This window comes from Xanthomonas sp. SI, from assembly GCF_014236855.1.
Taxonomy (GTDB): domain Bacteria; phylum Pseudomonadota; class Gammaproteobacteria; order Xanthomonadales; family Xanthomonadaceae; genus Xanthomonas_A.
Genome location: NZ_CP051261.1, coordinates 4,115,902 through 4,231,244, shown reverse-complemented (window position 1 = coordinate 4,231,244; position 115,343 = coordinate 4,115,902). Strand labels below are relative to the sequence as shown.

Annotated in this window: 92 protein-coding genes, 1 other RNA gene, 2 pseudogenes and 1 riboswitch (2 of these 96 only partly in view); of the genes and pseudogenes, 74 read left to right on the top strand and 21 right to left on the bottom strand. The window is 69.5% G+C overall.

The features are described 5' to 3' along the window. The 3 genes in view from HEP75_RS17920 to HEP75_RS17910 are tightly spaced (at most 2 nt apart) and all read left to right on the top strand, a layout consistent with a single transcriptional unit that may run on beyond the window. Positions 1 to 1,200, top strand: the 3' portion of a protein-coding gene (locus HEP75_RS17920) for an AMP-binding protein (protein ID WP_185824411.1). It extends 276 nt beyond the left edge of the window; only the last 1,200 of its 1,476 coding nucleotides appear in the window; its start codon lies off the left edge, out of view; its stop codon occupies positions 1,198 to 1,200. After that, positions 1,197 to 1,877, top strand: a complete 681-nt coding sequence (locus tag HEP75_RS17915) for an alginate O-acetyltransferase AlgF (RefSeq protein ID WP_185824410.1) — start codon at positions 1,197 to 1,199, stop codon at positions 1,875 to 1,877. The genes HEP75_RS17920 and HEP75_RS17915 overlap by 4 nt, the downstream gene beginning before the upstream one ends. A 2-nt stretch (positions 1,878 to 1,879) precedes the next feature. After that, positions 1,880 to 3,013 carry an acyl-CoA dehydrogenase family protein gene (locus HEP75_RS17910; RefSeq protein ID WP_185824409.1) on the top strand — a complete coding sequence of 378 codons (1,134 nt, stop codon included), beginning with the start codon at positions 1,880 to 1,882 and terminating at the stop codon, positions 3,011 to 3,013. An 18-nt stretch (positions 3,014 to 3,031) separates the two neighbouring features. On the opposite strand, the gene HEP75_RS17905 is transcribed toward HEP75_RS17910, so the two are convergent. After that, complete coding sequence (locus HEP75_RS17905; RefSeq protein ID WP_185824408.1) at positions 3,032 to 4,048, bottom strand: DUF4434 domain-containing protein; 1,017 nt, start codon at positions 4,046 to 4,048, stop codon at positions 3,032 to 3,034. A gap of 386 nt (positions 4,049 to 4,434) precedes the next feature. Here HEP75_RS17905 and def point away from each other — a divergent pair, with 386 nt between their 5' ends. Beyond that, a complete protein-coding gene (def, locus tag HEP75_RS17900) occupies positions 4,435 to 4,950 on the top strand; it encodes a peptide deformylase (RefSeq protein ID WP_185824407.1) in 516 nt (171 codons plus the stop codon). A gap of 186 nt (positions 4,951 to 5,136) precedes the next feature. Here the strand turns inward: def and ettA are convergent, their stop codons facing one another. Next, the gene (gene ettA, locus HEP75_RS17895; protein ID WP_185813935.1) at positions 5,137 to 6,798 is read right to left on the bottom strand and encodes an energy-dependent translational throttle protein EttA; all 1,662 of its coding nucleotides are present in this window, start codon (positions 6,796 to 6,798) and stop codon (positions 5,137 to 5,139) included. Positions 6,799 to 6,944: 146 nt separating this feature from the next. Next, complete coding sequence (locus HEP75_RS17890; RefSeq protein WP_185824406.1) at positions 6,945 to 8,474, bottom strand: MFS transporter; 1,530 nt, start codon at positions 8,472 to 8,474, stop codon at positions 6,945 to 6,947. A gap of 133 nt (positions 8,475 to 8,607) precedes the next feature. On the opposite strand from HEP75_RS17890, the gene HEP75_RS17885 reads away from it, so the two are divergent. Both HEP75_RS17885 and HEP75_RS17880 read left to right on the top strand, forming a co-directional pair. Next, positions 8,608 to 9,522, top strand: coding sequence for a helix-turn-helix transcriptional regulator (locus tag HEP75_RS17885; RefSeq protein ID WP_221899276.1), 915 nt, complete (start codon positions 8,608 to 8,610; stop codon positions 9,520 to 9,522). 255 nt (positions 9,523 to 9,777) lie between these two features. Beyond that, entirely contained in the window at positions 9,778 to 10,233 is a 456-nt protein-coding gene (locus tag HEP75_RS17880) for an RcnB family protein (RefSeq protein ID WP_185824405.1), read from the top strand. A gap of 180 nt (positions 10,234 to 10,413) precedes the next feature. Here the strand turns inward: HEP75_RS17880 and HEP75_RS17875 are convergent, their stop codons facing one another. Next, the gene (locus HEP75_RS17875; protein ID WP_185824404.1) at positions 10,414 to 11,838 is read right to left on the bottom strand and encodes a hypothetical protein; all 1,425 of its coding nucleotides are present in this window, start codon (positions 11,836 to 11,838) and stop codon (positions 10,414 to 10,416) included. A gap of 149 nt (positions 11,839 to 11,987) precedes the next feature. Between HEP75_RS17875 and glyA the strand changes: the two genes are divergently transcribed. The 17 genes from glyA to HEP75_RS17790 all read left to right on the top strand — a co-directional run bounded on the left by glyA (position 11,988) and on the right by HEP75_RS17790 (position 30,934). Then, positions 11,988 to 13,241 (top strand): serine hydroxymethyltransferase, encoded by a 1,254-nt coding sequence (glyA, locus tag HEP75_RS17870; protein WP_185824403.1) that lies wholly within the window; start codon positions 11,988 to 11,990, stop codon positions 13,239 to 13,241. Between the two features lie 103 nt (positions 13,242 to 13,344). Beyond that, complete coding sequence (nrdR, locus tag HEP75_RS17865) at positions 13,345 to 13,875, top strand: transcriptional regulator NrdR (protein ID WP_009576486.1); 531 nt, start codon at positions 13,345 to 13,347, stop codon at positions 13,873 to 13,875. Positions 13,876 to 13,886: 11 nt separating this feature from the next. Continuing rightward, positions 13,887 to 14,378 (top strand): GNAT family N-acetyltransferase, encoded by a 492-nt coding sequence (locus HEP75_RS17860; RefSeq protein ID WP_185824402.1) that lies wholly within the window; start codon positions 13,887 to 13,889, stop codon positions 14,376 to 14,378. Between the two features lie 11 nt (positions 14,379 to 14,389). Continuing rightward, positions 14,390 to 15,508 carry a bifunctional diaminohydroxyphosphoribosylaminopyrimidine deaminase/5-amino-6-(5-phosphoribosylamino)uracil reductase RibD gene (gene ribD / locus HEP75_RS17855; RefSeq protein WP_185826643.1) on the top strand — a complete coding sequence of 373 codons (1,119 nt, stop codon included), beginning with the start codon at positions 14,390 to 14,392 and terminating at the stop codon, positions 15,506 to 15,508. A 153-nt stretch (positions 15,509 to 15,661) separates the two neighbouring features. Then, a riboswitch (FMN riboswitch) is annotated at positions 15,662 to 15,835 on the top strand. A gap of 78 nt (positions 15,836 to 15,913) precedes the next feature. Then, a complete protein-coding gene (locus HEP75_RS17850) occupies positions 15,914 to 16,513 on the top strand; it encodes a riboflavin synthase (protein ID WP_185824401.1) in 600 nt (199 codons plus the stop codon). A gap of 106 nt (positions 16,514 to 16,619) precedes the next feature. Next, positions 16,620 to 17,756, top strand: coding sequence for a 3,4-dihydroxy-2-butanone-4-phosphate synthase (gene ribB / locus HEP75_RS17845; protein WP_185826642.1), 1,137 nt, complete (start codon positions 16,620 to 16,622; stop codon positions 17,754 to 17,756). A gap of 102 nt (positions 17,757 to 17,858) precedes the next feature. Continuing rightward, positions 17,859 to 18,326: a 6,7-dimethyl-8-ribityllumazine synthase gene (gene ribH, locus HEP75_RS17840; RefSeq protein WP_058362180.1), complete on the top strand. Its 468-nt coding sequence runs from the start codon at positions 17,859 to 17,861 to the stop codon at positions 18,324 to 18,326. Then, entirely contained in the window at positions 18,323 to 18,802 is a 480-nt protein-coding gene (gene nusB, locus HEP75_RS17835; protein ID WP_185824400.1) for a transcription antitermination factor NusB, read from the top strand. Before ribH ends, nusB begins: the two co-directional genes overlap by 4 nt. Positions 18,803 to 18,923: 121 nt before the next feature. Beyond that, positions 18,924 to 19,901: a thiamine-phosphate kinase gene (gene thiL, locus HEP75_RS17830; RefSeq protein ID WP_185824399.1), complete on the top strand. Its 978-nt coding sequence runs from the start codon at positions 18,924 to 18,926 to the stop codon at positions 19,899 to 19,901. A 475-nt stretch (positions 19,902 to 20,376) separates the two neighbouring features. After that, the gene (locus HEP75_RS17825) at positions 20,377 to 21,954 is read left to right on the top strand and encodes a CocE/NonD family hydrolase (RefSeq protein WP_185824398.1); all 1,578 of its coding nucleotides are present in this window, start codon (positions 20,377 to 20,379) and stop codon (positions 21,952 to 21,954) included. A 179-nt stretch (positions 21,955 to 22,133) separates the two neighbouring features. After that, positions 22,134 to 22,862, top strand: a complete 729-nt coding sequence (locus HEP75_RS17820; protein ID WP_185824397.1) for a TorF family putative porin — start codon at positions 22,134 to 22,136, stop codon at positions 22,860 to 22,862. Between the two features lie 18 nt (positions 22,863 to 22,880). Continuing rightward, positions 22,881 to 22,973, top strand: coding sequence for a potassium-transporting ATPase subunit F (locus HEP75_RS17815; protein ID WP_185824396.1), 93 nt, complete (start codon positions 22,881 to 22,883; stop codon positions 22,971 to 22,973). Positions 22,974 to 22,989: 16 nt separating this feature from the next. Further along, entirely contained in the window at positions 22,990 to 24,711 is a 1,722-nt protein-coding gene (gene kdpA / locus HEP75_RS17810) for a potassium-transporting ATPase subunit KdpA (protein ID WP_185824395.1), read from the top strand. A gap of 10 nt (positions 24,712 to 24,721) precedes the next feature. Continuing rightward, on the top strand, positions 24,722 to 26,782 hold the full coding sequence (kdpB, locus tag HEP75_RS17805; RefSeq protein ID WP_185824394.1) for a potassium-transporting ATPase subunit KdpB: 2,061 nt from the start codon (positions 24,722 to 24,724) through the stop codon (positions 26,780 to 26,782). Positions 26,783 to 26,822: 40 nt separating this feature from the next. Then, positions 26,823 to 27,458 carry a potassium-transporting ATPase subunit KdpC gene (kdpC, locus tag HEP75_RS17800; protein WP_185824393.1) on the top strand — a complete coding sequence of 212 codons (636 nt, stop codon included), beginning with the start codon at positions 26,823 to 26,825 and terminating at the stop codon, positions 27,456 to 27,458. 67 nt (positions 27,459 to 27,525) lie between these two features. After that, positions 27,526 to 30,216 carry a sensor histidine kinase KdpD gene (locus tag HEP75_RS17795; RefSeq protein WP_185824392.1) on the top strand — a complete coding sequence of 897 codons (2,691 nt, stop codon included), beginning with the start codon at positions 27,526 to 27,528 and terminating at the stop codon, positions 30,214 to 30,216. Continuing rightward, positions 30,206 to 30,934, top strand: a complete 729-nt coding sequence (locus HEP75_RS17790; protein ID WP_185813921.1) for a response regulator — start codon at positions 30,206 to 30,208, stop codon at positions 30,932 to 30,934. Before HEP75_RS17795 ends, HEP75_RS17790 begins: the two co-directional genes overlap by 11 nt. 231 nt (positions 30,935 to 31,165) lie before the next feature. Here the strand turns inward: HEP75_RS17790 and HEP75_RS17785 are convergent, their stop codons facing one another. Genes HEP75_RS17785 through HEP75_RS17770 form a run of 4 tightly spaced genes read right to left on the bottom strand, consistent with a single transcriptional unit; the run spans position 31,166 to position 35,150 of the window. Beyond that, on the bottom strand, positions 31,166 to 32,551 hold the full coding sequence (locus HEP75_RS17785) for an FAD-linked oxidase C-terminal domain-containing protein (RefSeq protein WP_185824391.1): 1,386 nt from the start codon (positions 32,549 to 32,551) through the stop codon (positions 31,166 to 31,168). After that, complete coding sequence (locus HEP75_RS17780; RefSeq protein ID WP_185824390.1) at positions 32,548 to 33,063, bottom strand: metal-dependent hydrolase; 516 nt, start codon at positions 33,061 to 33,063, stop codon at positions 32,548 to 32,550. The genes HEP75_RS17785 and HEP75_RS17780 overlap by 4 nt, the downstream gene beginning before the upstream one ends. A gap of 1 nt (position 33,064) precedes the next feature. Beyond that, positions 33,065 to 33,433 (bottom strand): YraN family protein, encoded by a 369-nt coding sequence (locus HEP75_RS17775; RefSeq protein ID WP_185824389.1) that lies wholly within the window; start codon positions 33,431 to 33,433, stop codon positions 33,065 to 33,067. After that, entirely contained in the window at positions 33,423 to 35,150 is a 1,728-nt protein-coding gene (locus HEP75_RS17770) for a penicillin-binding protein activator (protein ID WP_185820983.1), read from the bottom strand. The genes HEP75_RS17775 and HEP75_RS17770 overlap by 11 nt, the downstream gene beginning before the upstream one ends. Positions 35,151 to 35,231: 81 nt before the next feature. On the opposite strand from HEP75_RS17770, the gene rsmI reads away from it, so the two are divergent. Continuing rightward, positions 35,232 to 36,056, top strand: a complete 825-nt coding sequence (gene rsmI / locus HEP75_RS17765; RefSeq protein ID WP_185820982.1) for a 16S rRNA (cytidine(1402)-2'-O)-methyltransferase — start codon at positions 35,232 to 35,234, stop codon at positions 36,054 to 36,056. 193 nt (positions 36,057 to 36,249) lie between these two features. On the opposite strand, the gene rnpB is transcribed toward rsmI, so the two are convergent. Together rnpB and HEP75_RS17755 are read right to left on the bottom strand one after the other, a co-directional pair. Beyond that, positions 36,250 to 36,616: RNase P RNA component class A (rnpB, locus tag HEP75_RS17760), an RNA gene on the bottom strand. Positions 36,617 to 36,673: 57 nt separating this feature from the next. Continuing rightward, entirely contained in the window at positions 36,674 to 37,462 is a 789-nt protein-coding gene (locus tag HEP75_RS17755; protein WP_185824388.1) for an NRDE family protein, read from the bottom strand. A 373-nt stretch (positions 37,463 to 37,835) separates the two neighbouring features. Between HEP75_RS17755 and HEP75_RS17750 the strand changes: the two genes are divergently transcribed. From HEP75_RS17750 to lpxC, 15 genes and pseudogenes are all read left to right on the top strand, one after another. Then, the gene (locus tag HEP75_RS17750; protein WP_255424114.1) at positions 37,836 to 38,237 is read left to right on the top strand and encodes a division/cell wall cluster transcriptional repressor MraZ; all 402 of its coding nucleotides are present in this window, start codon (positions 37,836 to 37,838) and stop codon (positions 38,235 to 38,237) included. Positions 38,238 to 38,251: 14 nt separating this feature from the next. Next, positions 38,252 to 39,301 (top strand): 16S rRNA (cytosine(1402)-N(4))-methyltransferase RsmH, encoded by a 1,050-nt coding sequence (gene rsmH, locus HEP75_RS17745; protein WP_185826641.1) that lies wholly within the window; start codon positions 38,252 to 38,254, stop codon positions 39,299 to 39,301. Beyond that, the gene (ftsL, locus tag HEP75_RS17740) at positions 39,298 to 39,561 is read left to right on the top strand and encodes a cell division protein FtsL (RefSeq protein ID WP_185813911.1); all 264 of its coding nucleotides are present in this window, start codon (positions 39,298 to 39,300) and stop codon (positions 39,559 to 39,561) included. Before rsmH ends, ftsL begins: the two co-directional genes overlap by 4 nt. Then, a complete protein-coding gene (locus tag HEP75_RS17735; RefSeq protein WP_185824387.1) occupies positions 39,558 to 41,423 on the top strand; it encodes a penicillin-binding transpeptidase domain-containing protein in 1,866 nt (621 codons plus the stop codon). The genes ftsL and HEP75_RS17735 overlap by 4 nt, the downstream gene beginning before the upstream one ends. Next, entirely contained in the window at positions 41,420 to 42,913 is a 1,494-nt protein-coding gene (locus HEP75_RS17730; protein ID WP_185824386.1) for a UDP-N-acetylmuramoyl-L-alanyl-D-glutamate--2,6-diaminopimelate ligase, read from the top strand. The genes HEP75_RS17735 and HEP75_RS17730 overlap by 4 nt, the downstream gene beginning before the upstream one ends. Then, positions 42,910 to 44,442, top strand: coding sequence for a UDP-N-acetylmuramoyl-tripeptide--D-alanyl-D-alanine ligase (gene murF, locus HEP75_RS17725; protein ID WP_185824385.1), 1,533 nt, complete (start codon positions 42,910 to 42,912; stop codon positions 44,440 to 44,442). The genes HEP75_RS17730 and murF overlap by 4 nt, the downstream gene beginning before the upstream one ends. Then, on the top strand, positions 44,432 to 45,517 hold the full coding sequence (gene mraY, locus HEP75_RS17720) for a phospho-N-acetylmuramoyl-pentapeptide-transferase (protein WP_185813907.1): 1,086 nt from the start codon (positions 44,432 to 44,434) through the stop codon (positions 45,515 to 45,517). Before murF ends, mraY begins: the two co-directional genes overlap by 11 nt. After that, on the top strand, positions 45,517 to 46,836 hold the full coding sequence (gene ftsW / locus HEP75_RS17715; protein ID WP_185824384.1) for a putative lipid II flippase FtsW: 1,320 nt from the start codon (positions 45,517 to 45,519) through the stop codon (positions 46,834 to 46,836). Before mraY ends, ftsW begins: the two co-directional genes overlap by 1 nt. Continuing rightward, positions 46,833 to 47,960, top strand: a pseudogene (murG, locus tag HEP75_RS17710) (undecaprenyldiphospho-muramoylpentapeptide beta-N-acetylglucosaminyltransferase); the annotation flags it as partial. The gene ftsW and the pseudogene murG, both read left to right, overlap by 4 nt. 140 nt (positions 47,961 to 48,100) lie before the next feature. Next, the gene (gene murC, locus HEP75_RS17705; RefSeq protein WP_185824382.1) at positions 48,101 to 49,537 is read left to right on the top strand and encodes a UDP-N-acetylmuramate--L-alanine ligase; all 1,437 of its coding nucleotides are present in this window, start codon (positions 48,101 to 48,103) and stop codon (positions 49,535 to 49,537) included. Beyond that, complete coding sequence (locus tag HEP75_RS17700; protein WP_185824381.1) at positions 49,534 to 50,493, top strand: D-alanine--D-alanine ligase; 960 nt, start codon at positions 49,534 to 49,536, stop codon at positions 50,491 to 50,493. The genes murC and HEP75_RS17700 overlap by 4 nt, the downstream gene beginning before the upstream one ends. 127 nt (positions 50,494 to 50,620) lie before the next feature. Then, complete coding sequence (locus tag HEP75_RS17695; protein WP_185824380.1) at positions 50,621 to 51,463, top strand: cell division protein FtsQ/DivIB; 843 nt, start codon at positions 50,621 to 50,623, stop codon at positions 51,461 to 51,463. Beyond that, positions 51,460 to 52,695, top strand: a complete 1,236-nt coding sequence (gene ftsA / locus HEP75_RS17690; protein ID WP_003465508.1) for a cell division protein FtsA — start codon at positions 51,460 to 51,462, stop codon at positions 52,693 to 52,695. Before HEP75_RS17695 ends, ftsA begins: the two co-directional genes overlap by 4 nt. A gap of 290 nt (positions 52,696 to 52,985) precedes the next feature. Further along, on the top strand, positions 52,986 to 54,206 hold the full coding sequence (ftsZ, locus tag HEP75_RS17685) for a cell division protein FtsZ (RefSeq protein WP_046979230.1): 1,221 nt from the start codon (positions 52,986 to 52,988) through the stop codon (positions 54,204 to 54,206). 246 nt (positions 54,207 to 54,452) lie between these two features. Further along, complete coding sequence (gene lpxC, locus HEP75_RS17680; RefSeq protein WP_185824379.1) at positions 54,453 to 55,364, top strand: UDP-3-O-acyl-N-acetylglucosamine deacetylase; 912 nt, start codon at positions 54,453 to 54,455, stop codon at positions 55,362 to 55,364. A 148-nt stretch (positions 55,365 to 55,512) separates the two neighbouring features. Here lpxC and HEP75_RS17675 read toward each other — a convergent pair whose 3' ends face one another. Next, positions 55,513 to 55,989 carry a DUF721 domain-containing protein gene (locus HEP75_RS17675; protein ID WP_185813901.1) on the bottom strand — a complete coding sequence of 159 codons (477 nt, stop codon included), beginning with the start codon at positions 55,987 to 55,989 and terminating at the stop codon, positions 55,513 to 55,515. Positions 55,990 to 55,999: 10 nt separating this feature from the next. Between HEP75_RS17675 and HEP75_RS17670 the strand changes: the two genes are divergently transcribed. The 4 genes from HEP75_RS17670 to HEP75_RS17655 all read left to right on the top strand — a co-directional run bounded on the left by HEP75_RS17670 (position 56,000) and on the right by HEP75_RS17655 (position 62,048). Next, positions 56,000 to 56,947, top strand: a complete 948-nt coding sequence (locus HEP75_RS17670; RefSeq protein WP_185824378.1) for a M23 family metallopeptidase — start codon at positions 56,000 to 56,002, stop codon at positions 56,945 to 56,947. Between the two features lie 163 nt (positions 56,948 to 57,110). Next, positions 57,111 to 59,849, top strand: coding sequence for a preprotein translocase subunit SecA (secA, locus tag HEP75_RS17665; RefSeq protein WP_185820972.1), 2,739 nt, complete (start codon positions 57,111 to 57,113; stop codon positions 59,847 to 59,849). Between the two features lie 637 nt (positions 59,850 to 60,486). Then, positions 60,487 to 60,861, top strand: a complete 375-nt coding sequence (locus HEP75_RS17660) for a VOC family protein (RefSeq protein WP_185813898.1) — start codon at positions 60,487 to 60,489, stop codon at positions 60,859 to 60,861. A 224-nt stretch (positions 60,862 to 61,085) separates the two neighbouring features. Then, positions 61,086 to 62,048, top strand: a complete 963-nt coding sequence (locus HEP75_RS17655) for a Nudix family hydrolase (RefSeq protein ID WP_185813897.1) — start codon at positions 61,086 to 61,088, stop codon at positions 62,046 to 62,048. 186 nt (positions 62,049 to 62,234) lie between these two features. Here the strand turns inward: HEP75_RS17655 and HEP75_RS17650 are convergent, their stop codons facing one another. From HEP75_RS17650 to HEP75_RS17640, 3 genes are all read right to left on the bottom strand, one after another. Then, complete coding sequence (locus HEP75_RS17650) at positions 62,235 to 62,885, bottom strand: DUF4124 domain-containing protein (RefSeq protein ID WP_185813896.1); 651 nt, start codon at positions 62,883 to 62,885, stop codon at positions 62,235 to 62,237. A 204-nt stretch (positions 62,886 to 63,089) separates the two neighbouring features. Next, positions 63,090 to 64,463 carry a DUF2252 family protein gene (locus HEP75_RS17645; protein ID WP_185824377.1) on the bottom strand — a complete coding sequence of 458 codons (1,374 nt, stop codon included), beginning with the start codon at positions 64,461 to 64,463 and terminating at the stop codon, positions 63,090 to 63,092. A 94-nt stretch (positions 64,464 to 64,557) separates the two neighbouring features. Next, positions 64,558 to 65,724 carry a heparan-alpha-glucosaminide N-acetyltransferase domain-containing protein gene (locus HEP75_RS17640; RefSeq protein ID WP_185824376.1) on the bottom strand — a complete coding sequence of 389 codons (1,167 nt, stop codon included), beginning with the start codon at positions 65,722 to 65,724 and terminating at the stop codon, positions 64,558 to 64,560. A gap of 61 nt (positions 65,725 to 65,785) precedes the next feature. Here HEP75_RS17640 and HEP75_RS17635 point away from each other — a divergent pair, with 61 nt between their 5' ends. Then, positions 65,786 to 67,954 (top strand): TonB-dependent siderophore receptor, encoded by a 2,169-nt coding sequence (locus HEP75_RS17635; RefSeq protein WP_185824375.1) that lies wholly within the window; start codon positions 65,786 to 65,788, stop codon positions 67,952 to 67,954. An 11-nt stretch (positions 67,955 to 67,965) separates the two neighbouring features. Here HEP75_RS17635 and HEP75_RS17630 read toward each other — a convergent pair whose 3' ends face one another. Further along, positions 67,966 to 68,421, bottom strand: a complete 456-nt coding sequence (locus tag HEP75_RS17630; protein ID WP_185824374.1) for a nucleoside deaminase — start codon at positions 68,419 to 68,421, stop codon at positions 67,966 to 67,968. A 263-nt stretch (positions 68,422 to 68,684) separates the two neighbouring features. On the opposite strand from HEP75_RS17630, the gene HEP75_RS17625 reads away from it, so the two are divergent. The 12 genes and pseudogenes from HEP75_RS17625 to HEP75_RS17570 all read left to right on the top strand — a co-directional run bounded on the left by HEP75_RS17625 (position 68,685) and on the right by HEP75_RS17570 (position 85,450). Next, positions 68,685 to 69,824, top strand: a complete 1,140-nt coding sequence (locus tag HEP75_RS17625) for a porin (RefSeq protein WP_185824373.1) — start codon at positions 68,685 to 68,687, stop codon at positions 69,822 to 69,824. An 88-nt stretch (positions 69,825 to 69,912) separates the two neighbouring features. Next, positions 69,913 to 70,674, top strand: a complete 762-nt coding sequence (gene ubiE / locus HEP75_RS17620; RefSeq protein ID WP_185824372.1) for a bifunctional demethylmenaquinone methyltransferase/2-methoxy-6-polyprenyl-1,4-benzoquinol methylase UbiE — start codon at positions 69,913 to 69,915, stop codon at positions 70,672 to 70,674. A 135-nt stretch (positions 70,675 to 70,809) separates the two neighbouring features. Continuing rightward, on the top strand, positions 70,810 to 72,747 hold the full coding sequence (locus HEP75_RS17615; RefSeq protein ID WP_185824371.1) for a M1 family metallopeptidase: 1,938 nt from the start codon (positions 70,810 to 70,812) through the stop codon (positions 72,745 to 72,747). A 206-nt stretch (positions 72,748 to 72,953) separates the two neighbouring features. Next, positions 72,954 to 73,943 carry an alpha/beta hydrolase gene (locus HEP75_RS17610; RefSeq protein WP_185824370.1) on the top strand — a complete coding sequence of 330 codons (990 nt, stop codon included), beginning with the start codon at positions 72,954 to 72,956 and terminating at the stop codon, positions 73,941 to 73,943. Continuing rightward, entirely contained in the window at positions 73,940 to 74,659 is a 720-nt protein-coding gene (locus HEP75_RS17605) for a hypothetical protein (protein ID WP_185824369.1), read from the top strand. Before HEP75_RS17610 ends, HEP75_RS17605 begins: the two co-directional genes overlap by 4 nt. Continuing rightward, complete coding sequence (locus HEP75_RS17600) at positions 74,650 to 75,276, top strand: HAD family hydrolase (protein WP_185824368.1); 627 nt, start codon at positions 74,650 to 74,652, stop codon at positions 75,274 to 75,276. Before HEP75_RS17605 ends, HEP75_RS17600 begins: the two co-directional genes overlap by 10 nt. Positions 75,277 to 76,452: 1,176 nt before the next feature. Continuing rightward, entirely contained in the window at positions 76,453 to 78,459 is a 2,007-nt protein-coding gene (locus HEP75_RS17595) for a methanol/ethanol family PQQ-dependent dehydrogenase (RefSeq protein ID WP_185822177.1), read from the top strand. An 83-nt stretch (positions 78,460 to 78,542) separates the two neighbouring features. Then, positions 78,543 to 80,216: pseudogene (locus HEP75_RS17590) on the top strand (quinoprotein dehydrogenase-associated putative ABC transporter substrate-binding protein); the annotation flags it as partial. 77 nt (positions 80,217 to 80,293) lie between these two features. Continuing rightward, a complete protein-coding gene (locus tag HEP75_RS17585) occupies positions 80,294 to 80,854 on the top strand; it encodes a c-type cytochrome (RefSeq protein ID WP_185824366.1) in 561 nt (186 codons plus the stop codon). After that, complete coding sequence (locus tag HEP75_RS17580; protein ID WP_185824365.1) at positions 80,851 to 81,882, top strand: beta-propeller fold lactonase family protein; 1,032 nt, start codon at positions 80,851 to 80,853, stop codon at positions 81,880 to 81,882. The genes HEP75_RS17585 and HEP75_RS17580 overlap by 4 nt, the downstream gene beginning before the upstream one ends. 46 nt (positions 81,883 to 81,928) lie before the next feature. Next, positions 81,929 to 83,038: an S-(hydroxymethyl)glutathione dehydrogenase/class III alcohol dehydrogenase gene (locus HEP75_RS17575; protein WP_185824364.1), complete on the top strand. Its 1,110-nt coding sequence runs from the start codon at positions 81,929 to 81,931 to the stop codon at positions 83,036 to 83,038. Positions 83,039 to 83,119: 81 nt separating this feature from the next. Continuing rightward, positions 83,120 to 85,450 carry a TonB-dependent receptor gene (locus HEP75_RS17570; RefSeq protein ID WP_255424112.1) on the top strand — a complete coding sequence of 777 codons (2,331 nt, stop codon included), beginning with the start codon at positions 83,120 to 83,122 and terminating at the stop codon, positions 85,448 to 85,450. A gap of 706 nt (positions 85,451 to 86,156) precedes the next feature. Here HEP75_RS17570 and HEP75_RS17565 read toward each other — a convergent pair. Further along, positions 86,157 to 88,142: a sigma-54-dependent Fis family transcriptional regulator gene (locus HEP75_RS17565; protein ID WP_185813879.1), complete on the bottom strand. Its 1,986-nt coding sequence runs from the start codon at positions 88,140 to 88,142 to the stop codon at positions 86,157 to 86,159. A 257-nt stretch (positions 88,143 to 88,399) separates the two neighbouring features. Beyond that, entirely contained in the window at positions 88,400 to 89,332 is a 933-nt protein-coding gene (locus HEP75_RS17560; RefSeq protein WP_003465839.1) for a carbohydrate kinase family protein, read from the bottom strand. Between the two features lie 261 nt (positions 89,333 to 89,593). Here HEP75_RS17560 and HEP75_RS17555 point away from each other — a divergent pair, with 261 nt between their 5' ends. From HEP75_RS17555 to HEP75_RS17515, 10 genes are all read left to right on the top strand, one after another. Next, positions 89,594 to 90,640, top strand: coding sequence for a rod shape-determining protein (locus tag HEP75_RS17555; RefSeq protein ID WP_003465837.1), 1,047 nt, complete (start codon positions 89,594 to 89,596; stop codon positions 90,638 to 90,640). A gap of 174 nt (positions 90,641 to 90,814) precedes the next feature. Further along, on the top strand, positions 90,815 to 91,948 hold the full coding sequence (mreC, locus tag HEP75_RS17550; protein ID WP_185824362.1) for a rod shape-determining protein MreC: 1,134 nt from the start codon (positions 90,815 to 90,817) through the stop codon (positions 91,946 to 91,948). Beyond that, positions 91,945 to 92,433, top strand: coding sequence for a rod shape-determining protein MreD (gene mreD, locus HEP75_RS17545; RefSeq protein WP_185824361.1), 489 nt, complete (start codon positions 91,945 to 91,947; stop codon positions 92,431 to 92,433). The genes mreC and mreD overlap by 4 nt, the downstream gene beginning before the upstream one ends. A 7-nt stretch (positions 92,434 to 92,440) precedes the next feature. Continuing rightward, positions 92,441 to 94,495, top strand: a complete 2,055-nt coding sequence (gene mrdA, locus HEP75_RS17540) for a penicillin-binding protein 2 (protein WP_185826640.1) — start codon at positions 92,441 to 92,443, stop codon at positions 94,493 to 94,495. After that, positions 94,492 to 95,610, top strand: a complete 1,119-nt coding sequence (gene rodA, locus HEP75_RS17535; RefSeq protein ID WP_185824360.1) for a rod shape-determining protein RodA — start codon at positions 94,492 to 94,494, stop codon at positions 95,608 to 95,610. Before mrdA ends, rodA begins: the two co-directional genes overlap by 4 nt. 336 nt (positions 95,611 to 95,946) lie before the next feature. Beyond that, positions 95,947 to 97,281, top strand: coding sequence for a virulence factor family protein (locus tag HEP75_RS17530; protein ID WP_185824359.1), 1,335 nt, complete (start codon positions 95,947 to 95,949; stop codon positions 97,279 to 97,281). Between the two features lie 22 nt (positions 97,282 to 97,303). Then, positions 97,304 to 97,432 (top strand): hypothetical protein, encoded by a 129-nt coding sequence (locus HEP75_RS22320; protein ID WP_255423894.1) that lies wholly within the window; start codon positions 97,304 to 97,306, stop codon positions 97,430 to 97,432. Between the two features lie 223 nt (positions 97,433 to 97,655). Then, the gene (gene mltB / locus HEP75_RS17525) at positions 97,656 to 98,792 is read left to right on the top strand and encodes a lytic murein transglycosylase B (protein ID WP_185824358.1); all 1,137 of its coding nucleotides are present in this window, start codon (positions 97,656 to 97,658) and stop codon (positions 98,790 to 98,792) included. Then, entirely contained in the window at positions 98,789 to 100,240 is a 1,452-nt protein-coding gene (locus HEP75_RS17520; RefSeq protein WP_185824357.1) for a septal ring lytic transglycosylase RlpA family protein, read from the top strand. The genes mltB and HEP75_RS17520 overlap by 4 nt, the downstream gene beginning before the upstream one ends. Positions 100,241 to 100,433: 193 nt before the next feature. Then, the gene (locus tag HEP75_RS17515) at positions 100,434 to 101,645 is read left to right on the top strand and encodes a D-alanyl-D-alanine carboxypeptidase family protein (protein ID WP_185813868.1); all 1,212 of its coding nucleotides are present in this window, start codon (positions 100,434 to 100,436) and stop codon (positions 101,643 to 101,645) included. A 112-nt stretch (positions 101,646 to 101,757) separates the two neighbouring features. On the opposite strand, the gene HEP75_RS17510 is transcribed toward HEP75_RS17515, so the two are convergent. Further along, positions 101,758 to 102,819: a lipid A deacylase LpxR family protein gene (locus HEP75_RS17510; RefSeq protein WP_185824356.1), complete on the bottom strand. Its 1,062-nt coding sequence runs from the start codon at positions 102,817 to 102,819 to the stop codon at positions 101,758 to 101,760. 281 nt (positions 102,820 to 103,100) lie between these two features. On the opposite strand from HEP75_RS17510, the gene HEP75_RS17505 reads away from it, so the two are divergent. The 4 genes from HEP75_RS17505 (at position 103,101) to HEP75_RS17490 (ending at position 107,536) form a co-directional block, all read left to right on the top strand. Then, positions 103,101 to 103,379, top strand: a complete 279-nt coding sequence (locus HEP75_RS17505) for a DUF493 family protein (protein WP_009606261.1) — start codon at positions 103,101 to 103,103, stop codon at positions 103,377 to 103,379. Positions 103,380 to 103,477: 98 nt separating this feature from the next. Then, entirely contained in the window at positions 103,478 to 104,080 is a 603-nt protein-coding gene (gene lipB / locus HEP75_RS17500; protein WP_255424111.1) for a lipoyl(octanoyl) transferase LipB, read from the top strand. Between the two features lie 22 nt (positions 104,081 to 104,102). Then, entirely contained in the window at positions 104,103 to 105,119 is a 1,017-nt protein-coding gene (gene lipA, locus HEP75_RS17495) for a lipoyl synthase (RefSeq protein WP_185824355.1), read from the top strand. A 239-nt stretch (positions 105,120 to 105,358) separates the two neighbouring features. Then, entirely contained in the window at positions 105,359 to 107,536 is a 2,178-nt protein-coding gene (locus HEP75_RS17490; RefSeq protein ID WP_185822191.1) for a carboxy terminal-processing peptidase, read from the top strand. Positions 107,537 to 107,832: 296 nt separating this feature from the next. Here the strand turns inward: HEP75_RS17490 and HEP75_RS17485 are convergent, their stop codons facing one another. Further along, complete coding sequence (locus HEP75_RS17485) at positions 107,833 to 108,576, bottom strand: sulfite exporter TauE/SafE family protein (RefSeq protein WP_185824354.1); 744 nt, start codon at positions 108,574 to 108,576, stop codon at positions 107,833 to 107,835. Positions 108,577 to 108,661: 85 nt separating this feature from the next. On the opposite strand from HEP75_RS17485, the gene HEP75_RS17480 reads away from it, so the two are divergent. After that, entirely contained in the window at positions 108,662 to 109,570 is a 909-nt protein-coding gene (locus HEP75_RS17480) for a LysR substrate-binding domain-containing protein (protein ID WP_185824353.1), read from the top strand. A gap of 24 nt (positions 109,571 to 109,594) precedes the next feature. Here HEP75_RS17480 and HEP75_RS17475 read toward each other — a convergent pair whose 3' ends face one another. Together HEP75_RS17475 and HEP75_RS17470 are read right to left on the bottom strand one after the other, a co-directional pair. Then, positions 109,595 to 110,473 (bottom strand): endonuclease/exonuclease/phosphatase family protein, encoded by an 879-nt coding sequence (locus tag HEP75_RS17475; protein WP_185824352.1) that lies wholly within the window; start codon positions 110,471 to 110,473, stop codon positions 109,595 to 109,597. 164 nt (positions 110,474 to 110,637) lie between these two features. Then, positions 110,638 to 111,636 carry a glycosyl hydrolase 53 family protein gene (locus tag HEP75_RS17470; RefSeq protein WP_185824351.1) on the bottom strand — a complete coding sequence of 333 codons (999 nt, stop codon included), beginning with the start codon at positions 111,634 to 111,636 and terminating at the stop codon, positions 110,638 to 110,640. A 223-nt stretch (positions 111,637 to 111,859) separates the two neighbouring features. Between HEP75_RS17470 and HEP75_RS17465 the strand changes: the two genes are divergently transcribed. The 3 genes from HEP75_RS17465 to HEP75_RS17455 form a co-directional block, all read left to right on the top strand. Beyond that, the gene (locus HEP75_RS17465; RefSeq protein ID WP_185822196.1) at positions 111,860 to 112,915 is read left to right on the top strand and encodes a bifunctional nicotinamide-nucleotide adenylyltransferase/Nudix hydroxylase; all 1,056 of its coding nucleotides are present in this window, start codon (positions 111,860 to 111,862) and stop codon (positions 112,913 to 112,915) included. A gap of 63 nt (positions 112,916 to 112,978) precedes the next feature. After that, positions 112,979 to 114,403: a nicotinate phosphoribosyltransferase gene (locus HEP75_RS17460; RefSeq protein ID WP_185824350.1), complete on the top strand. Its 1,425-nt coding sequence runs from the start codon at positions 112,979 to 112,981 to the stop codon at positions 114,401 to 114,403. Between the two features lie 8 nt (positions 114,404 to 114,411). Beyond that, a protein-coding gene (locus HEP75_RS17455) for a hypothetical protein (protein ID WP_185824349.1) crosses the window boundary here: on the top strand, positions 114,412 to 115,343 show its 5' portion. Its footprint extends 175 nt past the window's final position; the window shows 932 of its 1,107 coding nt (coding positions 1-932); it begins with the start codon at positions 114,412 to 114,414; its stop codon lies beyond the right edge, outside the window.

Genomic DNA, 115,343 nt, shown 5'->3' with positions numbered 1-115,343 from the left:
CAGCGCATCGTCGCGCTGGTGCATGCCGCCGCGGTCTACGACGCCGCCACCGATGCGTTCGGCCCCGGTGCCGACGATGCGCGCGCGCTGGCGGTGCCGGACCTGGCCTACATCATGTTCACCTCCGGCAGCACCGGCGATCCCAAGGGCGTGCAGATCGGCCGCGACAGCGTGGCCCTGTTCGCCGGCTGGATCCGCGACTGCCTGGCGCTGGGGCCGGCGCCGGCGTTCCTCAACCAGATGCTGTTCAACTTCGATTTCTCGCTGTTCGACCTGTGCGGCGCGCTCGGCCTGGGCGGGTGCTGCGTGCTGTGCCCGCGCGAGGTGATCGCCGACAGCGAACGTTTCGTCGATCGCCTGCGCCAGTCCGAGGTGGCGGTGTGGGCGTCCACGCCGTCGTTCGTGCGCCAGCAACTGCTCAACCCGCGCTTCGCTGCCGAACACCTGCCCGCGTTGCGGGTGTTCGTGTTCGGCGCCGAGTCGCTGACCCCGCGCGTGGCCGAAGAGCTGTGGGCGCGCTTCCCGCAGGCGCGCATCGTCAACTCCTACGGCCCGACCGAAGCGACCTGTTCCACCACCTGGGTGGAGATCGATGCCGCACTGCGCGCGGCCGCGCCCAACCCGTTCCCGATCGGCGTGGCCAAGCCCTATGCCGAGGTGTTCCTCGACACCGGCGAGATCTGCATGGCCGGCGACCACGTGATGCGCGGCTATCTGGACCGTCCCGACCTCGACCAGGGCGTGCTGTTCGACCACAACGGCAAACGCGCCTACCGCAGCGGCGATCTGGGCGATGTCGATGCGCAGGGCCGGCTGTACTTCCGCGGACGCAGGGACGACCAGATCAAGCTCAACGGCTACCGCATCGAACTGGCAGAAGTGGATGCGGCGCTGTCGACCCTGGACGGTGTGGTCGCCGGTGCCGCGGTGGTGCTGCGCCGGCCCGATGGCAGCCTGGTGCGGATGATCGGCTTCGTCGAACTGACCGCAGCGGGCGCAGGTGCGGTACAGCCGCTGCCGGACGCGCTGCAGGACTGGAAGCAGCAGCTCGGCCGCCGCGTGCCGGCCTACATGATTCCCTCCGAACTGATCGCCGTGGACGCGTTGCCGACCGGCAACAGCGACAAGGTCGATCGCAAACAACTGGAGCAGCGTTATGCCATGGCGCGCACGCTCCGCAGCCAGGAAACGCCACGATGAAATGGATGCTCGCATTGCTCGCCGCCACCGCGCTCGCGCCACTGGCCGCCAACGCCCAACAGGGCGCCGCGGAAGGCCGCCTCGCGCAGCTGTACGCCGCGCGCCCGCCGGCCGGCTCCGCGTTCGTGCGCGTGCTCAACCCGGGCAATGCCGCGCTCGAGGTCGGCATCGGCAACGGCGCCGCACAGCGCATCGGCCCGGCCACCCGCGCCACTCGCTACGCCATCGTCGAAGGCGGCAAGCCGTTCGCGCTGCGCGTGGCCGGCAAGACCCGCGAGCAGGCGCAGGTCGCCGCCGGCAGTTTCACCACACTGGTGCTGGACCCGGCTACGCCGTCGCGGCCGCTGGCGGTGCTGGCCGATGGCGGCGGCAGCAGCGATGCGCTCAAGGCCGAGATCCGCTTCTACAACCTGGCCAGCGGCTGCGGCCAGGCGCGGCTGGCGATCGCCGACAACGGCGCGGTGGTGTTCCCGGCCGTCGCCGCGGGCGCCAGCGGCGCGCGTGCGATCAACCCGGTCAAGGCGCGCCTGGTGGCCGCGTGCGGCAGCAAGGACAGCGCGCCGCTGGCGCTGCCGTCGCTGCAGCCCGGCGACCACTACAGCCTGTTCCTGAGCGGCAGCGCCAGTGCGCCGGTGCTGCAGGGCCAGCTCAGCGGCACCGATCCGGTCGGCCGCTAGCCATGCGCGAACGCCCCGTGTTCCGCGAAGACCACACGCTGTTCCGCGCCCAGGTGCGGCGTTTCATCGACAGCCAGATCGCCCCGCACTACGCGCAGTGGGAGCGCGACGGCATCACCCCGCGCGCGCTGTGGCGTGCGGCCGGCGCGGCCGGCCTGCTCAACTGCCAACTGCCCGAGCCCTACGGCCTGGGCGGCGATGCCGGGCATGCGGCCTGCGTGATCGAGGAACTGGCGCGGGCCAATTTCCTCGGCATCGGCTTCTCGATCCATTCGGACATGGTCGCGCCGTACTTGATGCAGTACGGCAGCGACGCGGTGCGCGACGCATGGTTGCCGAAGATGGCGCGCGGCGAGGCGATCGGCGCGATCGCGATGACCGAACCCGGCGCCGGCAGCGACCTGAAAGCGATCCGCACCCGCGCCGTGCGCCAGGGCGAGCACTACCTGCTCAACGGCCAGAAGACCTGGATCACCAACGGCAGCAACGCCGACGTGGCGGTGGTGGTGGCGACCGTGGCGCCGGAACTGGGCGCGCGCGGCTTGAGCCTGTTCTGCGTCGAGACCGCGCTGCCCGGCGTCACCCGCGGCGTGCCGATGGCCAAGATCGGCCAGCACGCGCAGGACACCAGCGAGCTGTTCTTCCAGGACGTGGCGGTGCCGGTCTCGCACCTGCTCGGCGAGGAACAGCGCGGCTTCGAATACCTCGGCGAACAACTGGCCGCCGAACGCCTGGCGATCGCGCTGCGCGCCGCGGCCTCGGCCGAAGGCATGCTCGAAGAAACCCTGGCCTACGTGCGCCAGCGCAAGGCCTTCGGCCGCCACCTGATCGACCACCAGAACACCCGCTTCGTGCTCGCCGACGCGGCATCGCGGCTGGCGATGCTGCGCAGTTTCCTCGACCAGTGCCTGGACGCACACATGCAGGGCCGGCTGCAGGCGACCACCGCGGCGATGGCCAAGCTCAACGCCACCGAGATCCAGGGCCAGGTGCTGGACGCGCTGCTGCAGCTGCACGGCGGCTATGGCTACAGCAGCGAGTACGGCATCGGCCGCGCCTGGGCCGACGCACGCGCGCTGCGCATCTTCGGCGGCACCAGCGAGATCCTGCGCGACATCATCGGCCGCGCCCTGTAGCAGGCGCGCGCCGGGCGGCTATTGGCGCCCGGCGCGCCACTGCCTGCGCAGCGCCTGCGCGCGCGGCGAGTCCTGCGACAACCAAGGATCCAGCGCGAACGCGAAGATGCCGGCGGCGCCGCTGCGCTGCGCCCACGCCAGCTGCTTCTGGATGCGTGCGGCATCGGCGGTCTGCGCCTGGAAGTGGCTGCCGTCGGCGGCCGAGCTGGGCAATTCCTCGAACAGCTCGACCACCACGTCGAACGCGACCTGGCGCGCGCGCAGCGCCGCCAGCAGCGGATTCACTCCGTCCAGGTTGTCCAGCCCGGCGACGCCGACGCCGTCCTGCACCATCGGCCGCAGCGGCACCTGGTCGAGGATGCGGTTCCACAGTTGCGGCAGCGAACCGCTGGTCTGCAGCCGGCTGAAATACGTGGAGATCGCAGTGACCTTTTCGGTGCCGGCGCTGGCCGCAGCGCACAGCGCGGCCAGCCAACTGCACAGCCGCTGCTGCCGCGCGTCCTGCGCCCAGTGGAACTGCTCCAGTTCGTAGGGCAGGTACCAGCCGTCGAAGTTGGCCTGCCTGCTCCACGGCGCGGACTGCAGATAGGCGCGTGCGTTGTCCAGGGTCAGTGCCAGGAATGCATCCAGCGTGGCCAGGTCCGGCGCCTGCAGTGCCTTCCACCAACCGCTGTGATACGGCAGGCCGACCCGCACCTGCAGGCCAGCGGCGGCGGCGGTGGAGAAGATCAGCTGCAGCGTGCTGTCCGGCAGGGCCCAGTCCGCATCGCCGCCGCCGCCGTACAGCCCGGCCCACTGCACCACGATCTGTCGGCAGCCCAGGCGCTGGGCGAGCGCCATGTGCTGTTGCCAGTCCTGTGCACCCAACTGCAGGTGGCTGCGCCACGGCTGGATGAAGCTGCCGTCGAACCGCGGCGGCGTCGCACAGCCCGGCAACATGCCCACTGCGCACGCAGCGGGAACCAGCACGGCCAGACGCAGCAGGTCGCGCCGGCTGGGCGAGAAGGAAGCGGATCCAGGGCGATCGTTGTGCATTGCTTGCGCGCGGCGGAGTCCAGGTCGTTGTTCTACAGCATCGCCACGAAAGAGCGCGTCGCATCGTCTGCGTGATGCCGCGTGTCTGACGCCGCAAAAACGCCGCTGCAGATGGATTTTTGCAGCGGCGCGCGGCGCCGGCCTGAGTCCGGCTCGATGAGGCGGCAGGCACGCCGGCCAGGAAAGGCCGCCAGATGACGGCCGACACCACCGGCAGCCGCCGCTGCAAAGCACTTGCGAATGGCCGGCCGGGTGCATTGCAGGAGGGGCTTCAGCCCCGACCGCATCCGCCGCCGGGACTACCCTCGGTAACGCTGACGCGACCAGCTGCAAGCGCGCGCCAGTCGGCGGATAATCGGCGAGGCACTCGGGCACAGGAGCAGGGCATGATCCGCGACATCATCCGCATGGGCGACCAGCGCCTGCTGCGCATCGCGCAGCCGGTCGACAATTTCGGCAGCGCGGAGCTGCGCGCGTTGGTGGCCGACATGTTCGAGACCATGGACGCCGCGCGCGGCGTCGGCCTGGCCGCGCCGCAGATCGCGGTGGACCTGCAGCTGATGGTGTTCGGCTTCGACAGCAATGCGCGCTATCCCGATGCGCCGGCGGTGCCGCGCACCGCGCTGGCCAACGTGCAGATCGAGCCGCTGTCCGACGAACTGGAAGACGGCTGGGAAGGCTGCCTGTCCATTCCCGGGCTGCGCGCGGTGATCCCGCGCTACCGCCATATCCGCTACCGCGGCCTGGACCCGGACGGCAACGCAGTGGTGTGCGAGGCCGAAGGCTTCCATGCGCGGGTGGTGCAGCACGAGCACGACCACCTGATCGGCCGGCTGTACCCGTCGCGGATCCGCGACTTCGGCAAGTTCGGCTTCGAGGACGTGCTGTCCTACGAGCTGTAGGGCTTTGGTCGGCGCTTCGCCCCTGTAGGAGCGGCTTCAGCCGCGACATGTCCTTGCCGAAGGTGCCTGTCGCGGCTGAAGCCGCTCCTGCAGGTCAAGGCAGCCTAGAGAACACGAGCGCCGAAATGCACACGGCCCGCTGTCAGGCGGGCCGTGGCAAGGTGCATCTGCGCGTTCCGCGCCCGCTTACTTCAGCGCCTTGAAACGCAGCCGCTTCGGACCGGCGTCGTCGCCCATGCGCCGCCGCTTGTCGATCTCGTACTCGCGGTAGTTGCCCTGGAAGAACTCCACGTGCGAGTTGCCTTCGAACGCCAGGATATGGGTCGCGATGCGATCCAGGAACCAGCGGTCATGCGAAATCACGAAGGTGTTGCCGGGGAACTCCAGCAGCGCATCTTCCAGTGCGCGCAGCGTCTCGATGTCCAGATCGTTGGACGGTTCGTCGAGCAGCAGCACGTTGCCGCCCTGCAACAGGGTCTTGGCCATGTGCAGACGGCCGCGTTCGCCGCCGGACAGGCTGCCGACCAGCTTCTGCTGGTCCTGGCCCTTGAAGTTGAAGCGGCCCAGGTAGGCGCGCGACTGGATCTCCACGCCGTTGATGTTGAGGATGTCCAGGCCGCCGGATACTTCCTGGAACACGTTGTGGTTGCCTTCCAGCTTGTCGCGGCTCTGGTCCACGTAGGCCAGCTTCACCGTCGGCCCGAGCACCATCTCGCCCGAGTCCGGTTTTTCCATGCCGATGATCATCTTGAACAGCGTCGACTTGCCGGCGCCGTTGGGGCCGATGATGCCGACGATGGCGCCGGACGGCACCAGGAAGCTGAGGTCGTCGATCAGCAGACGGTCGCCGAACTTCTTGGTGACGTGCTTGAACTCGAGCACCGCGTTGCCCAGGCGCTCGCCCGGCGGAATGAAGATCTCGTTGGTCTCGTTGCGGCGCTGGTAATCGACCGACTGCAGTTCTTCCAGCCGTGCCAGACGCGCCTTGCCCTTGGTGCGGCCGCCCTTGGCGTTCTGCCGCGACCACTCCAGTTCCTTCTGGATCGCTTTCTGCCGCGACTTCTCCTGATTGTCTTCCTGCTTCAGGCGCTCTTCCTTCTGCATCAGCCAGTCGGTGTAGTTGCCCTTCCACGGAATGCCGCGGCCGCGGTCCAGTTCCAGGATCCATTCGGCGGCGTTGTCGAGGAAGTAGCGATCGTGGGTCACCGCCACCACGGTGCCGGTGTAGCGCGCCAGGAACTGCTCCAGCCATTCCACCGACTCGGCGTCCAGGTGGTTGGTCGGTTCGTCGAGCAGCAGCATGTCCGGCTTCTGCAGCAGCAGCCGGCACAGCGCCACGCGGCGCTTCTCGCCGCCCGACAGCGGGCCGATCACTGCGTCCCACGGCGGCAGGCGCAGCGCGTCGGCGGCGATCTCCAGTTGCTGCTCGACCATGTGCGCATCGCCGGCGGCGAGGATCGCCTCCAGCCGCTGCTGCTCGGCGGCGAGCTTGTCGAAGTCGGCGCCTTCCTCGGCATAGGCCTCGTAGATCTTGTCCAGCGCGGCCTGCGCCTGCAGCACTTCGCCGACGCCTTCCTCGACCGCTTCGCGCACGGTCTTGGCCGGGTCCAGCTCCGGCTCCTGCGCCAGGTAGCCGACCTTGATGCCCGGCTGCGGGCGTGCTTCGCCGCTGAAGTCGGTGTCCACGCCGGCCATGATCTTCAGCACGGTGGACTTGCCGGCGCCGTTGAGGCCGAGCAGGCCGATCTTGGCGCCCGGGAAGAACGACAGCGAGATGTCCTTGATGATCTGGCGCTTCGGCGGCACCGTCTTGCTGACGCCGTTCATGGTGTAGATGTATTGCGACATGGGGTCTCCGGAAGGCGCAGGACGCCCGCCGGCCGGGGCCGGAAGGCGCGAAATGGATGCCCGCGATTATAGCGGCACCGGCGTAGGCACGTCGGCTGCCGGCTTGCCTGCGCCGCCTACCGACGCGGTGCCGGGAGCGGCTGGGTTCAGGTCGCCGCGGCGCGTACCAGGCGGCGCTGGCGCTGCCGGTAGACCAGCGTGCACGCCACCAGCAGCAGCATCGCCAGCCACTCGCTGACCAATGCCGCCTGCATCGCCGCCAGGCTGCCGCCGCCGCGCGCATGCGCATAGACCGCGCCCAGCGCCGCCGGGCCCAGGCCCATCGCCGCCTGCAGCACGGTGGAAAGCATGGCGCTGCCCGCACCCGCATGCTCGGTCGGCACCTGCGACAGGCCGATACGGTAGAAGCAGGCCACGATCCACGCCTGTCCGGCACCGATCAGCGCCGTCGCCGGCGCCAGCGCCAGCCAGCCCGGATGCGGCCACACCGCGTGCAAGGTCCACGCCAGCGCGAGCAGGCCCAGCATCTGCACCGTGCAGCCCAGCAACAGCGTCGGCAGCAGCCCGAACCGGGCCACCCCGCGCGCGCTGAGCAGCGCCGAACAGAAATACGCCGCGCCGAGCACGATGAAGGCATTGCCCGACTGCAGTGGCGACAGCCCGGCGCCCGACTGCAGGGTCAGCGCCAGCACGAACATGAAGCCGCTCCAGCAGGCGAAGAACAGCGCGCCCAGCAGCAACGCGAAGCGCACGCTGGGCAGGCGCAGCAGCGCCGGCGGCAGCAGCGGCACGCGGCCGCGGCGCTCCTGCCAGGCTTCGGTGCGGGCCAGCGCCGCCAGCAAGGGCACGGTGGCGGCCAGCACCGCCAGGCACGGCGCCGACCAATGCAGCGTGGGGCCGAGCGCCAGCGGCAGCAGCAGGCAGGCCAGGAACAGCCCCAGCAACCCGGCGCCGGCCAGGTCGGGCGGCATCCGCCGCGCCGCGCGCGTCTCCGGCACCGCGCGCAGGCCCGCCAACGCCAGCACGCAGAACGGCAGGTTGATCAGGAAGATGGCGCGCCAGCCGGAGCCGGCGATGTCGGCAGTCACCAGGGTGCCGCCCAGCACCTGGCCGATGACGAAGGCGATCCCGCCCAGCGAGCCGTACAGCGCCAGCGCCCGCGCATGCGCCGTGCCGCGCAGGCTGACGTGGATGGTGGCGAGGATCTGCGGCACCGCCAGCGCCGCGCCCAGGCCCTGCAGCACGCGACCGGCGAGCAGGGCGGCCACCGATCCGGCCAGCCCGCACAGCAGCGAGGCCACCGCGAACAGCAGCACGCCGGCGGCGAACACCCGACGCCGGCCCAGGTTGTCGCCCAGCCGCCCGCCCGCGGCCAGGCCCACCGCGAAGGCCACGCCGTACACCGCCACGATCAGTTCCAGCGCCGTCGCCGAGGCGTGCAGCGTGTGGGCGATGGAGCCGAGGGCGACGTTGATGATGGAAAAGTCGATCAGCGGCAGCATCTGCCCGAGCAGCAGGATGGCCAGGCCCCAGGCGCCCAGCCCCGGCGGCGAGGCGCTCGGGCAGGCGCACGCCGGCGGCTGCCGGTCGAGGCGGTCGAGGCGGTCGAGGGGGTCGAGGGGGTCGAGGGGGTCGAGGGGGTGGGGCGCGGCGGCGGGAGCGGAGGAGGTGGTCATGGCGTGCAGTATGCGAACCGCTTAAACTGGTACAAGTAGTTATTTATCCTGGTACTGGCGCTTCCTGCCTGTGGCTGGGACCGCTGCGTTGGAGCAGGGAGAACGGCAAATGACGGGTGATCGGGTAGATCCCATGACCGACGCGGCGGGCGGCGCTGCCGCTGCCATGCACGGCCCCGCGCTGGCGGTCGAACGTGCGCGCGCGCTCGGCGCCTTCCTGCGGGCACGCCGTGAGAGCCTGGATCCGGCGCGGCTGGGCCTGCCGCGTGCCGGCAGGCGGCGCACGCCGGGCCTGCGCCGCGAGGAGGTGGCCGCGCTCGCCGACGTCGGCGTCACCTGGTACACCTGGCTCGAACAGGGGCGGCCGGTGCGCGCTTCCGCACGCGTGCTGACCGCCATCGCCGGCGCCCTGCAGTGCTCGGAGGTGGAAACCGGCCACGTGCTGGCGCTGGCCGGAGTGGGCGATGCCGTGCCCCGGCTGCATCCGCCGTGCGAGCGGTTGACCGACACCGGGCGCATGCTGCTCGATCAGCTCGGCCCCTGGCCGGCGATGCTGCAGAGTCCGCGCTTCGACATCCTCGGCGCCAACGCGGCCTTCGAGCGGCTGATGGGGGTGACCCTGGCGGAGCTGCCGGAAGCCGACCGCAACTGCGTCTACCAGGCGTTCACCAACCCGCACTGGCGCGCGCGCCTGGTCGATCGGGACAACGCGCTGCAGCACATGGTGGCGCTGTTGCACGCCGCGATGGGCGAGCATCTGGGCGAACCGGCCTGGGAGCGCCTGCTGGCGCGCTACCGCGCCGCCTCGCCCGAGTTCGATGGCCTGTGGCAGCAGCGGCGCGAGGTGCGCGGGGTGGAAAACCAGCTCAAGCGCTTCCACCACCCGCAGGCGGGCGAACTGCAGCTGCAGCAGGTCAACTGGTGGTCGGCGCCGCGCAACGGCAATCGGCTGGTGGTGTACCTGCCTGCCGACGAGGCGGCACGGGCCGCGCTGCTGCAACTGCATGCGCAGTCGGCCGAGGTTGCCGCATCGGCCCACCGCCACTGAGCGCAGGTGCGCAGGCTGCAGCCAGGGCGCCGGATCAGCGCAGATGGCGGCGTGCGTGCCGGGTTGCGGCGAACAGGCCTGCGCCGGTGTCGCCAATCCCGTCGAAACGCCGCCGTTGACAGGAAAAAGAGGGCCGAAACGTAATGCGCGCTTACCCGTTTCGGGAAAGCTGAATACGTAACCGGTTCCAGCAGGAAGCGGTTCAGACGACAAGCGCATTAATGCAGTCGTGACACCAAAAGTGACGGAGCAGCCATGAACATCAAACGCATTGCCACCCTTGCCCTTTCGTCCCTGCTGGCGCTGGGTTTCATGGCGCCCGCCGCATTCGCCCGCGATGGTTGGGACGACCGCGATCCGCGCGGCTGGCACGACCGCGATCACGACCGGCGCGACTACGACCGGCGCGACCGCGATCGCGACCGCTACTGGCGCGAACGCGAACGCCACGACGACCGCCGCTATTACAGCCAGGGCTATCGCGACGGCTACCGCGGCCGTCCGGACGTCGTCTACTACCGTCCGGGTCCGCCGCCGTGGGCGCGCGGCCAGCGCTACTACGGTCCCAACTACGTGGTCTACGACTACGACCGCTACCAGGTGCGGCGCCCGCCGTACGGCTACCGCTGGGTGCGCGACGACCGCGGCAACCTGCTGATGGTGGCCATCGCCAGCGGCATCATCGCCGACCTGGTGCTCAACGGCCGCTGATCCGCGGCCTGCTCGCGCCGCAGGATGCCACCCTGGCGCGAGCGGGCCTGGCTGCACTTGGGGGCGTTCCGGCGTTCTGCGTGTTCGGCAAGACGCGTAGCCGCTCAAGAGAATGCAGCACGCTGGTGGCGACCGTTGTGGTCCGGATCCGTCGAAGGAGGCGGGAGAGGCCAGGCCGCCTCATTGAGTGAATTTCGCCCACTGCATCAACGCTAACAGCTTGCCCGGATCGAGGCTATTGCTGCGCATAAATTGCGCGAGCTGCGCTTTCTCCGCTAACTGAGCATCTTCTTGCGCACCTGGCTGAACCGAAGCGGCCTGCGTATCGTTCGCCGTGAGCAGTCCCATGTCGTTCCCATAGCGAAGCGCAATGGTGCCGACAGCCTCATCAAGGTTGTCGAAAACGGGCTTCTTCTCTTTCATCTGGCGCAGATCGTTGGAATTCTGCTTGACCAGCTCCATCAGATTAGGATCGGTGCTGATTTTGAATTCATTCGCGACCTGGTATAGATTCGGATCGCTTCGGCGATATCCGACAGCGGCATCGATGCACTGGTTCTGGCGCAACTTGCTGAAGCGCTCGTAGCTTCGGGCCGGCTGGAACAACGCGTCGGCTTCTCCCCCCGGCGGCACCAGCAGGGCGATCTCGCAGTCCGCATAGGGATTGTGCTCGATGTCGATGAAATCGCGGACCACAAGCAGGCGCGCTCCGCCCAGTTCCTGCTTCAGTGCCGCATCGCCGTTCTCCAGCTTGATCCTCAGCCACGAGGTGCTGTCGTCCCTGAGGATGAGGCTGCTGAACCGATAGAGGTCGATGTCAAGCAGATAATCTGACTGGTCCTTGCTCAGCAGTTGCTCTGACTTGTCCTTCCCCTTCTTGGCGTTGCCGATCAGCGCCAGTGCCAGCACGCATTCCAGCAGGCTGTGGTGGTATTGCAGGACCATCGAGGCCACCGCGACCAGCGGCGAACCGTCTTTCAGGAGGTTCTCGGTCCACGCTTCCGGTGTCTTGACCTCCTCTGACTTGGTCTTATTGCTGATCAACAGGTAGACAAGGGCGCCGAGAGCATCGGGGGTGCTGCCGGAGATGTCCGCGCCCAGGTACGGGCCGAGCGCTCGCTCCATGTACTTCACCACGCTGCGTTCCAGCAGCCAATAGCGGAAGATGCCCAGTTCCGGGTAGTCCTGGCGGGTTTCGATCGGTCGCTCGATGCGGGCGCGGTTGGATTGCTTGTCGAACACGGCCTCGTCCCGGAAGCGGGCTAGGAATTCCTTCCATGTGTCGCCGTCACCGCCCTCGTTGAGGAAGTCGGCAAGCTCGCGCAGCGCATCGCCGAGCGCGAACACGTCGCCGATCATGCCGCGCGCCGAGAATTCCTTGGCTCGGGTCTTTGCGGCCTGCAGGTGGGAGAGCGCCCGTTTGCTCGCCTTTGTGACGGGGATGTCGTTGATCCATTTTGCGATCTCAAGGGGTGGAAGCTGTCCTTCTTCTCCGCTTGACGACAACAACGGCTGCATGGCCTCGAACATGGTCGAGGTCTGGACGGACCGAAGCCGGTTGCGGGCGTCTTGCACGGCCTTGCCGTAGAGAATGACGGGGTGCATGGTGGCTCTCCTGGCGAAATCGGCGCCCGATGGGCAGGTGTTCCATAAGACGCACGCCCCGGAGGCTTGTGAACGCCGTTGCGGCGTTGTGGTACGTGCCCGCGCGGTACAATCCCCGGCCACCTTACCTTCCCGCCCCGGAGCCCCCGATGTTCTCGCGCGCTGTCCGTCTCGAAACCTACGATCCCGAACTGGCCCAGGCCATCGCCGCCGAAGCCGGCCGCCAGGAAGACCATGTCGAACTGATCGCCAGCGAGAACTACTGCAGCCCGCTGGTGATGGAAGCCCAGGGCAGCCAGCTGACCAACAAGTACGCCGAGGGCTACCCGGGCAAGCGCTACTACGGCGGCTGCGAATTCGTCGACATCGCCGAGCAGCTGGCGATCGACCGGGTCAAGCAATTGTTCGGCGCCGACTACGCCAACGTGCAGCCGCATTCGGGTTCGCAGGCCAACCAGGCGGTGTACCTGGCGCTGCTGCAGCCCGGCGACACCATCCTGGGCATGTCGCTGGCCCACGGCGGCCACCTGACCCACGGCGCCAAGGTCAACGTCTCCGGCAAGCTGTTCAACGCGGTGCAGTACGGCGTAAACGAGCAGGGCCTGATCGATTACGACGAAGTCGAGCGGCTGGCGCTGGAGCACAAGCCGAAGATGGTCGTGGCCGGCTTCTCCGCGTATTCGCAGAAGATCGACTGGGCGCGCTTCCGCGCCATCGCCGACCAGGTCGGCGCGGTGCTGTTCGTGGACATGGCGCACGTGGCCGGCCTGGTCGCCGCCGGCGTCTACCCGAGCCCGCTGGAGCACGCGCACGTGGTCACCTCGACCACCCACAAGACCCTGCGCGGCCCGCGCGGCGGCATCATCCTGGCCAAGGGCGCCAGCGAGGAGCTGGTCAAGAAGCTGCAGTCGATCGTGTTCCCGGGCATCCAGGGCGGTCCGCTGATGCACGTGATCGCGGCCAAGGCGGTGGCGTTCAAGGAAGCGCTGGAGCCGGAGTTCAAGACCTACCAGCAGCAGGTGGTGAAGAACGCGCAGGCGATGGCCAAGACCCTGATCGCGCGCGGCTACAAGATCGTCTCCGGCTGCACCGAGAACCACCTGATGCTGGTGGACATGATCGGCAAGGACGTGTCCGGCAAGGACGCGGAAGCGGCGCTGGGCAAGGCCCACATCACCGTCAACAAGAACGCGGTGCCCAACGACCCGCGCTCGCCGTTCGTGACCTCGGGCCTGCGCCTGGGCACCCCGGCCATCACCACCCGCGGTTACCTGGAGCAGGACAGCATCGACCTGGCCAACTGGATCGCCGACGTGCTCGACGCCCCGGCCGACGCCGCGGTCATCGCCCGCGTGCGCGACGCGGTGACCGCGCAGTGCAGGAAGTATCCGGTGTATGGCTGAAACGGGAATGGGGAATGGTGAATCGGGAATGGTCAGAAGCGCTAAGCTGGCGCTGTTGACGTTCCCATTCTCCATTCCCGTTTCCCTATTCCCGGCGCTCTGAATGCACTGCCCCTTCTGCCAGCACACCGATACCCGCGTGATCGATTCGCGGGTGTCCGAGGACGGCGCGACGATCCGTCGCCGCCGCGAGTGCGAGGCGTGCGGCGAGCGGTTCAGCACGCTGGAGACGATCGAGCTGAAGTTGCCGACGGTGATCAAGAGCGACGGCGGCCGCGAGGCCTTCGATGCGCGCAAGCTGCGCACCAGCTTCGATCGCGCGCTGCAGAAGCGGCCGGTGGCCGAGGAGCAGATCGAGGCGGCGGTGCGTGCGGTGGTGCACCAGTTGCGCATGTCCGGCGAGCGCGAGTTGCCGTCGATCCGCGTCGGCGAATACGTGATGGCCGAGCTGCGCAAGCTCGACCACGTCGGCTACGTCCGCTTCGCCTCGGTGTACCGCAGCTTCCAGGACGTGGCCGATTTCCGCGAGGAGATCGAGAAGCTCGAGCGCGAGCTGCCGGTGGGCAGCGAGCAGTTGCCGCTGCTGGAACTGGTCCGCGCCGACAAGCCGGGCGACAAGTCCGGCAAGCGCTGAAGGCGGGCGGCATGCGCATCGTCTGCCTGGCCGAGGCGCCGCAGCACATTACGGCGTTGGCGCACGAACACCTGCAGGCCTTCGGCGCGTTGCTGCCGAAGTGGAACGTGGTCGAGGCCGAGGCCGACCTGCGCAGCCACCGCTGCGATACCCGCATCCCGACCAGCTGGATCGCGCTGGAAGGCGACGACTGGCTCGGTTCGGTCAGCCTGCTGCAGAACGACGATGCGCGCATCCGCCAGTTCTCGCCGTGGCTAGCGACGCTGTACGTGCGCCCGCAGGCGCGCAGCGGCGGCGTCGGCGCGCAACTGGTCGCGCATTGCGTGCAGGCCGCGGCGCGGCTGCAGGTGGGGTATCTGTATCTGTATTGCGAACCGCGGCTGGTGCCGTACTACCAAGGCCTGGGCTGGGAGCCGCATGTGCAGCTGCCGCTGGGGCCGCTGCAGGTGACGGTGATGCGCATCGACGCCGGCGCGCTGGCGGCACGGGCGCAGACCGCATGAGCGCGGACGTCATGAGCGCGGACGGCATGAACGACTTCTCCGCCGACGATCATCTGTACATGGCACAGGCGCTGCGCCTGGCCGAGCGCGGCGCCTACACCACGCGTCCCAACCCGATGGTCGGCTGCGTGATCGTGCGCGACGGCGCCGTGGTGGGCGAGGGTTTTCACCAGCACGCGGGCGGTCCGCATGCGGAGGTGTTCGCGCTGCGCGCCGCCGGCGCGCGCGCGCGCGGCGCCACCGCCTACGTGACCCTGGAGCCGTGCGCGCACTACGGGCGCACCCCGCCGTGCGCGCTGGCGCTGATCGAAGCCGGGGTGGCGCGGGTGGTGGCGGCGATGGCCGATCCGTTTCCGCAGGTCAACGGCGGCGGCTTCGCGCTGCTGCGCGAAGCCGGCATCGAGGTTCGTTTCGGGCTGATGGACGCGCAGGCGCGCGCGCTGAATCGCGGCTTCCTGTCGCGGGTGGAACGCGGCCGGCCGTGGCTGCGGGTCAAGCTCGGCGCCAGCCTGGACGGGCGCACCGCGCTGGCCAGCGGCGAATCGAAATGGATCACCGGCGCGGCCGCGCGCCAGGACGTGCAGCATTGGCGCGCGCGCGCCGGGGCGATCCTCACCGGCGCCGGCACCGTGCTGGCCGACGATCCGTCGCTGAGCGTGCGCCTGGACGACGCCACCGAAGTCGTACCGCCGTTGCGCGTGGTGCTGGATGCGCAACTGCGCACGCTGCAGCAGGCCAAGGTGCGCGACGCTGCGGCGCCGACCCTATATCTGCATGCGCCGGGCGTGGCGTCGCCCTCGCTGCCTGGCGTCGAGTTCGCCGCGGTCGCATTGCAGTCGGGCCGCTTCGACCTGGACGCGGTGCTGCGTCTGCTCGCCGCGCGCGGCATCAACGAGGTGCAGGTCGAGGCCGGCGCGACCCTGAGCGGCGCGCTGCTGCGCGCCGGCCTGGTCGACGAACTGCTGCTGTACCTGGCGCCACTGCTGCTCGGCGGCGACGCGCGCCCGCTGCTGGCCGGGCTGGGCATCGACACCATGGCCCAGCGCGTGCCGCTGCAGTTGCTGGAGACGCGCCAGATCGGCGACGACCTGCGCCTGCTGCTGCGGCCGGTGGCGGTGGACGCGGGGTAACAGCAATCGCCATCCGCTGCGCCGGCGTGCTGCCGCCACAGCGCACGGTTGCCGCCTTCGCCGCGACGCTACGTCCCACCGGTGGCCCGCCCGCCGCAGCGGGTGCCAAGCCGCGCCCTGCTAGAATGCGCACGCCGGTTCGCCGGCAACCACAAACGTCTTCAGGGCGGGGTGCGATTCCCCACCGGCGGTAGGTGCGTTCGCGCACGAGCCCGCGAGCGCTTGGGTCGTCGGTCCGGCACGCAGGTGCGGGTGCGATGACGCAAGGTCAGCAGATCCGGTCCGATGCCGGAGCCGACGGTATAGTCCGGATGAAAGAAGACGGCCTTCGCGCAGCCTTGCGGCTGTGCGCGTGCCTGTATGCCTTGTGGCGTTTTTCGCTCACCATCCTTGCGAGAAACGTTTATGTTCACCGGAATCATCGAAGGCGTCGGCCGCCTGGCCGCAAGCCAGCCGCAGGGCGGCGATATCCGCTTCACCTTCTCCACCGGCAGCCTGCCGTTCGCCGATGTGCAACTCGGCGAGAGCATCGCGGTCAACGGCGTGTGCTTGACCGTCGTCGCCTTCGACGCGGCGTCGTTCCAGGCCGATGCGTCCACCGAAACCCTGTCCCTGACCACGCTCGGCGCGCTCGCCGAAGGCGCGGCGTTGAACCTGGAGCGGGCGATGCGCCCGACCGACCGGCTCGGCGGGCATCTGGTCAGCGGCCATGTCGATGGCCTCGGCAGCGTGCTGTCGGTCCACGAGGACGCGCGCGCGCAACGCTGGCGCTTCGCCGCGCCCTCGGCGCTGCTGCGCTACATCGCCAAGAAGGGCTCGATCTGCGTGGACGGGGTCAGCCTGACCGTCAACGACGTGGACGACGCCGGCTTCGAGGTGGCGCTGATCCCGCACACGGTGGCGAACACCGCGTTCGCGCATACCGCGGTCGGCGCGGCGGTGAACCTGGAGATCGACCTGGTCGCGCGCTACGTCGAACGCCTGCTGCACGGCCGCCAGGGCTGACCTGCGCCGCTTCCGTCATCTGCCGTGCCGTCGTCGCTGCCCGCGGCGGCGCGCGGCGCCTTCCGTCTTCTGCGAGTCCCTCATGTCGCCATCCACCGCCCCCAGCCTGAACTTCGCCCCCGTCCCCGAGCTGCTGGAGGAAATCCGCGCCGGCCGCATGGTGGTCATCGTCGACGACGAGGACCGCGAGAACGAGGGCGACCTGATCATGGCCGCCGAGCTGGTCAAGCCCTCGGACATCAATTTCATGGTCACCCATGCGCGCGGCCTGGTGTGCCTGTCGCTGACCCGCGAGCGCTGCGCGCAGCTCGGGCTGGCGCCGATGGTCCAGCACAACACCGCGCAGTTCCACACCAACTTCACCGTCAGCATCGAGGCCGCCGAGGGCGTCACCACCGGCATCTCGGCCTACGACCGCGCGCATACCGTGCGCACCGCGGTCAAACCCGATGCCAAGCCGCACGACCTGAGCCAGCCCGGGCACATCTTCCCGCTGATCGCCCAGCCCGGCGGCGTGCTGACCCGCGCCGGCCACACCGAGGCCGCCGGCGACCTGCCGCTGCTGGCCGGGCTGGAGCCGGCCGGGGTACTGGTGGAAGTGCTCAATCCCGACGGCAGCATGGCGCGGCGTCCGCAGCTGGAGGAGTTCGCGCGCCTGCACGGGCTGAAGATGGGCTCGATCGCCGACCTGATCGCCTACCGCCTGGCCACCGAGCACACCGTCGAGCGCATCGACGAGCGCAGCATCGAGACCGAGTTCGGCGGCTTCACTCTGGTCACCTACCGCGACCGCATCGCCCACGACCTGCATTTCGCGCTGGTCCGCGGCGCCCCGGACGCGGACACGCCGACTCTGGTGCGGGTGCAGGTGGAGAACCCGCTGGCCGACCTGCTGCACTGGCGCCGCGACGATTTCGGCGTGGCCGCCAGCGACGCGCTGCGCGCGATCGCCGCCGCCGACAGCGGGGTCATGGTGGTGCTGTCGGCGCCGCGCGACAGCCAGGCGCTGCTGGCGCGGCTGCGCAAGCAGCCGGACGTGGTCGCCAACAGCAAGGACGTGGGGCAGTGGCGGCGCAACGGCGCCGGCAGCCAGATCCTGGCCGACCTGGGCCTGGGCAAGCTGCGCGTGCTGGGCACGCCGCGCCGCCAGGTCGGCCTGGCCGGGTTCGGGCTGGAGGTGGTGGAGCATGTGGAGTTGGAGCCGGGATTCGGGATTCGGGATTCGGGATTCGGAAAAGGCTGATGCCCATGCGCTGCTTCGCTATCGGCGCTGCAAGCGCTTCCGGTCCCCGGCCCCAAACACGCCGCCTGCTAAACTCTCCCACCCACTGAACCTGCCACCGCCATGACCCACTACGAAGGCGACCTCCGCGCTCCTGCAGCGGCCCGTTTCGCGATCATCGCCAGCCGCTGGAACGCGCGCATCACCGACGTGCTGGTCGCCGGCGCGCGGGAGAGCCTGTCCGGCAACGGCATCGCCGACGAGGCGGTGGACGTGATCCGCGTGCCCGGCGCGTGGGAACTGCCGCTGGCCGCCGCGCGCCTGGCCGCCGCCGGCAAGCACGCGGCGATCATCGCGCTGGGTTGCGTGATCCGCGGCGACACCCGCCACTACGAACACGTGGCCGATGGCTGCGCCGAAGGCTTGCTGCGGGTATCGCTGGACTTCCGCATCCCAGTGCTCAACGGCGTGCTGGCGGTGGAGCAGGTCGAGGATGCCGAGGCGCGCGCCGGCGGCAGCCATGGCAACAAGGGCGAGGAAGCGGCGCTGACCGCGCTGGAAATGGTCAATCTCCTGGAGCTGCTGCGATGAACAAGCCCGCTGGCCACAAGCATGTCCGCCGCGACGGCGTCGATCCGGTGCTGCGTTCGCGCGCGCGCCGGCGTGCGCTGCAGGCGATCTACGCCTGGCAGATCGCCGGCGGCACCACGCAGCACGTGATTGCGCAGTTCGCGCACGAGCAGGCGCACGAGATCGCCGACCTGGTCTACTTCGAGAACCTGGTCGAAGGCGTGCTCAAGCACCGCGCCGAACTGGATGCGGCGCTGGTCGGCTACCTGGACCGCACCGTCGAGGAAGTGGACGCGATCGAGCGCGCGGTGCTGCGCCTGGCCGCCTACGAACTGCTGCACCGCCACGACGTGCCGTACCGCGTGGTGATCAACGAAGCCATCGAAACCGCCAAGCGGTTCGGCTCCGAACACGGCCACACCTACGTCAACGGCGTGCTCGACCGCGCCGCGCTGGAATGGCGCACGGTGGAGTCGGGTGGCGCTGGCGGCGCCTAACGGCGCGGGATTGGGCATTGGGGATTGAGGGATTCGCTAAAGCGGCATTCCCGCGCAGACCACGGCCGTCGCTTCGCTGTTGCCAATCCCGAATGCCGAATCCCCAATCCCGGCCCCACAAATGCCCGAATTCGATCTGATCGATCGCCTGCGTGCCCGGATCGGGACGCATGCGGACGTGCCGTTGGGCATCGGCGACGATGCGGCGCTGCTGCAGCCGCCGCCGGGCGAGCAACTGGCGATCACCACCGATACGCTCAACGCCGGCGTGCACTTTCCGCTGGAGACCGCGCCTGCCGACGTGGGTTGGAAGACGCTGGCGGTGAACCTGTCCGATCTCGCCGCGATGGGCGCGCAGCCGCGCTGGTGCACGCTGTCGCTGTCGTTGCCGCACGAGGATGCCGGCTGGATCGACGCCTTCGCCGACGGCTTCTTCGCGCTGGCCGATGCGCACGGCATCGTGCTGGCCGGCGGCGACACCACGCGCGGGCCGCTGTCGCTGTCGGTCACCGCGATCGGCAGCGTGGCGCCCGGCGCGGCGCTGCGCCGCGACGGCGCGCAGCCGGGCGACGAGATCTGGGTCAGCGGCCGCCCTGGCGAGGCCGCCGCGGCGCTGGCGCTGTGGCAGGCCGGGCGCCTGGACGTGGCCAAGGCCGCCGCCGATCCCGTGCACGAACATCTGCGCCAGCGCCTGCTGCGGCCGTCGCCGCGGGTCCAGGCCGGGCTGCGCCTGCGCGGCCTGGCGCATGCCTGCGTGGACATTTCCGACGGCCTGCTGGCCGACCTGGACCACATCTGCGCGCGCAGCGGCGTCGGCGCCGAACTGTGGTTGGCCGCATTGCCGGCAGTCGCCGCACCGGCGGAGGCGAGCGCCGCGCAGGTGCACGCCTGGCAACTGGGCGGCGGCGACGACTACGAACTGTGCTTCACCGCCGCACCGGCGCAACGCGCGGCCATCGTGCAGGCGCTGCAGGCGATCGGCGAGGAAGCGACGCCGATCGGCCGCATCGTCGCCGGCGGCGGCATCGTCGTGCGCGATGCGGACGGCCAGCCCTGGCAGCCGCCGCGGCGAGGCTACGAGCATTTTTTCGTCGGGTAGGGAAGTCCGCGAGCCGCTTCGCGCCGGACCCTCACCCCAACCCCTCTCCCGGTGGGAGAGGGGCTAAAGCACACCGCGGCTGTTCCTTCTCCCCTCGGGAGAAGGTGCCCTGGAGGGGCGGATGAGGGTACGGGCGCAAGCCTCGTGCACCCAACTCCGCGAGCCGCTTCGCGCCGTACCCTCACCTCAACCCCTCTCCCGGTGGGAGAGGGGTTAAAGCACACCGCGGTTGTTCCCTTCTCCCCTCGGGAGAAGGTGCCCCGCAGGGGCGGATGAGGGTATGGCCGAAGCAAAGACGGCGGACCAACTGAGAACCTAATAGGCAGCAAGAACCCACCATACCGTGCCGCACTGCGGCGTGAACTTGTCCGTACCGACTGGTATGGTCGCGACGCCCGATTCCCCCGCATCGCGTACCCGTAACCGTTTCTGGCAGCTGGGCCATTCCGACCTGGCGCCGTTTGGGAGGCAGTACATGCGTATGTCCGTGTCCCTCTGCATCGCCCTGTGCGCGATGCTGTTGTTCTCATCCGCCGCGTCCGCCGGAGGTTTCAGCAAGCAGTACCAGACCATTTCCAGTTGGGACGGCACCAAGCTCGGCGCGCTGGTGCTGGTGCCGCAGGGGCAGGGGACCGGGCCGTTCCCGCTGGTGGTGATGCCGGCCAGTTGGTCGCTGCCCAACCTGGAATACGTGGGCCGCGCCAGCGAACTGGCCAGCAACGGCTACGTGGTGGTCAGCTACACCTCGCGCGGGTTCTGGGATTCGGCAGGCGTGATCGATATCGCCGGAGCGCCGACGGTGGAAGACGTCAGCACGGTGATCGACTGGGCGCTGGCCAATACTCCGGCCAATGCCAAGGCGATCGGCGTGTCCGGCATTTCCTACGGTGCCGGCACCAGCCTGCTCGCCGCCGCACGCGATCCGCGGATCAAGGCGGTGGCCGCGCTCAGCGGCTGGGCCGACCTGCAGGCCTCGCTGTACGCGAACGCCACGGTCAGCGAACAGGGCGTCGGCCTGCTGGTGGCCTCCGGCGCGATCACCGGCCGGCCCGGGCCGGACCTGGCGCAGATCAGCGCGCGGGTCGCGGTCGGCGACTACGACGGCGCGGTGCAGGGCTTCCTGCCCAAGGCCGGCGAGCGCAGCGTGATCAACGAAGTGCAGGCGCTCAACCGCAACGGCACTGCGGTGCTGATGGCCAACGCGTTCAACGACGGCCTGTTCCCGCCGAACCAGTACATCGACCTGTACAACCGCCTGAGCGGGCCCAAGCACCTGATGTTCAGCCAGGGCGATCACGCCACGGCCGAACTGCCGGGCGCGCTCGGCCTGCCCAACGAGGTCTACACGGAAACCACCCGCTGGTTCGACCATTACCTCAAGGGCCAGGCCAACGGCGTGGACAGCGAGCAGCCGGTGCAACTGGCCACGCTCAACGGCACCTGGCTGCGCTACGCCGACTGGAACAGCGTGCAGGCCGGCGCGACCCGCTATGGGCTGACCCGCCCGAGCGGCCTGATCGCGACCGGCACGCTGACCAACAGCACCAGCAGCGGTTGGAGCAAGGGCATCGCCACCGGCGTACCGACCCTTGCCGATTCGGGCGTGCTGCTGGTCAGCGGCCTGCTGCAGGGCCTTGGCCAGCCGGTCACCACCTCGATCCCGCTGGTGGATCGCAACGGCGCGGCGGTGTGGAGCGGGCCGGTGTACACCAGCGCCAAGCGCCTGGCCGGCAGCCCGTCGCTGCGGGTGACGGTGACCCCGAGCGAGGCCAATGTGTCGCTGTTCGCCTACCTGTACAGCATGAACGGGCTCGGCGTGGCGCAACTGCTCAGCCACGCGCCGTACACGCTGCGCAACGCGACTCCGGGCGTGGCGACCACGATCGACCTGCCGCTGCAGGCGACCGCCGCCGATATCCCGGCCGGCAATCGCCTGGTGCTGGTGGTGGACACCACCGATCCGCGCTACAGCTCGGCCAGCCGTTTCGGCGGCAGCGTCAGCTTCAGTTCGCCGGCGGCCGCGCCGTCGAGCCTGAGCGTGCCGCTGCACTGACCTGCGCGTGATGGAAAGGCCGGCGCAATGCCGGCCTTTCCTGCGTTTTGCCGCAGGGCGGCGGCCGCGGAAATTACGCGAAATTTACGCGGCAGCCGGCATCGGCCGATAGCGACTTTACGGCCCCGCGCCGGAACATGACCAGGTCGGCGGAATGGTTCCGCCCTGGATCCGACGTCATGCGTTCCCCGCTTTCCTGTGCCGCCCGCCGACGCCTGTCGCGCGGCGCGCTTGCGCTTTTTCTCGTTGCCGGCAGCGCAGCGGCCGATGCCGCCAGCGTCAGCGGCAATGCCACGCTCACCAGCGACTACGTCTGGCGCGGCAGCACCCAGAGCGACGGCGATCCCGCCGTGCAGGCCGGTCTAGCGCTGGCCGCCGATAATGGCGCGTACGCGTCGCTGTGGGCCTCGTCGATCAAGTTCGACAGCACCCCGCACGCCAGCACCGAACTCGACGGCGTGCTCGGCTGGCGCGGCCAGTGGACGCCGGACTGGGCCTGGGACGCGAACCTGACCCGCTACCAATACCCCTCGGCCGCCGCGCTGAACTGGACCGAGCTGGGCGCCACCGTGACCTGGAAGCAGCGCGTGTGGGCGCAGCTGGGTTGGTCCGACGATGCGCTGGCCAGCGACAGCACCGGCACCTACGCGCAACTCGGCGCGCGCTATCCGTTCAACGAGCGCTTCCGCGTCGAGGCGGCGGTGGGCCACTACTGGCTCGCCCGCAGCTACGCAGACAGCTACACGCATGGGCTGGTCAGCGCCGTGTTCACCCTGCCCAGCGTCCGCCAGGGCGGACCGGGGCTGGAGCTGCGGCTGACCGCGCACGACACCGACCGCGCCGCCGAGCGGCTGTTCCCCGACATGGCCGGCACGCGGGTCGAAGCCGCGCTGCAAGCCACCTTTTGAGTTCCGAGGAGAGATGACATGCCGACCTGGCTATCGCTGATCTGCGGCATGGCGGTGATCGTCGCCGCCGGCTACCTGTTGTACGTGATTTTGCGTCCCGAAGATTTCTGAGCCGAGTGCCACTTCCATGATCGATACATTGCTTGTCTATGCGCTCGCGCTGCTGCTGGGTTGGCCGCTGGGTCTGTACCTGGCCAAGGTGATGCGCGGTGCGCCGATGCGCGGCGACGCGCTGTTCGGCTGGATCGAACGCCCGCTGTACCGCCTGCTGGGCACCGATCCGGCGCGCGGCATGAGCTGGCGCGGCTATGCCGGCGCGTTCCTGGCCAGCAACCTGGTGCTGGGCGTGCTGGTGTTCGTCCTGTTCGTGACTCAGGCGTGGCTGCCGCTGAATCCCGATGCGGTGCCCAACATGCGCTGGGATGTGGCGCTGCACACCATGGTCTCGTTCCTGACCAACACCGACCAGCAGCATTACTCCGGCCAGGCGCAGCTGTCGTATCTGTCGCAGGCGGTGGGCGTGGTCGGGCTGCAGTTCGTCACCCCGATGATGGGTCTGGCACTGGTGGTGGCGACGCTGCGCGCGCTGTTTGGAGGGCGAACGGCCGCGGCGAACGGCGGTTCGCAGAGCGCCACGCTCAGCGTCGACGAAGCCGACGTCGGCAACTACTGGGCCGATGTGATCCGGCCGACGCTGCGCTTCCTGCTGCCGCTGTGCCTGCTGTGGACCGTGCTGCTGACCCAGCAGGGCGTGCCGTCCACGCTGGCCGCCGGCCCCACCGCGACACCGCTGGACGCCAGCGCCGGCATGGCCGCGCAGAAGATCCCGCTCGGCCCGGTCGCGGCGATGGTGGCGATCAAGCAGCTCGGCACCAACGGCGGCGGCTGGTACGGCCCCAACAGCGCGATGGCGCTGGAGAACCCGACCCCGTTCTCCAATCTGCTGGAGATGCTGGCGATCGTGCTGATCCCGGTGGCGATCGCGTTCATGGTCGGCCCGTTCACCGGCCGGCGCAAATTCACCGTGCTGGTGTTCGGCAGCATGCTGGCGATGTCGCTGGCCTCCACCGCGGTGTCGGTGTGGTCCGAAGGCCATTCGGCCAGTACCGCGAGCGCGGCGCTGATGGAAGGCAAGGAAGTGCGCTTCGGCGCCGATGCCTCGGCGGCGTGGTCGTCGCTGACCACGCAGACCTCCAACGGCTCGGTCAATGCGATGCACGATTCGCTGGCGCCGCTGACCGGCGGCGTGGCCATGGTCAACATGCTGGTCAACGCGATCTGGGGTGGCATCGGCTGCGGCCTGCAGCAGTTCCTGGTGTACCTGCTGCTCAGCGTGTTCCTGGCCGGGCTGATGACCGGACGCACGCCGGAGCTGTTCGGGCGCAAGATCGAAGCCGGCGAAGTGCGCCTGCTGGCCTTGCTGATCCTGCTGCAGCCGCTGGTGCTGCTCGGCTTCACCGCGTTGACCCTGGCCATGCCGGCGGCGATCACCGCCACCTCCAATCCCGGCTTCCACGGCATCAGCCAGGTGTTCTACGAGTACACCTCGGCGTTCGCCAACAACGGCTCCGGCTTCGAAGGCCTCGGCGACGGCATCCCCTGGTGGAACCTGACCTGCACGCTGGTGCTGATCCTGGGCCGCTATCCGGCGCTGATCGTGCCGCTGATCGTGGCCGCGCAGATGGCGCGCAAGCGCGTGGCGCCGGAAACCGGCGGCAGTCTGCAGGTGGAAACGCCGACCTTCGCGCTGACCCTGATCGCGGTCATCGCGGTCCTGACCGTTCTGCAATTCACGCCGGCACTGGTGTTGGGCCCGATCGCCGATCACCTGACGCTTGCCGCGCACTGAGACCACAACCATGAGCACCCCGCTTCCGCAAGCTTCTTCCTCCGTCCACAAGCCCGGTCTGCTCGACGGCCCCGCGTTGCGTGCGGCGCTGCGCGCCAGCGTGCTGAAACTTTCGCCACGCCATCTGCTCGGCAGTCCGGTGATGGCGGTGGTGTTCGCCGGCACCTTGCTGTCGGCGCTGATCACCGTGGCCGGGCAGGGCGCACCCGCGTTCGGCTGGGCGGTGACCGCGATCCTGCTGATCACCGTGCTGTTCGGCAATTTCGCCGAAGCGGTGGCCGAGGCGCGCGGTCGCGGCCAGGCCGCCTCGCTGCGGCGCGCACGCAAGGACCTGGTGGCGCGCCGGGTGAGCAGCGCGCAGTTGGATGGCGAAACCAGCATTCCCGCCGCCGAACTGAAGCCCGGCGACCTGGTGGTGATCTCCGCCGGCGAACTGATCCCGGCCGACGGCGAGATCGTGCACGGCGTGGCCACCATCAACGAAGCCGCGGTCACCGGCGAATCGGCGCCGGTGCTGCGCGAGGCCGGCACCGACCGTTCCGGCGTGATCGGCGGCACCAAGGTCCTGTCCGACGAGATCGTGGTGAAGGTCACCGCCGAGCCGGGCCACAGCTTCCTGGACCGCATGATCGCGCTGGTCGAAGGCGCCAACCGGCAGAAGACCCCGAACGAGATCGCGCTGACCATGCTGCTGGCGGCGATGACCCTGACCTTCCTGATCGTGGTCGCGAGCTTGCCGATCATCGCCGGCTATGTCGGCGTGCGCATCGATCCGCTGCTGCTGATCGCGCTGCTGGTGTGCCTGATCCCGACCACCATCGGCGGGCTGCTGCCGGCGATCGGCATCGCCGGCATGAACCGCGCGCTGTCGGCGAACGTGCTGGCCAAGTCGGGCAAGGCGGTGGAAGTGGCCGGCGACGTCGACGTGCTGCTGCTGGACAAGACCGGCACCATTACCTACGGCGACCGCCAGGCCACCGCGTTCCATGCGCTTAGCGGCGTCGATGCGGTGCAACTGCGCGAGGCGGCGATGCTGTCCTCGCTGGCCGACCCGACCCCGGAAGGCAAGTCGATCGTGCGCCTGGCGCGCGAGCAGGGCATGCCGCCGGCCGATCCGGACGGCGCCAGCTTCGTCGCCTTCACCGCGCAGACGCGCATGTCCGGCGTCGATCTGGCCGCGCAGGGGCAACAGCTGCCGCGTTCGATCCGCAAGGGCGCGGCCGATGCGGTGATCCGCCACGTCACCGCGCTGGGCGGGCAGGTGCCGGCGGAACTGAAGGGCCGTGTCGAGCAGGTCGCGCGCAGCGGCGCCACGCCGTTGGTGGTGGCCGAGGGCCGGCATGTGCTCGGCGTGGTCGAACTGTCGGACGTGGTCAAGCATGGCGTGCGCGAGAAATTCGCGCGGCTGCGTGCGATGGGCGTCAAGACGGTGATGATCACCGGCGACAACCCGCTCACCGCCGCGGCGATCGCCGCCGAGGCCGGCGTCGACGATTACATCGCCGAGGCCACGCCGGAAGACAAGCTCGCACGCATCCGCGCCGAGCAGGCCGGCGGGCGCCTGGTGGCGATGGTCGGCGACGGCACCAACGACGCGCCGGCGCTGGCCCAGGCCGACGTCGGCCTGGCGATGAACTCGGGCACGCAGGCGGCCAAGGAAGCCGGCAACATGGTCGATCTGGATTCGGATCCGGCCAAGCTGCTGGCGGTGGTGGAAGTGGGCAAGCAGCAGCTGATCACCCGCGGCGCGCTGACCACCTTCTCGCTGGCCAACGACGTGTCCAAGTACTTCGCGATCCTGCCGGCGCTGTTCGCCGCCTCGATCCCGCAGATGGCGGCGCTGAACGTGATGCGCCTGTCCAGCCCGGTGCATGCGGTGCTGGCCGCGTTGATCTTCAACGCGCTGGTGATTCCGGCGCTGATCCCGCTGGCGTTGCGAGGCGTGCGCTTCACCCCGGCCACGGCGACCTCGCTGCTGCGCCGGAACATGCTGATCTACGGCGTCGGCGGCGTGCTGCTGCCGTTCGTCGGGATCAAATTGATCGACATGATCCTGGTGGCGCTGGGCTGAGCCCGGCACCGATCTTCCGCTTCTTTTCGGATCTCCTGCGATGAACGTTTCCCCGGTCTCTTCTTCCTACCGCGAACCGCTGCGCTGGCGCGCCGCCGTGGTACTGCCGCTGCTGGTGCTGGGCGCCGCCGCGCTGTATTCGCTGCTGTCCACCCTGCTCGCCGGCGCGCTGTTTCCGGCGCAGGCCAACGGCAGCCTGTTGCAACGCGATGGCCGCATGCTCGGCTCGGCGCTGGTCGCGCAGCCGTTCGCCGCGCCCGGCTATTTCCAGCCGCGGCCGTCGGCGGCCAAGTTCGACCCGATGGCCGCGGCCGGCAGCAACCAGGCGCGCAGCAATCCCGAGCTGCAGAAGCGCATCGCCGATGCGCGCGCCAGCGTCGCCGCGCGCGACGGCGTCGCCCCGGCGCAGGTGGCGGACGACCTGCTGACCCAGTCCGGCAGCGGCATGGACCCGGACATCAGCGTGGCCGCGGCGCAACAGCAGGTGGCGCGCGTGGCCAAGGCGCGCGAACTGCCGGTGGCGACCGTCGCCGCGTTGGTCGCCGCCCAGGCGCAGCCGCGCCAGTTCGGCGTGCTCGGCCAGCCGCGGGTGAATGTGCTGGCGCTGAATCTGGCGTTGGACAAAGCCGGGAATGGGGAGACGGGAATCGGGAATGGAGAAAAGCAAAAGCCGTAGTGCCGGCGGCCCAAGGCTGTAGGCTCTGCGAATCCCTACTCACGAATCCCCGATCCCGGCTCCTCAAATGTCCGACTCACGCACCCAGCAGGCCGATGCGCTGATCGGCGCACTCCAGCGCGAACGCGGCGGGCGCCTGACCGTGTTCCTGGGCGCGGCGCCCGGCGTCGGCAAGACCTACGCGATGCTGTCGCGCGCGCGCCAGCTGCAGCAGCAGGGCAGCGAGGTGGTGGTCGGCGTGGTCGAGACCCATGGCCGCGCCGAGACCGCCGCCTTGTTGGAAGGGCTGGCCGTGCAGCCGCGGCAGCGCGTTGAGTACCGCGGCCGCACGCTCGAGGAAATGGACCTGGACGCGCTGCTGGCACGGCGCCCGCCGCTGGTGCTGGTCGACGAACTCGCCCACCGCAACGCGCCCGGCAGCCGCCACGAGCGGCGCTGGCAGGATGTGGAGGAACTGCTCGACGCCGGCATCGACGTCTACAGCACGGTCAACATCCAGCACCTGGAAAGCCTCAACGACGTAGTCCATCGCATCACCGGTATCCGCGTCGGCGAGACCGTGCCCGATGCGATCTTCGACCGCCTGCGCGACATCGTGCTGGTCGACCTGCCGCCGCGCGAACTGATCGAACGCCTGCAGCAAGGCAAGGTCTACCTGCCCGAGCAGGCGGGGCAGGCGCTGCAGGCGTTCTTCTCGCCGTCGAACCTGGCCGCGTTGCGCGAACTGGCGATGCAGACCGCGGCCGACCGCGTCGACAACGACCTGCGCGACGAGCACGCCGCGCAGGGCCGGCCCGGCGTGGCGTTGCGGCGGCGGGTGCTGGTGGCGATCGACGGGCGCGGCCAGTCCGACTATCTGGTGCGGGTGGCGCGGCGCCTGGCCGAGCGCCGCGGCGCGCCGTGGAGCGTGGTCACCGTGCAGACCCAGGCGCAGCCGGAGGAAGCCTGGCAACTGGAGGTCGATCGCGCCTTCGCGCTGGCGCGGCGGCTCGGCGGCGACGCCGCGCTGCTGCACGGCGCCAGCGTGGCCGATGCGCTGCTCGACCACGCCGCGCACAACGGCGTGTCCACGCTGCTGCTCGGCCGCACCCGCGAACGGCCGCTGGCGCGGATGATCAACCGCACGCTCACCCAGCAGCTGCTGCAGCGCGGCGCGCACTACGAGCTGGTCATCATCAGCTCGCCGGAGGCGCGCGCACGTGCGCGGCGGCGCTGGCGCAGTCCTGGCCACTGGCTGTCGCGCGACGACCTGGCGTTCGCCACGGTCGCCTCGCTGCTGGCGGTGGCGGTGGCCTGGATCGCCGAACGCTGGGTCGGCATCGACGACCTGTCGATGGTGTTCATCGTCGCGGTGGTGATGGTCGCGGCGAAGACGCGCATGGCCGCGGCGGTGCTGTCTGCGCTGCTGAGCTTCTTCGCCTACAACTTCTTCTTCATCGAACCGCGCTACACGCTGCACATCGGCGCGCGCCAGGGCGTGGTCACGGTGCTGCTGTTCCTGGTCGCGGCGCTGGTCGCCGGGCGGCTGGCGTCGCGGCTGCGCATGCAGGTGCTGGCGCTGCGCGCGGCCAACGCGCAGACCACCGCGCTGCAGCGGCTGGGCCGCGAACTGACCAGCGCCGCCGACCTGGGCCAGGTGCTGGAGGCCGGTCGCCGCGCGCTGGCCGCCACGCTCGAGGCCGAGGCCTGGGTGCGGCTGCAGCCGCTGGAGGTGGCGCACGCCGCGGCGCAGGACGGCGCGCACGACTACGCGACGTCGATGGCGGCGGTGGATCGCAGTGCCGCCGACTGGGCGCAGCGCCACGGCCAGGCCACCGGCCGCTTCACCGACACCCTGGCCGGCGCCAGCTGGTGGTTCCTGCCGGTGCGCCACGAGCGCGGCGCGATCGGCGTGGTCGGGCTGAAATTCGCCGCCGGCGTGCAGCGCCCGGGGCTGGAACAGCAGCGCCTGGCCGAGGCCATGGTCGAGGACATCGGCCAGGCCGCGCTGCGCACGCGGCTGGTCGCCGACCTGGAAAGCGCGCGGGTCAGCGGCGAGACCGAACGCCTGCGCTCGGCGCTGCTGTCGTCGGTGTCGCACGACCTGCGCTCGCCGCTGGCGGCGATGATCGGCGCGGCCAGCAGCCTGGCCAGCTACGGCCAGGCGATGGACGCGGAGGACCGCCGCAGCCTGCTGGAGACGATCCAACTGGAGGGCGAGCGCCTGGACCGCTACATCCAGAACCTGCTCGACATGACCAAGCTCGGCCACACCGGGCTGACCTTGAACCGCGACTGGATCGACGTGGACGAACTGATCGGCTCGGCCGCGCGGCGGCTGCAGCGCTACCAGCCGCAGGTGCGCCTGGACATCGCCCTGGCCGCCGAACTGCCGACGCTGTGGGTGCATCCGGCGCTGGTCGAGCAGGCGATCTTCAACGTGCTGGAAAACGCGGCGAAATTTTCGCCGGAGGGCGAGGCGATCCGTGTCGCCGCGGCGATGGTCGACGGGCGCCTGCGCATCGACATCGGCGACCGCGGCCCGGGCATTCCCGAGGACGAGCGCGCGCGCATCTTCGACATGTTCTACAGCGTCGAGCGCGGCGACCGCGGCCGCCACGGCACCGGCCTGGGCCTGACCATCTGCCAGGGCATGATCGGCGCGCACGGCGGCAGCGTCGAGGCGCTGCCCGGCGCCGATGGCCGCGGCACCACGATCCGCATTACTCTGCCGTTGATCGAACCCGCCGCCCCGCCGCCCCGCCCCGATGCCGACTGAGTCCCACGCCGATCCGATTCCGCCGCCGCGCGTGCTGGTCATCGACGACGAGCCGCAGATCCGGCGTTTCCTGGACATCAGCCTGCGCGCGCAGGGCTACCGTGTGCTGCAGGCGGCCACCGGCGGCGACGGCCTGGCGCAGCTGGCCGCGCACGGCGCCGAACTGGTGGTGCTTGACGTGGGCCTGCCCGACCAGGATGGGCACAGCGTGCTGCGCGAACTGCGGCAGTGGTCCGCGGTGCCGGTGATCATGCTCACCGTGCGCGCCGGCGAAGCGGAGAAGGTGCAGGCGCTGGACGCCGGCGCCAACGACTACGTGACCAAGCCGTTCGGCGTGCAGGAACTGATGGCGCGCATCCGCGTGCTGCTGCGCATACAGCCCGCTGCCGGCGAAGCCGAGCCGGTATTCGACGACGGCCACCTGCACATCCACCTGGGCTTGCGCGAGGTGCGCCTGGACGGCGAGCCGCTGCCGCTGAGCCGCAAGGAATACGCACTGCTCGCGCTGCTGCTGCGCCACAGCGGCCGCGTGCTGACCCAGCCGCAACTGCTGCGCGAAGTGTGGGGACCGACCCACCAGGAAGACACCCACTACCTGCGCATCCTGGTCGGCAAACTGCGGCAGAAGCTCGGCGACAGCGCGGTGGCGCCGCGCTACATCGCCACCGAGCCGGGCGTGGGGCTGCGTTTCATCGGCGTGAGCGAACGCAGCGCCTGAGACACGCGGACAATCGCAGTCGGTTCTGCAAGACGCTCGATACCCTGGCCCGGTGCACTGTAGGAGGGGCTTCAGCCCCGACAGATTCCAAGCCGTAAGCCTTTTCCGCTTCGTTCGTCGCGGCCGAAGCCACTCCTACATAAGGCGGTCGACGGTTGCCTGCATGCGGCATCAGACGGATTCTTGCGAGTCCCGAGTCCCGAGTCCCGAGTCCCGAGTCCCGAGTCCCGCTCACGCATCCGGCAACACCTTGCCCGGATTGAGGATGCCGTCCGGGTCCAGTGCGCGCTTCACTGCGCGCATCGCGTCCAGGGTGGCCGCGTCGAAGGCCTGGGCCATGTAGTCGCGCTTGGCCACGCCGATGCCGTGTTCGCCCGACAGCGTGCCTTCCAGCGCCAGCACCAGCGCGAACAGGCGTGGCAGTGCGGCGTGCGCACGCGCGGTCTCGCTGGCATCGTCGGGCGCGTACATGATGTTGACGTGCAGGTTGCCGTTGCCGGCATGGCCGAAGGCGACGATCGGCAGCTCGAATTCCGCCGCCAGCGCTTCTACCCCGGCCACCAGTTCGGGGATGCGCGACACCGGCACCACCACGTCTTCGTTGATCTTGCCCGGCTTGATCGTGCGCAGCGCCGGCGACAGCGCGCGGCGCGCGGCCCACAGCCGGTCGCGCGCGGCGCCGTCGGTGGCCACGTCCAGCGACAGCAGGCCGTCGCCCTCGGCCGCCGCGCCCAGCGCCTGCAGCGCATAGGGTAGGGTGTCGTGGTCGCCGTCGGCCTCGATCAACAGCATCGCGTCGGCCTCGGGCACGTCGCTGCCGTTGCGGCGCAGCAGCGCGATCGCGCTGCGGTCCATGAATTCCAGCATCGCCGGTGTGGTCGGCTGCGCCATCAGTCGCGACACCGCCGCCGCGGCGCTGCCGGCATCGCGGTAGAACGCGCGCAGCCCGGCCTGCGCCAGCGGCCGCGGCGACAGTTTCAGCGTGGCTTCCACGATTAGCGCCAGGGTGCCTTCGCTGCCGACCAGCAGGTGGGTCAGGTCGTAGCCGGTGGCGTCCTTGGTGTAGGCGCCGCCGCAGCGGATCAGTTCGCCGGCGCCGGTCACCGCGACCACGCCGAGCACGTTGTCGCGGGTGGCGCCGTACTTCACCGTGCGCGGGCCGCCGGCGTTGGTCGACAGGTTGCCGCCGACGCTACAGATGTCGGCGCTGGACGGGTCCGGCGGCCAGAACAGGCCGTGCGGCGCCAGTGCCTGTTGCAGCTCGCCGTTGAGCACGCCCGGCTCGACCACCGCGCAGCGGTCCTGCGGGCGCAGTTGCACGATGCGATTCATGCGCGCGAACGACAGCACCACGCCGCCGTCGAACGGCACCGCGGCGCCGGCAGTGCCGGTGCCAGCACCGCGCGCGACGATCGGCACGCGGTGTTCGCGACAGGCGCGCACGATCGCCTGCACCTGTTCGCGGGTCTGCGGCAGCGCCACCGCGTCGGCCAGCGCCCAGCGCCGCGAATCGTCCTCGCCGTAGCTGCGGCGGCTGGCGTCGTCGGTGCGCCAGCCGTCGGCGCCGAGCAGTGCGGCGAGGGTGTCGGTCAGGGCGGCAGGCAACGGCGTGGTCATGGCTGGGATCGCGAAGCGGAGGAGGGCGGCGGTTGCAGCAGTTTCCAGGTGCCGACCGCCATTGCCAGCGGCAGCCACACCCAGCGCAATTCGGACAACAGCGTGGCCATGCCGCGCGCGCCGAAGAAGCCGTTGGCGAACGGCGAGACGCGGATCGGCCGCCACGGCGCGAACCAGCGCTGCTCGCTCCACGGCCACGCCAGCGCGACGCCGAGGCCGCCGGAGGTCAGCGCATCGAGCAGCGGATGCGAGACCGTGCAGACGAACATCCAGGTCGCCGCCTGCAGCGCACCGAGCACGCCCAGCACCGCGGCGAACAGCAGCGAATGGCTGGCGCCGCGATGGCCGAACGCATCGGCGTAGGGGATGTGCAGGGCGAACGCGACCACGTCCAGATCGGGCAGCATCGATGCGACGATGCCGGCGCCGAGCAGGCGCGTGGAAATGCGTCCGCGATCGGCGGCGGCCCACAGCGCCAGCGGGATCGCGGCGTGGGTGAAGATGCTCGGCATGTCAGCAGTCGTCGGCGCGGAACGCGTCGCGCAGCCAGGTCAGCCGTGGCGGTTCGCCTTTGGCCTCGACCACGTCGAAACGGCACGGCCAGTTCGCGTAGTGCGGATGCGCGGCCAGGAACAATTGCGCCGCCAACACCAGCCGGCGGCGCTTGCGCAGGTCGACCGAGGCGGCGCCGCCGCCGAATGCGTCGTTGCGCCGGTAGCGCACCTCGACGAACACCAGGCAGTTCGCCTGCTGCATCACCAGGTCCAGTTCGCCGCCGCGGTAGCGCACGTTCGCGGCGATCAGCTGCAGCCCGGCGCGCTCCAGTTCGGCGCGCGCCGCCGCTTCCACGTCGTTGCCGCGTTGCCGGCGGTCAACGCCCATCGGGCAGCGGCGTCGCGCGCCCGCCGCTGAAGGTGGACCAGGCCGGGGTGCGCAGGATGTTGCCGAAGCCGTCCAGGTGCAGCACGCCGGTGGCGCCGCGCAGGTTGGCTTCGGCGCCGGTGGCGAGCTTCTCCAGGTAGGCGCTGATCTGCCAGGCGTCGTAGCCGAACGCGAACAGGCGCGCGCCCGGGCCGCGCGCGGTCGGCAGCGTTTCGGCCACGCTGGTCGCCGCCGGCAGGCCGCCGACGCCGCGCACGTTCCACAGTTCGCTCGGGTAGGCGATGCCGTCCAGCACCAGATCGTCCTCCGGCTTGCCGGTGCCGAGCACCAGCTGCGAGGTCGCCACCCGGCTCTTGCCGGCGAAACCGGCCAGCGCCAGTTGCGGCGCCAGCGCGCGCGCGGTGCCGCCCTTCACCGCCAGGAACACCGCGTCGGCAGCGCCGGCGTTGCGCAGCTGCGCGCCGACATCGCCCGGCACCTCGGCCACGCTGACGCTGGCCGCGACCTTGCCGCCGCGCTCGCTGAAGCGCTCGCGGAACGCGGCCACCGCGCGGCGGCCGTTGTCGTCGTTGCTGCCGATCACCAGCGCGTTGCGGCGCTCGTGCGCCAGCAGGTACTCGGCGGCGGCGATGCCGTCGTCTTCCGGCGCCAGCGAGAAGCCGGCGCTGCCGGCGGGCGGCGCGCTGGTGCCGCGGTTCAGCGCCAGCAGCGGCACCGGCAGCGCGTCGCGCGCGAACAGCGCGCTGACCTCGTCGCGTCCGAGCGGACCGACCACGAAGTCGGCGCCACTGTCGATCGCCTTCTGGTACGCGGCCAGCGCGCCGGCCGCGGTGCCGGTGGTGTCGATGAAGTTGATCTCCGGGCGGCGCCGGGTCTCGCCGTAGTAGCCGGCGAGCAGGCCGTCGCGTACCGGCGCGGCCGCGGTCGCCAGGGTGCCGCTCAGCGGCAGCAGCACCGCCAGCTTGGCCGGCGGGCGGTAGCCGTCGCGCTCGGCCGGCGGCCGCTTGCTGGTGTCGAAGCCCCACTGCTCGCCGCGGTCGAACGGCCGCGGCAGCGCCAGGCCGCGGCTGATCAGCGCGCGCCCAGCGAAGTTGTACAGCGGATCGCCGGCCGGCAGCGCGGCGGCGCGCGCCTGCAGGGTGGCGTCGTTCAAGGCCGCCAACTGGCGCACGATGGCGCGCTGGTTGTCGCTGCGCGCCTGACCGGTCAGGCCGATATCGGCGCGGGCGCGTTCGTCCAGCGCCGCGGTGGCGTCGCCGGTGCCTTCCAGCGCCTGCGCGCGGGCCAGGTGCCAGCGCGCGCGCAGGTTCTGCGGCACCGCCTGCGGATCGCTGCCCAGCGCCTGCAGCGCCTGCGCGGGCTGCCGGTCGACCAACGCCAGCTCGGCGTTGACCAGGGCCAGCCGCACCTTGCTCAGGCCCGACAGCTGGCGCGGCTGCACCTGCGCGGCCAGGCTGCGCGCGCGGGCGACATCGCCGCCCTCGTACCAGGCGAAGGCGGCGTCGGCCAGCAACTGGTTGCGCTCGCTGCCGGTGGCGGTGGCGGCCTGCGCCTCGAGCTGCTGCGCCGCTTCCCGCGGTTTGCCCTGGTCGAGCAGCGCCAGCGCCGCGGATTGGGCCGGCGACGACGCGCTCTGCGTCACGCTGGTGGTGGCGCAGCCGGCGAACAGCAGCGCCAGCAGCGACAGGGCGGAAATCCTTGCGAATCGCTTGTTCATTTCTGGTCCATTCGGCAGGGCACGCCTGGGCGCGCCGGGGAAAACCGCTACGATTCTACCCTTGACCATGGAAAGCCGTAGATGAGCGCCCAGCCCGGAACCCTGCATGTCGTCGCCACGCCGATCGGCAATCTCGCCGACCTGACGCCGCGCGCGCAGGAGGTGCTGCGCGCGGTCGCCGCGATCTGCGCCGAGGACACCCGCCGCAGCGGCCAGCTGCTGTCGCACTTCGGCATCGACAAGCCTTTGGTCGCGCTGCACGAGCACAACGAGGACGCGCTGGCGCAGCGCATCGTCGCGCGCCTGCTCGGCGGCGAATCGCTGGCCCTGGTCAGCGACGCCGGCACCCCGCTGGTCAGCGACCCCGGCTACCGGCTGGTCCGCGCCGCGCGCGAGGCCGGGGTGCGGGTCAGCCCGGTGCCCGGCGCCTGCGCGGCGATCGCCGCGCTCAGCGTGGCCGGCCTGCCCAGCGACCGTTTCAGCTTCGAGGGCTTCCTGCCGGCCAAGGCCTCCGGCCGCCGCGAGCGCCTGGCGCGCCTGGCCGGCGAGCCGCGCACCCTGGTGTTCTACGAATCGGCGCACCGCATCGTCGAATCCCTGGCCGACTGCCGCGCCGCGTTCGGCGACGCGCGCCCGGCGGTGCTGGCGCGCGAGCTGACCAAGCTGTTCGAGACCGTGCTCGACGGCAGCCTGGCCGAGCTGCAGGCGCAGGTGGAAGCCGACGCCAACCAGCGCAAGGGCGAGTTCGTGCTGATCGTGCAGGGCGCCGGCGACGATGCCGACGCGCAACTGGCCGAGGGTCGCCGCGTCTACGCCACGCTCAGCGCGCACCTGCCGCCGTCCACCGCCGCCAAGCTGGCGGCGGAGATCACCGGCGCGCCGCGCAAGGCGTTGTACGGGGGCTGAGGTGGTCGCATACCGAGCGGATGCCGGCTGACCTGCAGCGGGCAATCGCGAACTGGCCTTTCCCAGGCGAATGCGCTGTCAGGCGACTGCCGGAATCGGAACCCTGCTTGCCCTAAAAGGCGTTGAGTCACAGCAAGGCCAAAGCCTCCGAACCCGGGAGTCTGGCCCGGAGTCTGGGGATTTTTTGAGAAAGTGGCGGAGCCGGCCGATAAGCCGGGTTCTGTCGTGGACAGTCATTCTTCTAGGCGCCGCGTCACCGCGGCGCTCGAGCAACCTACCCGGACCCGACGCGGGCAGCGCCATGAGGTCCCTATTTGGTCTTGCTCCAGGTGGGGTTTGCCGTACCGGTCCGTTACCGGACTCGCGGTGCGCTCTTACCGCACCATTTCACCCTTACCGGTCTGCTTGCGCAGACTTAGGCGGTATCTTTCTGTTGCACTGATCCGTCGGCTCGCGCCGCCCAGGCGTTACCTGGCACCTTGCCCTATGGAGCCCGGACTTTCCTCGGCACCCCGCTGCACCGAAATGCACCGGGATGACGCGACTGTCTGGCCGACTCCGCCGTGGGTATTGTCGCATGTGCGGCGCCGCCGCGCCGCGCGGTCCGGATTCCGCTCTTACCGGGTCCCGAGTCCCAAGTCCCCGGTCCCGAGCCCCTCCAGCCGCGTCTCCCCCAGGAACACCCCATCGGGGCCGAAGCGGCGCTCGTGGATCCAGCCGCGGCCGTCGCCGTCCGCCGCCACGATGGTGCTGGCGCGGGTGCCGTAGTCGTGGCCGCGGATGAAGGCCGGCGACAGGCGCCGTTCCAGCTCCAGGCCCACGCCGGTGTCGGGCAGCTGCGCGTCGGCGGCGACGGTCTCGTCGGCCAGCGCCCGCCATAGCGGGGACAGGTCCTCGTCGCCGGCGGCGATCCAGCCCGCCAGGACCTCGCACAGTCGCAGCGTTTTCGGCCACGGCGCATCCAGCGCACCGTTGGACATGCCATGGATGCCGGGCGCCAGCCGCTGCCGGGCCGGCGGGTGATTGCCGAGGTAGTCGGCGCCGGCGGCGTCGGCCAGCAGCAGGTTGAACGGCGGATAGGCGTCGGCGCGCAGCGCCAGGGCGTCGGCGAACGCGGCCGCCGGCTGGGCACCGGCCAGGTAGTCGGCGACCAGGGCGCCGCGCGAGGCGCCGGACATCGACGCCAGCGGGTCGCGCACGTTGGTGACCACGGTGCAGCGGCCGGCGTCGTCCAGGCCCACCCAGCTGCCGCCAGAACGCAGGTCGCGCCCGGCCAGCACCCGCTCCGCCGGCGCCGCCCAGCGCTGCAGCGGCGCGGTCGGGCGGGCGTGGAATTCGTCGCGGTTGCCGACCAGCAGCAGGCGCCAGCGCGGGTGCGATTCGAGGGCGAGGGCGACCAGGCACATAGGTGGCGGATTGTGCGGTTTTGCGCAGCGGCTTGCGAGCCGGTCGGTAGGGGCCGCGGCAGCTGGCCGCTGTCTTAACGCCTTGTGCACGGGGCTGAATTTCCGCTCAATCTCAAAATATGAGACGAAACAGCAACTTGTGGATAAGCTTTGAACAAGTCTCTAAAGAATGGCGCAAGCCATTGATGTGGCTAGCGATTTATCGCTCGCAAAGTTGTTGACAACCTTTCGGGCGCTGCTAAGGTGGGCACTCGAGGGGAAACCGGGTTTTTTGTGGTTTTTCGTGGTTCAATGACCGTCCAGGCGGATTTGGAAAGGTGTAGGCGTCGTGTTTCAGGGCGAGACCGCAATCACAGTGGACGACAAGGGGCGTATGGCGGTTCCCACCGCGTACCGCGACCTCGTCGTGCGCGCGAGCGGCAATCGGCTGGTGCTGACCTACAACCCGTTCGAAGCCGGATGCCTGTGGCTGTACGCGGAAAAGGAATGGGAACGGGTCCGTGACGACGTCATGGCCAAGCCCAACACCCAGCGCGTGGTGCGGATCCTGCAGCAGAAGCTGGTGGGTTCCTCTGCCGCGCTGGAGCTGGACGCCAACAGCCGCATCACCATCCCGCCGAGCCACCGCGCCGCGGTGGGCATCGAAAAGCGCGCCGTGCTGTTGGGCATGGGCGACAAGTTCGAACTATGGAGCGAGCAGGCTCATCGCGCACTGATCCAGCAGACATTGTCTGATGAGGATCTGGGCGATGGATTGCTCGATCTGAAGTTGTGAGCCGGGGTGTCCGGATGCGCGGACAGGCGCAGGCCGGTCACCTTCCGGTGTCGCAACCGCCGGCGGCGCATGTGTCGGTGTTGTTCGCGCAGGTCATGGACGGGCTGCAGGTGATCGAAGACGGAATCTATCTGGATGGCACGTTCGGGCGTGGCGGACACGCGCGCGGGGTGCTGCACAAACTCGGCCCAGGAGGCCGGCTGCTGTTGATGGACAAGGATCCCGAGGCGATCGCCGAAGCCGAACATGCGTTCGGTGGCGACGCGCGCGTGCGCATCCGCCGCGGCAGCTTCGCCGAACTCGGGCAATGGGACGCCGCTGCCGACCTGGACGGGGTGCTGTTCGACCTGGGCGTGTCCTCGCCGCAGCTGGACGTGGCCGCGCGCGGTTTCTCGTTCGGCAAGGACGGCCCGCTGGACATGCGCATGGATCCTGACGCCGGCGAGAGCGCTGCGCAGTGGCTGGCGCGCGCCGACGAACGCGCCATCGCCGACGTGCTGTGGACCTATGGCGACGAACGCCAGAGCCGGCGCATCGCCCGCGCGATCGTGGCGCGCCGCGCCGAGCAGCCGCTGACCCGCACCGCGCAGCTGGCCGAACTGATCGCCAGCGTGATGCCGCGCGGCGACAGCAAGACCCATCCGGCCACGCGCAGCTTCCAGGCGATCCGCATCCATATCAACCGCGAGCTGGCCGACCTCGAAGCCGGGCTGGACGCGGCGCTGGCCAGGCTCAAGCCGGGCGGACGCCTGGCGGTGATCAGCTTCCACTCGCTGGAAGACCGCATCGTCAAGCAGTTCATGAACCGCCACGCCAAGGCCCCGCCGAGCAACCGCCGCCTGCCCGAAGCGCAGCCGTTCGTGCCGACCCTGCAACTGCACGGCGGCGCGATCAAGGCCGACGCCGACGAACTGGCCGGCAACCCGCGTGCGCGCAGCGCGGTGCTGCGGGTGGCTGAGAAGCTGGGATTGGGGATTCGGGATTCGGGATTGGGAGAGCGCCCGTCCCGAATCCCCAATTCCGAATCCCCAATCCCGGCGTCTCCGTCAGGAGACGCCCAATGAGCCGGTTGCTGCTCATCGTCCTGCTCGCCTGCACCATCTCTTCGGCGATCGGGGTGGTGTACATGCGCCATCGCCATCGCCAGCTGTTCGTCGAGCTGTCGCGGCTGGAGCACAACCGCGACGAGCTGAACATCGAATTCGGCCGGCTGCAGCTGGAGCAGGCGACCTGGGCCGAAAGCAATCGCGTCGACCAGGTCGCGCGCGAGCGGCTGGGCATGAAGTTCCCGGAAACCGGCGACATCGTGGTGGTGCGGCCATGAGCAAGACCGGCCGCAACCGCCCGCGCAGCAACTTCAATCTCCGTGGCCGGCTGGTGCTGGTCGGTGCGGCGCTGAGCCTGTGCTCGGTCACCCTGATCGGCCGCGCCGCCTACGTGCAGATCATCAACAGCGATTTCTACCAGCGCCAGGGCGAGGCGCGCTACCTGCGCGAGCTGCCGATCGCGACCTCGCGCGGCATGATCACCGACCGCAACGGCGAGCCGCTGGCGGTGTCCACGCCGGTGGAGTCGATCTGGGTCAATCCGCAGGAACTGCTGCGCAATCCCGACCGCATCCCGCAGCTGGCGCAGGCGCTGGAACTGCCCAGCGACGAACTGGCCGCCAAGCTGTCGCAGAAGTCGGACAAGGAGTTCATGTACCTCAAGCGCCGGATCAATCCGGACAAGGCGCATGCGGTGGTCGCGCTGGGCATCCCGGGCGTGTTCTCGCAGCGCGAGTTCCGCCGCTTCTACCCGCAGGGCGAAGCGATGGCGCACGTGCTCGGCTTCACCAATATCGACGACCGCGGCCAGGAAGGGCTGGAGCTGGCGTTCGACGAGTGGCTGCGCGGCAAGCCCGGCTCCAAGCGCGTGATCCGCGACCGCAAGGGCGCGATCGTGGAGAGCATCGACCTGGTCAAGCCGGCCGAGCCGGGCAAGGACCTGACCCTCAGCATCGATCGCCGCATCCAGTTCCTGGCCTACAAGGAGCTGCGCAACGCGCTGGTGGAAAACAACGCCGCCGGCGGTTCGATCGTGGTGATGGACGTGGCCACCGGCGAGATCATGGCGATGGTCAACCTGCCGACCTACAACCCGAACTCGGTCACCGGGGTCAATTCCGATGCGCGCCGCAACCGCGCGGTCACCGACCTGGTCGAGCCGGGGTCGACGATGAAGCCGTTGACCATCTCCACCGCGCTCAAGGCCGGGGTGGTGACCAAGGACACGCTGATCGACACCAACCCGGGCTACATGGCGATCGGCCGCTTCACCATCAAGGACGTGCCGCGCAACAACGGCGTGCTGACCGTGACCGGCGTGATCACCCGCAGCTCCAATATCGGCGCGGCCAAGATCGCGGCCAAGCTGCCGGACCAGACCTTCTACGACCAGATCCACAGCTACGGCTACGGCAGCGCCCCGCACAGCGGTTTCCCCGGCGAATCGGCCGGCGTGCTGCCGTCGCCGGGACGCTGGAGCGGGTCGTCCAAGACCACCATGTCCTACGGCTACGGCCTGTCGGTGACGCCGCTGCAGATCGCGCGCGCGTACTGCGCGCTCGGCAACGGCGGCAAGCTGGTCACGCCGACCTTCATCAAGGGCCAGCACGAGGACACGAAGGAAGTGCTGAGCCCGGCGATCGCCAAGGAAGTGGTGTCGATGATGGAAACCGTGGTGACCCAGGGCGGCGCCAAGGGCGCGGCGATCCTTGGCTACCACGTCGCCGGCAAGACCGGCACCGCGCGCCTGAACGGCCCCGGCGGCTATATCCGCGGGCACTACAACGCGCTGTTCGCCGGCCTGGTGCCGGCAAGCAATCCGCGCTTCGCCACGGTCATCGTGATCAACGATCCGCAGGGCGCCAAGTACTACGGTGGCCTGGTCTCGGCACCGGTGTTCCACAACGTGATGGAAGGCGCGCTGCGGCTGATGGACGTGCCGCCGGACGACATCCAGGCATGGCTGGCGGCGCAGGCCGCAGGCAAGAGCGGCCATGCGCCGCCGCCGGTGCCGGTGGAACCGGACCCGGCCGTGGTGCCCGACGCCGCCGCCGAGGTCGAAGCCGCGCTGCCGAGCGCGCGCGCCGTCGCGCCGCCGCCGGCCGCGCAGCCGGTGCCGTTGCAGGAGACGCATCAGTGAGCCGCGCGCTGCCGCTGTCTAAGCTGCTGCCGGACGTGGCGCTGGCGCGCGACGTGCAGGTGTCCGGGCTGGTCATGGACAGCCGTGCGGTGCGCGCCGGCGATGCGTTCGTGGCGATCGCCGGGTTCGGCGCGCACGGGCTGGGCTTCGTCGCGCAGGCGCAGGCCAATGGCGCCGCGGCGATCCTGTTCGAACCGCCGGCCCCGGCCGAGTTGCCGGCCCCGGCCGACGCGATCGCGGTGCCGGGCCTGCGTGCGCGCATGGGCGCGATGGCCGACCAGTTCCACGGCCATCCGTCGCAGACGATGACCATGGTCGGGGTCACCGGCACCAACGGCAAGACCTCCACCGTGCAGCTGCTGGCGCAGGCCTGGCAGTGCCTGGGCACGCGCAGCGGCAGCATCGGCACGCTCGGCGTCGGCCTGTACGGCGACGTGGTGCCGACCGGTTTCACCACGCCGCTGGTGCTGCAGACGCACGCGCTGCTGGCGCAGCTGCGCGACGCCGGCGCGCAGGCGGTGGCGATGGAAGTGAGTTCGCACGCGTTGGACCAGGGCCGCGTGGATGCGGTGCACTTCGACGTGGCGGTGTTCACCAATCTCACCCGCGACCATCTGGACTACCACGGCGACATGGCCGGCTATGGCGCGGCCAAGGCGCGGCTGTTCGCTACGCCGGGGCTGAAGGCGGCGGTGGTCAATCTAGACGACGCGTTCGGCCGCGAGCTGCTGGCGACCCTTGATCCGGAACTGCGCGGCATAGGCGTCAGTTCGCGCGGCCAGGCCGGCGCCACCCTGCGCGCCGAGGCGCTGCGCCTGGACGCGCGCGGCATCGGTTTCGACCTGCTTATCGACGGTGCGCACCATTCGGTGCAGTCGCCGCTGCTTGGCCGCTTCAACGTGGACAACCTGCTGGCCGTGGCCGGCGCGCTGTACGCGCTGGACGTGGCGCCGGCGCGTATCGCCGCGACGCTGTCGCAGCTGCAGCCGATCCGCGGGCGCATGAACCGCCTCGGTGGCAGCGACGCGCAGCCGCTGCTGGTGATCGATTACGCGCACACCCCGGACGCGCTGGAGCAGGCGCTGGACAGCCTGCGCGGCCACGCCCACGGCCGCCTGCTGTGCGTGTTCGGTTGCGGCGGCGAGCGTGACACCGGCAAGCGCCCGCAGATGGCGGCGATCGCGCAGCGCCTGGCCGATGCGGTGATCGTCACCGACGACAATCCGCGCGGCGAGGACGGCGATCGCATCGTCGCCGACATCCTGGCCGGGTTCACCGACCTGCAGGCGGTGCGCGTGCAGCGCGACCGCGCGCAGGCCATCGCCCTGGCCGTGGCCGAAGCCGGCCCCGACGACATCGTGCTGATCGCCGGCAAGGGCCACGAGCCGTACCAGGAAATCGCCGGTATCCAGCATCCGTTCGACGACAACGAGGTCGCCGCGCAGGCGCTGCAGGCGCGCGCCGCACCGACCGTGGAGCACGCCCGATGAAGCGCCTGCCGCTGTCGATGATCGCGCACTGGGCCGGCGCCGAGCTGCACGGCGACGATGTGGCGATCGATGCGATCGCCCACGACACCCGCACGCTGGCGCCGGGCAGCCTGTACGTGGCGCTGCGCGGCGAGCGTTTCGACGGTCACGACTTCGTCGCCGATGCCGCCGCGCGCGGCGCCAGCGCATTGCTGGTGGAACTGCTGCAGCCGCAAATCGAATTGCCGCAGATCCTGGTCGCCGACACCCAGTTGGCATTGGCGCGGATCGCCGCCGGCATGCAGCGCGGCCGCGCCACGCGGGTGGCCGCGATCACCGGCAGCAACGGCAAGACCAGCGTCAAGGCGCTGCTGCTGGCGATCCTGCAGCATGCCTGCCGTGTGAACGGCGGCAGCGTCTACGCCAATCCCGGCAACCGCAACAACGAGATCGGCCTGCCGCTGGCGGTGATCGAAGCGCCGGACGCGGCCGACTACGCGATCTACGAGATGGGCGCGGGCAAGCCGGGCGATATCGCCTACCTGACCGACATCGTCGCCCCGCATGCGGCGCTGGTGAACAACATCGCCCCGGCGCATCTGGAGCGGATGGGCAGCCTGCTCGGCGTCGCCGAGACCAAGGGTGCGATCTACGCCGCACTGAGCGCCGACGGCACCGCGGTGATCAATGCCGACGACGCGTTCGGGCTGTGGTTCGAACAGCGCCTGCCGGCGCCGCTGGCCCCGCGCGTGCTGCGCTTCGGCCTGCAGGCCAGCGCCGAGGTCAGCGCCACGCAGCTGCGCATGCGCGCGGACCGCTCGCAGTTCGTGCTGGTCACCCCACAGGGCGAGATCGAGACCACGCTGCCGTTGCCGGGCCGGCACAACCTGATGAACGCACTGGCCGCCGCCTCGCTGGCGCTGGCGCTGGACATCGCGCCGGCGCTGATCGCCGCGGGCCTGGCGCAGGTGCAGCCGGTGCCGGGCCGACAGATCGCGCACACGCTGCCCGGCGGCGCGGTGCTGATCGACGACAGCTACAACGCCAATCCCGGTTCGCTGGCCGCGGCGATCGACGCACTGGCCGCGGCCGGCGGCGAGCGCTGGCTGGTGCTGGGCGACATGCGCGAACTCGGCGACGGCGCCGAGGCGCTGCACGCCAGCGGCGGCCGCCGCGCCCGCGATGCCGGCCTGACCCGGCTGTACGCGCTGGGTCCGCTCAGCGCCGTCGCCGCGCAGGCGTTCGGCGAGAACGGCCGCGTGTTCGACAGCCATGCGGCGTTGATCGCCGCGCTGCGTGCGGACCTTCGTGCGGCCGGGACTCGGGACTCGGGACTCGGGACTCGGCAACAGCAGGATCAAGATCAGGAACCAAAGCAAATGCATGAGAACACTGGCGCGGCGGCAGATGGCGTTGCGCCTTTACGAGTCCCGAGTCCCGAGTCCCGAGTCCCGGCCACGCTTCTGGTCAAAGGTTCCCGCGGCAGCGCCATGGACAAGATCGTGAGCGCGCTGCTGGCGCAGGGAGAGGAGGCGCCGCATGCTGCTTGAACTGTCCCGCTGGCTGCAGCAGCTGGAGAGCCTGTTCGGGCTGTTCGGCTACCTCACCTTCCGCGGCATCCTCGCGGCGCTGACCTCGCTGTTCCTGTCGCTGTGGCTGGGTCCGGCGGTGATCCGCAAGCTGGCGCAGTTCAAGGGCGGCCAGCCGATTCGTCAGGACGGCCCGCAGAGCCATTTCTCCAAGGCCGGCACGCCGACCATGGGCGGCTCGATGATCCTGCTGACCGTGCTGCTGTCGGTGCTGCTGTGGGGCGACCTGCGCAACCGCTACGTGTGGCTGGTGCTGGCGGTGATGCTGGCGTTCGGCGTGATCGGCTGGTACGACGACTGGATCAAGATCGTGCGCCGCGACCCGAACGGGCTGAAATCGCGCTGGAAGTACCTGCTGCAGTCGATCTTCGGCCTGGCTGCGGGCCTGTTCCTGTACTACACCGCCGACGTGCCGGCCGCGATCACCTTCTACATTCCGATGTTCAAGTCGATCGCGCTGCCGCTGGCCGGGATCAGCTTCGTCGCCATCGCCTACTTCTGGATCGTCGGCTTCTCCAACGCGGTCAACCTGACCGACGGCCTGGATGGGCTGGCGATCATGCCGACCGTGCTGGTGGCCTGCGCGCTGGGCGTGTTCGCCTACGCCTCGGGCAACGCGGTGTTCTCCGCCTATCTGAAGATTCCCTCGATCCCCGGTGCCGGCGAGCTGATCATCATCTGCGCGGCGATCGCCGGCGCGGGGCTGGGCTTCCTGTGGTTCAACACCTACCCGGCGATGGTGTTCATGGGCGACATCGGCGCGCTGGCGCTGGGCGCGGTGCTCGGCACCATCGCGGTGATCGTGCGCCAGGAACTGGTGCTGGTGATCATGGGCGGCGTGTTCGTGGTCGAGACGCTGTCGGTGATGATCCAGGTCGCCTCGTTCAAGCTCACCGGCAAGCGCGTGTTCCGCATGGCGCCGATCCACCACCACTTCGAGCTGAAGGGCTGGCCCGAGCCGCGGGTGATCGTGCGCTTCTGGATCATCTCGGTGGTGCTGGTGCTGGTCGGCCTGGCCACGTTGAAGGTGCGCTGATGAACGACCCCGCGCGCCAGGCAACCCGACTCGAGGCCATCGGCGGCCGCTACGACCCGTGGCTGCTCGGCGCCGTGGTGGCGCTGGCCTCGCTGGGCGTGGTGATGGTCGGTTCCAGCTCGATCGAGCTGACCGTCAGCCCGTTCTACTACCTGACCCGGCATCTGCTGTTCCTGGCCGGCGGCATCGGCCTGGCGATCTGGACGATGCGTACCGAGCTGAAGAACATCGAGCAGTACAACCAGCTGCTGCTGCTGGCCTGCTTCGGCCTGCTGATCGTGGTGTTCGTGCCCGGCCTGGGCAGCAGCGTCAACGGCGCGCGGCGCTGGATCAACCTGGGCATCTCCAAGTTCCAGACCGTGGAAGCGGTCAAGGTGCTGTACATCGTGTGGCTGTCCAGCTACCTGGTGCGCTTCCGCGACGAGGTCAACGCCACCTGGCCGGCGATGCTCAAGCCGCTGGGCGTGGCGGTGGCGCTGGTCGGCCTGCTGCTGATGCAGCCGGACTTCGGTTCCTCCACGCTGCTGCTGGCGATCACCGCCGGCATGCTGGTGCTGGGCGGGGTCAACCTGCCGCGCATGTCGATGCCGATCGTGATCGGCCTGCCGGTGTTCGCCTTCATCGCGATCCTGGAACCGTACCGCCTGCGCCGCATCACCTCGTTCCTGGACCCGTGGGCCGACCAGCTCGGCTCCGGCTACCAGCTGTCCAACGCGCTGATGGCGGTGGGCCGCGGCGAACTGTTCGGGGTCGGCCTGGGCGGCTCGGTGCAGAAGCTCAACTACCTGCCCGAAGCGCACACCGATTTCATCTTCTCGGTGATCGCCGAGGAGCTGGGCTTCACCGGCGTGTGCCTGATCATCGCGCTGTACGCGCTGCTGGTCGGGCGCGCGTTCTGGCTGGGCATGCGCTGCGTGGAAATGAAGCGCCACTTCTCCGGCTACATCGCCTTCGGCATCGGCCTGTGGATCAGCCTGCAGAGCTTCGTCTCGGTCGGCGTGAATCTGGGCATCCTGCCGACCAAGGGCCTGACGCTGCCGCTGATCTCCGCCGGCGGTTCCAGCGTACTGATGACCTGCGTGGCGATGGGCCTGCTGCTGCGCGTGTCCTACGAACTCGATCGCGCCGAACGTCAGGTGGCGAAGGTGCGCAGCGATGCGGCGCCGGTCAGGCAGACCGTGGACAGTGCCGAGGACCTGCAGGCCGCACGCGAGGCCAGCGCCAGCGCGGTGGCCGCGGCGATCCAGGCCGGCACCCCGGCGCGCGGCACCAGCCGCATGCAGCCGCGGGTCGAGCCGACCTTCGGGAGGCTGGGATGAGCGTGTCCGTGCCGATGACCAGCACCGTCGTGACCGACGCTGCGTCGCGCCCGGTGATGATCCTCGCCGGTGGCACCGGCGGGCACATCTTCCCGGCGCTGGCGGTGGCCAAGGTGCTGCGCGCGCGCGGCGTGCCGGTGGTGTGGCTGGGCGCGGCCGGGCGCATGGAAACGCAACTGGTGCCGCAGCACGGCATCGAGATCGACACCATCGAGATTGGCGGGCTGCGCGGCAAGGGCGCGCTGGCGCTGTTCGGCGCGCCGCTGCGGGTCATGCGCGCGATCCGCGCCGCCGGTTTCGTGTTGCGCCGGCGCATGCCGCGCGCGGTGGTCAGCTTCGGCGGCTTCGCCGCCGGCCCCGGCGGCATCGCCGCACGCCTGATGAAACTGCCGCTGCTGGTGCACGAACAGAACCGCGCCCCGGGCCTGACCAACAAGGTGCTGTCGCGCGTCGCGCGTCGCGTGCTGACCGGGTTTCCGGGCAGCTTCGCCGCGCGCGAGGAAGCGGTGGGCAATCCGGTGCGCGCCGAGATCGCCGCGCTGGCGCCGCCGGCGCAACGCTTCGCCGCACGCGACGGCGCGGTGCGCCTGCTGGTGCTCGGCGGCAGCCAGGGCGCGCGCGCGCTGAACCAGGCGCTGCCGCGCGCGCTGGCCGCGCTCGGCGCGCAGGTCGAAGTGCGCCACCAGTGCGGCGAGAAACTGCGCGACGAAGCGGCCCAGGCCTATGCCGACGCCGGCGTCGCCGCCAGCGTCGAAGCCTTCATCGGCGACATGGCCGCCGCCTACGCCTGGGCCGACCTGATCGTGTGCCGCGCCGGCGCCTCGACCCTGGCCGAACTGTGCGCGGTCGGCATCGGCAGCGTGCTGGTGCCGTTCGCCGCCGCGGTCGACGACCACCAGACCCGCAACGCCGAGTACCTGGTCGAACGCGGCGCCGCCGTGCTGCTGAAGCAGGACGACGCCCTGGCGACCAACCTGCAGGGCGTGCTGCGCGACCTGCTCGGCAACCCTGCACGCCGCCTGTCCATGGCCGATGCCGCGCGCAGCCTGGCCAAGCCGGATGCGGCCGAGCGGATCGCGGACATCATTCTGGAAGAGGCCGGGAGTCGGGATTCGGGATTGGGGATTCGTAAAGAGCAGGAGCACAAGCAGGACACCATGCAGACATCCGTACAGGGCGAGGCGCCGCGGCAACAGGCCACCGGCGACGCCACCAATCCCCAATCCCCAATCCCCAATCCCGGCACCTCCGCCGGAGGTGCCCTGTGATCCGCCGCCTCCACGACACCGGCGACCTGGTCCGCGCGTTTCCGCGCGTGCACTTCGTCGGCATCGGCGGCACCGGCATGAGCGGCATCGCCGAGGTCATGCTGACCCTGGGCTACGAAGTGTCTGGGTCGGACAACGCCGACAACGCGGCGACCCGGCGCCTGGTCACGCTCGGTGCGCGGGTGATGCGCGGGCATTCGGCGGCCAACGTGCTCGGCACCGACTGCGTGGTCGTATCCAGCGCGATCCGCGACGACAACCCGGAACTGATGGAGGCGCGCAGCCAGCGCATCCCGATCATGCCGCGCGCGGCGATGCTGGCCGAGCTGATGCGCTTCCGCCGCGGCATCGCGGTGGCCGGCACGCACGGCAAGACCACCACCACCAGCCTGGCCGCGGCGGTGCTCAGCGAAGGCGGGCTGGACCCGACCTTCGTCATCGGCGGGCAGCTGCTCGCCGCCGGCGCCAACGCCAAGCTCGGCGGCGGCCAGTGGCTGGTGGCCGAGGCCGACGAGAGCGATGGCAGCTTCCTGCGCCTGAATCCGCTGATCTCGGTGATCACCAACATCGACGCCGATCACCTGGAGAACTACGGCAACGATTTCGCCCGGGTGCAGGCCGCGTTCGCCGAATTCCTGCAGCGCCTGCCGTTCTACGGCCTGGCCGTGCTGTGCATCGACGATCCGGAAGTGGCCGCGCTGGCCGCCAAGACCCCGCGTCACGTGATGAGCTACGGCTTCAGCGAGAACGCCGACGTGCGCGCCGAGGACGTGGTCCAGGACGGCCCGCGCATGCGCTTCACCCTGCGCCTGCCAGAAGGCAGCAGCACGCCGGTGACGCTGGCCTTGCCCGGCCGGCACAACGTGCTCAACGCGCTGGCCGCCGCCGCCATCGGCTGGCAGCTGGGCGTAGCGCCTGAGGCGATCGCCAGTGCGCTGCAGAGCTTCGCCGGCATCGGCCGCCGCTTCAACGACCTGGGCGAAGTGACCACCGCCGCCGGCGCCCGCGTGCGCCTGGTCGACGACTATGGCCACCATCCGCGCGAACTGGCCGCGGTGTTCGCCGCCGCGCGCGGCGGCTGGCCGGACAAGCGCCTGGTGGTCGCGTTCCAGCCGCACCGCTACAGCCGCACCCGCGACCAGTTCGACGCGTTCGCCGCGGTGCTGTCGGAAGTCGATGCGTTGGTGCTCAGCGAGGTCTACCCGGCCGGCGAAGCGCCGATCCCCGGCGCCGACGCGCGCTCGCTGGCGCGCGCGATCCGTGCGCGCGGGCGCAGCGAGCCGGTGGTGGTCGGGCAAGTCGCCGAACTGAGCGAAGTGCTGCCGGACGTGCTGCAGGACGGCGATCTGCTGTTGATGATGGGCGCAGGCGACATCGGCTACGTCGCCCAGCACATCGCGCAGGACGGGTTCGTTAGCGGAGCCAAGCCATGAACGCACAGAATTTCGCGCCGCCGCGCCACACCGACCCGGCCGTGTTCGGCCGCGTCGCGGTGCTGCTCGGCGGCACCTCCAGTGAGCGCGAGGTGTCGCTGGATTCGGGCCGCAACGTACTCGAGGCGCTGCGCGCGCGCGGCGTCGACGCGGTCGCGGTGGACGGCATTCCTGCGTTGGCGCAGGCATTGGTCGACAAGCGCTTCGATCGCGTGTTCAACGTGCTGCACGGCCACAACGGCGGCGGCGAAGACGGGATCGTGCAGGGCCTGATGGATGCGTTCGGCGTGCCGTACACCGGCTCGCCGGTGCTCGGCTCGGCGCTGAGCATGGACAAGGTGCGGACCAAGCAGGTGTGGCTGTCGCTGGGCCTGCCGACGCCGCGCTACGTGCGCCTGGCGGCGACCGCGCAAGCGGACGCGATCCGCGCCGCGGCCGCACAACTGGGCCTGCCGGTGATCGTCAAGCCGGCCAACGAAGGCTCCAGCGTCGGCGTGACCCGCGTGTTCGAGCCGGCGCAGCTGGACGAGGCGGTGGCCCTGGCCGCGCGCTACGACGGCGAACTGCTGATGGAGCAGATGGTCGTCGGCGACGAGCTGACCGTGGCCATTCTCGGCGACACCGCGCTGCCGTCGATCCGCATCGTGCCCAAGGGCCAGTGGTACGACTACCACGCCAAGTACGTGGCCGAGGACACCCAGTACCTGTGCCCGGGCCTGGACGGCGACGACGAGCGCGCCCTGGGCGAACTGGCGCTGGCCGCATTCCGCGCCGCCGGCTGCCGCGGCTGGGGCCGCGTGGACGTGATGCGCGACGGCAACAGTGGCGATTTCGCGCTGCTGGAAGCCAACACCGCGCCGGGCATGACCAGCCACTCGCTGGTGCCCAAGGCCGCACGCCAGGCCGGCATCGATTTCGAAGAACTGGTGTGGCGCGTGCTGGAGCAGACGCTGTGAAGCCGGGATTCGGGATTGGGGATTCGGGATTCGCACAGCGGCAGCATCGTGCTGCCGGTGAGTCCTGCTGTGCGCTTTGCGCGAATCCCCAATGCCGAATCCCGAATCCCACGGCACGGAGTGCCGCATGACCGCCCTCCTGCGCATCCTGGCCTGGCTGCTGGCGCTGGCATTGGTCGCGTTGCCGGTGGTGGCGGTGCTCAACGGCTGGGTCGGCGCCGAGCGCTGGCCGCTGAGCCGGTTGCAGGTCAGCGGCGATTTCAAGCGCGTGCCGGCTGAGCAGTTGCGCCAGGTGGTGTTGCCGTACGCACGCCGCGGTTTCTTCGCGGTCCGCCTGCAGGACGCGCAGGACGCGATCGAGCGGCTGCCGTGGGTGGAAAGCGCGCGGGTGCGCAAGCGCTGGCCGGACGTGCTGGAAGTGCGCGTCACCGAGCACCGTCCGTTCGCGCGCTGGGGCAGCGACCGCATGCTGTCCGAGCAGGGCCGCATCTTCGCCTTGCCGAGCGAATTGCGCGGCATGGCGTTACCGCAACTGGCCGGTCCGGATGCCAAGGCGCAGGACGTGGTCGCGCTGTACAACGAATCGCGCGCGCTGTTCGCGCCGGCCGGGCTGCAGGTCGACGGCGTGGCGATGGACGCGCGCGGCAGCTGGTCGCTGCAATTGGGCAACGGCGTGCAGGTGGTGGTCGGCCGCGACGACGCCCGCGCGCGCCTGGCGCGCTTCGCCCGCGTGCTGCCGCAACTGGCCACGCCGGAACAGGCGCCGATCGCCCGCGCCGACCTGCGCTACACCAATGGATTTACCGTGGAGCGGGGAATCGTGAACCGGGAGCCGGGAATGGAGAAAAAGCCCGCGGCTCCGACCCAACCCGCGCGCCATGCGGCATTGGCCGACCCTCCATCCCCGCGCATGAGCCCGCTCTTCCCCATTCCCAATTCCCCATTCTCTATTCCCGGCTCCAAGACATGAACCGCAAAGGCGACAAATCCCTCATCGTTGGACTGGACATCGGCACCTCCAAGGTCGTCGCGCTGGTCGGCGAGTATTCGCCCGGCAATCCGATCGAGGTGATCGGCATCGGTTCGCACGAATCGCGCGGGCTCAAGCGCGGCGTGGTGGTGGACATCGAGTCCACCGTGCAGTCGATCCAGCGCGCGGTCGAGGAAGCGGAGCTGATGGCCGGCTGCGAGATCCGCTCGGTGTACGCGTCGATCTCCGGCAACCACGTGCAGTGCAAGAACTCGCCCGGCATCGTGCCGATCCGCGACGGAGAGGTCACCTGGAACGATCTGGACCGGGTGCTGGAAGCGGCCAAGGCGGTGGCGATCCCGGCCGACCAGCGCATCCTGCACGCGATCCCGCGCGAGTACGTGCTCGACGATTCGCAGGAAGGCATCCGCAACCCGGTCGGCATGACCGGCGTGCGCCTGGAGGTGCATGCGCACCTGGTGGTGTGCGCGCAGTCGGCCGCGGCCAACATCAGCAAGTGCGTGCAGCGCTGCGGCCTGCAGGTGGACGACCTGATCCTGTCCTCGCTGGCGTCCTCGGTCGCGGTGCTGACCGCCGACGAGCGCGAGCTGGGCGTGGTGCTGGTGGATATGGGCGCCGGCACCACCGACCTGGCGGTGTTCGTGCAGGGCGCGATCTGCCACACCGCCTCGCTGCCGATCGCCGGCGACCACGTCACCAACGACATCGCGCACATGCTGCGCACGCCCACCCCGGAAGCCGAGCAGATCAAGGTGCGCTATGCCTGCGCGCTGGCGCAGCTGGCCACCGCCGAGGAAAGCATTCAAGTGCCGAGCGTCGGTGACCGCCCGCCGCGGCGCATGCCGCGCCATTCGCTGGCGCAGGCGGTGCAGGGCCGCTACGAGGAAATCTTCGAGATGGTGCAGGCCGAACTGCGCCGCTCCGGCTTCGAGGAACTGGTGCGCGCCGGCATGGTGCTGACCGGCGGCGCCTCGAAGATGGAAGGCGTGGTCGAACTGGCCGAGGAAATGGTGCAGATGCCGGTCCGCGTGGGCATTCCGCAGCACGTCACCGGCCTGGGCGAAGTGGTCGGCAACCCGGTGCACGCCACCGGCGTGGGCCTGCTGCTGATGGGCAGCCAGATCGAACACCCCCGGCGTCCGTCGCTGCCCACCGGGCGCGCCGGCAGCCTGTTCAAGAAATTGAAGAATTGGTATCGCGGCGAGTTTTGAGGGCTGGGATTCGGGATTGGGGATTTGGGATTCGTAAGGGCAACAGCAACAGCAAAGGCAAGAAAGCGGAGAGCGGAGAGAAGGTAGGCGACAGGTTTTTTTTGTAGTGATTCCGCCGCGGAGCGGGCAACGGGTTGGGCGATCGCGCTTTTGCGAATCCCCATTCCCGAATCCCGAATCCCGGCTTCCAAACAACAACACTCGCCGGACGGAGAGGCGGGAACGAGGATCGGAGCTGTTCCGAATCCCCACTCCCCAATCCCGAATCCCGGCTCAAAGAGGACACGGACATGGCGCATTTCGAACTGATTGAAAAGATGGCACCCAACGCGGTAATCAAGGTGGTCGGCGTGGGCGGCGGCGGCGGCAACGCGGTCGCGCACATGGTCAGCAGCAGCGTGGACGGCGTGGAGTTCATCACCGCCAACACCGACTCGCAGGCGATCAAGAACTGCGGCGCCAAGCTGCAGCTGCAGCTCGGCACCAACGTCACCAAGGGCCTGGGTGCCGGCGCGAATCCGGAAGTCGGCCGCCAGGCTGCGCTGGAAGACCGCGAACGCATCATGGACGCGCTGCAGGGCGCGGACATGGTGTTCATCACCGCCGGCATGGGCGGCGGCACCGGCACCGGCGCCGCACCCGTGGTCGCGCAGTTGGCCAAGGAGATGGGCATCCTGACCGTTGCCGTGGTCACCAAGCCGTTCCCGTTCGAAGGCCGCCGGCGCATGCAGGTCGCGCTGAAGGGCATCGAGGAACTGAGCCAGCATTGCGACTCGCTGATCACCATCCCCAACGAAAAGCTGATCACCGTGCTCGGCCGCAACGCCACCATGATCCAGGCGTTCCGCGCCGCCAACGACGTGCTGCAGGGCGCCGTGCAGGGCATCGCCGACCTGATCGTGCGTCCGGGCCTGATCAACGTCGACTTCGCCGACGTGCGCACGGTGATGTCGGAAATGGGCCTGGCGATGATGGGCACCGGCTCGGCACGCGGCGACGACCGCGCGCAGGCGGCGGCCGAAGCGGCGATCCAGAACCCGCTGCTGGACGACGTCAACCTGGCCGGCGCCAACGGCATCCTGGTCAACATCACCGCCGGTCCGGACTTCACCATGGCCGAGTTCGACGAGATCGGCCGCACCATCGAAGGCTTCGCCTCGGAAGACGCGACCGTCGTGGTCGGCACCGTGCTCGACCCGGACATGCAGGACGAGGTCCGCGTGACCGTGGTCGCCACCGGCCTGAACCGTGCCGTGTCGCGCCAGACCCAGCGTCCGGAGCAGCGCGCGCCGATCAAGCTGGTGCGCAACGCCACCACCGGCCAGCCGGAATTCGGCGACTTCGAGCATGGCGGCGACGCCGTGTCCAAGGCGGTCGGCGGTGCGATGGGCCTGGGCCTGCGGCGTCCGAGCAGCGATGCGATGGGCGCGTCCGCACCGGCACCGGCGGCGGCCGATCTGCCGAACGATTACCTGGACATCCCGGCGTTCTTGCGCCGCCAGGCCGACTGAGGTTTCGCCAGGCCGGCCCTGCGCCGGCCGCAACACCGCCGTTCGGGAGTGTCCGCCTGGGCGGCGCGCCGTGTCCTTTGCTGCCGGGTCGTCTCGACCCGGCAGATTTTTGCGACCGCGACGCCGGCCTCCGCCAGCGTTGCGCAAATAGGACGCTGTGACCGTATTGTTAAAATTTGGCTAAACGCGTGATATTCTCAATTCCGTTCAGTTCCCGTCTGAGCGGACGTTCCCAGACTGTCTCCCATGACCCAGCAACGCACCCTCAAGAACACGATCCGCGCCACTGGCGTAGGCCTGCATAGCGGCGACAAGGTGTACATGACCCTGCGCCCTGCGCCGGCCGATCACGGCATCGTGTTTCGGCGCGTCGATCTGGAACCGGCAGTGGAAGTGCCGGCCGATGCGCAACTGGTCACCGAGACCACGCTGTGCACCGGGCTGAGCCGTGGCGACGCCAAGATCCAGACGGTGGAACACCTGATGTCGGCGATGGCCGGCCTCGGCGTGGACAACGCCATCGTCGAGCTGTCCTCGGCCGAATTGCCGATCATGGACGGTTCCTCCGGCCCGTTCGTGTTCCTGCTGCAGTCCGCAGGCATCGTCGAGCAGGGCAAGCCCAAGCGCTTCATCCGCATCAAGCATCCGGTGGAAGTGCGCGACGGCGACAAGATCGCCCGCTTCGAGCCGTACGACGGCTACAAGCTCGGCTTCACCATCCAGTTCGACCACCCGATGATCCCGGCCAAGCAGTCGCGCCAGGAAATCGAGTTCTCGACCATGGCCTACATCAAGGAAATCTCCCGCGCGCGCACCTTCGGCTTCATGCGCGATCTGGAGTACATGCGCGAGCGCAACCTGGGCCTGGGCGGGTCGATGGACAACGCCATCGTGCTCGACGAGTTCCGCGTGCTCAACGACGATGGCCTGCGCTACGCCGACGAGTTCGTGCGGCACAAGATCCTAGATGCGATCGGCGACCTGTACCTGGCTGGCGGCGCCATCCTCGGCGCCTACGAAGGCTACAAATCCGGCCATGCGCTGAACAACAAGCTGGTGCGCGCGCTGCTCGCCGAGCAGGCCGCGTGGGAGTGGGTGAGCTTCGATTCCAAGGCCGTGCCGGCACCGGTGGCCTACGGGGCCGTGGCTTACGCCTAAAGTTTTCCAGCCCGCGGCCGGGACCGGTCAGGGATCACGGAATGGGCGATCCATCGCGTCTTCGGCCCTTCTTAACTTCTATTTAACGAATCGATAACGACCTCGACGCCGGTGCCCGCTAGGATGCGTCGGGTCGTGTCGTGCGTGTCTACGTACGCAGACCGCGCCGGCCGGAGGCCGTCGTTGCTTCAGGCGTCGTGGAATCGACGTCCTGCAAGGACGCCAGCGCGTCGCGCAATCCCTTGTGCGTCGCAGCGGAAACCGGTGCTGGCCTGCTTCTTGCCTGTTGCATTGGGGAATGCGCGGATGCAGTCGCAGTCTTGACGGTCACCCTGGTGGCCTTCAGCCCGAGGGACCGGGCCGCAGCGAGGATATCGGCCTCGGCGAGCCTTACCCGGGCGTGCCAGACCGGAGAGTCAACGAGAAAAACGAGCTGTTCGCCGTTCACATTGGCCAACCGGCAACGGGAGGCCAGATTCGGCGGCAGATGGGGGCGCAACTGTCGGTCCAGCGCGTCGAGCCACAAGGCACGCCGCAACGGGTCGCCCACCTTGTCCGCCAATGCGGCGTCCAACGCCGGCATCGGCGCGGTGGTATGGCCCTCGCCGGACTTTCGCTTAGACATGAAAACTCATATGGCGTTTAAGAAGATCGTAATCAATTCGCGTGAAAAGGGGATAAAGGACCTGCCGTGGCGTCTGCGCGAGTTCGCAGACCGGCGTCCCCTGGCCGTGCTGGGCACGGTGTTGGCGGTGGGCATGGTACTCGGCATCGGCGTCAGCGCCGCGACCGGCTTCGTCGGTTCGGCGCAGCTGCGGGCCAAGGTGGAGCGGCAGGACGCGGAGCTGGCGCAGGTGCGCCGCGACGCGCAGACCCAGGTCAACGCGCTGGCCGCGCGGCTGGGCGAACTGCAGGCGCAGGCCACGCGCCTGAACGCGCTGGGCGAACGCCTGACCCGCATGGGCAAGCTGCAAGACGGCGAATTCGACTTCGACCAGCCGGTCGGCGTCGGTGGCGGCGACGACGAGGTCAGCCAGGACATGCCGGCGCCGCAGCTGAGCAAGGAGCTGGACGGGCTGCAGCAGCAGTTCGCCACGTCCGGCCAGCAGCTGTCGGTGCTCGAATCGCTGCTGTTCGACCACCAGCTCGACCAGAACGCGGTGCCGTCGCGGATGCCGATCCGCAACAGCTACATCACCTCCGGTTTCGGCGGCCGCGCCGATCCGTTCGGCGGTGGCGCCGGCAACCACAAGGGCATCGACTTCCACGCCAACGTCGGCGACCCGGTGCTGGCCGTGGCCGATGGCGTGGTCAGCTACTCGGGCGTGCGCGGTGGCTACGGCAACGTGGTCGAGGTCGATCACGGCAACGGTTATGTCACCCGCTACGCGCACAATTCGCGCTTGTCGGTGAAGGTCGGCGATCTGGTGCGGGTCGGCCAGGAAGTGGCCAAGGCCGGCTCCACCGGCCGTTCCACCGGCGCGCACGTGCATTTCGAGGTCTGGAAGGACGGCGTGGTGATGAATCCGGCCAAGTTCCTCGGCGACGGCGCCACCCCGGTGGGCCGCCGCGGCCGCGGCTGAGTCGGGCCTGGGGCGGCGTGCCGGCGCTTGAATCGCCGGAGCCCGCCCCAAGCTACAATACGCTTTGCCACGACAGGGCGCCTCGCGCCCTGTTTCGTTTGCGGCCCGCCGATTCCCTGGGGGATTGGGCCGTACGGGCGTTCCTTTCCAACCGGTTCCTTCAATGATCAACAGTCTGCTTACTCGCGTTTTCGGTAGTCGCAACGAACGCCAGCTGCGTCAGCTCCACCGTATCGTCGCCAAGGTCAATGCGCTGGAACCGGAGATGGAGCAGCTCTCCGACGCGCAGCTGCAGGCCAAGACCCCGGAACTGCGCGGGCGCATCGCCGGCGGCGAGAGCCTGGACAAGGTGCTGCCGGAAGCCTTCGCGGTGTGCCGCGAGGCCAGCCGCCGCGTGCTCGGCATGCGCCATTATGACGTGCAGCTGATCGGCGGCATGGTCCTGCACCTGGGCAAGATCGCGGAAATGCGCACCGGCGAAGGCAAGACCCTGGTGGCGACGCTGCCGGTGTACCTCAACGCGCTGGAAGACAAGGGCGTGCACGTGGTCACCGTCAACGACTACCTGGCGCGCCGCGACGCCGCGCAGATGGGCAAGCTGTACAACTGGCTGGGGCTGAGCGTGGGCGTGGTCTATCCGGGCATGCCGCACAGCGACAAGCACGCCGCCTACGCCGCCGACATCACCTACGGCACCAACAACGAATTCGGCTTCGACTACCTGCGCGACAACATGGCGCTGTCCAAGGCCGACCGCTATCAGCGCGGCCTGAACTACGCCATCGTCGACGAAGTGGACTCGATCCTGATCGACGAGGCGCGCACCCCGCTGATCATCTCCGGTCCGGCCGACGATTCGCCGGAACTGTACATCCGCGTCAACCGCATCGTGCCGCAGCTGACCAAGCAGGAGTCCGAGGAAGGCGAGGGCGACTTCTGGGTCGACGAGAAGGGCAAGCAGGTGCATCTGTCCGAGGCGGGCATGGAGCACGCCGAAGAGCTGCTGCGCGCGGCCGGGATCCTGACCAACGACGAGGACCGCCTGTACGGCGCGCAGAACCTCAGCGTGGTGCACCACCTCAACGCCGCGCTGCGCGCGCATGCGATCTACCAGCGAGACGTGGACTACATCGTGCGCGACGGCGAAGTGGTCATCGTCGACGAATTCACTGGCCGCACCCTGCCGGGCCGGCGCTGGTCCGACGGCCTGCACCAGGCGGTGGAAGCGAAGGAAGGCGTGCCGGTGCAGCGCGAGAACCAGACGCTGGCCAGCATCACCTTCCAGAACCTGTTCCGCATGTACAAGAAGCTGTCCGGCATGACCGGTACGGCCGATACCGAAGCCTACGAATTCCAGAGCATCTACAACCTGGAAGTGGTGGTGATCCCGACCAACCGCCCGACCATCCGCAAGGACTGGCCGGACCAGGTGTTCCTCAACCGCCAGGGCAAGTTCAACGCGGTGCTCGCCGACATCGAGGATTGCGCCAAGCGCGGCCAGCCGGTGCTGGTCGGCACCACCTCGATCGAGACCTCGGAGATGCTCTCCGAGCACCTGCGCAAGGCCGGGGTCACCCACGAGGTGCTCAACGCCAAGCAGCACGAGCGCGAGGCGCAGATCGTCGCCAACGCCGGCCAGCCGGGCGCGGTGACCATCGCCACCAACATGGCCGGCCGCGGTACCGACATCGTGCTCGGCGGCTCGCTGGAAGCGGAGCTGCACGCGCTGGGCGACGACCTGAGCGACGACGAACGCGCGCGCCTGAAGGCCGCCTGGCAGGAACGCCACGACGCGGTCAAGGCCGCTGGCGGCCTGCACATCATCGGCACCGAGCGCCACGAGTCGCGGCGTATCGACAACCAGCTGCGCGGCCGTTCCGGCCGCCAGGGCGATCCGGGTTCCTCGCGCTTCTACCTGTCGCTGGAAGACAACCTGATGCGCATCTTCGCCTCCGACTGGGTGCAGAAGGCGATGCGGATGATGGGCATGAAGGAAGACGACGTCATCGAGGACCGCATGGTCAGCCGCCAGATCGAAAAGGCGCAGCGCAAGGTCGAAGCGCACAACTTCGACATCCGCAAGAACCTGCTCGACTTCGACGACGTCAACAACGACCAGCGCAAGGTGATCTACGCGCAGCGCGACGAGCTGCTCGATGCCGAGTCGGTCAAGGACAATGTCGACGGCATCCGCGACGACGTGATCTACGACCTGGTGGCGCGTTTCGTGCCGCCGAACTCGATCGACGAGCAGTGGGACCTGGCCGGGCTGGAAGCGACCCTGTCCAGCGACCTGGGCCTGCCGCTGTCGCTGACCGACCTGGTCAAGCGCCACGAGGAACTGGATGCGGCCGGCATCGCCGAGAAAGTGCGCGAGGAAGTTGATCGCCATTTCCAGGAGAAGGAATCGGCAGTCGGCGGCGAGACCATGCGCGCGCTGGAAAAGCACGTGATGCTGACCGTGCTCGACCAGAGCTGGAAGGAGCACCTGGCGCGCATGGACTACCTGCGCCAGGGCATCCACCTGCGCGGCTATGCGCAGAAGCAGCCGAAGCAGGAATACAAGAAGGAAGCCTTCGAACTGTTCTCGGAGATGCTCGAGCACGCCAAGCGCGAGGTGGTGACCTTGCTGGCGCGCGTGCGTATCCGCAGCGAGGAAGAGGTGGCGGCGCTGGAAGCGCAGGAACGCCAGCAGATGGAGGCGCAGCTGCGCCAGGCGCAGTTCCAGCATCAGGACGCCGGCGGCTACAGCGCCGACGAGGAAGTCGAGCAGATGGCGCTGGGCGACAACCCGCAGCAGGTGGCGCAGGTCACCCGCGAGGCGCCCAAGGTCGGCCGCAACGATCCGTGCCCGTGCGGCAGCGGCAAGAAGTACAAGCATTGCCATGGGCAGTTGAGTTAAGAGAAGCGCTATCGCGAGCGCTGTTGCACATTCGCGCAACAGCGCTACGTTTGGCTTCGCAAAAACGTGGGCTCCGGCTCATCACTCTCCAAAACCCCGCACCTGTCGGCGCGCGCCCCAAACTCCGCGAGACGCTTCGCGCCGGACCCTCACCCAACCGCTCTCCCGGCGGGAGAGGGGCTAAGCGGCTGTTCCCTTCTCCCACCGGGAGAAGGTGCCCCGGAGGGGCGGATGAGGGTACGTGCGCAGCCTCGTGTACCAAACTCCGCGAGACGCTTCGCGCCGGACCCTCACCCCAACCCCTCTCCCAGGGGAGAGGGGCTAAAGCGGCTGTTCCCTTCTCCCACCGGGAGACGGTGCCCCGCAGGGGCGGATGAGGGTACGGGCGCAGCCTCGTGCACCCAAACTTCACGAGACGCTTCGCGCCGGACACTCACCCCAGCCCCTCTCCAGGCGGGAGAGGGGCTAGGCTTTGCTCCAGACGGTGCGGTGATTGGTCAAACCCTTGTATCTACAGCCCCGCCTTGTGCGGGGCGTTTTGTTTTTGGGGAGGCTTGGGGGCGTGCTTGCCGGTGTGGCGTGTCGCGTGTTCTGCGGGTAGGGTGCTCGCTGTCGCTATTGCCATTGGATGCATGCCGTGGAGCGTTCCGCCAGTCTTGAGTTGAAGGTGTTCGTGCCGGCGCGCGACTTCGCGCAGTCCGTGGAGTTCTATCGCGAGGTGGGCTTCGTGGCGGAGCCGCTTGGCGACGGACTCGTCTGTTTTCGCCATGGCGAGCGCTGTGCGTTCCTGCTGCAGGATTTCTACGAGCAGGCGCTGGCGCACAACCTGATGCTGCACCTGTGGGTGGAGGATGCCGATGCCTGGTGGCGGCGGCTCGATGCCGCCGATCTGGCCGGCCGCTACGGTGCGCGCATCGGCGTGCCGGAGGATCGGCCGTGGGGCATGCGCGACTTCACCCTGCACGATCCGGGTGGGGTGCTGTGGCGGATCGGACACGACCTTCCTGGGTAAGGGAGGGAGCCGGGCTGTTTCGGTACCGCCGGCGCCACCGTCCGCGGGTTGTCCATTTGCATGGCCGTGTGCGGTCGGTTTCGTCGTTGTTGCCGCGTCGTCCAGGTCGTCGCCGCGCCGTACGTCGGCCGAATGCTTGCGGATCGCTGCCGCGCTACGCGGATCGCCGACGATGTGAACCGGATTCATTGCGTTGGCACCGCCGAAGACGGCAAGCTTGCGCCATGTCCGAACCGCTCAGATCCATCCATGTCGTCGCCGGGGTCATCACCGATGCCCGCGGCCGTATCTTGCTGGCCCGGCGTACCGAGGGGCGCGATCTCGCCGGCCTGTGGGAGTTTCCCGGCGGCAAGCGCGAGCCGGGCGAGACCTCCGAGCAGGCCCTGGTGCGCGAGCTGCAGGAGGAACTGGGTATCGAGGCGACGGTCGGCGCGCAGCTGATGGAAGTGCCGCAGCGCTATCCGGACAAAAGGCTGCGCCTGGAGATGCGCCAGGTGCTGTCGTGGAAGGGCACTGCGCGCGGCCGCGAGGGCCAGGCGCTGACCTGGGTGACGCCGGACAAGCTGGGCCGCTACGCGATGCCGCCGGCCGACCAGCCGGTGGTGGCGATGCTGCGCCAGCCCGATCGCTATCTGGTGACGCCGGAGCCGGTCGATCCCGAGCGCTGGCTGGCGTCGCTGGAACGCGCGCTGCAAGGCGGCGTGCAGCGCGTACAGCTGCGCGCGCGCAGCCTGCCAGCTGCCAGCTGGCAGCCGCTGGCACGGGCCGCGGCGGCGCTGTGCGTGGCGCGCGGCGCGCAGGTGCTGGTCAATCGCGATCTGGCCCTGGCGCAGGAATTGGGCGTCGGCGTGCACCTCGGCGCGGAGCAGTTGTCGCAGTTCGAGGCTCGTCCGCTGCCGGCGGGGCAATGCGTTGCCGCGTCCTGCCATAGCGTGGAAGAGCTGCAGGCGGCGCAGCGGCTCGGCTGCGATTTCGCCGTGGTCGGCCCGCTGGCCGCTACCGCCAGCCATCCCGGCGCCGCACCGATGGGCTGGGAAGCGTTCGAGCGCCTGCGCGAGGAAGTGGCGCTGCCGCTGTACCCGATCGGCGGCCTGCTGCCGGCGCAGGTGGCCGAAGCGCGCCGCCATGGTGGTCAGGGGATCGCCGCGATCCGTGGGCTGTGGCCGGTGGATGTGGACGCTGCCTGACAGTGGGGGGAGGCAGCGAACGGTGTCGTGCGTCGATCATGGTCTGTTGCGCGATGCGAACAGGTTGATGGCGCAGTGCGCGCAGATCGCAGTCATTAGCTCGTGCGCGGCTGCGGATGACGTTTCGGTCGAGCTCGGGCAATTACCAGAGGATCATGCAGGCTGCGGAAACCCAGGTCGAGCGCGCTAGAAACTGATCCAGAAGCAGTTGTACTGGCGGCGCAGGCTCAGCACGGTCGAGGTCGGGGTCGCACTGCTGCCGAGGGTCTGTTCCAGGCGCAAGCCGGTCGCGCGTGCGCGCGGCGGTGTGGCGTTTTCGCTGCCTGCGGTGCTGGTCGATGTCTGGGGCGTCGCGGATGCGGCATCCGGTGTGCGTTGCTCGGCAGCGGCCAAGGTGCCGGACGCCGGGAGCGTGGCCGCTGGGTAGGCCGCCTGCGCCGACAGGTCCGGCACCACCGGCACGATCGCCACCAACGGCCGCTGGGTGATCGCGTCGAGGCGGTCGAGGATGCGCCGCGCCGCCTCGTCCGAGACGCCGTTCCACCAATACAGCGTGGACAGGCGATTGACGTCGCGTGCATCCACCGCGGTGCGGATCTGCTGCGCCAGTTCGCTCAGCCGGCGCACGCATTGCGGCCGGTACAGGCCGCTGGCGCCTTCGCTGGCCGCACTGGGCGCGGTGCGCGGCGGCAAACGGTCGATCGCACCCAGGTCTTCGCAACGGCGATCGCTGAACACCGTGGCGCCGTCGGCGCCGGTGCAGCGATTCACCTTCTGCGCGGCGGCGGGCGCGGCGCACAGGCAGAGCAACAGGAGGATCGACGAGGGCGCGCGCATCGCGCCAGCCTAGCTGCAGGCCTGGTGTGTGGGAAGCTGCGCTAGGTGAGGGTACAGGCGGCAGCGTTGGCGAGGCGTAGGAGCACGGTTGCTGCGGGATAGGGGCATCGGTCCTGATCCTTCGCGAGCATTGTGTGCTTGGCGGCTTCGCCCGGTCGCGGCTGAAGCCGCTCCTACAGGTTTCGCTGGCGGTGAACCTAGCGCTCAGTACAACGGTGTCCCCGCTTGGTAAGCCGCCACGAATCCCTGCCAATCCAACTGCACCTGCGCGGCGTAGTCGAACGCGAACTGACGCAGTTCCGACTTCAACCCGCTCTTGCTGCTGGCCGCCGCGTCGATCTGCTTGTCGATGCTGTAACCGACCACCGCCGGATCGTAGTCCTGGTCGGACAGCGCGTGCGCCGAGGCCAGCGCCTGGCCCAGGTAGGTGGCGGCGGTGGCCAGCTTGCCGGCGCTGCTCAGCGCGGCCGGGTCCAGGTCTTCCTGGAACGGCGATTTCTCGTGCACGTAGAACGGCACGCCGGCGACGCTGGCGTAGCCGATCAGCACGTCGGCATCCAGGGTCTGCGCCTTGGCGGTGCGCGCCACGCGCTCGCCTTCGTGATTGTCGTAGCTGGAGGCGGGCATCTGCGACGGCGCGGCGACGGCGACCACGCTGGCCGCTTCCTGCTTCCATTCCAGGATCACGTCGTCGCCGGTCGCGCTGCTGGCGCCTTCGATCAGCACGTACAGCCGCTGCCGGCCGAGGCTGCCGGTACCCGAGCCGAGTTTCTGGCGCACGTCCTTGACCGTGTAGTAGCTGGACGCATAGCGCTTGGACGCGGCGATCGAGGCCACGTAGCCGTTCATCGCCGCGGCGACTGCCGAGGCGGTGGCGCTGTCCACCGCGACCAGGGTGTCCAGGCTCTGGAACGTGCGCTTGCCGCCGCTGACCGCGGTGTATTTGGCCAGCAGGCTGCTGCGGCTCTTGCCGTCGGCGCTGTCGATGGCCTTGGCCACCACGCCGCTGGTGTTGCTCTTGGCCAGCTGGAAACTCTTCTCGGCGTCGCTGCCCTTGAAGTCGCCGATCTTGTCCAGGTAGGCGCCGACCATCGTGTCGATCGCGCTGCCGATGTCGCTGTCGGACAGGCCGTTGTCGCGCCCGGCCAGGACCATGCTTGCCGCCAGCCGGCGCAGGTCCCACACGTACTGGCCGAGATGGCCTTCGTCGAAGTCGGCGACCTTGAACACCGCCTTGCCGCTGCTGTCGCGCGCGGCATCGAAGTTGCCGATGTGGGTGTCGCCGCCGAGCCAGGTGTAGCCGGTCTGCGGGCTGGTCCACAGCGAGGCCGGCAGGGTCTTCATGTCCTGGTAGAACAGATGGTCGGTGCCGCGGTAGAACGCGTAGGCGCTGCCGGCCATCGTCGCCATCTTGGTATCCAGCTCGGCCTGCTGCGCCGCATAGGGATGGTTGTAGTCGTGGATCTGCTGCACCACCCAGGCATCGCGTTGGCTCGCGGCGGTGGCGCAGCCGGCGGTGGCGGCGAAGATCAGGCCGATCAGCGGCAGGCGCGGCAGGCGCGGCAGGCGGGTGGGCATCGCAGGTCTCCAGGCGCGGACAGGGCGACCAGTCGAGCATGCCGGCATTGCACGGCGATGAATCCGGGTCCGAGCCGGCCCGGCGCAGGCGTCGCTACAGATAGCGCAGCCAGGCCAGGTCGCGGCGCCGCGCCTTCAGCCGCGCGAACGCGGCCACCGGCCAGTACAGCGCCACGCCCAACACCGCGGCGATCGCCCACAGCGCCGCCACACTGTCCACGCCGAACAATGCGCCGTTGTTCGCGCCCCAGTACGCCAGCGCCGCCAGGTACAGCAGCTTCAGTGCGTACAGGTGCAGCAGGTAGAAGAACATCGGCGCCGCGCCGATCGCCGCCAGCGGCGCCAACGCCCGTGCCAGCCGCGGCTGCTCGTACAGGCGCAGCAACAGCAGGCCCACGCCCAGGGTCAGCAGCAGGAACAGCAGCGACGGCGGGTACTTGGTCAGGTTGAAGAAGCTCATCGCGGTGTGCGCCACGTCGGCTTGGTCGCGCCAGGGCGCATCGCCGTAGCCGTTGTGCCAGCGCAGCAGGTGGAACAGCGCCAGCGCGCCGAGGCCGCAGGCCAGCAGGCGCTGCCTGCGTTGCGGCGCCGCGGTGTCGGCGCCGTACCAGGGGCCGGCCGCATAGCCCAGCGCGATCACCCCGATCCACGGCAGCAACGGATACGAGGTGCGCACGCGCAGTTCGCCCAGTTGCAGCCAGCTGCGATCGTGCAGGACGGCCCAGGCCGTGGCCAATGGACCGTCGCCGGGCACATGCACGCCATCGAGCAGGTTGTGCCCGGCCACCAGCGCCACGCCGAGCAGCGCCAGCAGCGGGCGCGGCAGCCATAGCAGCGCCGCCAGCGCCAGCATGCTCAGTCCGATCGCCCAGATCACCTGCAGGTACAGCACCTGCGGCGGGAACGAGAGGGTCCAGGCGAAGTTGACCAGGGTCAGTTCCAGCACGATCAGGAACAGCCCGCGCTTGAGCAGGAACGCCGCCGCCGCCTTGCGGCCATGCGGCTGCCGCGCTGCATACAGCCACGCCGACAGCCCGGTCAGGAACACGAACACCGGCGCACACAGGTGCGCCAGCAGGCGCGCCACGAACAGCGCCGGGGCGGTGGTTTCCACGTCCACCGGATCGCCGATCGGGTGATGCAGATAGAACGTCTCGCGCACGTGGTCGAGCAGCATCAGCAGCATCACCGTGCCGCGCAGCAGATCGATCGAGGCCAGGCGCGAGGAGGGCGGGGGAGGAGCGAGGGAAGCGGAAGACATGCGCTGCGGTTCGTGCCAGTATTGAAATAATATAACATTTCTTTTTCGGGTACTTCGCTCCATGCCGCCACGTTCGCCGCAGTCGCTGTCCTTCGTCGCCGCCTTGCTGGCCGGCCTGAGCGCCGGTCCGGCCGATGCCGATGCGGTCCTCGACGCCGCGTCCGAGCCTGCCGAACTGGACACGGTGCGCGTGGTCGGGCGCCGCGACTCGGGCACCTACTACGCCGATGCCACCCAGGGCAGCAAGACCGAGCTGAGCCTGCGCCAGTTGCCGCAATCGGTGCGGGTGCTGCCGCGGCAGGCGATCGACGACCTCGGCGCGACGCACCTGGACGGCACCCTGGACTACGTCGGCGGCATCTCGCGGCAGAACGGCTTCGGCGGGCTGTGGGACAACTTCGCGGTGCGCGGGCTGCCCGGCAACGAGAACACCGGCAGCGCGACCCTGCTCAACGGCCTGGCCGGCAACCGCGGCTACAACGCGCCGCGCGACACCGCCAACATCGAGGCGATCGAGTTCCTGAAGGGGCCGGCGGCGGCGCTGTACGGCAGCAGCGAACCGGGCGGCACGCTCAACATCGTCACCAAGCTGCCGCAGTGGCGGCCGGCGACCGCGCTGGAACTGTCCGCCGGTAGCCATGAAGCCTACCGCGTCGCGGCCGACAGCACCGGGCCGCTGGGCGACAGCGTCGCCTACCGGCTCAACCTCGCCGCCGAGGACAGACACAGCTTCCGCGACTTCGTGCAGACGCGGCGCCGCTTCCTCGCGCCGGCGCTGACCTGGCGCCTGGGCGAGGCCACCACGCTGGACTACAACGGCGAATGGCTGCGCCACCGCACGCCGCTGGACCGCGGCGTGGTCGCGGTGCGCGGCGACCTGCGCGCGCTGCCGCGTTCGCGCTTCCTCGGCGAGCCGGGCGATGGCGACGTGCAGGTCGAGAACCGCAATCACCAACTGCTGCTGCGGCACGCGTTCCCCGAGACATGGAGCGGGCTGCTCGCCGCGTCGCAGCGCGACGCCAGCCTGCGCGGCTACTCCACCGAACCCAGTGCGGTGCAGGCCGATGCGCGCACGCTGTGGCGGCAGCGGCGCTGGCGCGACTTCGCCTCGCACGACAGCGCGCTGCAGGCCGAACTGCGCGGCCAGCTGCGCAGCGGTACCTGGCGCCACGATCTGCTGGTCGGCATGGAGGCCTACGACTTCGTGCTCGAGCAACGCATGCGGCGGGTCCGCCCCAGCGCCGCCGCGCCGTACGCGCTTGACCTGTTCGCGCCGATCTACGGGCAAGCGCTGCCGACGCCGCTGCCGTTCGTCGATACCCACGAGCGCCAGCGCAACCTGGCGCTGTACCTGCAGGACGCGGTGGCGTTGAACGCGCAGTGGACGCTGCTGCTCGGCCTGCGCCACGACCGCTACCGGCAGACGCTGCAGGACCGCCGCAGCGGCGGCCGCTACGCGCAGACCCCGGCCAGGACCACGCCGCGCATCGGCCTGAGCTATGCGCCGGGCCAGCAATGGTCGTGGTACGTCAATGCGGGGCGTTCGTTCCGCCCCAACAGCGGCTCCGACGTCTGGTACGGCACCGGCACCAGCACCACGCCGGCGCCGGAAACCGGCCGCGCGCTGGAGCTGGGCGGAAAGTGGCAGGCGCGCGACGGCCGCCTCGGCGGCACCCTGGCGCTGTACGAGATCGTCAAGGACAACGTGCTCACCGGCGATCCACGCAATCCGGGCAACCAGATCGCCGCCGGCCGCGTGCGCAGCCGCGGCGCCGAGGCCGACGTTTCCGGCCAGCTGAGCGCGCACTGGCGGCTCAACGCCAGCGCCTCGTGGAATCGGGTGCAGGTGCTGCGCGACAACACGCTGCAGGTCGGCGGCAGCCTGATCAACGTGCCCAGGCTCAACGGCAGCGTGCTGGCGGTGCGCGAGACGCCGCTGCCCGGCGGCGGCCTGTTCGGCTTTGGTGGCGGCATCACCCATACCGGCGCGCGGCTGGCCGAGGCCTATACCCAGGCGCAAGCCAATGCCGGCATCGCACCGGCACGCTTGCCGGCCTACACCGTGGCCAAGCTGATGGCTTACTGGCGCATCGACGAACGGTTGCGCGTGTCGCTGGACGTGGACAACGTGTTCGACCGCAGCTACTACACCAGTTCGGTCGCGGCGACGCCGTGGGTGGCGGTGGGCACGGCGCGCACGGTCAGCGCCGGTGTGCAGTACCGGTTCTGAGCGCGGCGCGCTCAGTCCTCGCCGATGTCCTCGTTCCACACGTCCGGATTGGCCGCGATGTAGCCGCCGAGCAGGTCGATGCACTCCTGGCTGTGCAGGTCGATCACGGTGACTCCATTCTCGCGCAGCCAGTCGATACCGCCCTGGAACGTGACCGATTCGCCGACCACCACGGTGCCGATGTTGAACTGCCGCACCAGGCCGCTGCAGTACCAGCACGGCGCCAGTGTGGTGACCATGATGGTGTCCTTGTAGCGGCGCTGGCGGCCGGCCTTGCGGAACGCATCGGTCTCGCCGTGCACCGATGGGTCGCCTTCCTGCACGCGGCGGTTGTGGCCGCAGCCGAGCAGGCGGCCGTCGTTGTGGTACAGCGCCGCGCCGATCGGGATGCCGCCTTCGGCCAGGCCCTGGCGGGCCTCGGCGATGGCGGTGTCGAGCAGGGCGCGGTAGTCGGGCGTGGCGATCATCGAGTGCGGCTCCGTGGCGGGATGACGCCATAGTGCGCACGGCGGCGCGGGCTGTCACCACCGCAAGCCGGCGCAGGCGCGTGTGGCGGCGTCTTTGCGAGAGCAGCCCGTTCGCGCGCCGCATCAGCGTTGCCGACGGCGTGCGCTGCGGCTTTACTTACCGCGCAAATGGGGCTATGAACGCTCTACCCCACCCCCCGCATCACCGGCTCGGCGCAGGCCTTGCTGCAGAAACGCTGTTGTCCGACGACAGGAGACACGCGATGCGCACTACGATGTGGAAAGGGTTTGGCGGGCTGGCCGTGGCCGCAGGGATGACGACCGGCGCGCAGGCGCAGGACCAGGAAAAGGCGCAGGGACTGCAATGGAGCGACGGCGCGGCCAGCGCCTCGCTGTACGGCACGCTGGACATCGGCTACGTCGGCCGCCGCGGCGGCAATGGTGCGGTCGTCGATAGCGGCAGCGAACACGACCTGCAGAGCGCCGCCGGCTCCGACGGCAGCAATGTCGGCCTCAAGCTCGGCTACGACCTGGGCAACGGCACCCGCCTGATCGGCGAGGTCGAGGTCGGCGTCGATCTGACCGGGGACAAGGACGCCGGCAGCGGCGGTGACACGTTCTACACCCGGCATGCCTGGCTGGGCGCGACCGGCGGCTGGGGCACGCTGCTCGGCGGCACCGTCGACGGCGGACGCGCCGCGGTGCTCAAGCAATACGATCCGTTCAAGGGCCGGTCGGTCGCCAGCGCCGGTTCCCTGCAGGTGGTGGTGTCGCGGGCCAAGGACGCGGTGGTCTACGTCACGCCCACCTGGCGGGGCCTCAACGCCACCTTCGCCTATACGCCGAACCTGCTCGGCGTCAGCGACCGCGACAGCCGCAGTCCGCTGTATGCGGTGATCCTGGGCTACAGCAACGGACCGCTGAGCCTGGGCTACGACCACGAAGAGGAATGGTGGAACGACGTGCCCGGCCTGACCCGGCTCAAGATCAATCTGTTCGGAGCCAGCTACGACGTCGGCCCGATCAAGCTGTACGGGTTCTACGAACGCATCGATATCCAGCAGCCGTTCGACGTCGCCGCGCTCGGTTTCTACCACGAGCACAAGGGCTATCTGCTGGGCTTCACCGCGCCGATGGGCGCCAACGGCCTGTGGAAGGCGGCCTGGAGCCGGCGCGATTCGTCCTACGTGGACAATACCTGCAACAAGTGGGGCGTGGGCTACCAGCACACGCTGTCGCCCAAGGCCTATCTCTACGCCGACTACGCGCGGATCGACAATGGCGCCGGCGGCACCTGCACGATCGCCTACAGCAACGAACAGACCTCCGCCGACCTCGGCCAGGGCGACGCCGGCGGCTACGGCATCGAGGGCGTGGACGTGGGCCTGGTGCTGAAATTCTGAACGTGGGCCGGCACCTGGCCGGCGCCGCGTGGCGGCTGCGACCCTCGGCCGCAGACCACGACGGCGCCGGCAGTGCGATAATCCCGCCATGAGCGAATCTCCCTACACCTCCGGCACCACCCATTTCGGCTTCCGCGACGTCGCCGCCAAGGACAAGCAGAAGCTGGTCGGCGAGGTGTTCACCTCGGTCGCCGGCAACTACGACCTGATGAACGACCTGATGAGCCTGGGCATCCACCGGGCCTGGAAGCGCTACTTCGTGGCCACCGCGCAGGTCAAGCCGGGCGACCGCGTGCTCGACCTGGCCGGCGGCACCGGCGACATCGCCGCGCTGCTGAAGGAGCGGGTCGGCGACGACGGCGCGGTGGTGCTGGGCGACATCAATGCCGGCATGCTGTCGGTAGGCCGCGACCGGCTGACCAACCGCGGCCTGGTCGCGGGCCTGGACTACGTGCAGTGCAACGCCGAGGCGCTGCCGTTCCCGGACCAGAGCTTCGACCTGGTCACCATCGCCTTCGGCCTGCGCAACGTCACCGACAAGGACGCGGCGCTGCGCGAGATGTACCGCGTGCTGAAGGTCGGCGGGCAGGCGCGGGTGCTGGAGTTTTCCGCGGTCACCGCCGACTGGTTCAAGCCGATCTACGACTTCCATTCGTTCAAGATCCTGCCGCGCCTGGGCAAGCTGTTCGCCAAGGATGCCGACAGCTACCAGTACCTGGCCGAGAGCATCCGCAAGCACCCGCCGCAGGACGCGCTGAAGGGCATGATGGCCGAGGCCGGCTTCGAGCGCAGCCACTACAAGAACCTGACCGGCGGCATCGTCGCGATCCACTCGGGCTACAAGATTTGACGGCGGGGATTAGGGATTGGAGATTCGGGATTCGTAAAAGCGGGGCAATGCGCTCTTTACGAATCCCCAATCCCGAATCCCCAATCCCGGCCGTCAAGGTAAACTTCCGGTTTCCCCGAACCGGTGCTGTCCGCCATGCGTTCCCCGTTCCTGTTGCTGTCCCTGGCCGCGGTCATCGCGACCGGTTGTTCCCGCGAGGCTCCTAGCGAAGCCGCCGCTCCCGCCGCCAAGCCCGCGCCCGCCGCCGTGAAACCCGCCGACCGCAGCCACGACGAAAGCTCCTACGCCGAGCCCGGCAAGGTCGTGATCAAGGACCTGACGCTGGACCTGAAGCTGGACTTCGACAGCAAGCAGATCGGCGGCACCGCCACCTACACGCTGGATTGGAAGGACAAGAGCGCCAAGCAGCTGCTGCTGGACACGCGCGAGCTGACCATCGAAACCGTGCAGGGCGACGACGGCAAGGGCAACCTGGCGCCGCTGCAGTACGCACTGGCGCCGGTCGACAAGATCTACGGCAGCAAGCTGACCATCGAAGCGCCGAACCAGCCGCAGAAAGTCACCATCGCCTACCACACCGCCGCGACCGCCTCGGGCCTGCAGTGGCTGGAGCCGTCGATGACCGAGGGCAAGAAACTGCCCTTCATGTTCAGCCAGTCGCAGGCGATCCATGCGCGCAGCTGGGTGCCGCTGCAGGACACGCCGAGCGTGCGCTTCACCTACAGCGCGCACGTCGTGTCGCGCCCGGACGTGATGGTGCTGATGAGCGCCGACAACGATCCGAAGGCGGCGCGCGACGGCGACTACACGTTCAAGATGCCGCAGCCGATCCCGTCCTACCTGCTGGCCATCGCCGCCGGCGACCTGGTGTTCAAGCCGATCTCCGAGCGTTCGGGCATCTGGGCCGAACCGTCCATGGCCGACAAGGCGGCCAAGGAGTTCGAGGACACCGAGAAGATGATCGTCGCCGCCGAGACGCTGTACGGTCCGTACCGCTGGGGCCGCTACGACATGCTGGTGCTGCCGCCGTCGTTCCCGTTCGGCGGCATGGAGAACCCGCGCCTGACCTTCGCCACCCCGACCGTGATCGTCGGCGACAAGTCGCTGGTGTCGCTGATCGCGCACGAGCTGGCGCATAGCTGGTCCGGCAACCTGGTGACCAACGCCAGCTGGAAGGACATCTGGCTCAACGAAGGCTTCACCACCTACGTGCAGGCGCGCATCACCGAAGCGCTGTACGGCGCCGAAGCGGCGGAGATGGAGCGCGAGATCGACCAGACCGACCTGCTCGCCGAGGTCAAGGACATGAGCCCGGCCGACCAGGCGCTGGCGCTGCCGGCGCTGACCGAACGCGATCCGGACGATGCGCTGAGCCAGGTCGCCTACGTCAAGGGCGCCTGGTTCCTGCAGTTCCTGGAACAGCGCTTCGGCCGCACCACCTTCGATGCGTTCCTGCGCGGCTGGTTCGACGACCACGCGTTCCAGAGCGCCAACACCGACCAGTTCGTCGACTATCTGAAGAAGAACCTGCTGGCCAAGAAGCCCGATGCGGTCAGCGAGGCCGAGCTGCACGCGTGGCTGGACGAGCCGGGCATTCCGGCATTCGCGCAGAAGGCGCGTTCGCGCAACTTCGCGATGGTCGATACCGCGCGCATCGCCTGGGCCGGCAGCGGCACCCTGCCGGGCAAGCAGGTCACCGATGCGTGGAGCACGCAGGAGTGGACGCGCTTCCTCAGCGGCCTCGGCGCCACGCTGAAGCCTGAGCAGCTCAAGCAGCTCGACGCCGCCTATCACTTCACCGGCACCGCGAACGGCGAGATCGCCATGCGCTGGTATCCGCTGGCGATCCGCAGCGGCTATGCCGAAGCGCGCCCGGCCGCTGGCGAGTTCATCGCCCGCGTCGGCCGCCGCAAGCTGATCCTGCCGATCTACGCCGAGCTGGTGAAGACCCCGGACGGCCTGGCCTTCGCCAAGCAGGTCTTCGCCCAGGCCAAGCCCGGCTACCACCCGATCACCACGGTGTCGGTGGAGGACATGCTGGCCAAGGCCGACAAGGGCGCCGCCGCGCACTGAGGCGGCGCTGCGTGCGAACGCACGGCACGGATCGCGGCGCCGGGAGCAGTCCCGGCGCCGTTTTCTTTTGCGCAATGGCGATTGCCACTGCGCAATGCCTGCGGCATAACGACCCCGGGCGTAACGCCCCAGCATGCAGGACTTGGCGCAAACCGGGCCGCATGCGAAGGTAGGCGCATGCCCCGTTTCCGGTTCCCGGCTCTTCCATGTTGCTGCTGACGTTGTTGCTGTTGCTGGCGTTCGCCGCGCTGGCCGTGGGCTTGGCGCTGCTGGTGGGCGCGGTGCTGGTGTTGCGCAGCAAGCCGGTCCTGCTGGTGCGTCTGGAAAGCCTGCGCCTGCGCTGGGGCAGCGGCCTGCAGCGCTGCCAGACGCAGGTCGCCGGGCATCGCTGGACCTACCTGCACCGCGCCGCGGCCGATCCCGCCGCCCCTGCGCTGCTGCTGGTGCACGGCTTCACCGGCAGCAAGGAGAACTGGTTGCCGCTGGCGCGCGCGCTCGGCGATCGCTATCACCTGTTCATTCCCGATCTGCCCGGCTGGGCCGAGAGCCAGCGCATCGACGGGCAGGACTACGGCTTCGTCGCGCAGGCAGAGCGCGTGGCCGCGTTCGCCGCGCAGTGCGTGCGCGGTGCGGGCAGCGAATGCGTGCTGATCGGGCATTCCATGGGCGGCGGCATCGCCGCGCTCGCCGCCGCGCGCCATCCGCACGTGTTCGATCGCGTCGGCCTGCTCAACGCCGCCGGCGTGCGCTTCGCCGACAACGCCTTCGGCCAGGCGGTGCTGGACGGCGACAATCCGTTCGCGGTGTACGACGCCGACTCGCTGCGCCGCTACGTCGACACGGTGTTCCTGCTGGAGCCGAGCAAGCCGCGCATCCCGTCCTGGGCGGTGTCGTCGGTCGTCGCCTGGCGGCGCAGCGAGGCCGGCTTCGAACAGCAGGTGCTGGCGCGGATCGGACGCAGCGAGGAGGCCTTCCTGCCGTTCGAAGAAGCCGCGCGCATCCGCCAGCCGGCGCTGCTGCTGAACTGCGTGCAGGACGCGGTGATCGATGCCAGCGCGCTGGCGCTGTACGCCGAGCGCGTGCCGCAGGCGCTGCAGGTGCTGCTCGACGGCAGCGGCCACATGTCCATCGTCGAGAAACCGACCGAGGTCGCGCAAGCGATCGATGACTTGATCCAACGAGGAGTCCCCCGATGAAACGCATTCTGCTCGGCGCGCTGTGCGCCGTCGCCCTGGCCGGTTGCGGCGACCACGAGGCCGAGCGCAAGGCGCAGGCCGCGGCCGAGGCGCAGGCCAAGGCGCAGGCCGCCGACGACTTGGCCAAGCAGTACGACGTCGCGGTGAAGTCCGGCAACTGGGACCTGGCGCGCATCCATGGCGCGGCGCTGCTGGAGCAGTATCCCGGTTCGGACGCGGCCGAGCGCATCGAGCCGGGCTACGCCGAGGTCAAGGCCAAGGGCGAGGCGGCGCGCGAGCTGCGGCGCATGCAGGCCGCCTGGGAATATTCGCAGGTGCCGGCCGGCAAGGGCACGCAGCGCTCGGCGATGCTGTACAGCCGCGACAAGGTCGATGTGGACGGCAGCGGCCCCAAGCCTGTGCAACTGGTGTTCCGCGATCACCCCGAATGGAAGCGCAGCGCCTACCTGGTGCTGCAGGCCGGCGATTTCCGTTGCGCCGGCGGCTGCAAGGTGCAGCTGAAGGCCGACGACGCGGCGCCGCGTGCGGCCGCGGCGTGGCGCCCGAACACCGACGAGGCGATCGCGATGTTCATCAGCGACGACAAGGCGCTGTGGAAGCTGGCGCGCAAGACCACGGTGCTGCAGATCGAATTCCCGGTGAAGGCCGGCGGCACCCGCACCGCGGTGTTCGAGACCGGCGGCCTGGACGGGTCGCAGATGCCGGGATGGGATTGAGCGCGGAGGCACCCGGCGCGCGCCTGCGCCAGGTGCGGCACTGGGTGTTCGACATGGACGGCACGCTGACCCGTGCGGTGCACGATTTCGCGCTGATCCGCCGCGAGCTGAAGATTCCGCCGCAGGCCGACATCCTGCAGCATCTGGCCGCGCTGCCGGCCGCGGAGGGCGCGGCCAAGCACGCGTGGCTGCTCGAGCACGAACGCGTGTTGGCCTTGGGCGCGGTCGCTGCGCCCGGTGCGCCGGCGCTGCTGCGCGCGCTGCATGCGGCCGGTTGCCGGCTGGCGCTGTTGACCCGCAATGCGCAGGAGCTGGCGCGGGTAACATTGCGCGAGATCGGGGTCGATGAGCTGTTCGAGGAGGTCGCCATCCTCGGCCGCGACGAGGCGCCGCCCAAGCCGCATCCTGGCGGTCTGCAGCAGTTGGCTGCGCACTGGGGCGTGGCGCCGCATTCGCTGGCAATGATCGGCGATCACGAATACGACCTGCAGTGCGGGCGCCATGCCGGTGCGACGACGGTGCTGCTGCATGCGGACAATCTCTGGCCGGCGCTGGCCGATTTGCACTTCGCCGATTGCGCGGCGCTGCTGGAATGGTGGCGGGGCTCGGCCGAGTAGGGGGTTCTTTTCAGGGACTTCAGTCCCGACGCTTTGTCGGTGAAGCCCCGTCGGGACTGAAGTCCCTCCCACAGAGAGGGAAAGGCGCGTAGTCGCGGTTGTTGCCACCGCTATGCAGATCAGTCGCTTTGTGTCCATGCGTCGCATGGCGGATTGCCAATCTCTGCATCCTCCTGGTTCTCGTGCCATCGCCACTGCAACAGGTGAGGCATTTGCTTTTGTAGGAGCGGCTTCAGCCGCGACTGGCTCTGTCAGAAAGTGTCGCGGCTGAAGCCGCTCCTACAAGGATTCGCCACTGCAAGAGCAAAAGCTTTCGCCGATGGCGAGTCACTTTTCTTTGCTTGTGCAAAGAAAAGTAACCAAAAGAAAGCACACCCTGCCTACGCGCCCTCCGCGCTGCGCGCTCCGGGTCCGCGAATAGGACGGGATTCGCGGAAGGGGCTTGTCCGCTACGCGGCCAAGTCCGGGGCAGTCGCCTCACGGCGCCTGCCCGCCCGCCGGGGCGAAGCAGTGCTTCGCCTTTTTCCGGCGAGCCCTGCCCCTGCCGCGAACGGCGCACATCCCTGTGCGCCGCCCCTTCGGGGTTTTTCCCGACCTATTCGCCGCTGCGTAAGGGACCCGGAAAGTCCAAAGCAACAGCAACAGCAACAGCAGAGCAACAGAGCAACAGAGCAACAGCAGGGGCGAGAGCACGAGCGCGCGAGCTGGAGAGTTTGCTGCCGCGGATGCTGCGGTTTGCCGCTCGCGCCGGTGATCTGCGGCGCCGCGCCTCCAATCCCTGCTGTGCGATGCAATAGCGTCGGGACTCAAGTTCCTCCAAGGAGTCTCGGGCGCCCGCACCCCGACGCGCACCGACAGCACGACGACGGATCGGTCGGGGACCTGTCCCGGGGTCTGCCATGTGTGCCGGTCGTTTGCTGCGCATGGCGCTCCGGCCCCGCTGCGCCAATCGCGATACAAGCCGGTGGCGCAAAGTGTGCCGTTTCCGATACAGCGCAGCCGCTCGGCAGGGGCGCGGCTCTGCCCGTGCCACGGCCGATGCTTGCGGCTCAACGATGGCGCACTGCAGCAGCGCGCTGGCACGTTGATTGCTCTCCCACTCGCGATGTTTCCACATCCCGCCGCGCAGGCCGTTCGACGGTAAGCGCACGGCTATTCAACGAGGGGAGTAGAACGATGCACAGTCATCCATGTCGTACCCGTGCCTGGACGCTGCTCGCGCTGGCAACCGCGCTGGTGCTGGCGGGTTGCAAGAAGCAGGAAGAAACCGCGGCGCCGGCCGCGCCTGCCGCTGCGCAGCAACCGGCCGCTGCCGCGCCGGCCGCGGTGGCCGATACCGATAGCGAGTTCGCCACCAATGCTGCCAATCCCGACAACTGGGGCGGCATCGGGCGCGACTTCGGCCTGAACCGGCACAGCCCGCTGGCCGAGATCAACCGCGACAACGTCAAGAACCTGAAGATGTCGTGGGAGATGAAGACCGACGCCACCCGCGGCCACGAAGGTCAGCCGCTGGTGATCGGCAGCATCATGTACATGGTCAGCGCGTATCCGAACAACGTGTTCGCGATCGACCTGGCGGCGCAGGACGACGGCGGCAAGGTGCTGTGGAAATACACCCCGCAGCAGGACGAGCGCTCGGTGGCGGTAGCGTGCTGCGACACGGTCAACCGCGGTGCGTCCTATGCCGACGGCAAGCTGGTGTTCGGTAGCCTCAGCGGCGATGTGATCGCGCTCGATGCCAAGACCGGCAAGGAAGTGTGGAAGCAGAAGCTCGCCTATCCTGAAAAGGGCGAGACCATCACCATGGCGCCGATCATCGCCGACGGCAAGGTCATCGCCGGCATCAGCGGCAACGAATTCGGCGTGCGCGGCCGCGTCGCCGCGTATGCGCTGGGCGACGGCAAGCAGGCCTGGTCGTGCGAAGCGACCGGCACCGACAAGGACATCTGCCTGGGTCCGGATTTCAACAAAGCCAATCCGCAGCACGGCCAGCTCGGCGACCTGGGCGTGAAGACGTTCCCGGAGGAAGGCTGGAAGCGCGGTGGCGGCGCGGCGTGGGGCTGGTACAGCTACGACCCGAAGCTGAAACTCCTCTACTACGGCACCGGCAACCCCGGCCTGTGGAGCCCGTCGTACCGCTGCGGCAAGACCACGCAGAAGGAATGCGATACCGGCGAATACGACAACAAGTGGTCGATGACCCTGTTCGCGCGCAAGATCGAGACCGGCGAAGCGGTGTGGGGCTACCAGAAGACGCCGTTCGACCAGTGGGACTACGACGGCATCAACGAGCCGATCCTGGTCGACCTGACCATCGACGGCAAGCAGGTGCCGTCCGTGGTGCAGTTCGACCGCAACGGCTTCGCCTACGTGCTCGACCGCCGCGACGGCACCCTGCTGCGCGCGCACAAGTTCGTGCCGGCCAACTGGGCCGAGAGCATCGACATGAAGACCGGCCGCCCGATCAAGGTCGCCGCGCATTCGCCGCTGGAGCGCGGCAAGAAGGTCGAGGCGTTCCCGTCGGCGATGGGCGGCAAGGACCAGCAGCCGTGCTCGGTGGATCCGGCCAATTCGGCGGTGTTCTTCTGCGGCACCAACAACTGGCACATGGAACTGGAACCGCAGGAACGCGGCAACACCATGATGGGCCTGCCGTACGTGTTCGCCAATGTGATGATGAAGCCGAACGAGCCTGGCGCGCTGGGCATCGTCAAGGCGTTCGACGTGGTCGAAGGCAAGTCCAAGTGGGAGATCAAGGAGAAGTTCCCGGTGTGGAGCGGCACCCTGGTCACCGACGGCGGGCTGGTGTTCTACGGCACGCTCGACGGTTGGTTCCGCGCGGTGGACAAGGACACCGGCAAGAAGCTGTGGGAGATGAAGCTGCCGTCCGGCATCATCGGCAACCCGATCGCCTACAAGGCCAACGGCCACCAGTACGTGGCGGTGTTCTCCGGCATCGGCGGCTGGATCGGCCTGCCGGTCGCCGGCGGTCTGGATCCGGGCGATCCGTACGGCGCGCTGGGTGCGGCGGGTCTGGCCTTCAGCAACGGCTTCGACAAGATCCCGTTGGGCGGCATGGTGCATACCTTCCGCATCGACGGCGCCGGCAAGACCGTCACCGCCAGCGCCACCGCTGCGGCGGGTGGCGCACCGGCCGCCGCGGCCAAGACCGCGCGATGAGCCGGCGGCGACGCGTCCATGTCGCGAGCGACCGCCCGGGGGAGGCGGTCGCCCCGCGGCGCTTGTATCGGGGCGCGCGCGCCGTGGTGTTGCTTTGCAGCCTCGGACTCGTCGCCGCAGGTTGCACGCGCGAGCCGTCGTCCGCGACGGCTCGCGTTCCTGAGGCCGCCTCTAGCGCGGCCACCAAACCAGCGGCGGGCACCGTGCCCGCCCCCGCGCTCGCCGCCGATGCGGCGGTGCTGCGGGTCTGCGCCGATCCGGGCAACATGCCGTTGTCCAATCGCGCCGGCGAAGGCTTCCAGAACAAGATCGCGCAGGTCCTCGCCGAGGCGATGGGCCGGCGCCTGGAATACGAATGGCGCACCTACTATCAACGTGGGTTGGCGCGCAGCACGATCAACGCCGGGCGTTGCGACGTGCTGATGGACATGAACAGCGATTTCGAGATGGGCTTGCCCACGCAGCCGCTGTACCGCTCCACCTATGTGCTGGTGACCCGCAAGGGCCTGGCGTTGCAGCCGGCCTCGTTGGACGATCCGGCGCTGAAGAAACTCAAGATCGGCGTGTTCCAGAGTTCGCCGGCGCGGCAGGCGCTGTTCGACCACGGCGTGTCCGGCGATGTGCAATACCTGTTCTACGACTCGGCGACCTCGCCGCAGGACCACCCGGGCAAGCTGGCCGAACGCGTCGCCGGCGGGCAGCTCGACGCCGCCGAGTCCTGGGGCCCGGTCGCCGGCTATTACGCCGCGCGCGGCGGCCTGGGCGTGGTGCCGTTGAACGTCATCGACGACGAAGTGCTGGAGTATTCGATGGCGTGGGCGGTGTCGCGCAAGAACGCCGACCTGCGCGATGCGCTGAACGCGGCGATGCAGCGCAGTGCCGGCAAGATCGACGCGATCCTGCGCGAATACCACGTGCCGTTGGTGGCCTGTGCCGACTGCATCGTCAACGGCGATTTGCGCTCGCACGGCAGCTACGACACGCCGGCCGACGACACCACGACGCCGAGTGCGCAGGCCTCTTCGGAGATGCTGGCGCAACTGCAGCTGCGCATCGCCGGCGGTGCCGACCCCAACCAGGAACTGGCGCATGCGCTGGACGCCGGCGATGGCGTGCGCGTGGCCTGGCTGCTGCGCCACGGGGCCAGCGCCGACCGACCCAACCTGCTGGGCGAGCCGCCGCTGCACCAGGCGATCCGCAACCAGGCGCCGACCCTGGTCGGCGAGTTGCTGGCGGCCGGCGCCAACGTGGAAAGCCGCGACGGCAGCAGCGGCTGGACGCCATTGATGAAGGCGGCCTGGGGCAACGACGCGCAGAGCGCCAAGCTGCTGCTTGCGCGCCGGGCCAAGGTCGATGCGGTGTCCAAGGACGGCTGGACCGCGCTGGATCTGGCGATCTCCTATGCCGATATCGAGCTGGTGCAGGCGCTGCTCGGCGCCGGCGCCAACGTGCGCCGCAGCAATCCGGCCGGCTTCACTCCGGTGATGTTCGCGGTGGCGCGCAACGATCCGCAGATGCTGGACGCCTTGCTGGCGCGCGGTGCCGAGGCCGACCGGCCCAACCGCGCCGGCGTGACCCCGCTGATGCTGGCCGCCGCCGCCGGCCGCGCGGACGCCAGTCGCCGCCTGCTCGCCGCCGGCGCCAACGCGGCCACCCGCGACGCCGACGGCAAGACGCCGGCGGCGCTGGCGCAACAGCGCGGCGATGCGTCGCTGGCGCAACTGCTCACGGAGGCCGAACACCGACGCACGCAATGACCGCCACGCCTTACCTGCTCGCGCCGCAGCCGCGGCATTCACGTCCCCACAGTCCGTCCCGCAAAGGTTCTTTTCCCATGCGCAATGCCGTCGTCCGCCGTTCCGTCGTCCCGAAGCTGCTGCACCTGTCCCTGTTCGCGTTGACCCTGGCCCTGGCCGCCTGCGGCAAGGATGCACCGCCTTCCGCCCCCGCTGCCGCCCCGTCGGCGGCACCTGCTGCCGCACCTGCGCCCAGCGCCGCCCCGGTCGCTGCGCCGGCCGCCGCGACCCCGCCGCCGGCCGCGGTCACCCCGATTCCGAAAGGCCCGCCGGTGAAGGTGACGCCGGAGCTCGCCGCCGAAGGCAAGAAGATCTTCCTGTCCGCCGGCTGCAGCGCCTGCCACGGCGGCACCGGCGGTGGCGGCATGTGCCCGCCGCTGACCAACGACATCTGGGTCTACGGCCACGACGACGACACGCTGCGCACGCTGATCAGCGAAGGCACCGCCGGCATGACCGCGCACGGCAAGGTCCGCGTCGGCCACGAGAAGGTGGTCGGGCAGATGCCGCCGTTCGCGCCGGTGCTCAAGGACGGCGACACCGAGAAGCTGCTGGCCTTCATCCACTCGATCAACAAGACCGCGGGCGCGGCTCCATGACCCCAGGCGCACGCCGCACGCTGGGCACCGCTGCGCTGGCGCTGCTGCTGGCCGGTGCGGCCTGCCAGCGCGCGGCGGCGCCTGCCGGTGCGGCGGATGCGAGCGCGGATGCCAAGCCGTCCGCCACGCCGGCAGCGGCGCTGGCCTACGTGCCCAACCAACGTGCCGGCACCATCTCGGTGATCGACACCGGCACCGACGCGGTGCTGCGCACGCTGTCCGCGCAGGGCCAGCTCGGCAAGCGCCTGCAGCAGCTCCTGCCCGGACCGTCCGGGCATCTGTACGTGATCGATGCGCAAGGCCACCGGCTGCTGGAACTGGATACGGTGCAGGATCGGGTGCTGCGCAGCGTGGACATCGGCGAGAACGCCGAGGGCATCGCCGCATCGCCGGACGGCCGCCAGTTCGCGGTGTGCGTGGAAGGGCAGAACCAGGTGATGCTGATCGATCCGGCCAGCTTCGCGATCGGCGCGCGCATCGCCACTCAGGGCCAGGCGCCGGAGCACTGCGTGTACAGCCCCGACGGCACGCTGCTGCTGACCAGCAACGAAGGTTCCAACGATCTGGACGTGATCGACCTGAAGGCGGGCAAATCCACCGGCGTCATCGCCACCAGCGGCCATCCGCGCGGCATGGCGTTCGCCCCCGACGGCAACACCGTGTACGTGGCGCAGGAAGCGGCCAGCGTGGTCGATGTGATCGACCTGGTCGCGCGCCGGCGCGTGGCCAGCATTCCGGCCGGGCAGCGCACCGCCGGCATCGCCATTTCGCGCGACGGCAGCCGCGTCTACGCCTCCAACGGCGGCGCCGGCACGGTCAGCGTGATCGACCCGGCCGCGCGCGCCAGCCTGGCCGAGATCCCGGTCGGGCAGCGCCCGTGGAATCCGGCGCTCAGCGCCGACGGCAAGAAGCTGTACGTGGCCAACGGCCGCTCCAACAGCGTGAGCGTCATCGACACCGCCACCATGAAAGAGATCAAGCAGATCGCAGTGGGCGACATGCCCTGGGGTGTGGTCATCGCGCAGTGAGGCGAGGAGCGCATGCGGCACAGCGAGAGGATGCGGGGAGAGGGGAATGAAGACGCGAGCCGCGGTCGCCTGGGCGGCGAACCAACCGCTGGCCATCGAGGAAGTGGACCTGCAACCGCCCAAGGCCGGCGAGGTGCTGGTGCGCCTGGTCGCCAGCGGCGTGTGCCACAGCGACGCCAGCACCCTGTCCGGTGCCGATCCGGACGCCGCGTTCCCGGTGATCCTGGGCCAGGAAGGCGCCGGCGTGGTCGAGGAGGTCGGCATCGGCGTCACCAGCGTGCGCCCCGGCGATCATGTGATCCCGCTGTACATGCCCGAATGCGGCGTGTGCAAGTTCTGCCGCTCCGGGCGCACCAACCTGTGCCAGGCGATCCGCGCCAGCCAGGACCGCGGGCTGATGCCCGACGGCAGCAGCCGCTTCTCGCTGCGCGGGCGGCCGATCCTGCACTACATGGGCACCAGCACCTTCGCCGAGTACACCGTGCTGCCGGAGATCGCGGTGGCCAAGATCCATCCCTCCGCGCCGTTGGACAAGGTGTGCCTGCTCGGCTGCACCATCACCACCGGCATCGGCGCGGTACTCAACACCGCGCGGGTGCGGCCCGGCGACAGCGTGGCGGTGTTCGGACTCGGCGGCATCGGCCTGTCGGTGGTGCAGGGCGCGGTGATGGCGCGCGCCGGGCGCATCATCGTGGTCGACATCAACCGCGACAAGTTCGATCTGGCGCGCGCGTTGGGCGCCACCGACTGCCTGGATCCGAAGGACTTCGGCGCGCCGGTGCAGCAGGTGATCGTCGATCTCACCGACGGCGGCGCCGACCACAGTTTCGAGTGCGTCGGCGACGTGCGCGCGATGCGCGCGGCACTGGAGTGTTGCCATAAGGGCTGGGGCGAAAGCATCATCCTGGGCGTGGCGCCGAGCGCGCAGGAGATCAGCACGCGGCCGCTGCAACTGGTCACCGGCCGCGCCTGGCGCGGCAGCGCGTTCGGCGGGGTCAAGGGCCGCAGCGAACTGCCGGCCTATGCCGAGCGCTACCTGGCCGGCGAGATCCGCATCGACGAACTCATCAGCGAGACGCTGCCGCTGCAGGACATCAACCGCGCCTTCGATGCGATCCGCGAGGGCAGGGGCATCAAATCGGTCGTACTGTACTGACATCAAGGAGCATGCATGGTTAGCAGCAAAGGACGCGGTATCGGGCAGGCGCACGCGCACGGACTGGCCGCCGCCATCGTCATGGCCCTGGCCGCCGCGCCGGCCGCCGCGCAGACCACGGTCAATGCCGGCGATGCGCAGATCACCGCGCTGGACCGGGTCGAGGTCACCGCCACGCCGATTCCCGGCACCCTGATCGATGCCGACCACCTGCCGTACACGGTGCAGACCGCCAACGCCGACGACATCGCGCGCAGCCAGGCCGGCAACCTCACCGATTTCATGCTGCGGCAGATGAACGGCGTGGACACCAACGAGGTGCAGGGCAGCCCGTTCCAGACCGATCTCACCTTCCGCGGCTTCCGCGCTTCGGCGTTGCCGGGTGCCTCGCAGGGCGTGTCGGTGTACTTGGACGGGGTGCGCATGAACGAGCCGTTCGCCGACATCGTCAGCTGGGACATGATGCCGGAGGCGGCGATCCGCAGCGTCGCGCTGATGCCCGGCTCCAACCCGCTGTTCGGGCCGAACACGCTCGGCGGCGCGCTGGCGTTCACCACCCAATCCGGCCTGACCGCGCCGGGCCTGCGCGCGGATCTGTCGTTCGGCAGCGGCGCGCGCAAGCGCCTGGATGCCTCCTACGGCTACGCCGGCCGCGATGGCCTGCACGCCTTCGTCGCGGTCACCGGCTTCGACGAGGACGGCTGGCGCGATGCCTCCGAAGGCCGCCTCGGTACCGTGTTCGGCAAAGTGGGCAAGCAAGGCGACAGCACCGACTGGGACGTGTCGCTGCTGCATGGGCGCAGCCGCCTGATCGGCAACGGCCTGCTGCCCGGCAGCCGCTACACCGACGACGGCATCGAGTCCGGCCTGTACGAGGCCGACCGCGACGCGGTCTATACCTCGCCGGACATGACCCGCAACCGCAACACCTTGCTGACCGCGCAAGTGGACCACCGCTTCGATGCGGATACGTCGCTGCACCTGCTGGCCTACTACCGCGACGGCCGCCGCGACACCGTCAACGGCGACATCAACGAGGACTACGAGGAATTCGTCGAGGACTGCGCCGACGGCTACGCCGCCGACGGCACGCCGCTGGACGACGATTGCACCGTGTCGCGCGCCGATGCCGACGCCTTGCACAGCGGCGTGCTCAACACCACGCAGATGCGCCAGCATGCCGAGGGCGTGGCGCTGAACTTCAGCCGCCAGGCCGGCGCGCATGCGCTCAGCCTCGGCGCCACCTACGACCGCAACCGGGTGCGCTACCGGCAGTACGCACAGGAGGGCTTCGTGGAGGACGACCGCGCCGTCGTCGCCGATCCCGACGAGGAGCGCGAGTTCTTTTCCGGGGTCAGCGGCCGCAGCAGCACGCTGGGCGTGTTCGCCGCCGACACCTGGGAAGTGAGCGAGGCCACCCACGTGACCGGCGCGCTGCGTTGGAACCGGGTCGAGGTCAGCAACGTGCTGTCCACCGCCGAGGACGGCGCATTGCCGCGCGAGCGCTTCGTGTTCGCCAAGGCCAATCCGTCGCTGGGCATCACCCAGCGCCTGGGCGGCGGCTTCACCGCCTTCGCCTCGGCCTCGCAGAACAGCCGCGCGCCGACTGCGATCGAACTGGGCTGCGCCGACCCGGAACAGCCGTGCCGGCTGCCGACCGGGCTGCAGGCCGACCCGCGCCTGGAGCAGATCGTCTCGCGCACCTACGAAGTCGGCGCGCGTTGGAACCCGTCGCCGGATCAGGCCTTCAACGCCTCGCTGTACCGCGCCGACAACCGCAACGACATCCTGTTCCTGCGTGCGCCGAACACCCAGCTGGGCTACTTCGACAACGTCGATCGCACCCGCTACCAGGGCGCGGATCTGAGCTGGCGCGCCAGCAGCGGCGCGCTGCGCTGGTTCGCCGCCTACAGCTACCTGGACGCGACCTACCGCAGCGACGGCGAACTGCTGTCCGGCGAGCGCACCATCGAGCTGCATCCGGGCATGCGCATCGCCGGCCTGCCGCGCAACACGCTGAAGCTGGGCCTGGAGTGGCAGGCCCTGGCGCAGCTGGCGCTGGGTGCGGACCTGCGCGCGATCTCGCGGCGCGTGGCCAGCGGCAACGAGGACGGCCTGGTCGAGGATCCCGAGGACGGCGAAGACGCGGTGCGCCACGACCTGTCCACCGGCGGCTACGCCTTGATCGACGTGCACGGCACCTGGCAGATCGCCGACGGCCTGTCGCTGTACCTGCGCGTCAACAACCTGTTCGATCGCCGCTACGAGACCTATGCGGCGGTCGCCGAAGACCTGTTTCCGGACGGCGCGCTGGCGCGCCCGCAGGACGCCGCGGTCGAAGACGGCCCCTCCCGCTTCGTCGCCCCCGGCGCGCCGCGGCAATACCAGGTCGGTTTGCGCTGGCGGTTCTAGGCTGGCCGGTGAACTGTGCAGTGCGGCGCAGCGCAGAGCCGCGGACACCAGGGTGCCTGCTTTTTGTAGGAGCGGCTTCAGCCGCGACCCCGAAGCCGGAAGATGGCCGACTTCGGGAAGAGTCGGGACTGAAGTCCCTCCCACAAAAGCCGTGCAGATCGCCATCGACATGATCGTTGCGTTGAACACGAGAGTGGACCTGCGCTCATGCAATGTCGCATCGTGCCAAGGCTTGTCGAGGGAGCGACTTCAGTCGCGACACCGGAGCCGGAAATTTTCAGGCTTCGACAGCAGTCGGGGCTGAAGCTGCTCGCACAACAGCGGCGCGGATACCGGTTGTTTGTAGGAGCGGCTTCAGCCGCGACACTGAGGCCGGAAGGCATCCGGCTTCGACAGCACTCGGAACTTAAGTTGCTCCTAAAAAAGCAGCGCCGATGAGCATCGCCGTAGCAGACGACTGCTTCTTTGTGGGAGCGACTTCAGTCGCGACACCGGAGCCGGGAATTTGCAGGCCTCGGTAGCAGTCGGGACTGAATCTCCTACCAAAACAGCGGCATCGCTGCATCACGCGATGGTTGTTTGTAGGAGCGGCTTCAGCCGCGACCCCGAAGCCGATCTGTATCCGGCTTTGGGGTCGCGGCTGAAGCCGCTCCTACAGGAGATGGGATGCAGAAGATGGCGTGACCGAACAGCTTCGCCTCCGCGCTCAGGCCGTCGCCAACCCATGCTTGCGCAGCTTGCGGTACAGGGTGTTGCGGCTGATGCCGAGCGCGTCGGCGGTGCGGCTGACGTTCCAGCGATGCCGTTCCAGCTGCTGTTGCAGCACGCTGCGTTCGGCGCTGTCCAAGGCTACGCGGCCGGGCATGTCGTCGGCGGCGACCGCATCGCCGTTGACCAGGCACGGGCCGCTGTCGGCGTCGACGATTTCCTGCGGCAGGTTGGAGATGCGGATCATGCCGTCTGCGCACAGCACCGCGGCGGTGCGCAGCACGTTGCGCAGTTGCCGCAGGTTGCCCGGCCAGGCGTAGCTGAGCAGCTTGTGCAGCGCGTCTTCGCTGATGCGCACGTGGTGCTCGCCGCTCTCCTCGCGCAGCAGGGTGCGGATCAGTTCGGCCTTGTCGCTGCGCTCGCGCAGCGGCGGCAGGTGCAGCACCACGCCGTTGAGGCGGTAGTACAGGTCCTCGCGGAACTCGCCTGCGGCCACCATCTGCATCAGGTCGCGGTGGCTGGCGCTGATCACGTGCAGTTCCAGCGGCATCGCCCGGTCGCTGCCCAGCGGGGTCACACTCTGTTCTTCCAGCACGCGCAGCAGCCGCGTCTGCAGCGGCAGCGGCATGTCGCCGATCTCGTCCAGGAACAGGGTGCCGCCGCTGGCCTGCAGCAGCTTGCCGTGGCGGCCTTCGCGCGCCGCATCGGTGAACGCGCCGCGCGCGTAGCCGAACAGTTCGCTCTCGATCAGCGCCTCGGGAATCGCCGCGCAGTTCACCGCCACGAACGATCGCGCCGCCCACGGCGAGCCGCGGTGCACCGCCTTGGCGAACTCTTCCTTGCCGGTGCCGGTGGCGCCGCACAGCAGGATCGACACGCGATGCGCGGCCAGCTTCAACGCGTTGTCCAGGTTGTGGCGCATGCGCGGATCGGAGCCGACGTGTTCGCGGGAATAGGCCGCCTCGCCGCTGTCGGCGCTGGCGGCGCGCGCGCGGCCGGCGGCCGCGTCGCGGCGCGGCGGCTGCGCCAGGGCGAAGAAGCGCCGTCCGTGGCAGGCGCAGCGGATCGACCACAGCGTGCTGGCGTCGTTGCGCGCGCGCTGCTCCACGGTGTCGAAGTCCAGCTGCATCACCTGCGAGATGTCGCGCCCGACCAGCAGGCTGCGGTCGCCCTTGCCGAGCTGTTCCAGCGCCGCCTCGTTGACGGCCAGCACGCAGCCGTCGGCGCCGATCGCCATCAGCGCCTCGTGCAGCAGGCCGGCGAACTCCGGGCGGCTGTGGAAGCGCAGGATCCACGCATGCCGGTACTGCTCCAGGAAATACGAACGTGCGATCTGCGCCGCCGACATGCGCACCAGCGCACTGGTATGGCGCTGCACCAGCTTGGTGTCGCGCGCGTCCGGCGTGGACGCATCCAGCACCGCCAGCAATTGTCCGTGCGGGTCGAGGATCGGCGCGCCGCTGCACGACAGCGGCAGATGCCGGACCAGGTAGTGCTCGCCGCGGTGCACGCCGAGCGCGCTGCGCTCCACCGCGCAGGTGCCGATGCCGTTGGTGCCCTGGTAGCGCTCGGCCCAGCTGGCACCGCAGAACAGCCCGGTCTCGCGGAATTCGCGCAGCAGCGCCGGGTCCTGCACGCTGTGCAGCAAGGTCGCCTCGGCGTCGGCGAACACCACCGCGTAGCCGCCGCCGGCGATCTGCTCGTAGAGGTTCTCCATCTCCACCTTGGCGATGCGCAGCACTTCCTCGAGCCGCTGCTGGCGCTCGCGCAGCCCGTTGCCGTCGTGGACCATCGGCGAAGGGGGGGCGTCCGGACTCAGCCCGTGCTCGTCCATGCAGCGCTGCCACGAGCGCGCCAGCGCCGGCGGCAGCGGTTCGATCTGGCGGAAACGGCGCATCCGCGCCAGCAACGCGGATTCCGCCTCGGCAGCGGACGACGGCCCAGCCGTGGCCTGCAGGAGGTTGGCGACAGTCAGCTCCGACACGTGGCGCATCCTCGGGCCCCCACCCGGGACCAGAGCGGCAGTGACGCACAAACCGGGCCTTGGCTCAAACCGCAGTGCAGCAAAAGCCGGGAGTGGGGAGTCGGGATTCGGGATTGGCAAGAGCGGCTTGCCTGCCGCAGCCTCTTTCCGGCCTGCGGCCAGAACGAGAAACCGCGCGATTGCGCGGTTTGGCGTGGCTTCAAGGCGCCAGGATCCAGCTTTTACGAATCCCCAATCCCCAATCCCCAATCCCGGCCTTACAAGGCATACCCGAACTGCTGCTTGAACTGGTCGTTGAATTCGTCGAAGTCGAAGCGCTGGTTCTGGGTGCCGGGATGTTCCACCTTCAGTGCGCCCATCAGATTGCCCATGCGCCCGATCGTCAGCCAGTCGCAGCCGCGTTCGATGCCGAAGATCAGGCCGGCGCGGAACGCGTCGCCGCAGCCGGTCGGGTCGACCACGCGGCGCTCGTGCGCCGGCGGGACGTCGTAGGTCTTGTCGGGGGTGTACACCAGCGCGCCCTTCGGGCCCTGGGTGGTGATGTAGGCCTGCACCCGCGAGACGATGTCCTGCTCGTTCCAGCCGGTGCGCTCCTGCAGCAGGTTGGACTCGTAGTCGTTGACCACCACGTAGTCGGCCTGTTCGATGAAGGTGCGCAGCTCCGGGCCGTTGAACAGCGGCATCGCCTGGCCGGGATCGAAGATGAAGGGAATGCCGCCGGCGGCGAACTCCTCGGCGTTCTGGATCATGCCTTCGCGCCCGTCCGGGCCGACCAGGCCCAGGGTCACGCCCGGCACGTCGCGTACGTGGTTCTCGTAGCTGCGCATCATCGCGCCGGGATGGAACGCGGTGATCTGGTTGTTGTCATGGTCGGTGGTGATGAACGCCTGCGGGGTGAACAGGTCCTCGATCACCTTGACCCGCGACAGATCGATGCCCAAGGTCTCGAAATGTTCGCGGTACGGACCGAAATCCTGGCCCACCGTGCCCATCGGAATCGGATCACCGCCCAGAAGGTGCAGGTTGTAGGCGATGTTGCCGGCGCAGCCGCCGAACTCGCGGCGCATCCGCGGCACCAGGAACGACACGTTCAGGATGTGCACCTTGTCCGGCAGGATGTGGTTCTTGAACTGGTCCGGGAACACCATGATGGTGTCGAAAGCGAGGGAACCACAGATCAGTGCGGACATCGGGCAGGCCTTGGCGGAGGGATGAGCCCGCATTCAGGCGGGCAGCGTGCGGGGTCGCCGCGGCGCAAAGGGTAACGGCTGCGGCCGGGCAGGGCCAGAAGCGCGATGCACGGCGCCGCTGCGAGCGCGTGCAAGGCGCGGTTTTAGCGAGAATTTTCCTTGCCCGCACCCAGGTGGGTTGTTACGCTAGCAGACTTCGTTTTCTGCCCATTTTTTCGCCATTCGGCGACGGCACGCGACTCCCCAGGACTCAATTCCCCGATGTTCAAGAAACTCCGCGGCATGTTCTCCAACGACCTGTCCATCGATCTGGGCACGGCCAACACCCTCATCTACGTGCGTGGCCAGGGCATCGTGCTGAACGAACCGTCGGTGGTTGCGGTGCGCCAGGACCGGGCGATCGGCGGCACCCGGTCGGTGGCCGCGGTCGGCGCCGAGGCCAAGCAGATGCTCGGCCGTACCCCGGGCCACATCACCACCATCCGCCCGATGAAGGACGGCGTCATCGCCGACTTCACCTACACCGAGGCGATGCTGAAGCACTTCATCAAGAAGGTGCACAAGTCGCGCTTCCTGCGCCCGAGCCCGCGCGTGCTGGTCTGCGTGCCGGCCGGCTCGACCCAGGTCGAGCGCCGTGCGATCAAGGAATCGGCCGAAGAGGCCGGCGCGCGCGACGTGTACCTGATCGAGGAACCGATGGCCGCGGCGATCGGCGCCGGCATGCCGGTCACCGAGGCGCGCGGTTCGATGGTCATCGACATCGGCGGCGGCACCACCGAGGTGGCGGTGATCTCGCTGAACGGCATCGTCTACTCGCAGTCGGTGCGCATCGGCGGCGACCGCTTCGACGAGTCGATCACCAACTACGTGCGCCGCAACCACGGCATGCTGATCGGCGAGGCCACCGCCGAGCGCATCAAGCTGCAGATCGGCTGCGCCTATCCGCAGGAAGAGGTGCAGGAGATGGAAATCTCCGGCCGCAACCTCGCCGAGGGCGTGCCGAAGATGATCAAGATCAACTCCAACGAGGTGCTCGAGGCGCTGCACGAGCCGCTGTCGGGCATCGTCTCGGCGGTCAAGCTGGCGCTGGAGCAGACCCCGCCGGAACTGTGCGCCGACGTCGCCGAGCGCGGCATCGTGCTCACCGGCGGCGGCGCGCTGCTGCGCGACCTGGACCGGCTGATCTCCGAGGAGACCGGCCTGCACGTGCAGGTGGCCGACGACCCGCTGACCTGCGTGGCCCGCGGCGGCGGCCGTGCGCTGGAGCTGGTGGACATGCACGGCAACGAGTTTTTCGCGCCGGAGTGATGGCCGACGCCGGGAATGGGGAATGGGGAATCGGGAATAGAAGAGCCCGTCAGGCCCGCTCGCCTTCCTGGCTCCCTGTTCGACACCGTGCCTTCGCCCCGGCCTGATCGACCCGGGAGCGTGCAGTTGTTTTCCGATTCCCCATTCCCAATTCCCCATTCCCGGCCCTGATCCGTGCCTCCCTACGCCGGTCCTCCCGTCACTGCCCGCCCGGGCGAAGCCGCCAGCACGCCGCGCCTGCTGGCCTACCTGGCCCTGGCGGTGGTGCTGATCGTGCTCGACGCGCAGGCCGGCTGGCTGGCCCAGCTGCGCAGCCAGACCAACCTGCTGGTGCAACCGCTGTGGGCGCTGGCCGGGTTGCCGGGCCGGCTCGGCTCGCAGGTGCAGGAAAACGCCGCCAGCCATGCGCAGCTGGTCAGGGAGAACCGCACGCTGCGCAACGAGCTGCTGATCGCCAAGGCGCGGCTGACCCGGCTGCAGACCGCGGCGCTGGACAACGCGCAGCTGCGCGAGCTGCTGGGCGTGGCCGAGCGCCGCGGCCTGGACGTGCAGCTGGCACCGATCCTGGACATCGATCTGGATCCGACCCGGCAGCGCCTGGTGCTCGACGCCGGCGGCCGCGACGGCGTGCACGTCGGCCAGGCGGTGATCGACGCCGGCGGGCTGATGGGCCAGGTGATCGAAGTGACCCCGCTGCACTCCACCGTGCTGCTGCTGACCGACCCCGATCACGCGGTGCCGGTGACGGTGGCGCGCAACGGCGTGCGCCTGATCGTCTACGGCCGCGGCGACACCCTGGAACTGCGCGACGTGCCGCTCAGCGCCGGGGTCGAGGTCGGCGACGAGATCGTCACCTCCGGCCTGGGCGGGCGCTTCCCGGCCGGCTTCCCGGTCGGCACGGTGGCGACGCTGCGCCCGGACGACACCCACGCCTTCCTGGTCGGCAACCTGAAGCCCGCAGCGAAGCTGGACCGGGGGCGGGACGTGTTGTTGCTGCGCCCTTCGGTCGCAGCAACGGGATTGGGGATTGGGAATTCGGGATTGGATAGAAGCGGCGCCAGCGGCGGTGGCAATGGTCGTGTGGCACCCGCGGCTTCCACCACGCCCGGACAGCCTGCGTCCCCCCCAATCCCCAATCCCCAATCTCCAATCCTCGCCTCTCCGCGATCGACCGCCACGCAGCCGCCCGCGCGCCCTGCGCCCGCTCCCGCTGCCTCCGCCTCGCCCGTCGCCCCCAAACAGCCAGAGCCCTCCCCAATCCCCAATCCCGAATCCCGAATCCCGGCGTCTCCACAGGAGACGCAATGAGCCGCCCCCGCAGCAAAGGCTGGGTGCTGCCGGTCAGCGTGATCCTGGCGCTGGTGCTGGGCTTGTTGCCGTTGCCGCTGGTGCTGCAGCCGCTGCGCCCGTACTGGCTGGCGCTGGTGGTGGCGTACTGGGTGATCGAGACGCCGGACACGGTCGGGCTGGGTTTCGCCTTCGCCATCGGTGTGGTCGCCGACCTGCTGTACGGCGGGGTGCTCGGCGAGCAGGCGCTGCGGCTGGTGATCTTCAGTTTCATCCTGCAGCGCTTCCGCGCGCGCATCCGCTTCTTCCCGATGTCGCAGCAGGCGCTGGCGATCGGCGGCTTGCTGCTCAACGACCGCATCGTCGCCGCGGCCGTGCACCTGGCGGTGGGCGAGCCGACGCTGCCGTGGAACTACTGGTGGGCGCCGCTGCTGGGCATGGCGCTGTGGCCGCCGCTGTTCGTGCTGCTGGACGCGCTGCGGCTGGGTCGGCGGAGCAAGAAGTAGCGTGGCCCTGAATACCCGCCGCACGCAGAAGAACCCGCACGCCGAGGCCGAGCAGTTCCGGCGCCGCGCGGCGCTGGGCTTCTTCGGCGTGCTGGTGGCGCTGGTCGGCCTGGGCGCCTGGTATTTCAAGCTGCAGGTGCTGGACCACGACATCTACGCCACGCGCTCGGACGCCAACCGGATCAAGCCGCGGCCGGTGGTGCCGGGGCGCGGCATGATCTACGACCGCAACGGCCGCCTGCTGGCCGAGAACGTGCCCGCGTTTCGGCTCGACGTGACCCCGGACAAGGTCGAGGACATGGACGCGCTGCTGGCCGAGCTGGGCAAGGTCATCGCGCTGTCGGCGGAGGACATCGAGCGCTTCCAGGCCGCGCGCAAGGCCAGCCGCAGTTTCCGCCCGGTGACCCTGAAACTGCGGGTCAGCGAGGAGGAGCGCGCGCGTTTCGCGGTGGACCGCTGGCGCTTCCCCGGCGTGGAGCTGGAACCGTACCTGACCCGCCACTATCCCTACGGCGATCTGTTCGCGCACATCATCGGCTATGTCGGCCGCATCGACGAGAAAGACCTGGAGATGCTCGGCGAGGGCAATGCCGCGCTGACCCACATCGGCAAGTCCGGGCTGGAGCGCTATTACGAAGAGGAGCTGCGCGGCAAGGTCGGCTACGAGCAGGTCGAGACCAACGTGCAGGGCCGCGCGATCCGCACCGTTGGCCGGGTGCCGGCGCAATCCGGCGCCGACCTGCGCCTGTCCATCGACGCCGACCTGCAGCGCGCGATGGTCGCCGCGTTCGGCGACTACCAGGGCGCGGCGATCGCGATCGATCCGCGCACCGGCGAGATCCTGGCGATGGTCAGCCTGCCGTCCTATGACCCCAACCTGTTCGTCAACGGCATCTCGCATGCCGACTTCCAGGCGCTCAATAGCGATCCGTCGCGGCCGCAGTTCAACCGCCTGGTGCTCGGCGGGGTGGCGCCCGGTTCGACCATCAAGCCGTTCATGGGCCTGGCCGGGCTGGACAGCGGCACGCGCCGGCCGGAGGACAAGATCCTGTCCACCGGCATGTTCTACCTGCCCGGGGTCAGCCGCGGCTGGGGCGACTCGCACCGCGGCGGGCACGGCTGGACCGACCTGCGCAAGTCGATCTCGCAGTCGGTCAATACGTACTACTACAAGCTGGCCATCGACATGGGCATCACCAAGGTCGACCAGTACATGAACCGCTACGGCTTCGGCGCGCCCACCGGCATCGACCTGATGGGCGAGATCGGCGGCATCGTGCCGTCGCCGGCCTACAAGGCCAAAAGCCGCAAGGAAGCGTGGTATCCCGGCGACACGGTCAACATCGCCATCGGCCAGGGCGACTGGAAGGTGACCCCGCTGCAACTGGTGCGCGCGGTGGCCGGCATCGCCGATGGCCAACTGCGCACCCCGCACCTGGTAATGGCCCAGCGCGGCGCCTTCGACCAGCCATGGGCGCCGGTGGCGCTCGGCCAGGGCAAGCCGATCAGCGACAATCCCGGCAATCTGCAGGCGGTGCGCGAGGGCATGATGGACACCATGCGCCCGGGCGGCAGCGGGCATGCGATCGCGGTCAGCGCGCCGTACCAGATGGCCGGCAAGACCGGCACCGCGCAGGTGGTCAGCCGCAAGGGCCTGGCCGCGGTGGATCCGCGCAGCCTGCCGATGCATTTGCGCCATCGCTCGCTGTTCGAGGGCTTCGCCCCGGCCGAGCAGCCGACCATCGCGCTGGCGGTGGCGGTGGAAGGCGGCGGCTACGGCGCCAGCACCGCCGCGCCGATCGCGCGCAAGATCTTCGACGCCTGGCTGCTCGGCCGCCTGCCCGCCGGCATCGAGCCGCTGGACAGCCTGCGCGGCGCCACCGCGTTCGGCAGCCAGCTGTACTACGCCGAGGATCCGGGTTCGCGCGGCGCCGCCGACGCGGTGGCGCTGGCCGCCGGCGAGCGCCCGGTGCTGGTCGGCCCGGTCGAAGTGGAAGCCGCCGCCGTGCCGCTGCCGGCCGCGCCGCCGCCGATCCCCGACGAGATCCCGGACGAACGATGAAGGATTTCCTGCGCTGGCTGGCCGATCTCGGCGGTCGTTTCGCCCGCACCCTGGACTGGCCGATGTGCCTGGCCCTGGGCGCGCTGATGGTGATCGGCCTGGCGGTGCTCAAGAGCGCCGGCGGCCAGGCTGGCGGCAACCATCTGATGCTGGCCCAGGCCATCCGCTTCGCGATCGGCGCGGCGGCGATGTGGGGCCTGTCGCGGGTCTCGGCGCTGCGCCTGCGCGCGTGGACCCCGCTGATCTACGCGCTGTCGATGCTGCCGCTGCTGGCGGTGTTCGCGCTGGGCACCGGCAAGTACGGCCGGCAGTGGCTGGACCTGAAGGTGTTCTACCTGCAGCCGGCCGAGCTGCTGAAGATCAGCATGCCGATGATGGTGGCCTGGTACCTGCACCGCGTGCCGCTGCCGCCGCGCGTGCCCACGGTGCTGGTCAGCGCGGTGATCATCGGCCTGCCGACCGCGCTGATCATGCTGCAGCCGGACTTCGGCACCGGCGTGCTGATCGCCGCCAGCGGCGGCTTCGTGCTGCTGCTGGCCGGGCTGCCGTGGTGGTGGGTGGGCATCGCGGTGGGCGGCGTCGCCGCGGCCGCGCCGGTGGCCTGGCTATGGCTGCTGCGGCCGTACCAGAAGGACCGGATCATGATGTTCCTCAATCCGGAGAACGATGCGCTCGGCGCCGGCTGGAACATCATCCAGTCCAAGATCGCGATCGGCTCCGGCGGCCTGCACGGCAAGGGCTGGGGCCTGGGTTCGCAGTCGCACCTGAACTTCATTCCCGAGCAGACCACCGACTTCGCGTTCTCGGTGCTCAGCGAGGAATTCGGCTGGATCGGCGTGGCCACGGTGCTGACCCTGTACCTGGTGGTGATCGCGCGCTGCCTGTGGATCGCCGCGCAGGCGCGCGACACGTTCTCGCGCCTGCTCGCCGGCGCCACCGGCCTGGCGTTCTTCGTCTACGTGCTAGTCAACGGCGGCATGATCTCCGGGCTGCTGCCGGTGGTCGGCGTGCCGATGCCGCTGATGAGCTACGGCGGCACCTCCGCGGTGTCGCTGCTGGCCGGGCTGGGCCTGGTGATGGCGGTCAAGGCGCACCGCCCGGTGCACGGCTACTGAGCCGCCGCGGCAAGCGGCGCGCGCAGGCTTAACCGCAAGCATGCGGTGATGTGGCAAACGATTGCGGCGTGTGTCGGCGCTGCGCACAATTCGCGTCGATGCCACGTCGCGGCGCCGCTGGAGCCGGCCCGCCACGAGCGCAGGATCTGTTCCGGGTGAGCCATGCGCGGCGTCGACGCCGCCCAGCCGGCCCGCGTCCATCGAGGGGAGCCAACGCAGCGCATCGTCGATCCGGGCCTGGCCCGTGTCGTTCTTCTGCGTCCGTCCGCGCCTGTCCTCCTCGCGTCTTTCCCGTGGTTCCTGTCCGCTCGGCTGTGCCGACATGGATGTGTGTCGATGAAATTCCTGAGATTCCTGTTGCTGCTGAGCGTCGTGCTGGGCCTGAGCGGCTATGCGCTGATCCGCTACTACTTTCCCAAGGGCGCCATGCACAGCCACGGCTACGGCCGGGTCGCGCTGACCCAGCCGGCCGGCCCGCCGCGGGGCGTGGTGATCCTGTTCGCCAGCGGCAACCGCGCGCAGCGCCAGGCGGCGGCAGCGCGCATCGCCGCGACCGGCGCGGTGGTCGCGACGGTCGATGGCGATCGCTATCTGATGCGCCTGCAGCGCGGCGGCAGCGGCTGCGGGCATGCCTGGCACGATGCCGAGCAGCTGAGCCGGCACCTGCAGCGCGACCTGCACGGCGACCGCTACTTCCTGCCGATGCTGGCCGGCACCGGCACCAGCGCGACCCTGGCCGAGCGCATCGTCGGCGCCGCGCCGGCGGCGACCCTGGGCGGCGCGATCGGCATCGCGCCGGCGCCGACCGAGGTCTGCGCCGGCACTGCGCAAGCCAGCAGCGCGCAAGGCTTCGTCGATCTCGCGGCGGCACCGCTGGGCGCGGCGCCGGAGACGGCGCTGGCCGCGCGCGTGGCCGCGCACCTGCACGCGCCGGGCAGCGGCGGCGCGCTCGACGACCTGCCGTTGACCGAACTGCCGGTGCGCGTGCCCGGCGCGCCGCTGGCGATCGTGCTGTCCGGCGACGGCGGCTGGCGCGATATCGATAAGGGCATGGCCGAGGCCCTGCAGCAGCGCGGCATCGCAGTGGTCGGCTGGGACAGCCTGCGCTACTTCTGGCGCGACAAGCCGCCGGCGCAGGCCAGCGCCGACCTGGCGCGGGTCATCGCCCACTACCAGCAGCGCTGGCACCCACAGCGCATCCTGCTGGTGGGCTATTCCTTCGGCGCCACCGCGATGCCGTTCATGTACAACCGGCTGCCGCCGGCGCAGCGCGCGCAGGTCGGCCTGCTGGCCTTGTTCGGCGTGGACCGCAAGGCCGATTTCCAGATCCGTGTGCGCAACTGGTTCGACCTGGGCGATGCCAACGACGCCAAGCCGGTGTTGCCGGAAATCGCGCGCATCGCGCCGTCGCAGCTGCTGTGCGTGTACGGCGACCAGGAGAAGGACACGGTGTGCCCGCAGCTGCGCGACAGCGGTGCGAAGATCGTCGCGCTGCACGGCGGCCACCATTTCGACCAGCACCCGGCCGGATTGGCGACGATCGTGGACGCGCGCTGGCAGCAGCTCGCGGAGGACGCACGCCAACCTGTCGCGGCACTGGATGCCGGGCATCCTCGCGCAGGCACGGTGCAACCCGCTCCGCTGCGCACCCCGCCCGGGGCGCTGCAATAGCGATGTCCGATGCCCCGGTGGCTTGGCCGCCGACCTGCCGTTCGGCGGCGTGCGCCGCTCCGGCTATGGCCGCGAACTGATCGGGCTGGGCATCAAGGAGTTCGTTAACCACAAGCTGATCGACGCGGTGGAGATCGACGCGCCGTTCTGAGCGTCGCCGCCGTGCAGCACCCGGGCCGTCGGTGGGCAACCACCGGCGGCCCTTGCGTTTGCGCCGCACGGCCGGCGATGGCGCCGAGGCCGATGCCGTGACCCACAGGGTATCGCCGCGCTCCCCAGCATGAATACGCCAGGCGCACTTGACTCGCGGCAAAGTTCTTTTGTTTCATGGCGTTATTGGTGGAAATTCATCTGGACTCTGTTAACCTGCCGCCATGATTCGACGCTCGCTGATTTGCCTGATCACGCTTGGCCTGGTCGCATGCGCGACCCAGCCCAAGGCTCCGCCGCCGCCGCCGCAGGCCAACGCGCTGCCGCAGACCGTGCCGCGCCCGCCGCTGCCGGCCGGCACGGCGCCCGAGGCGGTGCCCGCGCCGCCGGTCGACCTGACCCCGGTGCCGTTCGAGATCGCGCGCGCCAACTTCGTCCGCGACACCGCCGCCAAGTACGGCCTGGATCCGGCGCAGATCGAGGCGACGCTGGCGCAGGCGCAGTTCAAGGATGCGATCGTGGCGGCGATGTCGCGCCCGGCCGAGCGGGTCAAGCCGTGGAACGAATACCGGCCGATGTTCATTAGCCAGGCGCGCATCGACGGCGGCCGCGCGTTCCTGTCCACGCATCGCGAAGAACTGATGCGGGTGCAGGTGCGCACTGGCGTGCCGCCGGAGATCATCGTCGCGATCATCGGCGTGGAGACCAGCTACGGCAAGAACGCCGGCAGCTACCGCGTGCTCGACGCGCTGTACACGCTGGCGTTCCGCTATCCGCGCAGCGGCGACCCGGCCAAGCTCGAGCGCGAAGTGCGCCGCGAGCTGTTCTTCCGCGACGAACTCGGCCAGCTGTTCGCGCTCGGCCGCGAAGAGAACCTGGACATCGCCACCCTGATCGGCAGCTACGCCGGCGCGATGGGCCTGGGCCAGTTCATGCCGTCCAGCTACCGCCAGTTCGCGGTGGACGGCGATGGCGACGGCAAGCGCAACCTGTTCACCGATTACGACGACATGTTCTCCTCGATCGCCAACTACTTCGTCAAGAAGGGCGGCTGGGTGCGCGACGGCGTGGTCGCAGTGCCGGCCACGCTGCGTCCCGGCGCCGAGGAACTCAATCCGACCGACTGGACCCCGAGCTACACGCTCGCCGACCTGGCCGCGCGCGGCTACCAGCCGGCCGCCCCGGTCCCGGCCGGCGCCACCGCCACCCCGATCACGCTCGACGGCAGCGCCGGCAAGCAGTACTGGCTCGGCTTCCAGAACTACTACGCGATCACCCGTTACAACATTTCCAAGATGTACGCGATGGCCGTGTACCAACTGTCCCAGGCCATCGCCGGCAAGGAGTTACCCCCGGCATGAACCCGAACGCGCTGCTCCGGATCGTTCCCGTCGTCGCCCTGCTGGCGCTGGCCGCCTGCAGCAGCGCCCCGAAGAAGACCGCCGGCGGCGGCGCCGCCGCGCCCGGGGTCAGGGTGGAAGGCCGCGGCCCGGCGCATGTCGCCACCGGCTGCCCGTCCACCTCGCCCTACGCACCGGCCAAGGAAGATCCGTCCACGCGCGGCAACTACACCGCCGGCGGCCTGTACGCGCCGGGGGTCAGCGACAGCACCCCGGACTACGTGCCCAACGTGGCCTGCATCCCCGAGCCGCTGGTCACCAACGAGCCGCGCTCGGCGGTCGGCAACCGCTCGCCGTACATGGTGCTGGGCCGCGAATACAAGATCATCGACGACCCGCACAGCTACGTCGAACGCGGCACCGCCTCGTACTACGGCAGCAAGTTCCATGGCCGGCTGACCTCCAATCGCGAGGTCTACGACATGTACGCGTTCACCGCCGCGCACAAGACCCTGCCGTTGCCCAGCTTCGCCCTGGTCACCAACCTGGACAACGGCGAATCGGTGGTGGTGCGGGTCAACGACCGCGGCCCGTTCCACGACGACCGGGTCATCGACCTGAGTTACGCGGCGGCGGTCAAGCTCGGCATCACCGGCAAGGGCACCGGCCGGGTCGAAGTGCGCGGGCTGACCCCGGCCGACAACGGCAACCTGCTCGCCTCGCGGCGGACCGGCAAGCAGGTCGCGACCGGCACCGCGCTGGCCAGCGCGACCGCAGCGGGCAGTGCCGCGCAGACCGCTGCGGCGCGCCGCGCCACCGACATGGACAACCTGGTCAAGGCCTTGCCGGCCAAGCCGGCCACCGTCGTCGCTGCGGCCAGCGTACCGGCGCGCAACACCACCGTGTCCAGCACTGCCGCGCCCAGCGCCGCCAGCGCGAGCGCGGCGGCCGCCGCTTTGCCGGAAGGCGAGCGCTGGCGCTACCGGGTGCTGGCCGATGCCGACACCGCGGCCAATGCCGACCATTTCGATGACTGGATGAAATCGCGCGGCGTGCGCGTGGCGACCGGCAAGCCGGCCAAGGTCGATGCGACCGTGGCCGCCACGCAGGCACCGCCGCGACGCGCCACCGCTGCCGCCGCGCCGGCGCCCACCGCGACCACCGTCGCGGCCGCGGCACCGGCGCCTGCCGTGTCGGCGACCCGCGCGGCCGTCGACAACGCCGCGGCGCGCGGCCCGCTCGGCATCCTGCTGCAGGTGGCCAGCTTCGCCAGCCGCGAGAACGCCAACCGCGCGCTGTCGCAGCTGGCCTCGGCCGGCATCGTCGGCGCCAGCGTCAGCGACATCGTGTCCGGCGGGCGCACCTTGTGGCGGCTGCGGGTCGCCGCCGAGGACCATGGCCGCGCCACCGAGCTGGCCAGCCGCATCGCCGGCCTCGGCTTCGGGCGTCCGCAGATCGTCAAGGACTGAAGCGCGCGGCGAACCCGCACGCCTGTCGCTGGCGCCGCTACGCGCCAGCCATCGCCAGGTTCGCGTGCCGCTCCCGCGCCGATGGCTTAACGCCGCCTCCCGCCTGCGCCGCCGTGGCGCCTGGGCGGGCGCCGGCTAGCCCTACAATGCCTCGTTTACCATCGGCCCTCGGGCCCGCCAGGAGTCGTTTTAGATGAAATTCCGCTTTGCCGTCGCCGCCGTGGCCACCTTCGCCGTCGGCCTGGTTTCCGCGCAGACCCCCGGCCCGGTGCCGGCATCGCCTGCCGCCGCTGCCACCGCGCCCGCCGCCGTGGCGATTCCGCCGGCGCCCAAGCCGGCCGTGTCCAAGTCCTGGGTGTTGATGGACTACGCCACCGGCCAGGTGCTGGCCGGCGAGAACGAGCACGCGCGGGTGGCTCCGGCCAGCATCACCAAGGTGATGACCTCCTACGTGATCGCCGCCGAACTGAAGCTGGGCAAGATCAAGCGCGATGACCAGGTCATGCTCAGCGAGCGCGCCTGGCGCGAGGGCGGCGCCGGCACCGATGGCAGCTACAGCGGCTTCCCGGTCAACCAGACCGCGCGCCTGGAGGACATGGAAAAGGGCATGGCGATCCAGTCCGGCAACGACGCGGCGATCGCGCTGGCCGAACACGCCGCCGGCAGCGAGGAAGCCTTCGCGTCGCTGATGAACAACTACGCGGCCAAGCTCGGCATGACCGGCTCGCACTTCGTCAACGCCCACGGCCTGTCCGCCGAAGGCCACTACACCACCGCCTACGATCTGGCGCTGCTGGGCCGGGCGATGGTGCGCGACTATCCGGAGACCTACGCCTACAACAAGATCAAGGAGTTCAAGGTCGGCGACATCACCCAGCAGAACCGCAACCTGCTGCTGTGGCGCGACCCCAGCGTGGACGGCATCAAGACCGGGCACACCTCCGAGGCCGGCTACTGCCTGCTCAGTTCGGCGCAGCGCGGCGACCAGCGCCTGGTCGCAGTGGTGATGGGCGACAGCTCCGAGAAGCAGCGCGCCGAGGACAGCCTGGCGCTGCTGAACTGGGGCTTCCGTTTCTTCGAGACCCACCGCCTGTACGAGCCGGGCAAGCAGGTCGCGCAGCAGCGCGTGTGGAAGGGCACCGAGAAGGAAGTGCTGCTGGGCGTGGCGCAGCCGCTGCTGGTCGGCGTGCCGCGCGGCCGCTACAACGAACTGAAGCCGTCGATCGACGTGCCCAAGACCCTGGAAGCGCCGATCAAGCAGGGCCAGGCGATCGGCACGGTGAAGGTCTCGCTGGACGGCAAGGTGATCGCGCAAGCGCCGCTGGTGGCGCTGAAAGCGGTCGACGAGGCCGGCTTCTTCAAGCGCCTGTGGGACAGCTTCTGGATGTGGTGGGAAGCCGAGTGAGTTGAAAAAAAGCCGGCTTACGCCGGCTTTTTTTTGGGATTCGGGATTGGGGGATTGGGGATTCGCCGAAGCCGGGAGCGGTTTCCAATCCCGAATCCCGAATCCCGGCTCTTCACAGCCGCCGACTGATCGTGAAGCTGCCGAACACCGGCGTCTGTTTCTGCAGGTCGAATTCGCGGGTGCTCCAGTAGCGCGCCAGCGCGAACTTCCACTTGCCGCGCATCACCGCCAGGCCGAAACCGGCCTCGCCGACGAAGGGGCGCTTCTTCACGCTGTGGCTGTCGCGGAAGGTGTTGCCGTCCAGGGTGATGTCGCGCAGCACCCAGCTCGCGTCGCTGGTCAGGAACAGATGGGCGGACCAGCCGCGGCCCATGCCGTAGCGGGGCGGAGCGGTGTTCTCGCCGGCCGGGCGCAACGGCGAGCTGCCGAAATCGTCTGGCAGTTTCCAGCCGAAGCGCACTTCGCCGCCGGCGTTGGCGTGGGTCTGCAAGGTGCCGAGCGCGCCGCCCCAGTGGCTGATCGCGTCCCAGCCCCAGCCGTCGGCGTTGACCGTCGCGTCGCCGGGCCAGCGGCGCATGCGTTCGTGCACCAGGCGGAACACCGGTTCGTCGTGCAACTGGTTGTCCCAGCCGAGGAATTTCTCGTCGCCGAGCGCGTCGTGCACTGCGTCCTGCACCTGCTTGCCCTGCGCCGACGGGCCGACCATGCCCAGCAACAACTGGGTGGTGCGCAGGCGGTCGCCATTGCGCGCGTTGTAGCCGAAGTTCACCGCCAGCACGGCGGCGTAGGGGCGGTCGTCCCTGATCAGGTCGCGGCGGGTCTTGTCGGTCGGGGTGAAGATGGCCTGGCCGAAACTGAAGACCATGTTCTGCTGCTCGAACTCGCCCGGGTGCAGGCGCTCCAGGTAGCGGTTGACCGCCCGCGCCAGCCGCGGCAGGCAGGGGTCGTCGGTGAAGTCGACCAGGTTCGGCGACACCAGGGTCATGCCGAAGCCGTTGGTATAGCCCTGGTCCTGGCCGGCACCGCCGAACAGGTCGTTGTCGACGCGAAAGTTCACCGTCGGCGGGGTGTCTTCCAGTGCGCTGCCGGCGCACCGGTCGGTGGCGGCGGCAGCGGGCAGCGAAGCGATGGCGAGCACGACGGCGAGGGCGAGAGGCAGGCGCGATGACGGCATGGGCGACGTCCCTGGAGGAAGGAGGGGAATGGGGACACCGACGCTAGCGGGCCGGATGCGCGCGTCCCGTGAAGCCTGCATTCATGAAGATGCCGGGTCGAGCATAGGCCGCGCCGGCGTTCGCGCGAAAGCCGCGTAGCCGTATCGCTTCGTCCTATTGGCATCGCTTGCCAACCGCGCCCACATGCTGACGCGGCGCGGCTGCCGCCAGCGTCCGTACAAGCGGCCTGCCGGCGCGGCGCGGCCTTGGGTTTGCCCGGCGCCGGCCCGATAATGCAGCCATGGATATCACCTCGGACAACCCCGATCACGGCTTCCAGTTCCCCGGCGTCTTCGAGCTCAGCGCGATGGGCACCGCCAACACCGGGTTGGAGACCGAACTGCCGCGCCTGCTCGCCCAGGCGGGCGTGGACGTGCTGGAAGAGCGCATCAGCTGGAAGCATTCGTCCAACGGCAAGTACGTGTCGGTGCGGATCGCCTTCCGCGCCGCCGACCGCGCCCAGTACGACGCCGCGCATCTGGCGCTGCGCGAGCATCCGGAAGTGAAGTGGACGCTGTAGCCGTCGCCGCGGTACTGCCGCCGGAGCCGACGCAGGCACTGCCGCCGTGCCGGGTCCGCGATCTCGGCCGCCAGCCCTACGAGCCGGTGTGGCGGGCGATGCAGCGCTTCACCGATGCGCGCGAGGAAACCAGCGCCGACGAGCTGTGGGTGGTCGAGCACGAACCGGTGTTCACCCTCGGCCAGGCCGGCAAGCCCGAGCACGTGCTGGCGCCCGGCGAGATCCCGGTGCTGCACGTGGACCGCGGCGGCCAGGTCACCTACCACGGCCCCGGCCAGTTGGTGGTGTACCCGCTGCTGGACCTGCGCCGGCTGAAGATCGGCGTGCGCGACTACGTGTGCCGGATCGAGCAGGCCCTCATCGACACGCTGGACGAATGGAACATCCTTGGCCAGCGCCGCGACGGCGCGCCCGGCGTCTACGTCGGCGCGGCCAAGGTCGCCGCGCTCGGCATCCGCGTGCGCCGCGGCTGCACTTTCCACGGCCTGTCGTTCAACGTGGCGATGGATCTGGAGCCGTTCCACCGCATCAATCCCTGCGGCTATCAGGGCCTGCAGGTGACCTCGGTGCTAGACTTGGGCGGTCCCTCCGGCATGCAGGCCGTCAAACCGGTGCTGCTGGCCCAACTGGCGCGCCAGTTCGGGCTGACCCTGCAGCCGCTCGACGCCTTGCCCGACCTCACGCTCACGCACGCGGCCTGACCGCCTGCCCGCCGACGACGCCATGACCCAGCCCAGCGCACGCACCATCCCTCTGCAGGTCCTTTCCGGCGACAGCGCGGCCGCGCCCGCGCCGCTGCAGGCCGGCGTCAAGCAACTGGGCGGCGACAAGATCAACCGCTCGCCGGTGCAGTTCGCCGACGCGCCGGTGCTGCGCAAGCCGTCGTGGATCCGGGTACGGATCCCGTCCGGCAACGCGGTGCAGACGCTCAAGGCCAAGCTGCGCGAGAACCGCCTGGTCACGGTCTGCGAGGAAGCCAGCTGCCCGAACATCCACGAGTGCTTCAGCCACGGCACCGCCACCTTCATGATCCTGGGCGAAGTCTGCACCCGCCGCTGTTCGTTCTGCGACGTCGCCCATGGCCGGCCCAAGCCGCCGGACGCGAGCGAACCGGCCAGCCTGGCGCAGACCGTGGCCGACATGGGCCTGCGCTACGTGGTGGTGACCAGCGTCGACCGCGACGACCTGCGCGACGGCGGCGCCCAGCACTTCGCCGACTGCATCGGCGCGATCCGCGCCGCCGCGCCGGCCACCCGCATCGAGATCCTGACCCCGGACTTCCGCGGCAAGGGCCGCATGGACCGCGCGCTGGAGATCCTGGCGACCAATCCGCCGGACGTGTTCAACCACAACATCGAGACCGTGCCGGACCTGTACCCGAACGTGCGTCCCGGCGCCGACTACCAGTGGTCGCTGACCCTGCTGCAGAAGTTCAAGGCGCAGCACCCGTCGATCGCCACCAAGTCCGGGATCATGCTCGGCCTGGGCGAGACCATGGAGCAGGTGCAGGCCACGCTGCGCGACCTGCGCGCGCACGACGTGGACATGGTCACCATCGGCCAGTACCTGCAGCCGACCGCGCACCACCACCCAGTGATGCGCTACTGGACGCCGGACGAGTACAAGGCGCTGGAGGAGTACGGCAATGCGCTGGGCTTCAGCCACGTCGCCTCCGGGCCGATGGTGCGCTCGTCCTACCACGCCGATCGGCAGGCTGCCGGCGCCGGCGTCGCCGCCTGAGTTCACCCTGCGGCAGCGGTTGTGGCGCCGCCGCCGCGTCCTGGCGAGCGTCCAGGACGCCCGCCGTGCCGGCCGCGACGCCCGCCCGCAGCGCCTGCACCGGCGCCATTCACACTTCGCTACCGGGCCCCGGCTAGTCTGGTTCAGGAACAGGTGACACGGCCTGCAACTTGCGGCACTGTCGTGTTGTCTCACGCGATCTGCAGCCCCCCTGACGGCCTCGTGCCGAGAGTACGTAGATGAAATTCAAAGCTTCCGTCTTCCTGCTGGCGTTCGCGCTGACCACGCCGCTGGCGCTGTTCGCCCGCACCGACGCGCCCGCGCTGCCGGCGGCCTCGACCGCCGACCAGTCCACCACCGCCAAGCTGGTGTACGGGCTGCTCTCCGACAGCCGCTACGCCTACCGGCCGCGCGCGCTCGACGAGGCGACCTCGAAGGAAGTCTTCAAGAAGTACCTGGAGACGCTGGACGGCAGCAAGCAGTTCTTCACCCAGGCCGACGTGGACAAGTTCGCCGCGTTCCAGGCCAATCTCGGCAGCAATATCGCCGCCGGCCAGCTGGAGCCGGCGTTCCAGGTGTTCGCCGTGTACCGGCAGCGCGTGGACGAGCGCATCGGCTACGCGCGCAAGCTGCTCAAGCAGGACTTCGATTTCAACGGCAGCGAGAAGTTCGAGTACGACCGCAAGGACGTGCCGTGGCCCAAGGATAACCAGGAGCTGGACGAGCTGTGGCGCAAGTCGGTGATGAACGACTGGCTGCGGCTCAAGCTCGCCGGCAAGAAGCCCGAGGACATCCGCAAGACCCTGGACAAGCGCTACGCCAACCTCGCAGATTCGGTGAAGGAGCTGAAGAGCGAGGACGTGTTCCAGTTCTTCATGAACGCCTACACCAACACCGTCGATCCGCACACCGACTACTTCACCCCGCGCACCGCCGAGAACTTCAACCAGCAGATGTCGCTGTCGCTGGAAGGCATCGGCGCGCAGTTGCAGAAGCAGGACGACATGGTGGTGATCCGCGAGGTCATCCCCGGCGGCCCGGCCGCGGTGGACGGCACGCTGAAGCCGGGCGACCGGATCGTCGGCGTCGGCCAGGGCAAGTCCGGCCAGGTCGAGGACGTGATCGGCTGGCGCATCGACGACGTGGTGGCCAAGATCCGCGGCGACAAGGACACCCAGGTACGTCTTGAGTACATTCCGGCCGAGGCTGGCGTGGACGGCAAGCACCGCCAGTTGCTGCTGACCCGGCAGAAGGTGCGCCTGGCCGAACAGGCCGCCAAGGGCGAGACCATCACCCTGCCGGCGAAGGACGGCGAACCGGCGCGGCGCGTCGGCGTGATCAAGCTGCCGGCGTTCTACCAGGACTTCGAAGGCCGCCGCCGCAACGCCAGCGACTACGCCTCGGCGACCCGCGATGTGGCCAAGCTGCTGGCCGGCTTCAAGACCGACAAGGTCAATGGCGTGGTGCTTGACCTGCGCAACAACGGCGGCGGCTCGCTGGACGAGGCGATCGAACTGACCGGCCTGTTCATCGAGCAGGGCCCGGTGGTGCAGGTGCGCGAATCCGGCGGCCGGGTCACCGTCAACAGCGACGACAACCCGGCCGTGGCCTGGGACGGCCCGCTGGCGGTGCTGATCAACCGCGGTTCGGCCTCGGCCTCGGAGATCTTCGCCGGCGCCATCCAGGATTACGGACGCGGCCTGATCATCGGCGAGACCAGCTTCGGCAAGGGCACGGTGCAGAACATCGTCGACCTGGACCGCTGGCCGGCCAACGAGACCGACCGCTTCGGCCAGGTCAAGCTGACCATCGCCCAGTTCTTCCGGGTCAGCGGCAGCAGTACCCAGCACAAGGGCGTGGTGCCGGACATCGCGTTCCCGGCCAGCGTCGATGCCACCGAGTTCGGCGAGAGCACCTACCCCAACGCCTTGCCGTGGACCCGCATCGCCGCGGTGCCGCACACCCAGTACGGCAACTTCGCGCCGCTGCTGCCGAAGCTGGAGACGCTGCATGCCAGCCGCATCGCCAGCGACAAGGAATTCCAGTGGTGGGAAGAGGACGTGCAGCAGTTCCGCACCGAGGCGGCGAAGAAGTACGTGGTGCTCAACGAGGCCGAGCGCCGCGCCGAGCGCGAGAAGCAGGACGTGCAGCGCAAGCAGCGCCAGGAGATGCGCAAGCAGCTCGGGCTGCCGCTGGATCCGCTCGCCGACGACAGCAGCGACGACGGCCTGACCGGCAACGAACGCGACATCATCAAGGACGCCGCGCGCGAGAAGCTGGTCGACAAGCGCCCGGATCCGCTGCTGCGCGAGTCGGCCTCGATCCTGGCAGACGCGCTGAACCTGCTGGAAAAGGACCACCCGCTGTCGGTGCAGGTACTACCGCAGTCCACCGGCCCGGGGCGCTGGGCCGACTGAGCCCGCACTTCATCGCCGCGCGAACACGAACGCGCCATCGCCCAGCGATGGCGCGTTTTTCGTTAGGGGTCTGCGTGGCCGCGCGCCATCGCTTGCGTTCTGCGCGGCTGGTGCCGAACGCTGTGGCAGAGCAGCCAGTCACGGTACCGACGATCGCACTGCAGGGTTCGCCTCGGGCACCAGCCTGACAGGCTCTCTGTAGGAGCGGCTTCAGCCGCGACCGTGTCTTACCGGTAACGCCCGGTCGCGGCTGAAGCGGCTCCTACAGGTGCGCATCAACTGGATCGAAAGCTGCGCTAGCTCAGCGCCTGCCACAGCTGATGCACACCCAACGCCAGCAAGGTCAGGAAGAACACCCGCCGGAACGCCTCGGCGGAAATGCGCTGGCGCAGGTGCGCGCCCAGCCACATGCCGATCGCGGTCGGCAGCAGAGCCAGCAACGAAGGGCCGAGCGCGCCGCGCGCGAACGCGCCGTGCCAGGTCAGGGCAATGGCCAGCGCCAGCGTGGCGGTGAAGAAGCAGTAGCCCAACGCGCGCATCAGCGTCTCCCGCGGCAGGCCCAGCGCGACCAGATAGGGCAACGACGGCAGCACGAACACGCCGGTGGCGCCGGTCAGCAGGCCGGTCGCCAACCCGGCCGCCGGGCCTGCCCAGGGCTCGTGCCGCGGTGGCAGCCGGCCCTGCCAGCGGCTCAGGCCGAGCAGCGCGTACAGCGCCAGCAAGGCGCCGAGTCCGCCGCGCGCCAGCGCCGGATCGGCGCCGATCAGGATGCCGGCGCTGAGCCAGGTGCCGATCGCGATCGTGAGCAGCAGCGGCCACAGCCGCCGCAGCAGCGGCGCCGCGCCCTTGCCCCAGGCCTGCTGCAGATTGGTCAGCAGCGACGGCAGCACCAGCAGCGCGGCCGCTTCGGGCGGCGCCAGCCACAGTCCCAGCAAGCCCATGGCGACCGTTGGCAGGCCGGTCCCGGCCACGCCCTTGACGAAGCCGGCCAGGCAGAACACCGCGGCGATCGGCAGCAGATGCGGGATGAGCGATTGCATGTCTGCAGCATCGGCGGTGCCGCGGCGTCGGACAATGCGCGATTGCTTCAGGCAGACTTCGGCAACGACGAAGGCTGGAACGGCGATGCACCTGGATTTCATCGACTTGCGGCTGTTCGTGGCGGTGGCCGAGGCCGGCAGCATCACCGCCGGTGCCGACCGCGCGGCGTTGTCGTTGGCCGCGGCCAGCGCGCGCATCCGCGCGCTGGAACTGCAGGCCGGTGCGGCGCTGTTCGCGCGCGGCCGCCGCGGCGTGAGCCTGACCGCGGCCGGCGCCGCGCTGTTGCGGCACGCACGGCAGCTGCTGCGCCAGGCCGAGGCGATGCGCGCCGAACTGGGCGAGCACACCGGCGCCAACCAGGCCACGGTGCGGCTGCTGGCCAATACCGCGGCGCTGTACGAATGGCTGCCCGAACTGCTGGCCGAGTTCCTGGTCGCGCATCCGCGCATCGACCTGGCCTTGCGCGAACAGGGCAGCACTGCTGCGGCCGATGCGGTGCGCGAGGAGCGTGCCGACCTGGTGGTGATCGCCGACCACGCCGACCTGTCCGGTCTGCACGCGCAGGCATTCCGCCAGGACCGGCTGGTGCTGGTGGCAGCGGCTACGCATCCGCTGGCGCGCGCGCCGCAGCTGCGCCTGGCGCAGCTATGGCAGGCGGAATTCCTCGGCCTGGCCGACGACAGCGCGCTGCAGCGGCACCTGCGCACGCAGGCCGCGCGCGCCGGCGGCCTGCTGCGCATCCGCGCCCACGTGCACGGCATCGAGCCGCTGTGCCGGATGCTGGCGCGCGGCGCCGGCGTGGCGATCCTGCCGCAGGCCGCGCTGGCCCGGGTCAGCGTGCGCGAACAACTGGTCGCGGTGCCGTTGCAGGAGCCGTGGGCAGCGCGGCAGTTGTCGATCGTGTGGCGGCCCGCACCGGCGCCGGCGGTGCGTCAGGTGCTGGACTGGCTGTGCGCGCACGCCGACGCTGCCGCGACTACCGGCGCGGGATGACATCCCGTGCGCAAGCGATCGACTTCACTGCGGCCAGGCGAACTCGGCTTCCACCGGGAAGTGGTCCGACGGCCAATGTCCCTGCGGCCGCGCGTCGAGCGTGGCGAAGTGGGTGGCGCGCAATCCGCGCGACAGGATCCAGTCGATGCGCCGGTCGGGATGGCCGGTGAAATCGTGGAAGGTCGCCTCCGGTCCCTGCGCGTGCGGCACCTGCTTGCGCGCGTCGGCCAGCGCAGGCACCAGCGTACGGTAGGTGGGCGAATCCGGCGCGGTGTTGAAGTCGCCGGTGATCACCACCGGCACGTCGGCCGGCAAGGCCTGCACGCGCGCGAGGATCAGCGCGGCGCCCTTGGCGCGCGCCGCCTCGTCTTCGTCGCGGTACGGCAGGTGGGTGTCGAACAGGTAGAAGCGGCGTCCGTCGGCGATGCGTTCGAACAGCCCCCAGTTCACCATCCGCGGCAGCGGGTGGCCCCAGCTGATGCTGCCGACCACCGTCGGGGTGTCCGATAGCCAGAAGTCGCCCGATTCCACCAGCTTCAGGCGGCGGCTGTCGTAGAACACGCCCATGCGCTCGCCGTCCTCGCTGCCGTCGCGGCTGCGCCCGAACCAGCGGTAGTCGGGCAGTTGCGCGGCCAGGTAATCGGCCTGCAGCTTGACCAGCTCCTGGGTGCCGAACACGTCGGGACGCTGCTCACGGATCAGCGCGGCCATCGCGCTGCGGCGGATCTCCCAGCGCTTGTCGCCGTCGGTATCGACCGGCACGCGCACGTTGAAGCTCATTACCTTGAGCGTAGCTGGCGCGGCGTGCGATGGCGCGCGCGCCTGCGCTGGGGCGAGCACTGCGCCCAGCGCGAGCAACAGCAGCAACCCAAGCGAACGCGGTGACAACGAGAATTTGGACATGGCGACAGGTCTGGCGGTGGGATCGCGCCAATGGTGGCATGCCGATGTGACCGCCATCCAGTCGCGGACTGCGTCGCGCACGCGGCGCCACGACGCTCACATTGGCGCACGCCCAGGCGGCGAAACCCGCCCGGCATGCAGCGGCGCGACAGGCGCCGCGTGCGTTATTGGAACGCCGACAGCGCCTGGGTGAGCTGCCCGTTGTTGTTCACCGCGCCCTTCGTATAGCCCTGCCAGCCCGGATACGCATCCGGCTCCCAATAGAACACGCCCAGTCCATGTGCACCGACCGCGCGGGTCTTGGCGACCAGATCGGCCAGCATCGCGCGGGTCGCCGCGTCCTGCTGCCAGTCCATGCCCACTTCGCTGACGATCACGTCCGCGCCGTAGCGCGCCACCATGTCGCGCATGTTGCTGGCGATCTGCGTGTTCGCGCTTTGCCAGCCGCTGCTCGAGGGATAGTGCGACATGCCGACCACGTCCCACTTGCCGCCGGCGGACTTGAGCCCGTCGAAGAACCAGCGGAAGGTCGCGTTGTCGTAGCCGTTGGCCAGATGCACGACCACCTTGGCGTTGGGATACACCGACTTGCTGGCGTTGTAGCCGCTGTTGATCAGCTGCGCGAGATTGCCGAAGTTGGGCGTCTTCCCGTCCGGCCACAGCATGCCGCTGTTGATCTCGTTGCCAACCTGCACCCAACTGACGTTGATGCCGTTGGATTTGAGATACGACAGGATGCCGCTGGTATGCGCGTAGACGTCGCTGAGCAGTTTGGAGAACGCATCGCCGCTCCACGCCGCCGGTTTGGTCTGCTGTCCGGGATCGGCCCAGCTGTCGCTGTAGTGGAAGTCGATCATGATCTGCATGCCCTGCGCCTTTGCCCGATTGGCCATGTTCAGCACGTCGGCGCCGTCGCACCAGCCGTCCTTGGGATTGACCCAGACGCGCAGGCGCACCGCGTTGACGCCGCTGCCCTTCAGCAACGCGAAGAAATCGGTGTTCGCGCCCGCGGCGTTACGGAACACGCGGCCGCTGCTCTCCTGCTGGTCGATCCAGCTCACGTCCGCGCCCTTGGCGAAACTCTGCGCCGCTGCCGGCGCACACAGGCAGGCCAGCAGCAACAGCGCCAGCCATGCGCACATGCTCTTGCTCGATCCGTTCATGGGTTCCTCGCGATGATGGCGTGCCGGTAAGCGATGCCTGCGGCGCTGGCCGGGGCGTGCGCGAGGCTAGCGCGATCGCGCGCGCAACGCGCGCTGCAGCGCAGGGTGTCTACGCCTGGCGACAGCGGCGCCTCGCGCGCGGCACTTGACGGCGACGCCCATCGGCGTAGCATTTGTCGCACGCCAAGGGACAGACCCGCGGCGACCCCAATCACCGTGAGGGATGCTCATGGAATACGACTACCTGGTGTTCATCGGGCGCTTCGAGCCCTTCCACAACGGCCACGCCGCCGTTGCCCGCCACGCCCTGGCGCGAGCGCAGAAACTCATCTTCCTGATCGGCTCGGCCGAGACCCCGCGCACCATCCGCAATCCGTGGACGGTGGCCGAACGCAGCGTCATGATCCAGGCCGCGCTCGAGGGCGCCGGCGAGCGCCTGATCCTGCGCCCGCTGCGCGACCACCTGTACAACGAGAGCCAATGGATCGCCGCCGTGCAGTCGGCGGTGGCCGAGGCGGTGCGTGCCGACGGCGGCGGCGCCGAGGCGCGCATCGGCCTGGTCGGCATGGACAAGGACGCCAGCAGCTATTACCTGCGCGAGTTCCCGCAGTGGCCGCTCGTCGACGTGCAGCACACCGAGACGCTGTCGGCGACCGAACTGCGCCGCTACCTGTTCGAGGCCGGCAGCATCGATTTCCACGGCGCGCTGCTGATGCTGCGCGGCAACGTGCCGGCTCCGGTGTTCGACATGCTCGAAGCGTTCCGCAAGAACTCGCCGTCGTATGCGGAACTGCTGGCCGAGTACCAGTTCATCGAGCAGTACCGCGCGGCCTGGAAGGAGGCGCCGTATCCGCCGACCTTCGTCACCGCCGACGCGGTGGTGGTGCATTCGGGCCATGTGCTGCTGGTGCGGCGCCGCGCCGCGCCGGGCAAGGGTCTGTGGGCGCTGCCTGGCGGCTTCGTCGGCCAGCACGAGAGCATCTTCGATGCCTGCCTGCGCGAACTGCGCGAGGAAACCCGGCTGAAGATCCCGGTGCCGGTGCTGAAGGGCTCGCTGAAGAACCGCCACGTGTTCGACCATCCCGAGCGCAGCCTGCGCGGGCGCACCATCACCCACGCCTTCCACTTCGAATTCACCTTCGGCGAACTGCCCGAGGTGCGTGGCGGCGACGATGCCGACAAGGCGCGCTGGATTCCGGTCAGCGAAGTGCTGGGCATGGGCCCGAAACTGTTCGAAGACCACCTGCACCTGCTCGAATTCTTTCTGGGTCGCGGTTGATCGCGGCTTTTCCGGCCGGCGGACAGACCGCTGGCCTTCCCCCGACGCGAAGGAGCTTCCGTCATGCAATGCCTCAACAACCTGCTGCTCAACACCGATAGCTACAAGGCCAGCCACTGGCTGCAATATCCGGCCGGCACCGATGCCACGTTCTTCTACGTGGAATCGCGCGGCGGCGTCTACGACCGCACCGTGTTCTTCGGCCTGCAGTCGATCCTCAAGGAGGCGCTGGGCCGCGCCATCACCCATGCCGACGTCGACGAGGCGCGCGACCTGTTCGCCGCGCACGGCGTGCCGTTCAACGAGGCCGGCTGGCGCGACATCGTCGACCGCCTCGGCGGGCAGTTGCCGATCCGCATCCGCGCCGTGCCCGAGGGCAGCGTGGTGCCGACCCACAACGCGCTGATGACCATCGAGTCCACCGACGCGCAGGCTTACTGGGTGCCCTCGTACCTGGAAACGCTGCTGCTGCGCATCTGGTATCCGGTCACCGTGGCCACGGTCAGCTGGCACGCCAAGCAGACCCTGCGCCAGTTCCTGGAGCGCACCAGCGACGACCCGGAAGGGCAATTGCCGTTCAAGCTGCACGACTTCGGCGCGCGCGGCGTGTCCAGCCTGGAGTCGGCGGCGATCGGCGGCGCCGCGCACCTGGTCAACTTCCTCGGCACCGATACCGTGTCCGGGCTGCTGCTGGCGCGCGCGCACTACCACGAGCCGATGGCCGGCTATTCGATCCCCGCCGCCGAGCACAGCACCATCACCAGTTGGGGCCGCGAGCGCGAAGTGGACGCGTACCGCAATATGCTCACCCACTTCGGCAAGCCCGGCGGCATCGTCGCGGTGGTGTCCGACAGCTACGACATCTTCCACGCGATCCGCGAACACTGGGGCACCACGCTGCGCGAGGAAGTGATCGCCTCCGGCGCCACCGTGGTGATCCGCCCCGATTCCGGCGACCCGGTGGCGGTGGTGCACCAGTGCCTGGAACTGCTCGACGAGGCCTTCGGCCACAGCGTCAACGGCAAGGGCTACAAGGTGCTCAACCACGTGCGCGTGATCCAGGGCGACGGGGTCAACCCGACCAGCATCCGCGCGATCCTGGAACGCGTCACCAGCGCCGGCTACGCCACCGACAACGTCGCCTTCGGCATGGGCGGCGCGCTGCTGCAGCGGCTGGACCGCGACACCCAGAAGTTCGCGCTGAAGTGCTCGGCCGCGCGCGTGGACGGCAAGTGGATCGACGTCTACAAGGATCCGGTCACCGACAAGGGCAAGCTCAGCAAGCGCGGCCGCATGAGCCTGCTGCGCCACCGCGAATACGGTGGCTACCGCACCGAGCCGGTGCCGGCCTCGGCCGCGTCGCTGGACGAACTGGCCCGGCCCGCCGGCTACGACGATGCGATGGTCACGGTGTGGGAAAACGGCCGCCTGCTGCACGACTGGAGCCTGGCGCAGGTGCGCGAGCGCGCGAACGCCGCGCGCCTGTAGGTGCCGGCATGGACGCCAGCATGGAGTTCGCGCCGCCGCTGAGCGGCGCCTCGCCGCTGTTCGCCGCACTGCGCGCCGGCATGCCGCACCTGGAATGGCGGGTGCCGGCCGCCGCCGATGCCGCGCGCTGGCGCGTGCAGCGCATCGGCGGGCGCGACTATCGCGTCGCGCAGCCGGTGACCTTCACCCCGTACGCGTCGGTGCGGCCCTGTTCGGCGCGCTGCCGCTTCTGTTCGGAGACGCTGCGCCCGCAGGCCGGCGGCACCGCCGCGGCCAGCCTGCGGCCGCCGCCGGACTATTTCGGGATGCTGCGGCAGGGATTGGCGCAGCTGTCCGGGCTGCCGCTGTCGCAGTCGCTGTCGGGGCTGGAAATGACCGACGACGAAGCCTGGTTCCTGCAGTTGCTGCAGACATTGGCCGAGGCCGAACGCGATGGATTGCTGGTCGAGCAGCGCGTGCTGTACAGCAACGGCGCCGGCTTCGCCCGCGGTCGCGGCGATGCGCTGCTGGACGCGCTGCAACGCTTCGGACTGTCGTGGGTGGAGTTGTCGCGGCACCACCCGCAGCAGGCCGGCAACGACGCGATCATGCGCTTCCGCGACGGCGAGGCGATCGCCGATGCGCAGGTGTTCGTCGCCACCGCGCAGCGCATCGCCGCCGCGCTGCCGCTGCGCCTGGTGTGCATCCTGCAGCACGGCGGCGTCGCCGATGCCGACGGCGTCGCCGGCTACCTGCGCTGGGCGCGCGAATGCGGCGCGCGCACGGTGGTCTTCCGCGAGTTCTCGCGGCTCGGCGACGGCTACCGCAGCGGCGGCACGCAGCGCTATCTGGCGCAGGCGCGGGTCGGCGTGGAGCAGGTGGTGGCCGCGTGCATGGCCACGCCGTGGTGGCGCACGTTGCGGCCGCTGCAGATCACCGAGGGCTATTACTTCTGGAACCT

Coding starts and splice junctions, on each gene's coding strand:
- rsmH (WP_185826641.1), top strand. CDS start 38,252: ATGCGCGGACAGGCGCAGGCCGGTCACCTTCCGGTGTCGCAACCGCCG.
- lipA (WP_185824355.1), top strand. CDS start 104,103: ATGACCCAGCCCAGCGCACGCACCATCCCTCTGCAGGTCCTTTCCGGC.
- HEP75_RS17880 (WP_185824405.1), top strand. CDS start 9,778: ATGAACATCAAACGCATTGCCACCCTTGCCCTTTCGTCCCTGCTGGCG.
- HEP75_RS17675 (WP_185813901.1), bottom strand. CDS start 55,989: ATGTCTAAGCGAAAGTCCGGCGAGGGCCATACCACCGCGCCGATGCCG.
- kdpC (WP_185824393.1), top strand. CDS start 26,823: ATGAACGTTTCCCCGGTCTCTTCTTCCTACCGCGAACCGCTGCGCTGG.
- HEP75_RS17910 (WP_185824409.1), top strand. CDS start 1,880: ATGCGCGAACGCCCCGTGTTCCGCGAAGACCACACGCTGTTCCGCGCC.
- HEP75_RS17915 (WP_185824410.1), top strand. CDS start 1,197: ATGAAATGGATGCTCGCATTGCTCGCCGCCACCGCGCTCGCGCCACTG.
- lpxC (WP_185824379.1), top strand. CDS start 54,453: ATGACCCAGCAACGCACCCTCAAGAACACGATCCGCGCCACTGGCGTA.
- HEP75_RS17695 (WP_185824380.1), top strand. CDS start 50,621: ATGACCGCCCTCCTGCGCATCCTGGCCTGGCTGCTGGCGCTGGCATTG.
- HEP75_RS17780 (WP_185824390.1), bottom strand. CDS start 33,063: ATGCCGAGCATCTTCACCCACGCCGCGATCCCGCTGGCGCTGTGGGCC.
- HEP75_RS17735 (WP_185824387.1), top strand. CDS start 39,558: ATGAGCAAGACCGGCCGCAACCGCCCGCGCAGCAACTTCAATCTCCGT.
- HEP75_RS17790 (WP_185813921.1), top strand. CDS start 30,206: ATGCCGACTGAGTCCCACGCCGATCCGATTCCGCCGCCGCGCGTGCTG.
- ribD (WP_185826643.1), top strand. CDS start 14,390: ATGAGCGCGGACGGCATGAACGACTTCTCCGCCGACGATCATCTGTAC.
- HEP75_RS17785 (WP_185824391.1), bottom strand. CDS start 32,551: ATGACCACGCCGTTGCCTGCCGCCCTGACCGACACCCTCGCCGCACTG.
- ftsZ (WP_046979230.1), top strand. CDS start 52,986: ATGGCGCATTTCGAACTGATTGAAAAGATGGCACCCAACGCGGTAATC.
- ftsL (WP_185813911.1), top strand. CDS start 39,298: ATGAGCCGGTTGCTGCTCATCGTCCTGCTCGCCTGCACCATCTCTTCG.
- mltB (WP_185824358.1), top strand. CDS start 97,656: ATGATTCGACGCTCGCTGATTTGCCTGATCACGCTTGGCCTGGTCGCA.
- ubiE (WP_185824372.1), top strand. CDS start 69,913: ATGAGCGAATCTCCCTACACCTCCGGCACCACCCATTTCGGCTTCCGC.
- HEP75_RS17470 (WP_185824351.1), bottom strand. CDS start 111,636: ATGAACGGATCGAGCAAGAGCATGTGCGCATGGCTGGCGCTGTTGCTG.
- nrdR (WP_009576486.1), top strand. CDS start 13,345: ATGCACTGCCCCTTCTGCCAGCACACCGATACCCGCGTGATCGATTCG.
- HEP75_RS17480 (WP_185824353.1), top strand. CDS start 108,662: ATGCACCTGGATTTCATCGACTTGCGGCTGTTCGTGGCGGTGGCCGAG.
- HEP75_RS17505 (WP_009606261.1), top strand. CDS start 103,101: ATGGATATCACCTCGGACAACCCCGATCACGGCTTCCAGTTCCCCGGC.
- HEP75_RS17580 (WP_185824365.1), top strand. CDS start 80,851: ATGACCCCAGGCGCACGCCGCACGCTGGGCACCGCTGCGCTGGCGCTG.
- rodA (WP_185824360.1), top strand. CDS start 94,492: ATGAAGGATTTCCTGCGCTGGCTGGCCGATCTCGGCGGTCGTTTCGCC.
- HEP75_RS17625 (WP_185824373.1), top strand. CDS start 68,685: ATGCGCACTACGATGTGGAAAGGGTTTGGCGGGCTGGCCGTGGCCGCA.
- ftsA (WP_003465508.1), top strand. CDS start 51,460: ATGAACCGCAAAGGCGACAAATCCCTCATCGTTGGACTGGACATCGGC.
- HEP75_RS17850 (WP_185824401.1), top strand. CDS start 15,914: ATGTTCACCGGAATCATCGAAGGCGTCGGCCGCCTGGCCGCAAGCCAG.
- kdpA (WP_185824395.1), top strand. CDS start 22,990: ATGATCGATACATTGCTTGTCTATGCGCTCGCGCTGCTGCTGGGTTGG.
- HEP75_RS17655 (WP_185813897.1), top strand. CDS start 61,086: ATGTCCGAACCGCTCAGATCCATCCATGTCGTCGCCGGGGTCATCACC.
- HEP75_RS17640 (WP_185824376.1), bottom strand. CDS start 65,724: ATGTCTTCCGCTTCCCTCGCTCCTCCCCCGCCCTCCTCGCGCCTGGCC.
- rsmI (WP_185820982.1), top strand. CDS start 35,232: ATGAGCGCCCAGCCCGGAACCCTGCATGTCGTCGCCACGCCGATCGGC.
- HEP75_RS17700 (WP_185824381.1), top strand. CDS start 49,534: ATGAACGCACAGAATTTCGCGCCGCCGCGCCACACCGACCCGGCCGTG.
- def (WP_185824407.1), top strand. CDS start 4,435: ATGATCCGCGACATCATCCGCATGGGCGACCAGCGCCTGCTGCGCATC.
- lipB (WP_255424111.1), top strand. CDS start 103,478: ATGCAGCGCTTCACCGATGCGCGCGAGGAAACCAGCGCCGACGAGCTG.
- HEP75_RS17815 (WP_185824396.1), top strand. CDS start 22,881: ATGCCGACCTGGCTATCGCTGATCTGCGGCATGGCGGTGATCGTCGCC.
- HEP75_RS17610 (WP_185824370.1), top strand. CDS start 72,954: ATGTTGCTGCTGACGTTGTTGCTGTTGCTGGCGTTCGCCGCGCTGGCC.
- HEP75_RS17595 (WP_185822177.1), top strand. CDS start 76,453: ATGCACAGTCATCCATGTCGTACCCGTGCCTGGACGCTGCTCGCGCTG.
- HEP75_RS17630 (WP_185824374.1), bottom strand. CDS start 68,421: ATGATCGCCACGCCCGACTACCGCGCCCTGCTCGACACCGCCATCGCC.
- HEP75_RS17570 (WP_255424112.1), top strand. CDS start 83,120: ATGGCCCTGGCCGCCGCGCCGGCCGCCGCGCAGACCACGGTCAATGCC.
- HEP75_RS17875 (WP_185824404.1), bottom strand. CDS start 11,838: ATGCACCCCGTCATTCTCTACGGCAAGGCCGTGCAAGACGCCCGCAAC.
- HEP75_RS17645 (WP_185824377.1), bottom strand. CDS start 64,463: ATGCCCACCCGCCTGCCGCGCCTGCCGCGCCTGCCGCTGATCGGCCTG.
- mraY (WP_185813907.1), top strand. CDS start 44,432: ATGCTGCTTGAACTGTCCCGCTGGCTGCAGCAGCTGGAGAGCCTGTTC.
- HEP75_RS17555 (WP_003465837.1), top strand. CDS start 89,594: ATGTTCAAGAAACTCCGCGGCATGTTCTCCAACGACCTGTCCATCGAT.
- HEP75_RS17490 (WP_185822191.1), top strand. CDS start 105,359: ATGAAATTCAAAGCTTCCGTCTTCCTGCTGGCGTTCGCGCTGACCACG.
- HEP75_RS17670 (WP_185824378.1), top strand. CDS start 56,000: ATGGCGTTTAAGAAGATCGTAATCAATTCGCGTGAAAAGGGGATAAAG.
- murF (WP_185824385.1), top strand. CDS start 42,910: ATGAAGCGCCTGCCGCTGTCGATGATCGCGCACTGGGCCGGCGCCGAG.
- ribH (WP_058362180.1), top strand. CDS start 17,859: ATGACCCACTACGAAGGCGACCTCCGCGCTCCTGCAGCGGCCCGTTTC.
- HEP75_RS17635 (WP_185824375.1), top strand. CDS start 65,786: ATGCCGCCACGTTCGCCGCAGTCGCTGTCCTTCGTCGCCGCCTTGCTG.
- ettA (WP_185813935.1), bottom strand. CDS start 6,798: ATGTCGCAATACATCTACACCATGAACGGCGTCAGCAAGACGGTGCCG.
- secA (WP_185820972.1), top strand. CDS start 57,111: ATGATCAACAGTCTGCTTACTCGCGTTTTCGGTAGTCGCAACGAACGC.
- HEP75_RS17465 (WP_185822196.1), top strand. CDS start 111,860: ATGCTCATGGAATACGACTACCTGGTGTTCATCGGGCGCTTCGAGCCC.
- HEP75_RS17600 (WP_185824368.1), top strand. CDS start 74,650: ATGGGATTGAGCGCGGAGGCACCCGGCGCGCGCCTGCGCCAGGTGCGG.
- HEP75_RS17575 (WP_185824364.1), top strand. CDS start 81,929: ATGAAGACGCGAGCCGCGGTCGCCTGGGCGGCGAACCAACCGCTGGCC.
- HEP75_RS17860 (WP_185824402.1), top strand. CDS start 13,887: ATGCGCATCGTCTGCCTGGCCGAGGCGCCGCAGCACATTACGGCGTTG.
- HEP75_RS17775 (WP_185824389.1), bottom strand. CDS start 33,433: ATGGGCGTTGACCGCCGGCAACGCGGCAACGACGTGGAAGCGGCGGCG.
- HEP75_RS17585 (WP_185824366.1), top strand. CDS start 80,294: ATGCGCAATGCCGTCGTCCGCCGTTCCGTCGTCCCGAAGCTGCTGCAC.
- glyA (WP_185824403.1), top strand. CDS start 11,988: ATGTTCTCGCGCGCTGTCCGTCTCGAAACCTACGATCCCGAACTGGCC.
- HEP75_RS17755 (WP_185824388.1), bottom strand. CDS start 37,462: ATGTGCCTGGTCGCCCTCGCCCTCGAATCGCACCCGCGCTGGCGCCTG.
- HEP75_RS17485 (WP_185824354.1), bottom strand. CDS start 108,576: ATGCAATCGCTCATCCCGCATCTGCTGCCGATCGCCGCGGTGTTCTGC.
- HEP75_RS17605 (WP_185824369.1), top strand. CDS start 73,940: ATGAAACGCATTCTGCTCGGCGCGCTGTGCGCCGTCGCCCTGGCCGGT.
- HEP75_RS17750 (WP_255424114.1), top strand. CDS start 37,836: ATGGCGGTTCCCACCGCGTACCGCGACCTCGTCGTGCGCGCGAGCGGC.
- HEP75_RS17795 (WP_185824392.1), top strand. CDS start 27,526: ATGTCCGACTCACGCACCCAGCAGGCCGATGCGCTGATCGGCGCACTC.
- HEP75_RS17825 (WP_185824398.1), top strand. CDS start 20,377: ATGCGTATGTCCGTGTCCCTCTGCATCGCCCTGTGCGCGATGCTGTTG.
- HEP75_RS17890 (WP_185824406.1), bottom strand. CDS start 8,474: ATGACCACCTCCTCCGCTCCCGCCGCCGCGCCCCACCCCCTCGACCCC.
- HEP75_RS17460 (WP_185824350.1), top strand. CDS start 112,979: ATGCAATGCCTCAACAACCTGCTGCTCAACACCGATAGCTACAAGGCC.
- nusB (WP_185824400.1), top strand. CDS start 18,323: ATGAACAAGCCCGCTGGCCACAAGCATGTCCGCCGCGACGGCGTCGAT.
- HEP75_RS17475 (WP_185824352.1), bottom strand. CDS start 110,473: ATGTCCAAATTCTCGTTGTCACCGCGTTCGCTTGGGTTGCTGCTGTTG.
- HEP75_RS17510 (WP_185824356.1), bottom strand. CDS start 102,819: ATGCCGTCATCGCGCCTGCCTCTCGCCCTCGCCGTCGTGCTCGCCATC.
- HEP75_RS17905 (WP_185824408.1), bottom strand. CDS start 4,048: ATGCACAACGATCGCCCTGGATCCGCTTCCTTCTCGCCCAGCCGGCGC.
- thiL (WP_185824399.1), top strand. CDS start 18,924: ATGCCCGAATTCGATCTGATCGATCGCCTGCGTGCCCGGATCGGGACG.
- HEP75_RS17520 (WP_185824357.1), top strand. CDS start 98,789: ATGAACCCGAACGCGCTGCTCCGGATCGTTCCCGTCGTCGCCCTGCTG.
- HEP75_RS17820 (WP_185824397.1), top strand. CDS start 22,134: ATGCGTTCCCCGCTTTCCTGTGCCGCCCGCCGACGCCTGTCGCGCGGC.
- HEP75_RS17770 (WP_185820983.1), bottom strand. CDS start 35,150: ATGAACAAGCGATTCGCAAGGATTTCCGCCCTGTCGCTGCTGGCGCTG.
- HEP75_RS17615 (WP_185824371.1), top strand. CDS start 70,810: ATGCGTTCCCCGTTCCTGTTGCTGTCCCTGGCCGCGGTCATCGCGACC.
- HEP75_RS17650 (WP_185813896.1), bottom strand. CDS start 62,885: ATGCGCGCGCCCTCGTCGATCCTCCTGTTGCTCTGCCTGTGCGCCGCG.
- kdpB (WP_185824394.1), top strand. CDS start 24,722: ATGAGCACCCCGCTTCCGCAAGCTTCTTCCTCCGTCCACAAGCCCGGT.
- HEP75_RS17885 (WP_221899276.1), top strand. CDS start 8,608: ATGACCGACGCGGCGGGCGGCGCTGCCGCTGCCATGCACGGCCCCGCG.
- HEP75_RS17560 (WP_003465839.1), bottom strand. CDS start 89,332: ATGTCCGCACTGATCTGTGGTTCCCTCGCTTTCGACACCATCATGGTG.
- mreD (WP_185824361.1), top strand. CDS start 91,945: ATGAGCCGCCCCCGCAGCAAAGGCTGGGTGCTGCCGGTCAGCGTGATC.
- HEP75_RS17530 (WP_185824359.1), top strand. CDS start 95,947: ATGAAATTCCTGAGATTCCTGTTGCTGCTGAGCGTCGTGCTGGGCCTG.
- HEP75_RS17515 (WP_185813868.1), top strand. CDS start 100,434: ATGAAATTCCGCTTTGCCGTCGCCGCCGTGGCCACCTTCGCCGTCGGC.
- ftsW (WP_185824384.1), top strand. CDS start 45,517: ATGAACGACCCCGCGCGCCAGGCAACCCGACTCGAGGCCATCGGCGGC.